Raw genomic sequence first — 115,343 nt, 5'->3', positions numbered from 1 at the left:
GATCTCGCTTTGTGCCTTTTTAGATGAATTTACAAGGTAATATGCTAGATGTCTTTCGCTGATGCCTATTGGAATTTTATAGGTATTTGGCATTAAAAAGCCATCGCTCACTGGCGCAAGGGCATTATACTCGCTATTTAGTTTAGCTCCGTCAAGTCCTAGCTGGGCAGCGATCTGGTTTAAAAAAACGATCGTAGTCTCACCAGGTATGAGCGTGATCTCGGTCATCGCAGCCTTTGCTTTAGCAAGTTTTTTTAAAAAATCAATCCTTGAAATTTTATCTTTGCCTATCTCGATCCAGCCTGACTGAGGCGAGCCGATGAAGCGCATGGCGTACTTGTCGATCGCACTTAAGTTAAAGTTGCGATTAGCTAAATAAGATATAATTTCGCCCACACTTCCCTTTGGCACAAAGACGACTTTGCTCGTGTTTATGGGGCGTGCCAAATAAACAAATACGCTTAGGACAACGATGAGTACGATATCAAAGAAAATATCCAGATACGGCTTTTTTATAAAATTTTTTATCATTTTGATTCTTTCGCTTCTTTTGCTTTTAAAATACGGCATAAAAATTAACGATTTCGAGTTTTACGGCGTAAAATTGGAGCAATTATATATAAAGTTAGATAAAAAAATAATTGTAAGAGCAAAGCAGATCAAGCTACCTAAATTTAAACAAAACGCAGAGCAAAAAGCCAGCGACAAGCAGCTTTTAAACCTTAGTCAGGGTGTGGACTATCTTGACACATTTTTTCAAGAAATTTCACTTGAGAGCGTGCAAATCGGCGATGATTTTAAGATCAAAATTTTATTTTTAGATGATATATTTTTCGTCGATAGCCCTTATCTAAACATCGATATCAAATTTCAAAACGAGCAACAAAATGGCGTCGATCGCTTCATAGTAAGAAATTTAAGCCTTAAAGATTTTAACGTAAGCATTAGCGGCGAAGGCAGTGCAAATTTTGACAAGGATGATTATAAATTTGATGGAAATTTCACCTCGCACGAGCTAAATGGCAAGCTTAGCTTTGCCTTAAAAGATACGCTTTTAACCTACAAAGCCTATGACGTAAATGCTGGCAGCATCAAGGACTTCATCGCTGAGCTTGATAGCCGCATACACTTAAACAGCGAGGTTAAAAACTGGATATATGGCTACATCGTGGCTGATGACTACCACCTAAACGAGATAAACGGCAAGGCTGATCTAGCCAAAAACGACTTTTATCTAAACGAGCTAAATGCGACTGCAAATGCCAAAAATTTACTTGTTAAATTTGATAAAGGCTTGCCAGCCGTAAATGTCGCTGAGGCAAATATCACACTTAATAACTCAACGCTTAAATTTGACCTTACAGCACCTGTTTATAAGGGCAAAAAGCTTGATGGCTCAAACGTCACGATCAACAATATCTTTGATGAAAAGAGCGCAAATTTAGAGCTATTTATAAAGACAAATTCCATTTACGATGAGGCAATAAATGAGATACTAAGAGCTTATAAGATCAACGTGCCAGTTAAGCAGTTAAGCGGCAAAATGGACGCTAGCTTAAAAATTTTGATAAAACTTGACGAGAAAAGCTTAGAGAATTTTGATGAAAAAAGCGTCATCGCAAATGGCGATTTTAAGATAAGTGACGCAGTTTTAGATATCGCTGGGAGTAAATTTAACGCTAAAAGCGCCCTTGTAAAGCTTGTAAATACTTCGGTGCTAAACATCGATGCAAGCGGCTTTGGGCTTGACTTTTTCAGAGCAAATGCGAAAGCAGACATAAATTTACAAAAAAGTACTGGCGAGATAAAAGGCGTCATAGAAAGCTTTGATCTAAAAGAGAAAAATGATGAAATTTTAGCCTTTAAAAATGAGCCATTTACTGCACTTCTTGACTTTAGCAAGCCAAGCGAAACGACGCTTAGCATTGAGCCATTTGGGTTAAATTTAAGATTTGGCGATGAGAGCGTGATAGCTACGAAAAATAGCGAATTTATCATGCAAAACTCCCCACTTTTAAAGCAAAATGGCGTGCTTGGCTTTGAAGATGTGAGCATAAAAAGCAAGGACTTTACTAATCTTGAAATTTTGGCAAAAGGGCTTAAATTTGACATGCCGTTTTTAGATAAAAATGGCTCAAAATATGATAGTGACGACTTTTTGATCACGGTCTCAAAGGCTGGCGTAAAAGTGCAAAGTGCAAGCAAAAAACTCTCTTTAAACATCGCTGAAAAGGGCATAGAGGCTAAGAGCAACGACCTAAATTTGCTTGTACTTGATGACAACAGCACAAAAGAGCAAAGCACGCCGCTTGAGCTCTTTGCTAAAAATGGCGACATCATTTTACAAGATTTAAACAAAACCTTGCCATTTACCAGCTTTAGCGCCGAAAAAAAGGGTAAAAGCACCTCGCTAAATGGACTGGCAAAGCAAGGCAGAGTTGGATATTTTAGCGATGAGAAAAGCATAAATTTAGACGCAACTGATATAAGTGGCGAGTTTATCAACGACCTTTTTGGTCTCAAGAGCTTTGAGGGCGGTAAATTTCGCCTAAAAATGCTTGGGGAGAGCTCTAAAAATTTCAAGGCTGAGGTGAGATTTTTTGGCACCTATCTAAAAGACTACATCTTTTATCAAAGGCTTTTAAGCTTTTTAAACTCGGTGCCATCGCTTCTTAGCTTTAAAACGCCTGACTTTAATGACAAGGGTTTTACTGTTAAAAACGGCAAAATTTTACTTACTAGAAAGGGCGACGTGATCGAGTTTTTAGCGATTGAGATGATAGGCACGAGCGCAGATATCGGCGGACGTGGCACGATCGATCTAAAGAGTAAAAAGATAAACATCGACCTTGAGCTAAAGATACTAAAAGACGCAAGCGGCATCATCGACAAGATCCCGCTTATCAACCAAATCATCCTTGGCAAAGACCGCTCGCTCTCAACCGTCATCGCCATACGTGGCACGACCGAAAAGCCCGAGTACTCGACGCAGATATTGCAAGACGCCCTACTCTCGCCACTAAAGATAATAAGAAACGTCCTGCAAGCTCCGTTTTTGATATTTGAGTAAAAAGTGTTAAGCAAAAAATAATTATTGTTTAGTATAATTGCGGCGAAGTTCACGGCGGAGCTTATTATCCGCCACTCATTCTAAGTATCTTGCCAGATCCTCATCAAAACAAAACAACGCATCATTAATAAAATCTTCTAACATTTGCGGATCAATGCCTACTAAAGTTTTACCAACACGAGTTGAAATTCTCGGCGTTTGATCGTTATTTAGCTTATAAAGATTTTCAAAATGAAATGCTCGGTTTCGAATTTTAACAGCAAGGTCATATAAAATCTTTACTTTTTGATAGTTTAAAAGTTTATTTTTGCGGTTAAATTTAGAATACTTTTTAAAATCAAGCTTATCAAGATTGACGATATCATTGTGGATTTTGGCTTCATCGATGATTTTTGCCCAAAATCCAAAAGTTTGCTTTGAGACAAAGAGATCATCTAGCTTAAAGTAGCCGCCAAAAGAGCTTAAAATATCTACCTTGTTATTATCCACTAAAGCCTTAAAAGCTAAATTTCTAGTGGCAATTTCTAAAATACCAAGTTTTGGAGCTAATGCCTGTACTAGCAAAAAGTTCTTTTTATGCTCTTGCTCGTTTTTATAGCTCTTTAGGCGTTTGATTGAGAAAAATTTAACACTATCCATAAAAAATCAATAAATTCATAAAATTTTACGCATTATAATACGTAAAATTTTACTTCATCTCAAGGCGCATTAGATACATATCCTCGCCGTCAGTCACCTTTAAATTTTGACTTTTGCACTTTGGGCAAGTAAAGTCATTTTCGCTAAGCTCCCCGCCAAATCCACAATCCAAGCACTCGACCACAATGCCTTGTAAATTTATCACAAGCTCGGCATTTTCACAGATCGTGCCAGCCTTATAAACATCAAAGGCACTCTGCAAATAGTGTGGCTCCACTCCGCTTAAACGACCAACTTTTATCTCGATCTTGCTTATCTCTTTGGCATTTTCTTTAGCGGCATTTTTCTCGCAAAGGCTAACTAAATTTTGAACGATACTAAGCTCGTGCATTAGCAGATCCTTGGTAGTAGCTCGCCCTTTGGCGGCTCGAGAAATCTTCTTGATTTATAGGCGTTTTCGATGATGACGCGCTCGTTTTTTGCCTGCAAAACCTCGCCTATTATCATCGCATTTTGATCAAATTCTCTTAAAATTTTAAGCGCGTCCTCAGCCTGGCTCTCATCAACAGCCATCACAAAAGTGCCCTCATTTGCAAGCTCATAAGGCTCAAAACCAAAGAGCTCACAAACGCCCATCACTTCGTCTGCCACCTTGATATTTTCTTCAAAAACCAAGATGTCAAATTTGCTAAATTTAGCCCACTCATTTAGCACCGCACTTAGTCCGCCCCTAGTCGCATCACGCATGGTTTGTGGCTTTATACCAGCGCTAAGTAGCTTTAAAACAACCTCTTTTAGGCTCTTGCAGTCACTTTTTAGATCAAGCCCAAGCTCAAATTCTTCTCTTGCTGCTAGCACCACGCCGCCGTGTCTGCCAACATCTCCAGAGATTAAAATTTTTGCCCCTGCTTTTAAATTTTTAAGCTCCACGCCCTCGCAAACTATCTCGCCGATGCCTGCTGTGTTTATAAAAATTTTGTCGCATTTGCCCTTTGGCACGACCTTCGTATCGCCACAAACAACGCTCACACCGCTCTCTTTGCATGTTTTTGCAAGTGAGCCAAGCACCTTTTCAAGCTCCTCTATGCTAAGCCCCTCTTCGATGATGAGCGAGCAGCTTAGGTATTTTGCGATTGCTCCAACCATCGCTAGGTCGTTTATAGTGCCACAAGCTGCGATCTTGCCGATGTCGCCGCCATTAAAAAAAATGGGAGTTACCACAAAGCTATCGGAGCTAAATGCGATCTTTCCGTTTAAATTTAGTATCGCTGAGTCGTTGCTCTGCCTTAAAATTTCATTATCAAAAATTTTAAATATCGTCTCATTTATAAGCGAGTTCATCTCCTCGCCGCCGCCGCCGTGGCTTAGCATTATCTTTTTCATTAAATTCCTTAACCAACTCTTGCGTATTTAAAATATGCTGCACAAGCGCCCTCGCCTGAGACCATGCACGATCCTAGCGGGTTTTGCGGGTTGCAAACCTTGCCAAAGACCTTACAGTCAGTCGGCTTTGCCAGCCCTCTTAAAATTTGCCCGCAAATGCAAGCCTTGCTCTCGCCAGTACTCTCTACACTGCAGTCAAACTGCACTCTAGCATCAAGGTAGGCAAACTCATCTTTTAGTTTCATGCCACTTTGTGCTATCTCGCCAAGGCCTCTCCAGACAAAGTCGCACGGCTCAAAATACTTAGCTATGAGCTCTTTTGCTCTTAAGTTGCCCTCTTCTTTGACCGCCCTTGCGTACTCGTTATAGACTTCATAAGTGCCTGCGTTTTGCTGACGGACTAAATTTAGCACACTTGCCATGATATCAAGCGGCTCAAAACCGCTAATGGCGATCGGTCTTTTAAACTCATCTGCTAGCTCTTTATAAATTTTGCTTCCAGTGATGACGCTCACGTGGCTTGGCCCCAAAAATGCGTCTATTCTTACGTTTTCATCGCTCATTATCGCTCTAACTGGAGCTGGGACGGTTACGTGATTTATATGAAAGTATAAATTTTTAATGCCCTCTTGTACCACTTTTTCAACTAAATTTGCGCTCATCGGCGTCGTCGTCTCAAAGCCAATGGCAAAAAATATGACCTTTTTGTCTGGGTTTTGCTGGGCTAAATTTAGCGCATCAAGTGGCGTGTAAAGTGCCCTTATATCATGCCCCTCGCCACGAAGCTTTTGCAAGCTTGTCTTTGAGCCAGGCACTCTTAGCATGTCAGCTAGCGTGCAAAAGATCACATTATCCATACTAGCAAGCTTACAGGCCTCATCTATGCGGCTCTTTGGCATCACACAGACCGGACAGCCTGGGCCGTGGACGAAATTTATATGCTCTCCGACTAAGCTTGGCAGTGCAAATTTCATAATGCTATGCGTGTGGCCACCGCAAATTTCCATGATATTTAGCGGTTTTACGCTCTCTTTTTGTATGAGTTTTGAAAGGGCAAGGATTAAATTTTTATCGCGAAAGTCATTGATAAGATCCATCAAATTTTCCCCGCGTCCATATCTTCAGCGATCTTTTGATAGACCTCCAAGCTCTCAAGCGCAAACTGCGTATCAATCTTTTGCATAGCGTATCCAACGTGGATTAGCACGTATTCGCCAACTTTTACCTCTTCAGAGATGAGATCTAGGCTTACCTTTCTAGTAACGCCCAGAGTCTCAACGGTAGCAACGTTGTTTTTGTCTATTTCTATTACTTTTGAAGGGATCGAGAGGCACATTATCTTAGCTCTTTTTTAAATTCCAAATAACTTATCCATTTATCGATGCCCTCGCCTGTTTTGCTATCTACTACAAAGATATCAACCTTTGGATTTAGCTTTCTAGCGTCATTTTTCACTCGCTCGATATCAAAGTCAAAGTGCGGCGCAAGCGAAGCTTTTGTGATCAAAAGCACGTCAGCTGCCCTAAACATCACTGGATATTTGCTCACCTTATCATCGCCCTCTGGTACTGAAAGAAGCACAGCGTTAAAGTGCGAGCCAACGTCGTAACTTGCAGGGCAAACTAAATTTCCAACATTTTCTATAAAGACTAGATCAAGCTCGTTTAGTGGCAGGTGATGAAGCCCCTCATGCACCATAAAAGCGTCTAAATGGCAGGTCTGACCTGTGCTTATCTGATGAGCTTTTGCGCCAGCTTTTACTATGCGGTCGGCATCTTGGTTGGTCTCTAAATCGCCCTCGACAACGCCTATTTTAAATTTGCCAGCCTTTATCGTAGCCTCTAAAAGCGTAGTCTTGCCAGCGCCTGGACTGCTCATCAAATTTACACAAAGTATCTTTTTCTCATCAAGATGCGCTCTGTTATGAGTGGCCTCTTTGTCGTTTTCAGATAGAATTTTTTCTATAACGTCTATGGTTTTGCTCTCATTTAGCACAGGGTGTGCGTGAGCCTCGTGACTATGCTCGTGTGCGTCATGAGCGTGATCTGTATGCCCATCGTGAGTGTGTGGGTGTGAGTGAGTGGTGCCATCAGCGTGAGTGTGAGTGTGGGCGTGATTACCCATTGAACAACCGCAATCTTTACACATTTTATTATCCTTTTTTATTAATTTTTAGAGATTTTAACGCTTAAATTTAAAAATAAAATTAAAATTTAAAGGCATTTTATGCAAATGAGATAAATTAACCCGTTTTTTAATTAACCTTTAAATTTACCTTTGATCTTGCAAGCTTGTGTTTTTATCTAGCTCTTCAAGGCTCTCGTTATCATCTGTGTAGCTATTTTCATCAAAATTTTCATCGCTATTTCTTTTTTTGCCATTTGGCGTGATGATGAGATCTTTTAGCCTCGCTCTGCCATCATCCATCACCATCAAAACAGCAAAAGCATCCACATCTTGATCCATCATCTCTCGCTCAGTTTGCTTTGCCTTTTTAGTTGGCATGTAAAACTCTTCAATGCCATATTTTACAAATGAGTATCCATCAAATTTACCAGCTAAGAAAAGAGCATCTTTTGGCTTAGTAAAGCTAAATTTATCAAAAGCGTAAGTGGCATTCGCATCTTGCTTTAAAATGGCGTAAATTTCATCATTTTTTGAGAAATTTCTATCATATATATATATCTCAACGCCAGTTTTTTCATCAAATTTAGACTGCTGCAGATTTGAAAAGTCATAGCTCAAGCTCACGTAGTTTCCGCGAAAGAGATCCCTTGGATCATAAAGATTTACCCTCACTTTTATCTCTTTTCCAAGATAAAGTGGCATGAGCGCGTATGCGAGCATCGCAATTATTAGTAAAATTTGAAAAATTATGGCTAGTATTAGCGATCTTATCTTCATTTTTTGCCTCCTTTTTTAGCAGCAACTGCGAGCACGACGAAGGCAAAGATAATAAATAGCGCCGTAGCCCCTAAATAATCGCCTATTAGCTCAAAGTATCTAACCACCGCAACTAAGAATATCATGCATAGTCCAAGTGCAAGCTCGCCATTTTTGATAAGCACGGCTGCAACGATGATATTTGCTAGCGAGAAGAAGATATTTGCATATCCCACGCCTAAGCTAAAGACAAATGGCAACGCAAAGAGTATCAAGCCAAGAAGTAGGCCGCTTTTGTTTTTCTCTTTGAAAAATAGCGCAATGCTAGCGATGCTAAATACGGCAAAAACCTTGCCAAAACTGCTATAAAAAAATGCTTTTGCAAACCAAAATTTATCTTCTTCTAGCTCGTAGATGTCGCCATTTGCATAAGCTATCAAGCAAACGATCAAGATAATGATGCCAAGATACTTGCCAAAGCCTTTTACAAGGTGCGCCAGCCTATCTCTAAAGCTAACTAACGGGCTAAAGAGCGCGACAAGTAAAAGCGCGTATGAGAGCGATAAAGTAGCAGCCATCGGCGCTCTAAACATAAGATCATAGCCATAAAATTCATTAAACCCGCTGATCCTAGCGCAAAGCGAAACGATGTAGAAAAATATATCTGCTAGAAGCATGGTAGCAAGAAAAATAGAGTCACTTTTATAAAGCATGTAGGCACCAAGGGCTATAAAGACGATAAATTCATAAGCAAACTCGCCGCCCGTGCCCTTTAAAACAAACCAGATCGTCGCAAAAACAAGGCTTTGAGCCACCAGTAAAGCCTTTTTGCTAGCAAAAGAGAGCGCAAACGCTCCAATGCTCCAGAGCAAAACTCCGCCACTTGGCTCGTCGCTAATATTATAAATTTGAGCGATAAGCGCTATGGCTGCGCCGTAGCAGAAATTTCCCAAAAAGAGCGTAGCCGTACCAAGCTTGTCTTTGCCCTTTTTGAGATAATAAACCCCACCAAAATTTAAAAGAGCAAGCACGCCAAAGATGATGACAAGGCGCCCCATCCTTGGTATCTCCTCCCAGTAAGCTCCAACTAGGGTAAAAAATGCCAGCGCGAAAAAGAGATAGGCAACCAACTTTAAGATAAAGCTAGTCTTCTCGCTATGAGCGTTTATATCTATATCATATAAATTTGCTATCTTTAAAGCGGTGGCCTTATCGACCACATCCTCTTTTTGCCAGCGATCTAGCTCTTTGGCTAGAAAATTTCTATTGTAAAAATTCATCTTTCATTCTCTTTAAATGACATTTTTTTGTGGCTAATGATAGCATACAAGCGCCAAAAATGCTAGAACAAAAATAAAGCAAAAAAGGGAGAAATTTAAAAAGCCAAAAAAACTTGGGCGGGCTTTTGCAAATTTAGCTTTAGCCAAAACCCAAGTAAAAAACAAACGGTCATCAAACTTTCGCCACAAAAAAAATAGAAGGCAAGTACGAAAATCGCAGCAAAACCCTGCTATAAATTTGCAAAAATGGATCACAAAAACTGCCAAAAACTGCCAAAAACTAACAAAAAGACAAAATAAGACAAGCTCCGCAGCCAAGAGCACTGCTAGCTATTTACAAAAAAACCAAATTTAAGAGCCAAAAAAGCTTTTAGCTTAAAATTTAGGTACAGCGGCCTTTGTAAGTTTAGAAAACTTAACACCCTTTAAGCCAGCAATCCTATCAGCAAAGCGCTCTATCTTGCTAGCCTCACCTCTTATCGAGATCGTTTCTAAGCAGTTGTGGTGATCGACATGGACGTGATTTGTGCAGATGATCTTCACATCAGAGTCATGCTCGATATCCATTTTTTTATTCACCAAATCGTTGTGATGATGCACATAAATGAGCGTCAAAACCCCAATCAACTCCTCGTTAGCGTCCTTCCAGCTGTCGCTTACGATCTTTTCACGGATCAAATCCCTTGTAAATTCACTCCTAGAAGCGTAGCCTTGTTCGCTAACTTTTCTATCCAGTTCGTCTAGTAATTGACTAGGCAAAGAAACACTAAAACGTATAACACTATCCATTTTTTGCTCCTTTCTCGTTTGATTACCGTTTATAATCATTATACATCACTTATTAGAAAATGTGGATAAATAATAATAAATTTGCCCTAAATTTACGTTAGAATCGTTACTGCAGAATTTCTTATTGATATAAAATTTCAAATTTGATTTAGTAAATTTTTTGTAAATAAGCTCAAGCAAAGTCTTATTTTGAAAAACTCCACCACTTAGCAAAATCTCTTTTTTCTCACTTTTAGAAATTTCAAAAATAATATCAGCCATGCCATTTATAAATGCCGTTGCAGCCACTCTTGGCTCATCTTTTAGCGCACTTTTAAAGGCATCTCTAAAGCTGATAACTCCGTCATTTAGACTAAATTTGTAACACGCATCTAAATTTTTATCATAAAGCGCCTCAAGCCTCATGCCACTCTCGCCCTCAAAACTCGAGTGAAAAATGCCACATATTATCGCACCAAATGCGTCAAATATCCTACCAACAGAGCTAGTTTTTACTAAATTTAGCCCCTTTTGCTCCATCATCTTGAAATTTCTAAGCACCTTTTCATCAAAATTTACTAAAAATTTATGCCCCTCGTCCTCAAGCTGATACTTCAAAATAATAGAATAAGCGATGAGATAGATATTTTTTATGCTATTTTCGCCACCAAATAAGCTAAATTCATCAAAGTGATAAACTCTCTCGTAACTCTTTTTATCAACCCTAAAGACCTCGCCACCCCAAATTTTGCCGTCTTCTCCGTATCCAGTGCCGTCAAAACAAAAGCCAAGATACTCTTTGTCTGGCAAATCATTTTCAAAGATCACACTTAGCAGATGTGCGTAGTGATGCTGCAGATGAACTAGCTCAAAGCCCTGCTCTTTTGCCCATTTTGTATTTAAAAAATTTGGATGCAGATCGGCTATGACCTTGTCTATTTTTAGATCATAAGTCGTTTCAAAAAGGGTGAAAATGTCCTTAAATCTATCAAAAGTCGCCACGTTTTTTAGGTCGCCGATATATGGGCTAAGCATCAAAAGTCCGTCTTTATAGATGCAAAACGAGCTTTTTAGCTCCGCTCCAAGGGCTAAAAATGTCCCTTTTTGCTTGAAATTTGTATGGATAAAATTTGGATTTAGCCCACGACTTGTCCTTGTAAAAATCACTTCATCTCCAACGCAAAATGCGATACTGTCGTCACTTGGTGAGTAAATTTCGCGGTCGTGATCAAGGTAAAAGTCTATGACATCGCCTAGTTTTTCTCTTAGCTCGCTCTCATCTTTTATCACAACCTCGCCTGAGATGTTTGCGCTAGTTGCGATGATGTCGTGTTCTAAGTGCTCAAAAAGCAAAAGATGTATGCCACTAAATGCGAGCATAACGCCAAGCTTGTTTAAATTTGGAGCGACGCTTTTTGCGATATTTGAGCCATTTTTTGCTTCAAGCAAGACGATTGGCTTTAAATTTGAGCTAAGAAGCCTAGCCTCTGCCTCTGAAATTTGCGCTATCTCTCTAGCGTTTTGTAAATTTTTACTCATTAGAGCAAAGGGCTTGCTTGGGCGGTGCTTTCTGGCTCTTAGCTCACAAACTGCTGCTTCATTTGTCGCGTCGCAAACTAGATGAAAGCCGCCTAGCCCTTTAATGGCTAAAATTTTGCCCTCGTTTATGAGCCTAGCTGCCTCTTTGGCTGCTTCGTTCTCGCTAGCCAAGACTTTGCCAAATTTATCTTTTAAATAGAGCTTTGGTCCGCAGTTTGGGCAAGAGATCGGCTCTGCGTGGTAGCGGCGATTAAGCGGGTCTTTGTATTCACTCTCGCAAAATTCGCACATCTTAAACTCATTCATCGTCGTATTTACCCTATCATAGGGCAATGCTTTGATGATGGAAAATCTCGGTCCGCAGTTGGTGCAGTTTATAAATGGATATTTGTAGCGTGGATTTGTTGGGTCATAAAACTCACGCAAGCAGTCATCACAAAGTGCGTAATCAGGCAAGATAGGCGCTTGTTTGGTGGCGCTTTTTGAGGCGATGATCTCAAGCTTTTCATAAATTTGATCTATCTTAAATTTCTTTAGCTCATCGATCCTAGCAAGGGCTGGCAGCTTCTCATAAAGCTCTTTTTCAAAAGCCAAAAAGCTGGTCTCTTCGCCACTAAAATTTAGCTTCACGCCCTCGTCATCGTTGTAAATTTCACCAACAAGGGCAAATTTATGCGCCAAAGTATAGACAAAAGGTCTAAAACCAACGCCTTGAACTAAGCCTTTGATCTCATATCTAAAGCTTGATCTCAATGCCAAATCCGGGGTCAAAATTTGTTTTTATATTTGGGTTTAGGTGCTTTTTTATCAAGTTGCTAACTACCTTATTATAAAATAAATCCCCGCTTAAAGTAACATTTTTGATGTTAAATTTATCTCGTTTTTCATAGCTAAAATCGCTCAAAAAATGCGCCAAAGACTCGGTGCAACCAAAGCTGATATTCTTCTCTCCAGCGCCAGCAAGGATAAATGAAATGATACTTTTTACAAACTTAACCCCGTCTAAACCAAAGTCATCTTTCATTTTATAATCGATCCTAACGCCTTTTTGGCCGCTAAAATCAGCTGCCATAAGGAGCAAATTCTCCCCTGCTTTTTTAAAGTCACTGCTTGTGCCAATCAAGCGTCCAGCTATGCAAAATAGCGAGAAAAAGCTAGCGTTTGAGCTAAATTTACCACTTGGCAAGTCGCGCTCTTTGCTGAAGTTTTCAAGTAGTCTTTCGCCACCATCCTCAGCTCTTATAAGTTCATAAATTTCTTCAAAGCTACTAAATTTAGGCAAAAAGAGAAGCTGCGTTTTGCTTGATTTTGAAAGCAGGCAAATTTCATCATCGCTAAATTTGCTAAATTTTAGCCCCAAAGCCACCTCGCCCAAATAGCTAAGCTCAAATTTCTCATCTTTTATGTAAAAAAACGGGCTTAAAAGTGCGCTGTTTTCAAGCAAAGCAAGCCTTGAAAGAGCGTTTTTTTGCTCCTTTACAGAAACGCTTAAAAAACTAAAATTTTCTCTATTTAGTTGCTCGCAAACAGCGTAAAGAAAAAGGTCATTTGGCGCCATCACGTCAAAAAATAGCGGTGCGCCCTCGTGGTTTTGCCTATAAATAGCTGTCGTTTTTAGTGCCAAAAGTGGCTTTTCAAAGCTAGCAAGCGCGATCTGCACCCTATCACCAGCTATAAAAATTTTAGGTAGCTGCTTTAAATTTACAGGCATCAAGAAATTTGCATCAAAATTTACCCCAAGAGAAATTTCATATAAATTTTCATCTTGCTCTATGCAAACGCTCTTACCATTTTTTAGTAAATTTAGACAGGTTTTTAGCTTTTCATTAAAATTATCAAGCGTTATCTCACCATCAAATTTACTCAAAGCAAGCGTGCTACTTTCATTTAAAATAGCCTTGCCATTAGCCAAAAATGCCGCTGCCTGAGATGGGCTAAGCGTGCTAAATTTTATCTCTTTTAGCTCATTTGCTTCGTCAAGCTCATCTGCCACATCGACCTCGCTATGTTTTATATAAAGGCTATAAGGCAAGATGACGCTAGCTCTGTCTGCTAGGGCGCTAAGCTCATTGGCAGAGCCACTTACCTTTAGGCAAATTTGATCATCTTTGCAGCTTATAGAGTGCTTAAGATCTTTAGCTAATGAGCTTAGAAATGGCGCCAAAAAGGCCGGGTCTTTAAAGCAGTCAAATTTAAAAGCAAGTATCATTTTAAACCTTTTTTGGCGTAGTCATCGAGGGTGTCGTTTAGGGTGAAATTTGCCACCTTTTCGCACTTAAAATCAAGCTCTTTTAAGTGTTCAAGTAGCGTTTTTTCTAGGATGTTAGAAGCTTTTATCACTTCATCTGAGAGGCTAAAATTTGATGATTCTATGCGGCTAGGCACGATGCCTAAGATTTTAGTTGTCGGTCTGTCGCCTGCAAGCTCCATTAGATGAAGGGTTTGAAGCATCTCTATCTCGTGAGCCGAGCCGTCCCAGCTGATAAAATTTGGTACGTTTAGAAAGTCGAAAAAATAAACATCGCCCACGCTTGCGCCATTTGCGCTAATGCAATCAACGACGATAAGATAGTCAAATTCGCTTATAATGTGAGTTAGAGCGAGGGCTAAAGTGCCCCCGTCCATTAGAGTGAGCTCGTTTTTAGAGCTTGTAAATTTATAGTTTTTAGCCATCAAATTTACAAAATGAACACCTATGCCCTCATCAGCAAACATAACGTTGCCGATGCCAAGAACTAGCACTCTCATCAGTGTTCTTTTACAAATTTATAGCCACTAACAATGGCGTCCATCGCTCCATTTTTGCCTTTAACGGCGTTAAATATCGCCATATAAACGTGAATTGGCACAAATATCATGATGATCCACATGCAAATTCTATGTATCGTTCTAACATTTGCTAGTCCGCCCATAAGCTCTTCAAAGTATCTCGCTGGCTCGTAGATCGCTCCGCCAAGTCCATTGTGATAAACGTGAGCGTAAAGCACTAGACCAGTTAGGCAAATGAGCGCTAAGATGACGTAAAAGAAAAAGTATGAGGCAAACTGCAATGGGTTATAAACACCCCTTAAATGCGGGTGCGGTCCCATAAAGATGTAGTACTTTATCTGCGCTATCCAAACTTTTGGACTTAAAAAGTCAAGCACGCTCATCCACTCTTTTTTGCTGTGTTTGTCAAAGACAAATAGATAGAATTTAAAGATAAATACCGCTATTAGCACAAAGCCAGCGACCTGGTGTGCCAAACGCCACTTTGCTTGCATGAAATTTGTAGGCTCGCTCGTGATCTCTGGACTCATAAAAACATAAGAGATGTAGTAGCCGCTCACAACCAAAAGCGTGATAGCTATAAATCTAATCCAGTGTGTCAGCCTAACGCCGATGGAGAATTCGTATTCGCTGATCCTGTCAGGATTTTTATGTGACATCTTTTCTCCTTACAAATTTGGATTTATCTTATAAGTACTCAAATCATTTCCCTTCGTGTCCATAACATGCACGGCACACGCGATGCAAGGGTCGTAAGAGTGAATTTTTCGTATTATCTCAAGTGGTTTTGAAAGATCAGCGATCTTTAAACCAACTAAGCACGCCTCGTAGCTTCCCATTTGACCTTTGGCGTCTTTTGGAGAGGCGTTCCAAGTGCTTGGCACGACTGCTTGCCAGTTTGAGATGACGCCATCTTTTATGCGGCACCAGTGGCTAAGGGCGCCTCTTGGAGCGTTGCCTTGAAAATTTCCTTTATATTCTTTTTTGTTATCTATTACATATTTTGTGCAAGTCTCTTGATCTGTCTTTAAATTTTCGATCAAGGCATTAAATGCGTCCATTATATGCTCTGCGACCACTTTTGCCTCAAGCATACGAGCAGCGGTTCTGCCTAGAGTTGAAAAGACTGCACTTAGTGGCAAGCCACTCTTTGATAAGAACTCATCAACTATCTTTTTAACTCTCTCGTTGCCTTTAGCGTAGTTTATGACGATGCTTGCGATCGGTCCTACTTGCATAGGCATGCCATCATATCTTGGCGCTTTGATCCAGCTATATTTACCCTTTGTGTCAAAAAGTTTGCTGTGAGCTAGCTTGCCCTCGCCGTCTATGCTCTCGCCATCAACAAGACCAGTATAGTTTGCCTCTGTCTCGCCGTCATAAGGGTGAAGCGCTTTGTCATTTTTATACCAAGATCTTGTCGCCTCTTCTGTGATTTTATTTTCGTCGATATCATAAACCTTGCTAATATCACCATTTAAGATAATGCCACCTTTAAATAGATGATCGTTTTTGCCCACTAAAAATTCATCATAGCAGAATAAATTTGATACGCCAACGTCGTTTAAAACGCTTGGCTCGTTTGCATAAGCCTTAGCAGCCATCAAAATATCTGGATAGTAAGCTCTATCTACAAATTCTTTTATCTCGGCAAATTTACTCATATATTCGCCCATTCTAGCTGGATCCATAAGGTCCATCACACAGGTCACGCCGCCAACTGTTAGACTTTGTGGGTGTGGGTTTTTCGCACCAAAGATAGCCATCATCTGAGCTGCTGTTCTTTGAATTCTTAGGCACTCAAGGTAGTGAGAGAGGACGATTAAGTTTTGCTCAGGAGTAAATTTATATGTGCTATGTCCCCAGTATGCGTTGGCAAATGGTCCAAGGTTGCCCTTTTTAACAAAGGCTTCAACTCTCTCTTTTACCTCTTTTAGTTTATCTGCTCCCGTGGCAAACGGCGTGTTTGTATATTTAAACGCCTCTTCGCTAGCCTTATGTACATCAGCACTTAATGCAGAGACGACGTCTGCCCAGTCCATGCCGTGAAGCTGATAAAAGTGCACGATATGATCGTGAAGATATAAAGCTGCATTCATAAGCGTTCTAGTTAGCTCAGCATTTAGCGGAGGCTTGATGCCAAGGGCGTCCTCAACTGCGACTATGCCTGCTCGGTAGTGTGAATATGTGCAAACGCCGCAAATTCTTTGCATGAAAAAGCCAGCATCTCTTGGGTCTCTGTTTTTTACTATCTGCTCTAAGCCCCTCCAAAGAGTTGAGCCAGAGTAAGCCTCTTTTACAACGTTGTTTTCATCGACTACGACTTCTATTCTTAAGTGCCCTTCGATACGTGTTATAGGGTCTATTACTATTCTTTTTTCACTCATTTTTTCGCCTTATTCTTTATCTTTACTCATACAAGCTAGTGCAGCGTGAGCCGCTATACCAATACCAGCTAGAGCTAAAATACCAATGCCTATTTTATCGCTTACATTATCAGCGCCAAGCCCTAAAACAGTGTCAAATAGTCTATCAGCCATAGGCTCTTCAAACGGCCCCATAGTATCCCAGAAGTCTGGCTCCGAGCAACCTATACAGCCGTGACCTGCCTGAACTGGCCATGATGTGTGCTGATTAAATCTCTCGCGTGAGCAGTTATTAAATGTATATGGACCTTTGCAGCCTACTTTGTATAAGCAGTAGCCATTTTTTGCGCCCTCGTCGCCAAAGCTTTGGACAAATTCGCCTGCATCAAAGTGACCACGTCTCTCGCAAAGATCGTGAATTCTTAAGCCATAAGCCCATTTTGGTCTGTTATAAACATCAAGTGCAGGCAAAGTGCCAAATAGCAAGTAGTGAAGTACGTTGCCAACGATGTTTTTCTCGCTTGGAGGACAGCCTGGCACGTTTATGACGGGCTTATCAGTCACCTTTGAAAGACCGACTGAATTTGTTGGATTTGGCTTAGCTGCTTGGATACCGCCAAAGCTAGAACAGGTGCCAATGGCAAAGATAGCAGCTGCATTAGCAGAGGCATTTACAGCGTGAGTTTTGCCGCTTGTGCCGTGAGGTCCAACTGTTAAAAAGTGCTCAGTAGCTCCTGTTGGGACGCCGCCCTCAACTAGTAGGATGTATCTGCCCTTATATTTTTCTATCGCATGCTCTAAATTTTCTTCAGCTTGCCAGCCAGCAGCCGCCATGATAGTTTCGTGGTATTCAAGGCTTATGTAGTCGAATATAAGGCTATCTATGCTTGGAGCGTCAGTTCTTAGCAAGCCCTCGCTACAGCCAGTGCATTCTGCCATGTGAAGCCATATCACTGGGAGCCTATCGCTTAGCTCAGCAGCGCGAGCAACCATCGGCGTCATCGCACTTGGCAATGCCATAAAAGCTGTCATCGCACCAGTCCACTTCATAAAATCACGCCTAGTAAAGCCCTTATCTTTTAAAAGCTGCGCAATACTAGTGTCATTTTTCATCTTAGGCAATGCACTAAGTTCGCTTAAGCGTCTATTGATCTTTTGACGCAAGTCATTGTTCATATAAGCTCCTTCGTTAGAAATTTGTTTTATATGTATAGTATCTTTGTTTTAAAAAGAGTAAAATTATTTTATAATATTAGTAGTTATATTTAAACAAATTTTAATAATAAAATTTTAAATGGCTTTTATCAATATCTTTAAAATATGCTATAAAATAATATTTAGTGAGAATTTATCCTATTTTGAGAAATGATATGGCGAAAATTCTATTTTTCTGAAAGTAAATATCAATTAAATTTTTAATAATTTTAAAAATAATTTAGTGTTTTTAAGAAGAGTGAAATTTAAGGTAAAAATTACAAAAAGCCTAAATGGGTTAAATTTAGGCTTTTAAATTTGCATTAAAATGGCCAGATAGCCTCCATAAGCCTTGTGCCCCAAGGTTTTTTGGTTGATTTGTCTAGCTCGCCCTCAGTTTTATACAAAATTTTGGCATCAGCTATGTATTTTGAGTCGATTTCGTTGTTTTGCGAGATGTCGTAAGGTCTGATGACGCCACTTACTTGCATGATCTGCTTTTCGCCGTTTATGAGTAGCTCGCGGCTGCCCTCGATGAAATAGTTTCCGTTGTTTAAGATCTTGATGATCCTAGCTGAGATTGTCGCGGTAAATTTCTCGCTTCTATTGCTAGTGCCACTACCTGTAAATTTATTGCCGCCACCTGCTTTAAAGCCGATGTCGCCGTATTTATTTAGATTATCAGCCACGGTTGAGAGCGGTGCAGCTCCAGCTGTGAAAACGCCTCCGCCAAGCGAAATGGTGCTATCTTTATTGGTGCTTTTGCTGCCGCTTGAAATTTGACTTGCATTTTCTGAGATGACGATGGTTACGATGTCATTTACATTCATCGCCTTTCTATCTGAAAATAGTGGATTTTCGCCCTTGCCAAAGAGGCTGCCAGCATTACTTTGACCGCTGCCACTATCTTTTGAAGGGAGTTGCTCGACATAAACTGGAGGTTTCATATTGATGTGAGGATCTGCACTTGGGGTGCAACCTGTATAAAAAATGCCCGCAAATGTGACGAGCCAAATCTTTTTATAGTTCATAAAATGCCTTAAAATAAGTATCTTTGTGCTAAGATTAAGCAATTTAAGTTCCCAAAAAGGTCACAAATGAAAAGTTGTTACATTTTTTCAGACAAAAATCTAGCATATTTGCAGGAAATTATAGCTACAAAATTCAAAAAAGTTGAGATCTTTAAGATAACTCCGGATGAAAACGACAAAAAAAATCTAATAAATTTAAATGAAAAGGAGTTTTTTTTAAAATTTATAGATAAATTTGAAGAGTTAAAGGCAAAAAGCGACTTCGTCATAGTCGTTGGCTGTGAGGGCTTTAGCGTCTTTGGCAAGAGCGAGCTAAATTTAAAGCTAGCTAGAAATTTAAACGCTCCAGTCTTTGATGAAAACGCAAACGAGCTAAGGGCACTAAATTTAAACTCAAAGCTTCTAATAGCTGATAAATTTGATGAAATTTTAAGCTACAAAGCCGAGATCATCACGCCATTTAAATTTCAAAGTTTGCTTCTAAAAAGAGCCAAAACGGCAAACAAGACCGTCGTTTTGCCTGAAAGTGATGATGAGAGAATTTTAAAAGCAGCTCACATCGTGCTAGAAAAAGGTGCAGCAAATATCATCTTGCTTGGACTTGAGAGCGAAATTTCAAAAAAAGCAGCCACTTTGGGGCTAAATTTAAGCAAAGCCAAAGTGCTAAACCCAGCACAAAATGAGCTAACAGATGAATTTGCAAAGAAAATTTATGAGCTAAGAAAGCACAAAGGCGTGGACGAAGCCAAGGCAAATGCGCTTGCAAAAGATAAAATTTACTTTGCCACGATGCTAATACATGAAGGCATAGCAGATGCTTTGGTAAGTGGCGCTACGATGAGCACGGCTGATACTATCCGCCCAGCCCTTCAGATCATAAAAACAAAGCCAAATGTAAGTGTGGTAAGCGGGGCATTTTTCATGGCGCTTGAAGAGGAAATTTTACTCTTTGCAGACTGCGCCGTCACGCCAAATCCAAGCAGCGATGAGCTAGCTAGCATCACGCTAAGTAGCGCTCAAACGGCAAGTGCCTTTGGGCTTAACCCAAAGATCGCTATGCTAAGCTACTCAACAGCTGATAGCGGAAGCGGGGCTGATGTGGAGTTTGTAAAAGAGGCTGCCAAAAAGGCGAGCGAGCTTGATGCAAATTTAAAGATCGCAGCACCCATTCAGTTTGACGCGGCGGTTGATCTAAGCGTGGCTAGCAAAAAGATGCCAAATTCCGATGTTGCTGGGCAGGCAAATGTCTTTATATTTCCAAATTTAAACTGCGGAAACATCTGCTACAAGGCAGTTCAGCGAAGCGCAAACGCCCTAGCAGTGGGTCCGATACTTCAAGGGCTAAAAAAGCCAGTAAATGACCTAAGCCGCGGCTGCCTCGTCGAAGACGTGGTAAATACCATCTTAATAAGCGCGATACAAGCAGGAGAGTGATATGAGAATTTTAGTTTTAAACTCAGGTAGCAGCTCGATAAAATTTCAACTTTTTGAAATGCAGACAAAAACAAGCCTAGCAAGCGGTCTAGTCGAACAAATCGGCAGCTCTAGCTCAAGAGCGGTGCTAAAGGCAAATGGCGAAGTTTATGAGATAAAACGCTTTATAAAAGACCACCACGACGGACTTGAAGCGATGAACGAACTCTTTACCACCTCGCATACGCTGCACGATCTAAGCGAGCTTGACGGCATCGGACACAGGATAGTGCATGGTGGCGAGAGCTTTTTTAGCTCGATGATCGTTGATGAGAGCGTCATCAAAAAGATCGAGGAGATAAGCCCTCTTGCCCCTCTTCACAACCCAGGGCACCTTGCTGGCATCAAAAACGCGATGAAAGAGAGCAAAAACGTGCCTCACGTGGTCGTTTTTGATACTGTGTTTCATCAAAGCATGCCAGAGTACGCCTACCGCTATGCCCTACCCTACGATGTTTGTAAGACTCACCACATCAGAAAATACGGCTTTCACGGCACTTCACACAGATATGTCTGCAAGCAAGCGGCAAAAATGCTTGGCATAGAGTTTGATAAATTTAACGCTATCTCGCTTCACTTAGGCAACGGCGCCTCAGCTTGCGCGGTGCAAAATGGCAAAAGTATCGACACTTCGATGGGACTTAGTCCGCTTGAAGGGCTCATAATGGGCACAAGAAGCGGCGATATGGACCCAGCCGTGGTCATCTATCTGCTAAATATCGGCGTTTTAAAGTGGAACGAGATCGATAACTTCTTAAACAAAAAGAGCGGACTTTTTGGAATTTGTGGCTCAAGCGACATGAGAGAGGTCGTAGCCAAGATGCAAAACGACGAGCGCGCAAAGCTTGCGTTTGAGATGTTTTGCTACCGAGTGAAAAAGTATATCGGCTCATACTACGCCATTTTAGGGCGTGTTGATGCGCTCATATTTACTGGCGGTATCGGCGAAAATGCGCCAAATACAAGGCAAAAAATTTGTGATGATCTAAAGCATCTTGGCATTCACATCAACCACGAGCTAAATTTCAAAGACATGCGAGGCGAGAGGTGCATAGATGAAGAAGGCGCCAAGATAAAAACGCTCATCATACCAACCAACGAAGAGCTTGAGATCGCCATAGAGACAGCCAGAGTGATAAAAGAGAGAACGCTTTAAGCATGAAATTTCCACTTGATTGCAAAGATAGTTTTGAGAGCTCATTTATATTTTGGCTCACAAGATATGTCAAATTTAAACTTAGTTCGCTTTCAAACAAGGAGCTAAGAGATCCAAAAGCGCTTGCAAGTGTAAATTTCTCCCTAAGCCGCGAGATAAAAAACATAGAGCAGCTTGATGGGCTGGTAAAAAGTGCTAGAAATGCAGGTCTAACTGGCATAAATACCTACTTTAACCCGCTTAAAAAGATATATGAGACGATGAAATTTTATGAGCTTAGCAGCCTAAAGCAGATAGATGAAGAGCTACTAAGTGAAATACTAGCTAGCACAACTGGCGGACTAAGTGATGCGAGCAAGAAAAACTATAGAATTTCAGTGATAAATTTCTTTGCATTTCTTGATAAACAAAACGAAGAGGACGGCAAGGCTCATGTTTTTGATATAAATTTAAAAAACTGGGGCGGCGTTAGTGGCAACAAAGGGCAAAAGTTGCCTGAATTTATGGGCGAAGAGGAGGTCAAGAAATTTCTTGAAGCGATCGAGGAAAGCGACTTTAAGCAAAACTCAAACCGCAACAAGCTCATCATCAAGGTCATTATCTTTACTGGAATTCGTGTGAGCGAGGCGCTAAATTTAAAGAGAAAAGATATCACTGAAGATGGCGATCTTTTTATCATTAGAATTCGTGGCAAAGGTAACAAATACCGCATCGTTATGATAAAGCGCCACCTAATCGAAGCTCATCTAAACGCAATCGCCATAAACTACATCAACAAAGAGGGCTACCTTTTTATAAATAAAAAAGGCACAAGGCTCACACAGGCTTATGTTAGCCGTATCGTGGAGCAAATTTTATTTAAAGCTGGCATCAGAAAAGAGAAAAATGGCGCTCACATGCTACGCCACACATTTGCAACTATGCTTTATAAAAAGCAAAAAGACCTTGTGCTAGTGCAAGAAGCTCTTGGGCATGCAAGCCTAAATACCTCACGAATTTACACACACTTTGATAGTGACAAGCTAAAACTCGCTGCAAAAGTGGCTGAGGATCTGGCAAATGAGTAAATTTAAATCAAATTTTATGCATTAATAGCGAGAAAAACATAAATTCTATCGTTTCGTCTTGCAAGACAAGCTTTGCTCTGCTAAAAATGCTAGAAATTTGAAGATAAAAGGCTTGATAAGCTGGTAGATAGCTATCTTAAATTTAAAGTCGCCTATCTTTGTCTTTTGGGCGAGGAGCTTCATCTTTGGTGAGCTTGACATAAACCGCTTTATAACGGGGCAAATTTAGCTTAAAGCCCAAGCAATCCAAAGGCAAACGCCTATACACTCTTAACTTTATAACGAGACAAATTTGGCTTGGAGCGCTAAAACTAGCCATTTTTCTAGCTCATGCCGTCCTTTTTGTTTTCATAATTAGTGCGACACTTTATGCAGTTGCAAACGTTATAAACGAATATCTGCAAAATGCCATTAGACTAATCGGGGTAAATTTTATAGTTGGCACCTTGTGTGTTTTGTCATAAGCATTTGATGATTGCCTATCTTTCTAATTAGTAGCGCCGTGAGAAAGCAAAATTTAGAAAAATTTTAAAATTCACAGGCGAAGCAAGCCTAAAAACTACTTCACCTCGCGGCATAAAATTAACCCTGCTTATATAAAAAGTGCGTAGTTTTAACACAAAAATGTGGCTTGTCTTTACAACTATTTTAAATGAGCCACCTTCATAAAGGCGGCAAAACACTAGGCATTTTGAGGCTATTTTTGCATAGACTGTAAATTTAAATTTTAATGACTTACTATTTGAAGGTAGCGAAATTTATAGCGAGGCGATTAAATTTTTCAAAGAAATTTTAGGCATAGAAGCTACGCCAAAACATGAAAACGAGCTTGAAAAGATAGAAAAACTTAGCAAATTTAAAGAATTTAAGATAGCCATAAAAGATAGACTGCCAGCAAATTTAAGCGCATATAAGGCAAATTTTATAGAGCTAAACACCAAAACGCCTTGTGGATATGATCTTTCAAAGGCTGATGAAGAGCTGCTTACAAGCTTGCTAGTAAGATAGTTTTTACTGCATTTGACAGTGGGGCTGACTTTTTACTAGCTAGCAACGAGGCTGAGTTTTATATCTTTGACACTCTAGCAAAAAAGCTTGAGAAAAGTGCTAACAGAAGCTTGCAAGACTTTTATGTCCTAAGAGCGAGCGAGCTAATGGCGCTTGAAAATGGCGAGATACCAAGCGGACTAAAAGAGCATGTTTTGAAAGTTTCTATTATTTAGACTTGCCTAAATTTAACATTGCAAAGCCAAATTTAAAAGCTTTAAATTTTACTTTTTAGCCCCCTCTTTTGGCTCTTCTACCGTCTTATTTGCTTCTTGCTCTTTAAACTCTTCAAAAAGCTCATCATACCTAGCTTTAGCGTTTTCATAGACGCCAGATGGCAAGGTGATGTTTAGATCGTCCTTTAGGCTTATGACGTCATCGCAGGCGTTTTGATAGCCAAGGTCGCAGCTTTTCATAAAATAGCTCACTCCAAGCTCAATATTTGAGTGCTTTTTTAGATCATTATCCATCTGCTCGTTTATCTCTTCATTTACAAACATATCGCCCAAAGCCTCGCAAGAAAGCACATCTTTTTGCTCGCAACCGTCAAAAAAAATTTCATACGCAGTTGCGTAGTCTCCGGCATTTCTAGCCTCGTTGCCCCTGTCGTAGTCATCGATGTCAAAGCCTAAGGCTAAGCTTAAGATTAGAGCTAAAAAAACTATCTTTTTCATATAAAACTCGGTGCGTCGTTTGAAAATAGTATAAGATCGCCAGCGTGCGTGTTTTGGGCTAAAATTTCTTGCATCTTGTTCTTGTCCTTTAGGATGATGATCTTTGGCTTAACGATGTGTTTTAGCAAGACTTCGGCATTTAGCGAGCTTGTGATGATGACGAGGTCAAAAATTTCATTTATCACCTTGGCTAAAATTGCATTTTGCTCCGCATCGCTCTCGACGATACCAGGCGTTAGCAGCACTTTTCTGCCAGCATAGGTGCTTACTAGCTCGTAGCTAGCGCACATACCTGATAAATTTCCATTAAAACTATCGTCTATTATTAGCTTGCCGCCAGCCTCGATCTTGCTTAGGCGGTGCTCGACGTTTTTCATCTTCAAAAGTGCCTCTTTTATCGCTTCATCGCTCATTTTTAGGTAGTTTGCGACTTTGACGCAGACGGCTAAATTTGTAGCGTTAAATTTGCCAAGAAGCGGCGAAGCGTAGCTCTTGCCATCAAGCGTAAATAAAATTCCATCTAAATTTGCATTTATATCTTTTAGGCTTTCGTCGTAAATTTCTATATTTTCGCTTGCCTCTTTATTTGTCGAGCTATGTAAAAATGCCCTTTGCAAACGCTCGCTTTGCAGTGCTTCAAGCTTTGTCGCACGGATATTATCAAGCGTTTTAAAATACTCTATGTGCTGCGCGCCGATCTCGCCTACGATTACTATTTGTGGATTTAGAAATTTAGTGATCTCTAGGATGTCGCCCTTTAGCCTAGCGCCTGCTTCTGCGATGTAAATTTGCGTTTGCTCGCTTAAATTTTCGTTGATATCTTTTATGATGCCAGCCATTGTATTTACGCTGCGAGGCGTTTTATAGCAGGCAAAGCTATCTTTTAAAATTTCAAAGAGAAAATTTTTGATACTCGTTTTGCCGTAGCTTGCGGTGATTAGGATGATCTTTAGCTCTTTGTTTGCGCCCAGTTTTTTAAGCGCATTGTTTTTAAAGCCTTGAAATTTGATCTTTTCTAAAATTTCACTAAAAAATAGGCTCACGACCAAGACAAAAAGTGGCATAGGAGCCAAAAACGCCTTGTGGATAATGAAATTTAAAGCGTAGTTTATGATGATAGCGCAAGCAAGTATGGCAAAAAAGTGCTTTATCCTAGCGGTAAAGACTAGCTTTTTATCAAGTTTTTTATGCCAAAGATAAAGAGCTGGCAAAAGCGCAAAGTAAAAATAGATAAAAAACCACTTGCCAGTTGTGTAAAATAGCACCAAAGGCACTATAAAGAAAAAGACGTGCCAAGCGGGCTTTGTGAAGTGAAAGAGCACGCGCTCAGGCCTATAAGAAAACCACTGAAAGCAAGTGATCACATAAAAAGCAAGCGCAAAGATAAATAAAACTGTGCTTAGACTTAAAAATATACTCATCTTATCTCCTCGATCCCGCTCTCATCGTCATCTAGCACAACATTTTTTGCTTCATTTGGCTCAAAATTTATCCCTTTTTCTATCTCGTCACTTATAAATTTGGCGTGGAGCAAAAAGAAAAAGTGATCGCCACTAAGTGGGAAAAATGAGCTATTTTTGATAAGTCTATCTATGCTCTCGCCGCTTGTTACAGGCGTTGCCTTGTCATTTTCGCCCCAAAATATAAAAGCCCTGCCCCCAAAGTCAGCAAAATGCTTTGTAAAACCCTCATCAACGACGTTTTTTAGGGTTTCATACATCACTCTGCTCATACCGCTCACATCTTTTGTGGCAAAGAGTTTGTAAAATTTACCAAAGCCAAATATCTTTAAAATTTTAAAAATCGCTATCTTTGCTCGCACGATAAATGGCTTTTTGACAACTATGCCAGCCGAGCTTAAAAGCACTAGATATGGCGGTTTTAGAAGCGTTGCGACCTTGCCGCCAAAGCTATGTCCTGCGATGATGTCTGGTTTTATTTGTAGCTCGTCACAGAAATTTGCAACGATCTTTGCATAGTCGCTTGTTTTTAAAGGCTTAAAAATAGAGCTTTTACCAAAGCCTGGCATATCGATATAGACGTGGCAAAAGTCATTTAGATAGTGCCCAAAAGCCTTTTTCATTATCTCTTTGTTTGCGCCCCAGCCATGTAAGAAAAGCACTACTTTTTTGCATTTTGGATTTACTACTTCGTAGCTGATCTCGTACTCGTCTGAGCCGTATTTTACCGCCCTACTCGCCATCGTTTTCTCTCTTTTTAGCAGCGTAAATGCTCTCAAGCACGCTTACAGCCTCGCAAAGGCGCTCGTACTCTTCCATATTTAAAAGGACAGCTTCAAATTTATTGTTTTTAACGATGACAGCGCGCTTTAGCTCGCTAGCTCCCACGCGAGAAAGCACTGAGCTAAAATTTCTAACCACCTCGGTTGCCGTATAAATTTCATCTTTTGTAAAAGTTACCATTGTCGCTCTTTATGTAAAATTTTACGTAAAATATCACAAACTACTTTATATATTGCTAAATAAATTAGAGCTTGCCGCTGCCTTTTACCGAAGTGATCGAGTTTATAAATTTATAATCAATCTTTATATCACGCTCTTTTGGAAGTGAGTTTGCAAGGGCGTTTAGCGTGCTCTCAAAGTCCTCAAATAGATAGTTTGCAAGGCTGCCTGGGTTTGGGTTGATCTCGTTTAGATAGACCTCGTCATCTATCACGAAAAAGTCGCATCTTATGATCGCTCCGTCAAAGCCACAATCATAAATTTTAGAAAAGTTAAATTTAAGTTTTTGCTTTAGCTCTTCAGAAATTTCCGCCTCTTTTACCTTATTTTCATTTGAAAAACTTAGATATTTTTGCTCGTAGTCAAGAAATTCTTTCTTTTTTGGCTCTTCAACGATAGAAAATTTGATCTTTCCATCGATCTTGCAGCCTGCTAGGTTATACTCTTTGACGCCTTTTATAAAGGGCTCTACTAAGACATCTTTGTCAAATTCAAACGCCACGTCTTTTGCGTAGGCAAGCTCACTATCATCATGCACGACGCTCACGCCGATGCTGCTGCCTAGCCTTGCTGGCTTTAATATAATAGGATAGTGAAATTTTGGCTCGCTTTGACGAGTTAGCATCTCGTAATCAAGCGCCTTTACACCAGCCTTTTGCGCTAGAAATTTAGTAAGCTCTTTGTTGTAGCTAAGCGCGCTTGCTTCAAGCCTTGGGCCTATGTATTTGACCCCATAAAAGTCAAAAAGTGCCGCTATCTTGCCATCTTCGCCGTCCATGCCGTGGATCAAATTTATAACGACGTCACATTCAACTTTGTTTGTGCCAAAAAGCGAGTGCGTATAAAAGCCGCCCTTTGCCAAAGATAGCTTTTTTGAGTTTTTGTATTTGCCAGAGCTAAAGAAATTTGCCCTCATATCTTTTTGCTCGATCAGGTAAAAATCCCTATTTGCATCGCAAAATATAAATTTTAGCTCCTGTTTTAGGACGTTTTTTAAAACTATCGCGCTTACTATGCTTATCTCATGCTCAAAACTCTTTGCTCCAAATATCACGCCTAAATTCATCTTTTTTATCCTTATCCTAGTTTTTTAAGTGCCTCTTTTATAAGATCGCTCGTGTTTTCACTCTTACAATCAGGCAAAATTTTCACTATCTTCTCACGCTTAAAGCCAAGTGCCTCAAGTGCCAAAAGCGCCTCATTTTGGTAGCTTGGTACGCTTTCGTCGCTTATAAGCTTAGCATCACTTAGCTCGGCTATTATTCGCCTAGCTGTCTTTGGTCCGATGCCTGGTACGCTTTTAAAAGTGTCCGCATCGCCGCTTATTATGGCGTTTGTAAATGCCTGTGAGCTAAGGCTTGAGCAAACCGCCATCGCTGTGCTAGCTCCGATGCCATTTAGCTTGATAAGCATCTCAAACATCTTTTGCTCGTTTGCGTCTAAAAAGCCGTAGAGTAAATTTGCGTCCTCTCTTATGATCTGCGTTATGGCAAGCTCGACTTTTTCGCCTTTGCTAAGTTTTGCTGAGCAAAAAAGCGAGATGAAAATCCCATAACTTACGCCGCTATTTGTCTTAAGCACGGCAAATGCAGGCTCTTTTTTTGTAACGACGCCTTCGATTGCTTTTATCATCATTTAACCTTTTGTTCCATGAAATTTATATCCGCGTAGTCTTCAAGCTTGTTTGACTTTTTGATCTTGTATTCGACCTCTCCGCCGTTATCAAATTTATCTAGCGTGATGACGTGAGCGGTCTCGTTTTGTTTTGAGATGTAGGTGACATTTTGCGGAGGATCGACGATGACAAACCTTATCTCATTTAGCTCGATCCAGTTGCCTCTGTTTATCACTTTGGCTGAAAATATGCCATTTTGCATGATCTCAAGCTCATCTTTTAGATCAGCCAAAAGCTCTTTTTTCTCTTTAAATATCCTAAGCAAGGTGTTGTACTCATTAACGAGCCCTTGATACTCTTTTAGCTTTTTCATAAATGTAACTGGCGGTATCACTTTGGCTTTTGAGAGCTCCTCGATCTTAGCTTTTATCGTGTAGATCGAGTCTTTGTTCTCGTTGATTACATTTTTCTTGCTCTCTATGTTTTTTAGAAGCGTAGCTAGCTCAGACTTGGTGCTTTCGATCTTGCTTAGCTGGTCTTGCGTAGCCTCCGCACTCTCAGGCATCTTGCTAGCGTCAATGATAAATTTATTATCAGTGCCTTTTAGATATCTAACGTCGATTAGGTGCGAGGCTGTGATGGTGCAGTTTGAGCCAAGCGTGTCTATCTGGATGTTTTGAGCCGTTATCGAGCCGCCAACTACGCTATTTATCTTTACTCTTTTAGCTATGACCGTGCCACCTTCTAGCCTATCTATCTCGACACTTTCAGCCTCTACCTTGCCGATATGGATAGAAATTTTGGCGTGTTTGGCGTAAATTTTAGCCTTTTGGTGAGTTTGTCCGCCGATATTTACATCATTTGCCTTGACCATCGCGTTTGCGCCGACGTTTCCTTTTACCTCGATCTCATCAGCCTCCACGATGATGCCAGTGCCGATAGCATCTTTTATCGTGTCAGTCTCACGAACTACTAATGTGACGTTTGTGTCGGTGCCTGCTTGGATAGAGCCAGTCGTTTTAAAATTTGCTTCATTTATCTCTATGCGCTCTTCGATGTCAAAAGAGCCGTTTTTCTCGACCACGTAGCCTGCTTTTTTAGCGATGTATTTTATGCTCTCGTCATTTTCTACGCGCTCGATATTTTCGCTTATGCTTATCTCTTTTTCAGTATCCTCTTTTGGCTTTGCAACCTCTATAAGCTTGCCTCTTACGTCGCGTCCATTTGCGCCCTCGTGAGACTTTTTCTCCTCCATTATCACTTCATCTTTTGCCACACCAAAGACAAAGCCCCTATCAGCGTAATCAACCTTATCTTCGTCTTTTAACCCATCAAGCTTATCTTTGTAGTAGTAGATGATCTTTGCATCGATCGCTTTTTTAGGGTTGATGCCTTGGGTTAAATTTAGCGTGTAGTCCTTATCAAGCTCACCTTTTACGTGGATTATTGAGGCGATTTGCTTTAGCTCCTCTTTTAGCTTGCCGATCCTTATGCCTATTAAAATTTGAGCCTTCATAAGCTGCTTTGCGATGTATTCATAAAGCTTATCTTCGTAGTGCTGCTCGTATTCGCACTCTTTGCTTGCTCTAACCTTTGCGATGACCTTTGTGATGGTTGAATTTACGCCGATATCGATCTTTGGCAGCTTTGGCGTGGCATTTAGCCTCACGTCAAAAAACTCCACGTCATAGACCTGCTCGATCTCTAGCGTCTCGTCGAGATAAAATGTGTTGTCATCAAAAAAGCTTAAATTTTCTTCAGGGACAAAAACTGGCTCGACGTTGTCTTTATTTTTGTAGTAGGTTAAGATATTTGAGAGTTTGTAATCTATAAATTCTACCGGCACGCTGTATTGTTTACTTAGCTCTTTAAGCGATAGATAAGGTGTTGAAGTTTGAATTTGCGTTGGCGGTAAAAATCTCTCGTTTTCTTGCACGTTCTCGCTCAAATTTGATCCATTTCACATAAAATTTTGGCTCTTATTATCTCTAAAACTTTATTAAATTTGGGTTATGTAAGCTTTAAAGCATCTTTTGTTACTATTGCGTTTTTAAATTTACTAGGTGGGCGATGTTTATAAAAGGCTTTTTTTCAAACTCAGTTGGCATCATGACTTCAAGGATTTTAGGGCTTATAAGAGATCTTTTAACGGCTTCTATCCTTGGTGCTGGCATATTTAGCGACCTCTTTTTTATAGCATTTAAGATACCAAATTTATTTCGCCGCATCTTTGGCGAAGGCGCCTTTACGCAGGCATTTTTGCCAAATTTTGCAAATAGCAAGAAAAAAGCGATCTTTCAAGCGGAAATTTTCATCAAATTTCTACTTTTTATAGGCATTTTGACGCTTCTTGTAAATTTATTTACGCCCTACTTTATAAAGATCATCGCAAGCGGCTTGAGTGAGCAAAATATCACAGACGCAGTGCCACTTGTGCGCATAAATTTCTACTATCTAGCGCTTGTTTATATCGTCACTTTCATGGGGGCGCTGCTTCAGTATAAAGGGCACTTTGCAACGACTGCGTTTTCTACTGCGCTACTAAATTTAGCCATGATCGCTTCACTACTTTTGGCTCGTGGCAAGAGCGAGAGCGTGGTCGCACTTTATCTTAGCTTTGGCGTCGTTGCAGGCGGCATTTTGCAGGTTTTGGTGCATCTAATCGCTATGAAATTTAACGCCTTAAATAAAATTTTTTGGGGCGGTCTAAGCGGATATTTTAAGGGCAAAAGAGCGCAAAGCAAAGGTTTTTTTATAAATTTCTATCACGGCTTACTTGGCTCAAGTGCTATGCAGATAAGCGCATTTATGGATACTTGGCTAGCTAGCTTTTTGGTAAGTGGCTCGATAAGCTATCTCTTTTATGCAAATAGAATTTTCCAGCTCCCACTTGCCATCTTTGCGATCGCGCTCTCTCAGGCACTCTTTCCAAAGATCACTAGACTTTTAAAGCAAAAAGACGAGGCAAACGCCTTAGTTTGGACGAAAAAGAGCTTTTACTTGCTACTTTGCGCCCTGCTAGCAGCCACGATCACAGGCATTGTGCTAAGCGAGTTTATTATCTGGCTCTTGTTTGAGAGAGGGAATTTTGTAAGGGCAAACACCATTGAGTGTGCCAAGGTGCTAAGTGCCTATTTGGTGGGGCTTACGCCATTTGGACTGGCTAAAATTTTCTCACTTTGGCTCTATGCAAATATGAAGCAAAAAGAGGCGGCCAAAATTTCTATCATCTGCCTTGTGATAAATTTGATCCTAGCTGTCATTTTGATGCAGAAATTTGGAGCAGCTGGCCTTGCATTTGCAAGCTCGCTTGGGGGATTTTTACAGCTTATTTTATATATAAGAGCCTTTGGAGCTAAGCGATTTTTAGCTATAATCGAGCCTAAATTTATAGCTGCCATCGCTATTTTGGCGGTTTTGCTCTATTTTGGTTTAACATTTTTAAAGGATATATTTAATGCGAATTTTTGATACTTCTAAAAGAGAAAAGGTTGAGTTTAGCCCTATTAAAGATGGTGAAGTTAGCATCTATCTGTGCGGCCCAACGGTCTATGACGACGCGCATTTGGGGCATGCAAAGTCAGCCGTTAGCTTTGATCTTTTAAGAAGGGTCTTAAAAGCGCTTGGCTACAAGGTCAAATTTGCAAGAAACTACACCGACATCGACGATAAAATTTTAAACAAGATGGCGCAAACTGACCAAAGCCTAGAAGAGATCACAAACAAATATATAGCGCACTACGAGAACGACATGGGCGCTTTAAACGTGCTTGATCCAGACTTTAAGCCAAAGGCTACGCAGTGTTTGGAGGCGATCATTAGCTACATCAAGGTGCTTATGGATAGAGGTGTGGCGTATAAAACCAGCGATGGGATTTACTTTGATACGAGCAAGGATAGTGGCTATTTTAGCATTAGCGGCAAAGACAATAACACCGATCTTATCGCGCGTGTGGCTAGTTTTGGCGAGAAAAGAGATGAAAAAGACTTTGTGCTTTGGAAATTTGACGAAAAATGGTATGAGAGCCCATTTGGCAAGGGTCGCCCTGGCTGGCATACTGAGTGCGTAGCGATGATAAGGGAGTTTTTAAGCGACAAAGAAAATGATAAATTTGAGATCGACATCCACGCTGGAGGCATCGACCTACTCTTTCCGCACCACGAAAACGAGGCTAGCCAGTGCAGATGTGCCTATCACAAAAATTTAAGCAAATACTGGATGCACAATGGCTTTATAAAAGTAAATAACGAAAAGATGAGCAAGAGCCTAAATAACAGCTTTTTCGTAAAGGACGCCCTAAAAAACGTTCATGGTGAAGTGCTTAGATATTACTTGCTTACGAGCCATTACAGAGCACATTTTAACTATTCAGATGAAGATCTAGTGGCTTCAAAAAAGAGACTTGATAAAATTTATCGCCTCAAAAAAAGAGTTGATGGCGTGCAAGCAGGCATGGCAAATGAGAACTTTAAAAGCGAGCTACTTGAAGCACTAAGCGATGATCTAAACGCTTCAAAGGCGCTTGCAAGCGTCGATGAGTTTGTAAAAACGGCAAATGAAAGACTTGATAATAATCCAAAAGATAAAGCATATAAGGCCGAAGTGGTGGCAAATTTGGGTCTTATAGGCGAAATTTTAGGCATTGCTATCACAAACTATGTGGAGTATTTTCAGTTTGGCGTAAGTGACGAGCAAAAAGAGCAGATAAAGAGGCTTCTTGATGAGCGCACGGTAGCTAAAAAAGAGAGAAATTTCGCAAGGGCTGATGAGATAAGAGATGAGCTCTCTCGCCTAAATATCTCTATCATGGATACACCAAATGGCGCAGTTTGGGAGAGAAATAATGAATAACTTTGGTTTAAAAGATGTGCTAAAGCGCTTTGGTCCATATTTTAAAGACTACATCCCACACTTTATTTTTGCCATCATCGGCATGGGGCTTGCCAGTGGTGGAACGGCGGTAAGTGCCTATCTCGTAGAGCCTGTGCTAAATAAAATTTTCGTTGAGAAAAACGAAAAGCTACTTTACATCTTGCCTTGCGCCATCATCGCAATCTACGTGATAAAAAACATCGGAACCTTCATGCAGGCCTATTTTACGGCATATATCGGGCAAGATACGATTAGGAGATTTCGCGAAAAGCTAGTCGGACACCTCATAAATTTAGATATGGACTTTTTTAACACCTTTAGGACAGGTGAGCTAATAAGCAGAACCATCAACGACATCGACCGCATAAGATCGATAGTCTCAAGCATCATACCTGAGCTAACAAGAGAGTCAGTCACCATTATAGGGCTTCTTTGCGTCGTCATCTATCAAAGTCCAAAGCTGGCGTTTTTCGCCCTTGTCGTCATGCCAGTGGCGATCTATCCGATCTCGCGCCTTGCTAAAAGGATGAAGAAAATTTCAAAGCAGTCGCAAGAAAAAACATCAGACATCACCTCTGCGCTTAGTGAAATTTTTACAAATATCGAGATAATCAAAGCAAATAACGCCCAAAAATACGAGCATTCGCGCTTTATCGATGAAAATAATAAATTTTTTAGGCTAAATTTAAAAAGCGTCAAGATCGAGCAGCTAGTAAGCCCTTTAATGGAGACCATCGGCTCAGTTGGCGTGGCGGCGGTCATAATAATAGGTGGTAAAGATGTCATTGACGGGCAGATAAACATGGGCGCATTTTTTTCATTTCTAACAGCGCTTTTCATGCTCTACACCCCGCTAAAACGCATCGTAAATATCTATAATAAGATGCAAGATGCCATCGCAGCAAGCGAGAGGACGTTTTTCTTAATGGATAAGGTAAGCCAGATAAAAGATGGCCAAAATGAGCTAAACGAAGAGATAAATTTGATCAAATTTAACGACGTCCGCCTAAGCTACGGTGACAAAGAGGTCTTAAAAGGGATAAATTTAGAGGCAAATAAGTCAGAATTTATAGCCCTTGTTGGCTCAAGTGGCGGCGGAAAAAGCTCACTTATGAATTTGCTTATGAGATTTTATGACGTAAATGGCGGAGAAATTTTGATAAACGGCACAAATTTAAAAGATATCAAAATTCACTCACTTCGCCAAAATATCGGCCTTGTAACCCAGCGCGTATATATCTTTAACGACACAGTTGCTAAAAACGTAGCTTACGGCAGAGAATTTAACGAAGATGCCGTGATAAACGCACTAAAACTAGCAAATGCCTATGAGTTTGTAAGCAAGCTAGATAACGGCATAAACACTATCTTAAATGAATTTGGCACCAACCTCTCAGGCGGTCAAAGACAGCGTATCGCCATAGCAAGAGCACTCTATCAAAACCCGCAAATCCTCATCTTTGACGAGGCTACATCAGCACTTGATAACGAGAGCGAAAAAGAGATCACAAAGGCGATAAATAATCTAAGAAGCAAAAAGATCATCTTTGTCATCGCTCACCGCCTTAGCACGGTCGAAAGTGCCGATAAGATCGCAGTTTTAAGTGATGGCAAGATCATTGATAGCGGAAGCGACGAGGAGCTTAGCAAGAGAAATGAAATTTATGCAAGACTTAAGGGCAAAGCCTTGGTTTAAGGCGATTTTTGCTAAGATTTGCAGAAATTTTAGGCATTTTAAAGAGGTTAAAATGAGCTTAAACTACAATACTTTAAAATCTATATTTTTCAAATTTGATCCTGAAACTGCCCACAAGATCGCTGAAGTCGCGATGGTTGGGGCAAATAAAATCTTCCCTGGCTCGCTAAGCTTTTTGGCGCACAAATGCGTGGTCGATGACAATGCGCTAAAACAAAATTTATTCTCAAGCACCTACCACAACCCAGTTGGCATAGCTGGCGGTTTTGATAAAAACGCCACGATGTTTGAGGCGCTAACGGCTCTTGGCTTTGGGCATTTAGAATTTGGCACATTTACGCCAAAACCACAACCTGGCAACGCAAAACCTAGGCTTTTTAGGCTCATAGACGAAGAGAGCATTCAAAATGCGATGGGCTTTAACAATGAAGGCTGTGAAGCTATCAAAAATAGAGTAAAAAAGATCTATCCTTTCACCATACCGATCTGGGCAAACATCGGTAAAAACAAGATTACGCCAAACGAAGATGCGATAAAAGACTATGAAATTTTAGTAAAAGAATTTAGTGAAATTTGCGATACATTTGTCATAAACGTTTCGTCGCCAAACACGCCAAATTTAAGAGCACTTCAAGATGAGAGCTTCATAAAAGAGCTTTTTAGCGTCATTTTGCCACTTACTAAAAAACCTATCATCTTTAAAATAGCTCCCGATATGAGCCACGAAGATGCGATCAAGCTTTGTAGCTGTGCGGTAGAAAACGGCGCTAGTGGCATACTTATCTCAAATACAAGCGTTGATTATTCGCTCTCTCACTCGTCAAATTTAAAGGATTTTGGCGGACTAAGCGGCAAGGTGATCGCTCAAAAGTCAAAAGATATATTTAAAGCCGTGGCTGACGAGCTTTATGGCAAGACGACACTTATCGCATGTGGCGGCATAGATAGCGGTGCAGAGGCTTATGAGCGCATAAAAATGGGAGCAAATTTGGTCCAAATTTTTACAAGCTTTATCTTCAAAGGGCCGATGATCGCAAGAGATATAAATTTAGAAATTTTAGAGCTTTTAAAAAGAGATGGTTTTGCCTCTATCAGCGAAGCAGTCGGCGCAAATGTTAAAAATAGAGGGCAAGAGATTGATAAAATTTAATAAATTTAAACTAGAAAATGGACTTGAAATTTATCACGTGCCGGTAAATCCTGGCTCAAAAGTGATAAGCGTCGATGTCTTTTATAAAGTTGGCTCCAGAAACGAAGTGATGGGCAAAAGCGGCATCGCTCACATGCTAGAGCATCTAAATTTCAAATCAACCAAAAATTTACGCGCTGGGGAGTTTGATGAGATCGTAAAGGGCTTTGGTGGCGTAAATAACGCAAGCACTGGCTTTGACTACACTCACTACTTCATAAAAGCTTCAAATGAAAATTTAGACAAAACGCTTGGTCTTTTTGCCGAGCTTATGAAAAATTTAAGCCTAAAAGATAAAGAATTTCAGCCAGAGCGCGAGGTGGTGCACGAAGAGCGCAGGTGGCGAACAGACAACAACCCCATGGGATACCTCTACTTTAGGCTCTACAACCACGCATTTATCTACCACTCATACCACTGGACGCCGATAGGATTTATAAAAGATATCGAAAACTGGAAGATCGCTGATATAAAAGAATTTCACGCTACATATTATCAGCCAAAAAACGCCATTTTGATGATAAGCGGCGATATCGGCAAAGACGAGGCATTTAAGCTAGCTAAGAAAAACTTTAGCGGCGTAAAAAACAAAAGAGCCATACCAAAACTACACTGCAAAGAGCCTGAGCAAGACGGCGCAAGAAGAGCTATCATCTACAAAGATAGCCAAACGCAAATGCTAGCTATCGCTTATAAAATTCCAGACTTTAGGCATGCTGATCAAGTGGGGCTAAATGCGATAAGTGAATATTTAGCCACTGGTAAAAGCTCCATTTTACAGCAGCGCCTTGTCGATGAGCTAATGCTTGTAAATCAAATTTACGCTTACAATATGAGCTGCGTTGATGAAAATTTATTTATATTTTTAGCAGTTTGCAACCAAGACGTCGAGGCTAGCGCAGTTGAGGCTGAAATTTTAAAGATCATAGATGATCTAAAGAGAAAGCCAATCAACAAAGAGGACGTTTTAAGAGTTAAAAATTTGATAAAAACTGATTTTATCTACTCGTTTGAGAGCGCAAGCAAGGTGGCAAATTTATATGGCTCATACCTTGCAAGAGGCGATATAAAGCCACTTTACGAGCTTGAGAAAAATATAGACAAGATAGATGCCAAGCTTTTAAAAGAGATAGCAAATAGATATTTCAATGAAAAAACTAGCACGACAATAATCTTAAAAAAGGAATAGACGTGAAAAATTCGCTTCAAGGTGCGATGACAGCACTAATTACGCCATTTAAAAATCAAAAATTAGACGAAGCCAGTTTTGAAAAACTGATAAAAAGACAGATAAAACACGGCATAGACGTCGTTGTACCAGTGGGAACTACTGGAGAGAGTGCGACTCTAACGCATGATGAGCATAGAATTTGCATCGAGATCGCAGTAGATGCATGTAAGGGCACAAACGTCAAGGTGCTCGCTGGAGCTGGTAGTAACGCCACTCACGAGGCCATAGGTATCGCTAAATTTGCCCAAGCTCACGGCGCTCACGGCATCCTATCAGTCGCTCCTTACTACAACAAACCAACTCAAGAAGGGCTTTACGAGCACTACAAAGCTATTGCAAATAGCATAGAAATTCCGGTGCTTCTTTACAACGTCCCAGGCAGAGTTGGCGTAGATATCTTGCCAGCGACCGTTTTTAGACTTTTTAAAGATTGCCAAAACATTTACGGCATCAAAGAGGCGACAGGAAGTATCGATAGATGCGTCGATCTACTAGCTCACGAGCCTGATTTAGTAGTCATCAGCGGAGAAGATGCGATAAACTACCCTATCCTCTCAAATGGCGGAAAGGGCGTCATTTCAGTCACTGCAAACCTCTTGCCAGATCAAATTTCACAGCTTACGCACCTTGCGATGAGCGAAGAGTATAAAAAAGCAAAACTGATAAATGACAACCTCTACACGATCAACAAAACGCTCTTTTGCGAAAGCAACCCGATACCGATCAAAGCGGCGATGTATCTAGCCGGACTGATCGACACTTTGGAGTACCGCTTGCCACTTTGCAAACCGAGCAAAGAAAATTTCAAAAAGATAGAAGAAGTTATTAAAAATTACGAAATAAAGGGATTTTAATGAAGGACACACTAAACGAATTTAAAGGTAAAACGCTAGTCATCAGCGGCGGCACTAGAGGCATCGGCAGAGCCATAGTCGAAGAATTTGCAAAAACTGGCGTAAATATAGCATTTACCTATAACTCAAATGAGGAGCTTGCAAAAGAGCAGGCAAAAGAGCTTGAGGCTACCTACAAGATAAAAGCTAGAGCTTACGCGCTAAACATCCTTGAGCCAGAGACCTATAAGGAGCTATTTTTAAAGATAGATGAGGACTTTGACAGGGTTGATTTTTTCATCTCAAACGCTATCATCTCAGGCCGCGCAGTAGCTGGTGGATACACTAAATTTATGAAGCTAAAACCAAGAGGCATAAATAATATCTTTACAGCAACTGTAAATGCCTTTGTCGTGGGCGCACAAGAGGCTGCAAAACGCATGGAAAAAGTGGGCGGCGGTAGCATAATCAGCCTAAGTTCTACTGGAAATTTAGTCTATATCGAAAACTACGCAGGCCACGGAACGGCAAAAGCAGCCGTTGAGGCGATGGCAAGATACGCTGCTACCGAGCTTGGCGAGAAAAATATCCGCGTAAACGTCGTAAGTGGCGGCCCTATCGAGACAGACGCACTAAGAGCCTTTACAAACTACGAAGAGGTGCGCGATATGACGGCAAAGCTTAGCCCTCTAAACCGCATGGGACAGCCGACCGATCTAGCTGGAGCGTGTCTATTTTTATGCTCATCTAAGGCTAGCTGGGTGACTGGACATACATTTGTGATAGACGGCGGCACGACATTTAAATGAGAAATTTGAAATTTACAGGCAAAAAGGCATATTTGTGAGTTTAAATTTACCAAATGCACTGGCATTTTTTAGGATACTGCTAGCTCCGCTTATGTTTTTTATGCTCGTAAATGCACCAGAAATTTTTACACAAATTCATATAAGCTGGATAAATTACTTCGCGGCTCTCATCTTTGTGATCGCCTCGGTGACTGACTTTTTTGACGGATATATCGCTAGAAGTTGGGATCAAAAGACCAAGCTTGGCGCTATCCTTGACCCACTAGCTGATAAGATGCTGATTTTGGCTGCATTTTTGGGGCTTATGATGCTTGGCAGAGCGAGCGCTTGGGCTGTTTATCTTATCTTGATAAGGGAGTTTTTTATAACTGGCTTTCGTGTCGTGATGGCAAGTGACGGCGTAGAGGTTGCTGCATCGATGGCTGGCAAGGTTAAAACCGTTTCGCAGATGTTTGCGGTTGGATTTTTGCTGATGAGCTGGCCTGGTGGCGAGCTTTTGCTCTGGATAGCTGTTGTGCTAACACTTTATTCTGGATTTGAATATATCTTTGCCTACGTAAAAGCAATGAAAAAGAGTTAAATTTGAGCTGCGACCTGCAAGAGATTATTCTAAAACGCACTGCAAATTTAGAGCCAGCACTGCAAAAACAGGCCAAAAAACTAAATCAAAAGATCATCAATACATGCTTCTATCATAATGCTAAAAATTTAGAAAAGATCGGCAGCGTGATAAGCCCCGAGCTAAATGAATTTTTACTAAGCTGCGCTTTAGAATACGACAAAACCCATGCAGATAAATTTGATACATTTGACAACGACGTTGAGACTTTGCGTGGCATTTGGAGTGCGATGAGCTTTTCAAAAAGCCCTGAAATTTTAGACTATCTAAGCATGCAAGCAACTCGCTCGGTATCTCACCGCTCGTTTGCACACAGATATATCTTTGAAATTTTACGCTTGCAAGAGAAGGCCGGCCGCACACACCCGCTACTTGCTAAGCTTTACGACTATTATGATGGCTTGCAAGCAAAACTACCTATATATGAGCTTTTGCGTCGTATCGGCGTAAGCCCTGCTGATCCTTATGATTTTGATATCTCGCTAAATGCTGTAAATTTTGGCTACTGGTTTAGCAATCAAGGCTTAAGCGATGATGAGCTAGCTGGTAAATTTTACTTAGGAATTCGCCTTTTTGCCCCTTTTATAAATGACCACACATTTGAGATAGAGCTTAGAAACGACGCTGTACCAAGGGCTAGAGTAAATTTTAACGATGAGGGCATGAGCTTTTTGCAGGAGCTGCCAAAAGATATTTTGCCCTGCCCTGATATTTTAAATTTAAAGCCATTTATAGATCAAATAAAGTCACGTTTTGATGTGAAATTTGACCTAGATGATAAAGATAAAACTTATTTTAGCGTCAGCAAAGGGCTAAATAGAGCCAGAATACTCTCTTGGCTAAAGGAAATTTTCGCCTAAATGGCAAGCCAAATTTGAGAGTAAATTTATAAACTTTGGCTAAAATCTCAACAATTTTTTCAAAAAAAGGTAAGTTTTGAAAGGCATTCTCTTCACGCTAGCCCTGCTTTGCCTTGGGCTTTATGCGTATTCGTTTTATTTTTTAGTGACCGTTTTAGCCATTAGTTTTCTCATATTTTTTCACGAGCTTGGCCACTTTTTGGCAGCAAGATCGCTTGGCGTCAAAGTAAACACCTTTAGCATCGGCTTTGATGAGAAAATTTACACCAAAAACATTGGTGGCACCGACTACTGCCTAAGCGCTATCCCAATTGGTGGATATGTGGAGCTAAAAGGGCAAGATGACACCGATCCAAAGGCCAAAAACTACGACGCGGACAGCTACAACGTGCTAAGTCCTATAAAGCGGATCTACATCCTCTTTGCTGGGCCATTTTTTAACTTTATCTTGGCGTTTTTCATATACATTTTGCTTGGATTTATCGGAGTTGAAAAACAAGCGCCAAGCATAGGCTACATAGATAAAGGCTCGGCAGCTGCGAGTGCTGGTCTTATGAAAAATGACAAAATTTTAGCGATAAATGGCATAAAAATAACCGAGTGGGACGAGATCAGCAAAAATGTAGAACCAAAACCCAGTGTCATTTTAATAGATAGAAATGGCACACAAATGACCATAAATTTAACACCAAAGATAGGCGAGACAATAAATCCTTTTAATGAAAAAGTGCAGCGCCCATTGATCGGCATTAGGTCAAACGGCGAAGTGATAAAAATTTATCACACAGGTTTAGAGAGCCTTAAATTTGCCTTTGGCGAGACGATCGAGGCTTCAAAGCTCATCTTTAAAAGCTTTACCAAGCTTGTAAGTGGTGCTGTGCCACTAAAAGAGGTGGGAGGCATCGTGCAGATCGCCGATGTCACATCAAAGGCCGCTCAGATCAGCGTTAGCGTGCTGCTTCTCATAACAGCGCTCATCTCTGTGAATTTAGGCGTTTTCAATTTATTCCCCATCCCTGCGCTTGATGGCGGACACATACTTTTTAACCTATATGAGCTAGTTTTTAGGCGCGAGGTAAATGAGCGGGTGCTTGTCGTACTCACCTACTGCGGCTGGGCGCTACTGCTTGGCATAATGGTGCTTGCGACCTTCAACGACATTATGAGATTAAGTGGAGGTTTATGATGATAGTTTTAAAAGATCTACTTGAAAAGATAGAAAATTTAAGCAAAGATGTGACGCTAATAGCTGTTAGCAAAAATGTGACATGCACTGAAGTAAGGGAGCTTTACGCACAAGGGCAGAGAAATTTTGGCGAAAACAGAGTCCAAGAGCTAGCCAAAAAAGAGATTGAGCTACAAAATTTCACTGACATTAAATGGCACATGATCGGCCGCTTGCAAAACAATAAAATCAATCAAATGATAAGCCTAAAACCAGTGCTTTGGCAAAGCTGCGATAGTTTCGAAAGAGCCGTAGAGGTTGATAAAAGACTTAGCTACAAGCTAGATACGCTACTTCAGATAAACTCGGCCGATGAAGACACAAAGCAAGGTGTGAGTGTGGCAAATGCGGCTGAAATTTATGAGCGCATTCAAAGCGAGTGCAAAAATATAAATTTAAAAGGCGTGATGAGCATCGGAGCGCATGTGGATGAGCCAAAAGAGGTACAAAAAAGCTTTGAACTAACATATAAAATTTATGAGAGCCTAAAGCCAAAAGGCGCAAGCATCTGCTCGATGGGTATGAGTAGCGACTTTGAACTAGCGATAAAATGCGGCTCAAATATGATCCGCCTTGGGACAATGCTATATCTATAAATAAATTTGCCTCTTTTATAGAGGCAAGATCAGTTTATTTAAATAATTTATAAATTTAGCCGATACTATTTGCAACATCTTTAAAAGGATTTTAGATGAATGTTGCACCGCAAAAGTATGATTTTATAAATTTAAATGATTTGCAAAATCTCTCCAAAAGATTTTTAAATCATAGCGATCACAATAGTTCAAAAGTAAATTTAAGCCATTTTAACGAGCTTTATGAAGCAAATAAAACAGATACTATCTACATAACTGAAGCTGATATCAAAGAATACAACAAACGTCTAGCAACACAAAAAGCAGAAGAAATTTTAAAAGACTACTCGCAAAATTTAATACAAAGCAACAACAAAATTTACTCAGACGAACTTTCTAATGGCTTTAGCAAAAACGCCTACTTTAAAAATATAAACACCACAGATGATGCCGCCATGCTACCTGTCTTAAAAAGTGGCTACTTAGAAAATACAAAATTTAAAAATTTAAACGACTACGCCTACTCAAACACACTAAAGACAAATTATGGTGAAGTGGAAGTCTTTTTAGATATTTACGGCGATAACGATAAGCTAGGCATTGGAAAGCTAGAAAACAATAGCGCACTTTTTAGCTTTGATAGCAATAATGACGGCACACTGGATCAAAAAGATATACTCTTTGACAAGCTAAAAGTAAGAGGATACGACAAAGATGGAAATGAAAAAATAGCAAATTTAAGTGACGTCACGGCTAGAGTTGATCTTAGGCAGTTTATCAGCACAAATGTCATAAATCACAACCAAATAACAAGAGAAGAACTAAATCATAAAGCGGTGATCACAAACAATCCCGATCTTTACGTAGATACAAAAGAGATCGATCACAGACACTCCTACTACGCCTCAGATCCAAATACCTTGTTTGCTGCTGAAAATAGATATGAAAAGATAGGCAAAAATGATATAAATAATTTCTTTAAAAAATATGCTCAAAATAACGGCTGGGTCGATCTAAGACACAATAATATCTTTGGTAAGGATGGCTCTTTTAAAAATTTCGCTTACACAAAAATAGGCTTTGATGATACTGCAAGACTAAGCGAATTTAACCCGATCATCGAGCCAAGCAAAGGGCACAAAAAAGATGAAAATTTCTCATATACAAAATTTCAAAAAGATAGTTTTATGAAATTTTATAATGACTACAACACCGAGCTTGATGCACATAATAAGATGATAGAAAATCTTAGCGCCAATTTAAAGAAATTTGACGAAAATGCGGACGCTTACATATCAAAGCTTGAAGATACGAAATCAGCCAAGATGATCGCAATGGAAAATGAATTTAAGCAAGCAACTGGGCTTGATTTTAGTATCTCAAATTTAAAAAAGGTAAAAAAGGCTTTTACATCAAATGAAGCCACAGCTGCCACTGCACTGCGAGATAGCGATAGTGTCATAGCTATGAAGCTAAATCAAGATGGCACGATAAGACTAAAATTTGATAGCGGCAGAGAACTAGACGTAAATGAGCTTTACAATGACACTGGCAAGCTAAATACGCCAAGCGAGCTAAAAACTAGCGTAAATTTAGATGTAAAAAAGATGGATGATGCGCAGCTAAATAGCCTAAATTTCAATGATATCGGCGTCATGCAAAATGGCAAGATCACAAGCCTAAAAGATGCTGGTGCGATCGCTATCATCAACCTATCAAATAAATTTGAAAGTAAATTTTTAATCAGCCTAAATAGTGGCAAAAGCATATCCGCAAGAGAAATTTATAATATCAGCTACCTTGAAAACGATCTAAAAAATAAAGAAAAGATAGATGAGAGAGATAAATTTTACAAAAAGGTTGATACTAGGGTTTAAATTTAAGAGTAAAATCCAAAAAAGTTTATTGTAATTTAATCTTTTGGGGCATATAATCAATTTTTTGTAAATTCCAAACTTAAAAGAGACTGCTATGAACTTCACACCACTTTTTGCAATATTTTTTATAATCGCAACTGGTTTTTTTGCTAAAAAAGTCGGCATTGTTGAGCAAAAGCACTCGATCCCATTTGTGGATTTTGTCCTTTGTTTTGCAATGCCTGCGCTAATCTTTGATAAAATTTACCACGTAAATGTCGATGCCTCACTTATAAACACGATCCTAATCGGCTTTGCATCAACCGCCATTAGCGCCGCTTTGGCATTTGTCATAGGTAAGATTTTTAAATTTACCAAAATAACAACTGTCAGCATGATCATGCTAAGCCTTTTTGGTAACACACTATTTGTCGGTATGCCTGTCATTCAGGGCTTCTTTGGCGATGCGATGGTAAATGAGGTCATCTTTTACGATCAAATAGCCACTGGTATCCCACTTTCGATCCTTGGACCACTCATCCTCTCTTTTGCCGCACCAGAGAAGGTCTCGCTCTTTCAAAATACGATGAAAATTTTAAAATTTCCACCATTTATCGCGCTCATTATGGGTCTTGTCTTAAAAGAAGTCCCGCTTCCAGATTTTATCTTTGCGCCACTTAGGATGTTTGAAGGTAGCGTCACCCCAGTGGCACTTTTTGCGATCGGCGTTGGTCTTAACTTTAGCAGTATCACAAGCTCATATAAAGGCGTTAGCGTCGTGCTTTTGTGTAAGATGATATTGCCAGCTATCGTATTTTTCATCATATTAAAAGTCTCAGGCATCCAGATGAGCAAAACTTGGGTCGTTGGTCTCTTTCAATGTGCGATGCCGACATCAGCCCTTGCAAGTGCGATGGTCATAAAAGCTGGGCTTGATAGCTCACTAGCCATCTCATCAGTAGCCATTGGTGTACTTTTTTCATTTATCACGTTACCAGTTATCTATTTTGTATTTGCGTAAATTCACACTTATTTCACACTAAGTGACTACAATTGCAACATAATTTAATTTAAAGGAGACTTTATGAAAAAGTTAATCTTAGTTGCACTTGGTGCTATGTTTATGTTTGGCGGTCTTGCAAATGCTACTGAAATGATGCAAAAGGACAAGATGGGCAAAGATGAGATGATGAAGAAAGAGCAGATGATGAAAGATGATATGTCTAAAAAACATCCTGTCAAAAAACACGAAGCTAAAAAAGAAGACATGGGCATGAAAGACGAAATGAAAAAAGATGACATGGGTATGAAAAAAGACGACATGGGTATGAAAGACGAAATGAAAAAAGGCATGTAAAGGCACTTGATGGTCAGAATTTTGCTTGTTGAAGATGATGAAACATTACTTGATCTAATAAGCGAGTATCTGGGCGAAAATGGTTACGATGTCACCACTACAAACAATGCCAAAGACGCACTAGATCTTGCTTATGAGCAAAATTTCGACCTTTTGATCCTTGATGTCAAGCTCCCAAAAGGAGATGGCTTTTCACTTCTTTCTTCCCTAAGAGAGCTAGGTGTTAGCGCACCTAGCATATTTACCACCTCGCTAAACACCATAGACGACCTTGAAAAAGGCTACAAAAGCGGCTGCGATGACTATCTAAAAAAGCCATTTGAGCTAAAAGAGCTACTTATCCGCATGCAAGCTCTCATAAAAAGAAATTTCTCACACCAAAACGGCGAAGATATCAAAATTTTAGATGATCTTTGCTTTCACCCACAGAGCAAAACTCTAAGTAAAAACGGCGAAAATGTAAATATCTCGAGCAAAGAGAGCGACCTGCTCGCCCTATTTTTGCAAAACAAGGGCAAAATTTTAACCAAAGATGAAATTTTTAATAAAATTTGGAAATTTGACGAGGAGCCAAGCGAGCTTAGCCTTCGTGTATATATCAAAAATTTACGCCAAATTTTAGGCAAAGATGCCATTTTAAACAAGCGTGGAGACGGCTACATCTATGTCTGAAAAGACGCAAATTTTATTTAAAATTTTATCCCTCTATCTTGTTAGCTCTGTGCTATTTTTGAGCTATTTTTTTATACACGACTACCAAAATAAAAAAGAAGCACTCATCTTAAACGAGGTAAAAAGCCTAAAAGAGATCAAGATGGGCATATATATGAAAGCCAGGATGAATGGCCTAGACTCGGTCTCAAGCCTCACAAACGAAAAGGGCGTACATGCTTGTATCGTGCTGGAGAATGGTGAGAAAATTTATAAAGATTTTGAGTGCAAAAATATCAACAAAGGCAAAAATGTAAATTTGATAGACGGCAAGGTAGCGATCTTTGAAAAGATCCAGTATATGGAGGACAACGCCACAGACGAGCTCGCACGCGCAGACATCTTTCTAGTTGGCAAAAATATCAACGGCGAAATTTTATCCTTGCAAATTTCGACCACACTAAAGGCTGCATTTTTCCTCTTTGCCCTGCTCTTTGTCGCCTTTTATCTAGCAAAACTAAGCCTAAGACCGCTTTATGAAAAGATAGATACGCTAAATCACTTCATAAAAGACTCAACTCACGAGATAAACACGCCCCTAAGCGTCATCTCGATGAGCATAGAAACGGCTGATCGCAACAACCTAAATGAGCGAAATTTAAAGCGTTTTAACAACATCAGTCTTGCTGCAAAGAGCCTAGGCAGCATCTATGACGCGCTCGTTCATCTAAGCTTTAACCTAGATAAACCAAGCAAAAAAGAGCTAATCGATCTAAATTTACTAACCACACAAAGACTTAGCTACTTCTCGCCATTTTTTGCTAAACGCGGGCTTAAGATAGATGCTAGCCTAAAGCCAAGCTTCATAAACGCAGACCTTGAGGATGTGAGTAAAATTTTAGACAACCTCTTAAGCAACGCCTCAAAATACGCAGCGCCAAATTCAAAGGTTAGCATCGTTTTAGAGCCAAATTTCTTTAGCATAAGCAACACTGGACGCGGCATAAGCAAAGAGGATCAGATGAAAATTTTTGATCGCTACACGAGATTTAATGACGATCAAGGCGGCTTTGGTATAGGACTAAATTTAGTCAAAGAGTGCTGCAAGAAAAATGGCATCACCGTAAAATGCCAAAGCAAACTTGATGGCGAGACTACGTTTTTGCTCTCTTGGCAGAGTTAAATTTAAAATCAACCCTACTCTAAATAATAAAATTTATTAAAAAAGAGAATTTATGTCCAAAATTTATTTTTGATAAATTTTATTAATATTATAATCCTTTTACAAAATCTTAATCAAGGAGAAAAGTATGAAACTACTTGAAAAATACGGGCTTTTCATAAATGGTGAGTGGCGTGACGCAAAAGACGGCGCTACACTTGATGCCAAAAATCCAGCAAACGGCGAGCACCTTGCAAAGATCGCTGATGCTACCGAAGAAGATGTAAATGACGCAGTTCGTGCTGCACGTGAGGCTTTTAATAAATTTAAACACACCACAATTAGCGAGCGCGCAAAGCTGCTAAACAAGATCGCTGACATCATCGATGAGCACAAAGAGCACCTCGCAAAAGTTGAAAGTATGGACAACGGCAAGCCGATCCGCGAGACGCTAAATGTCGATATCCCTTTTGCAGCTGAGCACTTTAGGTACTTTGCTGGCGTCATCATGGGCGAAGAAGGCAGCGCAAACGTGCTTGATGAGAAGCAACTATCTATCGTTTTGCGCGAGCCAATAGGCGTAGTGGGCCAGATCGTACCTTGGAATTTTCCATTTTTAATGGCAGCTTGGAAGCTAGCTCCGGTTATCGCAGCAGGCGATGCGAGCGTCTTTAAACCATCAAGCGAGACAAGCCTAAGCGTGCTTGAGCTATTTAGGCTGATAGATAAAATTTTGCCAAAAGGTTTGATAAATATAGTAACGGGCAAAGGCAGCAAGAGCGGCGAGTGGATCAAAAACCACCCAGGCCTTGACAAGCTAGCATTTACTGGCTCAACCGAGATCGGCCGTGATATCGCCATAGCTGCAGCTCGCCGTATCATCCCAGCCACACTTGAGCTTGGCGGCAAGAGCGCAAACATCTTCTTTAGCGATGCAAATTTAGACAAGGCGCTTGATGGTCTTCAGCTTGGAATTTTATTTAACCAAGGTCAAGTTTGCTGCGCGGGATCTAGAATTTTCGTAGAAGAGAGCTTTTATGAGAAATTTATAGAGGCTGCTGTTAAGAAATTTAGCACCATAAAAGTTGGCGATCCGCTCGATCCTAGTACTCAAATGGGCTCTCAGATCAATAAAAAACAAGCTGAGCAAATCTTAAACTACGTCGAGATCGGCAAAAAAGAAGGCGCAAAAGTAGCAGTCGGTGGCAAAGCCTACACTGCAAATGGTTGCGACAAGGGCGCATTTGTCGAGCCAACACTGCTAGTCGATGTGACAAATGATATGAGAGTAGCTCAAGAAGAAATTTTTGGACCAGTTGGCGTTGTCATCAAATTTAAAGATGAAGCCGAGCTTATCAAAATGGTAAACGACAGCGAATACGGCCTAGGTGGCGGAATTTTCACACAAGACATCACAAAAGCACTTCGCGTTGCAAGGTCGATGGAGACTGGCAGGGTCTGGATCAACACCTATAACCAAATCCCAGCAGGCAGCCCATTTGGCGGATATAAAAACTCAGGTATTGGCCGTGAGACGCACAAGATCATCCTTGGGCACTACACTCAGATGAAAAACATCATGATCGATCTCACCGGCAAGGTCAGTGGCTTTTACGCACAATGATTTTAGGGGGCTTAGGCTCCCTACTGCTTTAAATTTCATAAATAAAATTTCTTTCTAACTTTATCAGCAATTAACAATCTCTATTTTTAAGTTTAATAGACTAAAATTTGGCGCAAAGGAGAAAATTTGAGCGAGCAAATTAACATTATCGGCGACGTTCACGGCTGTTTTAACACGCTTTTAGAGCTTATCAAGCAGTTTCCAAACAAAGAAAGATCTCAAATTTGCTTTGTTGGCGACGTGATAGATCGGGGGCTTTTTAGCTGCGACGTGGTCGAACTTATCATGCAAAATGACTATAAAATGGTAATGGGAAATCACGAGCGAAGGCTACTAAACAATAAATTTGAATTTTTAAACAACAAAGTGCCATTTGACAGGAGCTGGTTCTTTGGAAACGGCGGAGAAGAGACATATAGATCATATCTTGGACAAAGCGTAGAGTTTAAGCAAAGGCATGTGGATTTTTTAGAAAGCAGGCCAGTTTATCTGGAATTTAAAGATTATAAAACCCAAAATGGCGAGCATCTAGTCGTCTCTCACTCAGCCGTTGGCAATATGTGGGAGCTAAGAAATGACAAATATGCTAGCGAAGAGTTTAAAAGGCACCTGCTCTCAGGCAGAGGCGACGAGATGCAAGTTAGTGGCATCTTTAACGTCTATGGCCACACGCCAGTAAGAGAGGTAAAATTTTATAAAAATAGCGCAGATATCGATACAGGCTGCGTTTTTAACGAAGTTGGTTATGATAAACTAAGTGCGTTAGAGTTTCCATCGATGAAAATTTACACTCAAAAAAATGTTGAAAATTTTAACAAAAAGGATAAAGATGTGGTTTTCTAAAAAGGGCACTAGCTTTGCTAGCAGGGTTGATAAATTTTGGAGCGAACTTGGTAAAAATTTAGACAAGATCAAGCAAAATTTAGAGGATAAAAATTACGAAACAGCAAGCAAAATTACTGAAGAGGCGCTAAATTTATGTTTAGTCGATCCAACCTTTATGATAGGCCTTGTTAATGACAAGATCGATCTAGTGCTAACACCAGAAGGGATGAAATATAGGCTTTTTTGGCTTAAATTTATCAAATCACGCATGCCAAAAGAGTATGAGGCAAAGCTTACTTGCACGCTTGGCAAACAACGCGCACCACGCGAAGTAGCCACTATACAGATGTATGGCGTGAGTGTTGATGCAAACGAGGTCATGGTCTATGCAAATTTTGAAGAAAAAAGCGTGGATATGTGCCTATACAACGAGACTTTAAGCAAGCTAAAAAGCGAAGATGAAAACAAGGCCTACACGCTAGCTTTTATACTTTGCGACAACGTTGTTGGCGAGACGGCGATGATAAACACGCTTGGAGAGTTTGAGATCGTGGATGAAGCAAGAGAAAAAGGCGTCGCACTTACCGACTTTGCTGACCTTATAGATGATAAATTTGGCAAAGAGGCATCAAGCGAACCGCTAAAGCAGTTTAGCTTTTACGAGCTAGAACCTCGCTCAGATGCGCTAAGAGATGATGTATTTATGGGCTATACGAGCCTAACCTCGCTACTAAATGAGTACTATGACGGCAAAAGCGATATCTATAATGAAGCCTACGAGCTTGGTATAAATTTCTGCTTTTTAGTATTGTATCACGGTGGCGATGTGCAGTTTGGTGTTGATAGCAAAAACAAGATAGAAGATGAGCTTGAAGGTAGTACTTTTTGCGAAAGCATGGGCGCAGCGACTGGCACTAAGCACTCTTATGTTGATCTTATATGCTTTGACAAAGACAAGCTTGAAAAGGCTGTGAGTAAATTTAGCAAAGAGCTTGATATAAAGATAGAAATTTGCGAATTTAAACGCTAAATACATAAAATTTAACGTAAAATATTGCATATCCTGCTAGCTGGTAAATTTACAAATAGCCAGCTGGCAATAAATTTATCCTTTAAATTTAGAGCTGTTTGAGAGATAGGCGCAAAATTTAAGCCCATATAAAAAGATGATCCACGAGATGTAGATCCAGACAAAGAAAAAAAGCACGGCTGAAAACGAACCATAGACGCTTAAATAGGTCTTGTTGTAAAGGACGTAATAGACAAAGGCTGACTTGCCAAGATACCAAACAAGCGAGGCAGCAAACGAGCTAAAAAACGCGCTTTTAAATTTTATCTCGTCATTTACTGAGATGAGATATGTGACGCAAAATATCACCCAAATGATGAGATATGGCACGATGCTTAAGAAATTTATCCAGCTTGTAAATTTAGTCGAGTTTAGCATCTCTTGCACAAGGCTTGAGAGGTAAAAACTGCCAGCAAGTCCGAGTGGCGCAAGCGTGATGAGCGTCCAGTACGAGCTAAGTGCCGACCAAAATCCCCTAGCCTTGCTAGCTCTTGTCACTTTTAAGACTACGTATTCATAGTCGCTAAAAAACATAGCCGAAGTAAATATCATCGCCACAAAGCCAACTATGCCTAAATTTCCGCTATTTTGGAGGAAATTTTGCAAGTAGTTTGAGATAATCTCTTGATTGCTTGGCAAAAGAGCTGAGAAGACAAAGTCTTGAATTTTGGCGTAATAATCCTCAAAGCTAGGCAGTTTTGTAAAGATAGAAAACGATATAAGAAGTATCGGTATGATCGATAAGATCGTGTGAAAACTAAGGCTTGCTGCGTAGTGAAAGAGCTCTTTGTCCTTAAGAGCAGCTAGCAAATTTAAACCACTCTTTAAATCGCTCTTACTTAAGGACAAACGGCTCATTTATCAGTTATCTTCTTCAAAAAGTTTTTCGTAGTGAGCATCGTAGTTGTTGATGTGCTCGCTATTTAGCTTCCAAAACACAGTGTCTATGTCGCTAACTCTTGTATAAAATGGTAGTTGATAATACTCAACTTCGCCAGTTTTAAACTCTTTTAGCACCTTAAAGCTTTGACAATCAGCAAAAACGCTTCTGCCATCCATCGCGACAAAGATAAGACCAGCTGCACTTTGAGCGCACATCTTTCTAAAGTCGTCTCTGCTTGGATTTGGCTTGTATTCGTAGCTCAAGTATGCTCCAACAAGGTCTGGGTGGATAAATATCATATTAGGAAATGCGCCCAAAACCTCTTCATAAATTTCTTTATTTGGCACGACGATTAGCGAGCGGTTATAAAGGTAGTTTAGCACGACTATGTCGCCGCTTGCAGGTGCGATACCAGGGAGTGGAAGCGCTTTTTGCTCGAGCAGGTCAAACACCTCAAATCTAACCTTCGCAAAGCCGGCATTTTTAGAGACAACGCTCACTCTTGCGATGATAGAGCTATCAGTGTCAAATTTATGAAGCACGACGCCGCTTGATCCGATCAAAATTTCAGGACTATCAACTATCGTTGCTGTGCCGTCACTCTCGACGCTAATAAGAGGAGTTCTATACTCGTTTAAAGAAAAATCAGCCCCAAAAACAAAGCCAAAAAACAGCGATAAAATCACGATTATACGTTTCAAAAATATCTCCTAAGTTTAAATTTTTAGAGCGATTATAGCCTAAAATGCTTTATCTTTTGCAAAATTAAAGCAAGTTTTAGTTAAAATCCCCTCCAGCTTTTTAAAAGGATATCGATGCCTCGTATATTTGTGATTTTTGCAATATTATGTATAAATTTATATGCCATAAAACCAACTGTTGATGAGCTTAGTTGGCCAAATGGCAGCAGCTTTTTAAATTTCCTTGAAACAAATAAAATCCCACTTTCACTTTACTACAACCTAGCAAGCGAAGATCAAGAGCTAACAGAAGAGATCATCGCTGGCACAAAATATCAAATTTACAAAGATGATAACGGCGAGGTTAAACAAGCTCTCATCCCCGTTAGTGACGAGCTTCAGATACATATTTATAGAGATGACAAGGGTAAATTTCAGCTTGAGTTTATCCCGATCTTATACCAAAGCGAAGATAAAGTTTTAGCCCTAAAAGTCGATAAATCAGTCTCTGAAGATATCTTTGACTACACCGGCTCTGGCACGCTAGCACTTGGCTTTAAAGAGGTTTTTAGCGGCAGCGGGATCGATTTTAAAAAGATAAACAAAGGCGATACGATCGCTATTGTCTATAACCAAAAACTACGCATGGGGCGCTCTTTTGGCACACCTGAAATTTACGCAGCAATGATAGAGACTAAAAACAAACGCTACGTGATGTATAAATTTGAAGATAAATTTTATGATAAAAACGGCAAGAAAAATGACAAATTTTTGCTTGTTCGCCCTCTTGCAAACGCTAGGATCACATCAAATTTCACCCTAAAAAGATGGCATCCGATCCTTCAAAGATATAGAGCGCACCTTGGGGTTGATTATGGTGCTCCAAAAGGCACACCGATCAAGGCTGCAGGCGATGGCACAGTCAAATTTGTCGGACAAAAGAGCGGCTATGGCAGAACTATTATCATCTCTCACGCTGGCGGCTACGAGACACTTTACGCGCACCTAAACGGCTTTGCAAAGGGTATAAGAAGCGGTCTTAAAGTAAAACAAGGCACGCTAATAGCATACGTTGGCACAAGTGGTATGAGCACTGGCCCTCACCTACACTTTGGCCTCTATCTAGGTGGCAAACCGATCAATCCAGAAAGCGCCATCAAGGTCGTAAAAAATATAGAAGACAAAAAAGAGTCGGCTAAATTTAAAGCAGTCATAAATAGAAATGATGAGCTGATAAGACAAGCTCTAAGCAATGAAAAAGAGTATCACAAGGTGGAATTTTTCCCTAACGTAATAGATTTTTAAAGGTAAAACTTGAGCCAAGAACTAGAAGAAGCAAAAGAGCTGATAGATCAGCACTTAGATGAAAATTTAGAAGACGGTGAGCTATCTCCTTACGAGCTTGCCCAACACCTAAAAACACTTAAAAAGCATGACGAGGAGCTTTTTGCCAAGTATCTTGAAAAGCTAGATCCTGAAATTTTGGGTGACGTGGCGATAGAGTTACCTGATCACATGCTAAAAGACGTGATCGATACGCTCCCGGCTGAAAAGATCGTAGAAGCGCTCGAAGAGCTAGAGAGTGACGATGCTACCGACCTACTCCAATACATCGAAGATATCGATGAGGACAAGGCTAGAGAGCTTTTTAACGAGCTAGATAAAGAAAATCAAAACGAAATTTTAAGACTTAGAAGCTACGATGAGGATAGAGCTGGTGCGCACATGCAAACAGAGCTATTTTCAGCTCATCTTGAAGAGAAGCTTGGCAGCGCAGTTGCAAGACTAAGACAAGAGAAGCAAGAAGGAAAACTAGAAAATGTCTCACAGCTTTTCATCATCGATAAAAATAGTGTCTTGCAATACGCCATCCCGCTTGAAGATCTCATCCTCTTTGACTTCACAAAAACGCTAAAACAAAATATCGAATCAACCCAGATCGACCACTACAAGCCTCACATGGCAAATGATATGGATCTCATGCAAGATGTCGCTGATATGTTTCAAGAATACGATCTAAACGTTATCGCAGTTACAAGTAGCACTGGAATACTGCTTGGTCGTATCACATATGATGATATCCACGACTACATTCAAGAGAGCGCAACAGAGCAAATTTATAACCTAGCTGGCGTTGATGACGAGTCAGAAGAGGACGATACGCTATTTAAAGCGGGTCGTGGCCGTGCGGTTTGGCTTGGCATAAATTTACTAACAGCCCTTTTTAGCTCATCTATCATCGGACTTTTTGACGAGACGATCGCAGCTTACGTCGCACTTGCCGTGCTTATGCCAATAGTTGCTTCAATGGGTGGAAACACTGGCACGCAAGCACTTGCTGTTACGGTTCGTCGTTTGGCACTTGGCGAGATAGAGTTTAAAGATGCAAAGAGCGTTTTAAAGCGCGAGGTGACGATCTCACTTGTAAATGGCCTTATCTTTGGCGCTATCATGGGCGTCATCGCCGCTGTTTGGTTTGACAAAGGCATGCTTGGCGTGGTTATTGGCCTTAGTATGGTTACAAATTTATTCTTTGCTGGTTTTTTTGGCACGATCATACCTTTGACGCTAAGGCGCTTTAACATCGATCCTGCCGTTGGCTCGGCGGTTATTCTTACTACATTCACTGATGCGATAGGATTTTTTAGCTTTTTAGGACTTGCAAAATGGATACTACTATAACAAATTTAGAAATTTTACCTCTTGGTGAGTCAAAATACCTAAAGCCATTTAAGATGAAATTTAAACAAAATGGCCTGCAAAGGGACTGGGACTGCGTCAAGGTGATGAATAGCGTTAGTATATTTTTATATCACGAGCAAAAAGATGCATTTTTATTTGTCAAGCAGTTTCGCCCAGCCGTTTGGTACTCGCAAGAAAAAGAAGGTATCAAAACAAGCGAGCAAGGCTTTACCTACGAGCTTTGTGCAGGGCTTATGGATAAGGGGCTAAGCGAAGAGCAAACCGCTAGAGAAGAGGCAGTCGAAGAGGTCGGATATGAGCTAAAAGAGATGGAGCGCATCACGATGACGTATGGCGCTTTTGGCTTTGGCGGTAACACTCAAACGATGTTTTATGCAAAGATCGATGAAAAGATGAAGGTAAATGCAGGCGGCGGCATTGACGGCGAAGATATCGAGCTAGTTTTTATAAAACGAGAAGATATGATGAAATTTGCCTTTGACGAGAGCAAGGTCAAGGGCTTTGGGCTCATCTTTGCCTACTTGTGGTGGGAGAAATTTAAAGGCTAAAAAGAGACCTTTTTGATAAGCGCAAAGACAACAACCGCCACAACAAAAATGCCAACCAATATAATGTAATCCGACATAAAAAACCTTTACGTTTAAAATTTACACTATTGTAACTAAATTTTTAACAAAATAAGAACTTTATAACCGCACATATCATAAAATAATCAAAAATCATAAGGAGAAAATGATGAGCGAAAACGAAACTCTTTTTATCAACCGCGAATTAAGCTGGCTACGCTTTAACTCAAGGGTGCTCGCTCAGTGTGAAAAGGATATACCTTTACTTGAAAAGCTAAAATTTATAGCCATTTATATGACAAATCTTGATGAATTTTATATGATAAGAGTTGCTGGACTAAAGCAGCTTTTTGCAGCTGGCGTGACGACAAGTAGTAGCGACGGCATGAGCCCGCTTGATCAACTGCGTGAGATCAGAAAATATCTCCAAGATGAGCAAATTTTAGTTGAAAGCCACTACAAAAGCACCGTAGATGCGCTTAGCAAAGAGGGTCTTTTTATCAAAAACTACGACGAGCTTGATGATAGCTTAAAGCAAAAATGTGACGAATACTTTTTCTCAAACATCCTGCCAGTTATCGTGCCTATCGCTGTTGATGCGACCCATCCATTTCCGCACCTAAACAATCTTAGCTTCTCGCTTGCCGTTAAGCTTGCTGACATCGAGCATCCTGAAATTTTAAAATACGGCATGATAAGAATTTCAAGAGTTTTGCCAAGATTTACCCAGCCAAGCAGTAACGTCTTCGTGCCAATAGAGACTATCGTTCACCGCCACGCAGAAGAAATTTTCCCAGGGTATAGGCTACTTAGCTCAGCTGCCTTTAGAGTGACAAGAAACGCTGATATCGTCATCGAAGAAGAAGAGGCAGATGACTTTATGATGATACTAGAACAAGGGCTAAAGCTTCGCAGAAAAGGGGCTTTTGTGCGTATGCAGATAGATAAAGACGCTGACGCTGATATCTTAGAGTTTTTAAATTTTCACATGAAAATTTTTCACAAAGATATCTACTTTTCAAGCATCCCTCTCACTCTTAGCTCTCTTTGGGAGATAGCTGGGAGCAAGAATTTCAGCCACCTAGCAAACCCACCCTACGCCCCAAAGACGCTACCTCCATTTGGCAACGGCGTCTCGATCTTTGATGCCATAGACAAAGAGGACGTGCTGCTAGTTCATCCATTTGAGAGCTTTGATCCAGTCGTTAGCTTTATAAGAGAAGCGAGCAAAGATCCAAAGGTGATCTCTATACGCATGACGCTTTACAGGGTCGATAAAAACTCGCCGATCATTCAAAGCCTAATAGACGCTGCAAGCGACGGCAAACAAGTAACTGTGATGGTCGAGCTAAAAGCTAGGTTTGATGAAGAAAATAACTTGCACTGGGCAAAGGCACTTGAAGATGCTGGCGCGCACGTGATATATGGCATCACAGGCTTTAAAGTCCATGCAAAAGTTAGCCAAGTGATCCGCCAAATCGGCGATAAACTTAAATTTTACATGCACTTTGGCACTGGCAACTACAATGGCAGCTCAGCAAAAATTTACACCGACGTTAGTCTATTTACGAGCAAAGAGGAATTTAGCCAAGATACGACCTCATTTTTTCACATCCTTTCAGGATATAACAAAAACCGCCGTCTAAACGCCCTTAGCATGTCGCCCTTTCAGATAAAAGAGCGCATCATCGAAAAGATAAGAGTGGAGGCAAGTAAAGGCAGCGAGGGCAGGATCATTGCTAAGATGAATGCGCTAATAGATGAAGACGTGATAAATGAGCTTAGCCGCGCCTCGAATGCAGGCGTGAAGATCGATCTCATCGTTCGCGGTGTGTGCGGGCTAAGGCCTGGCGTAAAAGGCAAAAGCGAAAACATCAGAGTTCGCTCGATCATCGGCAAATACTTAGAGCACGCTAGAATTTTATATTTTAAACACGCCGATCCAAAAATTTACATCTCAAGCGCTGACTGGATGCCACGAAATTTAGAGCGCCGCTTGGAGCTTATGACGCCTATTTTTGAGCCAAGACTTCAAGAGAGGCTGCTTGAAATTTTAGAGCTTCAGCTAAGCGATAATGACTTAGCATTTGAGCTACAAAGCAGCGGCGAATACGCAAAAGTAGCTAGACGCGATGGTGAAAAAGTGATCTCTTGCCACGAAGTTTTAGAAAACTACATCTCTAAAATTTACAAATCCGTCAAGAAAGACACTGACAAAGCCAAAGCAGATATGCTTGCAAGCAAGCTTTTAAAAGAGAGCTAAAAGATAAATGGCTTTTAAATTTAAGTTTAAAAGCCATTTTTACCCTAAATCCTAAATCTTAAATCCAAATTTCTAAATTTTTATATACTTTAAATTTACATTGTAAGCCTCTATAATGCTAACTTTTATCGCATAATAATTTTTATATATAAATTACTCATAAAATTTCATAATTAATTATCAAATTTTATATTTTAAATATTACATAAGCATAGGCGTTATAATATTTAAACAAATTCCAAATCAAAGGAGGCTTTATGAAAGAGAGCAGTGATACTAAAAAACTCGTCATCGGTACGATCACACTTGCAATTGCGATCGTTTTCTTTGGAGGTTTTTTACAAAACACCTATGGTGGCATCTTTGACTTTAGCAAGCTAGCAGGTCAATTTCCAGAATGGTTTAAAACAGGAAGTGGCACTAGCGCAAAAGGCGGCTTTTTATTTGCCCTTAGCCTTGCTCCTGCCGTTATGCTCGCACTTGGCTTTGTCGCTATTTTTGAGAAATACCATGCACTTTACGCAGCTTCAAGACTGCTAACGCCTGTTTTAAAGCCACTTATTGGCATACCAGGATGTTGCTCTATCTCTTTGATAGCAAGCACGCAAAGCACTGACGCAGGTAGCTCAACGGCTAAATTTTTGCGCCAAGATGGCCTCATCTCGCACAAAGAGCTACTCATCTTTGCAGCATTTCAGTTTAGCGCAGGTGCGATGATTACAAATTTCTTATCTTCATTTGCGCCTGTTTTACTAGTGACTGATAAAGCTGGGCACACAGCCCCTGCTACCATAGCCATGGTGCTTGGCATAGTCTTTGTCTTTAAAATTATTGGAGCAAATTTGATGAGACTTTATGTCAAAAAATTTGTCAAAGATGATGAGGAGTAAGAGATGACTGAAAATAAACTAATAACCGACGTATTTGTAGAGGGCGCTAGAAAAGGCTGGGACATCGCCGTAAAAAACACCATCCCAAACGTACTTATGGCATTTGTCATCATCCACATCCTAAAAGTCTCTGGCGCGCTTAGCGTGATAGGCAAATTTCTAGGATTTATCATGCTCCCACTTGGTCTTCCAGGTGAGTCCATAGCCGTTTTCATGGCTGCATTTTTGAGCTGGGGCGGCTCAGCAGGCGTGCTAGTCGCACTTGTGGGAGATGGTACGCTAAACGCAAACGATATCGCTGTCTTGCTCCCTGGCATGGCGCTAGTTGGCTCGACTGTGCAGTACATGGGACGAGTTCTAGGCGTGCTTGAAGTACCAGGCAGACACTATCTCGTACTTTTTGGAATTTGCATCCTAAATGCCTATTTAGCGATGTTTGTGATGAGCTTACTCGTATAAGGATAAAAGATGAAAGATAGTGAAATAAATGAATATTTGGCTGATCTAAAGGAGCTAACCGACATCGAAAGCCCAACTTTGAGCATAGATGGCGTAAATGAAGTTGCAGCTTGGTTTAAAAAAAGAGCCGAAATTTTAGGTCTAAAAAGTAGGAGTATAGAGCTTGGCACCGACAAGGTCGCTCCTTGCCTTTTTATCTCAAACGACCTTGATGCTACAAACTACGACTTTTTATTCATCGGACACATGGATACCGTTTTTCCTGTCGGCACAAAGGCTGATGTGCCATTTAGCAAGATAGATGAGCGCATAAACGCACTTGGCGTAATCGACGATAAAGGCGGTAGCCTGCTCTCGCTCTACGTCATCAAAGAGCTTGATTTAAGCAAACTAAAGATCGGCCTCTTTTTAAACTCACACGAAGAGACTGGCTCAAATTTTGCCAAAGACGCCATAAGAGAGCTAGCCAAGAAGTCTCGCTACGCCCTAGTCGTCGAGCCTGCAAGAGAAGATGGTTCTATGGTGGCTACTAGAAAAGGCGTGATCTCTTATGTGCTAAATTTCCGTGGCGTTAGCGCGCACGCTGGCAACCACCCAGAGCGCGGACGCTCAGCTGTCGTGGAGGCTGCAAATTTCATCGTTGAGCTCTCAAAACTCACTGATTTTAAAGCAGGCCATACATTTAATAGCATAATGACAAAAGGTGGCGACGCCCAAAACGTCGTGCCAGACTTTGCCAGCGTGACATTTGAGATGAGATATCGCCACGCTAGCTCGGTGGAGCTTTTACATAAGAAGATGGATGAAATTTTATCTCATTCGATAGTGCCAGAAGTGAGCTGTGAGCGCATACTTATAAACGAAGAAGGGCCGATGATAGACGAGGTAAATTTACCAAATATCAAAAAAGTCTTTGACGAGGCTGCGAAGGCCACTGGCACAAAGGTCACTTGGGTCGATGCTGGCGGGCTAAGCGATGGCAATATCAGCGCATCGGCAGGATGTTCTACGATAGACGGACTTGGTCCAACTGGTGGCAACATGCACACAAAAAATGAATATCTAGAGATAAACTCGGTCGTCAAAAAGTGCAACCTCATAGTTGAGGCTATCAAAAAACTTTCGTAGTTTAGGCAAGCTATATGCTTGCCTAATTTTTAAATTTATAACATTACAGCAGCCAAAACCTACCCAAATATCTCAAATTTATTAAACAGCTCTGGTTTATCTTTTACTACGCCACGCTTAACAAGCTCAGCCACCACTTCGCGCTTACAGTCAGTTTGTATAGGCCAGCCACGCGTGTAACCCTCCAGCTCACTCTTGCTCGTCGCATCCATGCAGAAATTTTCAGCATCGATATTATTTCTCACGCGCCAAAGCAGCATATATGGGTTTTCTAGGTAGTTTTGCATATCCACAACAACTAGAAGCTTGAAAAATTCCTTAAATTCTAAAATCTTAGAAAATAGCTCTTTTACAGGGCGATTTTTTCCAAATTTAATCACACAAATAGGCGTTTTACTCTGCTTTTTAAACCGCCTAAGCTCCTTAGCATTTGGCACAACGCTTTGAAATTTAGCCAAAAGTTCATCATCGCTTAAAACCGCAGTGGTAAATTTAACCCCAAATTTAACCAGCAGCTTTAACTAAAATAAATTTTCACATTGGCACAAACTCTAAATTTAGCTACAAAAGCAACCCGCCTACAAACTGCGTCATCAGTAGCGACGGCTTGGCTATTTTACGCATACAAAAACCGGCATTCACGAGAAATTTATCACAACGGCAACGTTGTTTTAGGGCTTTTATAAAGATCGGCGTGCGTGCGGATAGATCATGACATTATTGAAAACACAATGATCGCAAACCGCGAAAAGATAGGCGATCTCGTTTAAATATGTCATAGCTAAATCAAATTTCTAAATTCCCAGCCAAGTGGCTTAAATTTATACGAGCCCTACTCCAAAGCTTTTAAAACTGGCTCTGGTTTTAGCTTTACACTTGGGGCATTTTTGCTAAAGCTTATGAGATCCTCTGTCGTTTGTATGCTAAAAGGCAGGCGCGTAAGGCAGACTTTAAAGATTTCAGCTGCTGCTATCGCGTCATTTAGGGCTCTGTGGTGAGTGTTGTTTATGCCAAGAAGCTCCTTTAGCGAGCCAAGGCCGTATTTTTGCGAGGCGATGGTGCGGCGGCTAAGATCAATGGTGCAAAGCTTTCTGTTTAGCAGTATGCCAAGGCCGATCTCATTTAGACTATGAGAGATAAATCCGTAGTCAAAATTTACGTTGTGAGCGATAAAAACGCTAGTTCCAAGAAAAATTTTAAACCGCTCCAGCACGTTTAGCAAATTTGGCGCACCGACTAGATCGCTTGCTCTTATGCCAGTTAGCTCTGTGATATTTTCAGGCACCACACTAGCTGCCACAAAGCTTTCAAAGCGCCCTATTTCGGTGCCATTTTTCATTTTTATAGCGCCTATTTCTATGATCTGGCCATTTGTCGTACCACCAGTCGTTTCGATATCCACGACGCAGAATTCCTGCTCGCTAATATCTCTAAATCTTGTGCCAAGCTCGATCTCGTTGCTTTCATTTCTAGTGATGTCAAGCCCGAGAGTTCGCCACATATCAAGGTCGCGCACGTCAATGAGCGATGAAATTTCCTCGATATCGCTAAATTTCAAGATAAACTCGTGATAGCCTAAATTTTGCCTAGCTAAAATTTCAATGCTATTTTCTAAACGCTGTTTTTTTTGTTTCAAAACTCAAGCTTTATGGCGCGAATGGCTTGTTCGTATGAATTTGATGAGAAGATATAGCTGCCAGCCACCAAGATATCAGCTCCAGCCTCTTCAAGATCAGGCGCATTTAGCCCATTTACGCCGCCATCTACTTCAATGAGGCACTTGGCGTTTTTGCGCTCTATTAGCTCCCTTAGCGCCCTTGTTTTCTCAAGTACGACTGGCATAAATTTCTGACCACCAAAGCCAGGATTTACGCTCATTAATAGCACCATATCGACTTCATCTATGATGTGCTCAAGCGCGCTAACTGGCGTGTGCGGATTTAGCACGATACCAGGGCCAACGCCGTTTTTTCTGATGTGATCTATTAGTCTCATCGGATGCTTCTCTTCTTCGATATGAAAGGTTAGAAATTTTGGCTTTAGCGGCAAAAAAAGATCAGCAAAAAATGAGTTATTTTCAACCATTAGATGTATGTCAAGTGGCTTTGTAGCAGCCTTTGCAACGGCACTTACCACGACTGGTCCGATGGTTAAATTTGGTACAAAATGTCCATCCATAACATCAATATGCACCAGATCGCACCCAGCCTCGCAAATGGCTCTTATCTCAGCTGCCAAATTTCCGAAATCAGCCGACAAAATACTAGGTGCAACGTACATTTTAAATCCTTATTTGCTTATAAAAATCACGCCAGTTTGGCTCTCTTTTGCATTTAATGTGGCAAAAATTCCACTGCTTGCTCTGTCAAAAAACATCTCATTTTCGTAAAATTTAAAGTTGCTAAGCTTTACCTTTAAATTTCTCTCGATGAAAATGTCTAAAATTTTGCTTGCAATGATACTAAAAATTTGAGAAAATCCGCTTAAACAGCCGCACTCCAGATCGCCATTATCTGAAAAAATAGAGCAAATTTTGCTAAGCTTGTCCTTTTTAACACCTAGCAAAATTCTCATCTGTATATCGCCATAAAAGAGCACGCAAGCCCGCAGATAGTCATTTTCACCCTCTACGTTAAAGTTACTAATCTTTGCATCAAGGCATAAAATTTCACTCTCTATCAAAGGCGAGAGCACGTCTGTGACACTTGAGATCACAAGTGGCAAAAACTCAACTAAGCTTTTATTCATCTTTGTAGGCTCAATGTCGATAAGGCGCTTTTTAAAATAGAGCGTCGAGTCATCTTTGAAAAAATCATCCATCTTTTTATATAAAAGTATCTTTGCTGCTTTTAAATTTGAGGCAAGTGTCTCTGAGATGTTGCCCTCATTTAAGCCGCAAATCGCCAATATACCGCCACTTTTTTGGCTCAGCTCAGATAGCTTTATCAAAAAACTAGCACCTATGGTATTTAAGGCACCGACCGAATCAGACCAAAAAACAAAGAATTTAAAGCCTATCTTTTGTAATCTTTCGTGAAATTTATAGTCAAAATTCTGCACAAAAGAGCTATCCATGAGCCCTACTGTCTTGTAAATGACGACGTCGCCTCTTACAAAGGCGCTAAACTCTTTTTTGCCTAAAACGATGTGATTTAGGGTGCTGATGGTGTATTTGTAAGCTTGCTTGGCGGCATTAAATTCTTCCACGCTTTTTACAAATTTACACTTGTAACACTTTTGCTCCAAAAGCGAGTTGATGTAGTCTTTATACTGCTCATTTTTGTTATAAATCACGATGGCTTCGCCACTATCTACTAGCGTATCGTTTAAAAATAGCGTCGCAACTCTTTCATTTTCAAAGAGTGAAAATCTCAAAATATTTTTTGAAGTCTTTGCCACAAGTTCGTAAAAGGTATCGTCATAGTCACAAACTGCAAACTCAGCACCTATCTGCTTAGCTATGCCTGAGAGATGCTCGCACGTGCTATTTAGCCAAAGCGGGCTAAAAAAGGTGACATTTTTTAATGAAAGCAAAATAGCACTTATCTGCCTTGCACAAATTTGCTCCACATCGGCCTTTTTGATACTTGAAGGGGTGATATTAACCTCCAAAAATCCAAATGGCCTAACAATGGCCAAAGAGCCCTCAAAAGTTACTTTCATTTTCTAAGAGCCTTTTTTAAATTTATAACCATATCAACCGAAGCATGGACACTAACATCGGTGATCCTATCGATGCCAAAGTCAAAAAATTTAGCAATGCTAGCCTCATAAGAGAGCAAAATTTTAAAGTATTTTAAAACCAAAACCTCTTCTCTAGTGAGCCTATCGCTCTCCCATCCTGCAAGCTTTAAAAGCACTCCAAATAGCGAAATATCAAACCTTCGCTGCAATATCCTATCAAAGCTCATATCAGAAAAACCAACGATATGTTTAAGCGAGTGCGGATACTTTAAAAAGATCAGCTCGCAAAATATAAGAAGAATGAGCGCGTAGGCAGCTAGAAATAAATTTTTTTGATTTTTTAGTCCAAGGTAGTTTAGAAGTTTGCTCCAGTCAGATAGAAATTTGGCATTAAACTCCATCATCGAGTATAAATTTACACCAAAATTTTTATATCTTTTTGGAGATTTGATAAAAACAAAATAAGAGCAAATTATCATTTTTAGGTTGTCTATGCCAACCATATATGCCATTGAATAGGTATCTCTTGACCAACTTTTAGGAGCAAAATCTCCTAATTTTATAACTGTAGTAAAATATGCTTTAAAAACTTCGTCACCCCTAAAAAGCTCCATAGCAGCAGTGATGTCGCCCTCATCTAAGTGCTTTTGGCACTCATAAAAAACATCGGGCATTGTATAGATAAAATTTGAAATTTCATCTATTTGATTTTTAGTTAGCATTTTTGTTTTACCGATTTTTTATTTTGGGGCTATTTTAGCCTTAATTAAATAAAAAATCAACAAAACTTATAAATATAAATCTTCATTTTAAGCAATACTTTGGTTTTGTTTAGATAAAATCAGCAGAAATTTTTGTTTATAAGGAAAAAAAATGTCAAAAAGATGTGCGATAACTGGCAAAGGACCAATGGTAGGCAACAACGTGAGCCACGCCAACAATAAAACTAAAAGAAGATTTTTACCAAATCTTAGAACTATCCGTGTTACTCTAGAAGATGGCACAACAAGAAGGATAAAAGTTGCTGCTTCTACTCTAAGAACTATGAAAAAGCAGTCAAACTAAGAGATAAAATGAAGAGGAATTTATGTCTTTTCTCTCAAGACTTTTAAAATTCCTCAACTGGTCAAACTCCGCAAAACCAGAAATAAGCCTAGATACTGAGCTTTACGAACAACTAAAACCTTTTAGATTTCCACTAATTTCAGTCGTACTACTGTTACTTTTTGGAACACTTGGTTATATCTTTATAGATAACTTCTCTCTCATAGATGCCTTTTACCAAGCAGGCATGACCTTCACGACGGTCGGTTTTACCGAAGTTGCACCCATTACTCCAAAGGGGCGAATTTTTACTATAACATTTATCCTTGTTGGCTTCATTATTTTTACGCTATCAATCGGTATAGTTGTAGAAGTTCTAAAAAGAGGCACGTTAATTAACATTTTAAAGGAAAGGCGCATGCTTTACAAGATCGCAAGACTAAAAAATCACTTCGTTATTTGTTATCACAACCTCTACACGATCGAGCTTAGCGCTCAGTTTCGTGAAAATCACATACCATTTGTAGTGGTCGACGACAGAGAAGATATCGCAGAATTAGCTCAAATTTACAAGTATCCATACTTCATAAAAGCTCAGCCTCACACTCAAATCGCCTTTTTAAAAACGCATCTTTCAAGCGCAAAAGGTCTAATCACTCTTAGTCCAAATATCGCTGATAATATCGCGCTTATCGCATCTGTTAGACTTTATGAAAAAGAGATAGGCCGCAAAAAACCTTACCACATCATCACAAACTCAGATAGCGAAGATGATACGCAAAGACTAAAAAAACTTGGTGCTGATAGCGTAGTAAGCCCATCTCGCCTAGTCGCACAGCGTCTAAGCGCCATGAGCGTAAGACCTGATATGGAAAATTTACTCGAGCAATTTCTATACACAAAAAGCTCGCCTATCGACATAGAAGAAATTCTTGTGCCTGATTACTCTTGGATAAGGTTTAAAAGGCTAAAAGAGACGCATCTAAGAAATATCACAAATGCTGACGTGGTAGGCATTAGAGACACAAATAACAAATTTATCCCGATGCCAAATGGCGACACTCTAATTGGCACAGGCACAAAGCTTTTAGTCATCGGCACAGTTGATGGCATACGCCTAACCAAACGCCTAGTAAAGAGCAAACACAAGCCAGAAGAACTAAAATACGTTTAGTTTTTTCATTTTGTGATAAATTTGACTTAACCACTGCTTTTATAGATCTAAATTTAGATAGCCAAACATTTACAAAGCCTTGTTAGAATTTATAAATTTTTTACAGGAGCTACGTATGTTACACGAATACACTGATCTCATAAATGAGTTGAAAAAAGTAGATGTTCATTTTGCCGCACTTTGCAAAAAGCATGACGAGCTAAATGAAAAAATAGACAGCAAAGCTGCACAAGCCTCTGAGCTTGATGCCTTGAAAAAAGAAAAATTAAAACTAAAAGACGAAATTTACGCCCAAATTTTAAAATACAAAGAGCAAAAATAAACAAACCATTTCCAAACCATTTTTTGCTTTTGAATTTTGGTTTGGAAAATTTTATTTTCAATAAAAATAATTTTTTTGCAAAAAACCTTGACAAATGACATTAAAGTCTATATAATTACAATTCTTAAAAACATTGGGGTATCGCCAAGCGGTAAGGCAACTGGTTTTGGTCCAGTCATTCAGAGGTTCGAATCCTCTTACCCCATCCACTTTTAAAAATCCCAAATAACTCTTATCGCGGAGTAGAGCAGTGGTAGCTCGTCGGGCTCATAACCCGAAGGTCGGCGGTTCAAATCCGTCCTCCGCAACCAAATATCTTACACTAAAAACTAAACGCCAACTCCCATACCGTCACGTATATCATCAACATTTAGATGGACATAATGCAAGCTGCTTTTGATGTCCTTATGACCCATAAATCTCATTAATTTATGTGCATTAAATCCTTTTAAACTCACTAACCTAGAAGCCACTGTATGGCGTAATACGTAAAGACCGTGAGCACTGTCATCTCCCTTATATCCTAAAAACTCTTTTACTAACCCCCACATTCTACTGCTACTATCAATATTTAGATGGGTTATAGGGCACTTATCTAGTGGTAGGTCTCTACAATCATCGTAAGCACCATTGGCTACCCAATAGTAGGTCATTCTAAGCACTCCGTTAGTTTTTGTTTCAGTAAAGAGTTTTAAAGCTTCCGCCCTACTTACACTCTTAGCTATTTCTAAGCGTTGCTTAATGGCTCTAAAGACTTCCATAACATTCTGCCCACAAGGTAGTGTCCTGCTTTGTCCATTCTTAGGAGCTCCTATGATAGGTTTCTTAGTCTTATGTGTCTTAACCGCCTTTGAAATAGAGAGTGTATCGTGCTCGAAGTTTATATCTCCAAGCTCTAATGCAAAGTATTCAGGGTCTTAGCCCAAGATTAGATAAGACTATAAAGAGCTCATATATCTCTACACTTGATAGTGCTTTAGATTTTTTAGCTCTGTTATATAAAAATTCTTTAGTGCTTAGAAGTTCATCATCTCTTAAAGCAGGTCTTTTGGTTACTACTTGCCTAACTTGAAGTCCTTTGAAGTTTGGCTTAGACTTAACCTTTGAATAGCATTCTAAGTCTATACGGTAAAAAGGGCATATTGTTCTGCGAATAAAAAATGAATAAAAATTTTAAAACACGCAAGAAGTTATATTTTTAATGTAAATTTAAAGCTTAAAATATAAAAAATCATTCAAAACAAACAACTTTATTTTTTCCAGCATTTTTAGCATCATAAACCGATTTATCAGCAGCTTTTAAAATTTTATCCTTTGCTGCGATCTTATCATTTACTGTAACAACTCCGATACTTGCAGATCCGATCCAGCAAGCATTTTTAAATTCGATACGTATTTTATTTATTTTTTTATGAATTTTTGTAGCTATTTTTAATGCACCATCAGCATCAGTACTAGGGCATATTACTAAAAATTCATCTCCACCTATACGGCATATTATATCATCAGTGCGTAGATTAAATTTAAGGACATTTGAAAATTCCACAAGCACAACATCGCCAGCATCGTGCCCAAAAGTATCATTAATTGTTTTGAAATTATCAAGATCGAACATTATGATAGTAAATGGAACTTTGCTTTCAGTGTATTTTTGCAAACAGGCTTCAAGCTCATAACTCATTCTACGACGATTTGCAAGTGCTGTTAATTGGTCGGTCATAGCTAAAATTTCTAATTTTTTATTGCTCTCAAGCAACTCTTCTGTGCGCTGTTTAACTTTTTCTTCAAGTGAATTTTTAAGCATCAAAAGTTCTTCATTATATTTCATCAAAACACCAAAAACACCATTAAATGATTTAACTAAAGTATCAAGCTGCTCGTGATTTACTCCACTAACTTCTTCATATGCCTGTTCTGGAGTATAGCCTGATTTTATAAGTCGTATTTGAGCGGATAAATTTTTATCTATGCCAAGTATATGAAAGGTCAGCCATTGCACCAAAAAGTCAAGTAGTTCTTTTGCCTCAACCTTTATATTATTTGAATTTAAATTTTTATATTTTGATGTAACTTCTTTGATAAAAATTCTGTGAGCTTTGAGATGTTCTTTGGCGTGTCTTACATCAACGCCTGCCTCCAGCATCAACTCTTCTTCGTTTGAAAAATGATATTTTGTATAATCAACCAGTTCTTCAAACAAAGGTATCATATCACTTAAAACGGTATTTTGTATAGCAAGTTTGTTTCCTAAAGAGTTGATTATTTCAACCAAATATCTATGTTCCGAATCAACTTGTTTAATATTTGTTTCAAATTACCTTCCCCAGGCAAATACGACTTGTTGCGCCATTTTACTACTCCCTGCATAGCCTTATTTGCGCTTTATTTTATTTTAATATAACTTATATATAAATAAAATTTTTACTAGAAATAAGATTAGTTTATTTTTTTAAATATAAAATTATATTTAAACTAAAATATCCCTCTGCCCTTTTGCATTGACTGGGCTTAAAACGCCCATTTTCTCCATCTGCTCGATTATATTTGCAGCTTTGTTGTAGCCTATTTTTAAGCGTCTTTGTAGGTAACTGATAGATGTTTTTTGCTCGCTTAAGATGATCTCTTTTGCCTCTTCATATAGCTCATCAAGCTCATCTTCGCCTAATGCGCCAGCAGCCGAGCCTGCGCTAGAGCCCTCTTCTGCTAAGAATTTCTCATCATAGATCACATCTTGTTGTTCTTTTAAGAAATTTACGATCGTCTCGATCTCTTTTTCACTAGCAAATGGCGCATGCAGCCTGATCACTCCAGGGCTTCCAGGAGGTGTAAATAACATGTCACCGCGTCCTAGCAAGCTCTCAGCCCCCATTTGATCAAGGATGACCTTACTATCGATCCTCTGCCCTACTCTGTAGCTTATCCTGCTTGGCAAATTTGCCTTTATAAGGCCAGTCACGACGTCGACACTTGGACGCTGGGTCGCCACTATCAAGTGTATGCCACTAGCCCTTGCCATCTGCGCTAGACGGCCTATATAAAGCTCCACGTCCTTGCCGCTAGTCATCATAAGATCGGCTAGCTCATCAATGATCACGACGATGTATGGAAACTGCTCGCCACCTTCACTCTTCATCTTTTCGTTGTAGCTCTCTATATTTTTTGTGCGAGTTTGGCTCATTATCTTATATCTTCGCTCCATCTCAGCGACCATATTTGCAAGCGCTGTGATCGCCTTTTTCGCCTCAGTGATAACCGGTGTCAAAAGGTGTGGAATGTCGTTATATATGCTAAATTCAAGCATCTTTGGATCTATCATCATTAGGCGCAAAGTTTGTGGGCTATTTCTATAAAGCAAACTTAAAAGCATCGCATTTATGCCCACACTTTTGCCTGATCCCGTTGTTCCAGCGATTAGCAAGTGAGGGAGCTTTTTAAGGTCAGTCACAAAAGGAGCGCCCACGATATCCTTGCCAAGGGCCATGGTTAGCGGACTGCTCGCATTTTTAAAGACTTCGCTTTCTAAAATTTCTTTTAGATAGATCGTCTCTAAATTTTGATTTGGCACTTCGATGCCAACGACATCTTTACCAGGGATCGGCGCTTGGATACGGATCGTTTGCGCCTTTAGCGCCATGGCTAGGTCATCTTGTAAAGTAAGAATTTTACTCACCTTTATGTGCGGAGCTGGACGAAATTCAAATGTCGTAACGATAGGGCCAGTGTAGGTTCGCACCACGTCGCCATCTATCTTAAATTTACGCAGTTTGTCGAGTAAATTTGAAATTTGCTGGTCGATCTCCGCCTCATTTATATTGTGCGAGCGCTTTGGAGGGTCGTTTAGAAATTTAAGCGGTGGCAAGACAAAGTCTTTTGGCTTTTCGACCTTGCCGCGTTCTATCTGATCAAGAAGTTTTTTATTTTCAGCCACTTCATTTAAAATTTCAACCCCGCTTATAGTTGCAGGTCTGCTCTCTTGTACTGGCTCCATCTCTGGCTCCGGTTCAAATTCTGGCTCGCTCTCTAAATTTGGCTCATCATCATTTAGCACCTGCGCGTCTATAAGCTCTTCTTCTTTTATCTCTTCGGCTTTTGGCTTTTTGCGCTCTATCTTTGGTATCTGCCTTGCCCTTACCTCTTTTACGCTTCTGCTTTTTTCTTCATAGCCATTTGGCTCTTTATCTACAAAAGCCTTTCTTAAAACGATGATAAAATTTTCTCTAAAAGCAAGTCCAAGTGAGATGATAAATATCATAAGTATAGCAACCGCAGTGCCGATAGCACCGATGACTTCTTTTAGCGCTGAGACTATAAAGCCGCCTATCACGCCACTATTTGCCCCAGAAGTGGTTAGCGCTTGAAACATCAAAAATGCGATAAAAAATAGAAAAATCCCAACTACAAACTGGGCAAAATCAAAGTCAAATTTCTTAAAATTTTTATATACAAAATAGCCTAAAACGATAAGTAAAAATGGATAAACATAGGCTATAAGGCCAAAATACTTGATATTAAAAACACCAAGACTTTGTCCAAGTGAGCCTACAAAGTCAGCAGTCGGAGCGGCCGTAGCGATGCCAAAATATACAAAAAAACAAACAAAAATAGTAAATAATATATGTCTTAAAATTTTAGATCCTTTTGTTAAAAAGGCTTATTATAGCACGCTTGAGTTTAATTTTTAAAAAATCAGCAAGCTAGGCCTGCTGATTTATCATTTTAGTTTAGGTAGTTTAGCAAGCTTAGTTGATTTATCTTAGCGCTTGCTTGAAGAGTAGCTTGATATGAGAGTGAAAGCTGTGTAAATTTAAGGTATGACTCTGCATAGTCTGCGTCTATGACGTCATTTTTAACAGTTAGTACATTTACTTTCATGACCTCTGCGCGCTCTTTTGTCGATGTCAAAAGCTTGGTTTGAGAGCCGATCTTTGTAAGCTCTTTGTTTGCGTGGTCTATAAGGTGATCAAGCCTTTTTAGAGCACCCTGCATGCCGGTATTTCGCGGATCGTGGTTCTCAGAGTCAGCTCTATAGTAGCCATTTCTAACGGCAAATATCATATCATCAAGGTCTTGAAAGACACTTGTGCTTGGCTCATCGATAGTTAAAGCATTATTTTCGTTAAAGCTAAATACTGAGCCCTTTCCTTGAGGATGACTTGCAGCGCCAGCGGTGTTCATGCCAGTGCTATCTCCGTCAAATATATCTCCATTTTTTGCATCATACATAGTAAGCTCTATATTTGTGACAGATTTTGTCTTGTCAGTTAGCACCATCCTGCCCTTATCGTCTAAATTTACCTCTACTGCACCTTTAGTCTTTGACAAAGCATCTTTATAGGCGTTATAGTTTTGATCTCTTCTTACCTTTTCGATATCTGTATCAAAGTTCGCATTTTCTGCGTGTGGAGGATTTGGGATGTTATCGCTTGCAGCCATCGCTACGATGTCCATTAGCTGGCGATATGTAAAGTCGCTTGCATAGGTTCTGTAACTGCCAAATTCATCTGAGTTATAGACGGTCAAATTTCTAGTTGGAGATACCACGCCAGCAGCTGTTGTTGATGTTATTTGAAACTGCACTGGGGTATTTACGCCACCTGCTTCGCCCATTTTTACTTTGATGTCATACATTGTGCCAGTTATTGATTTTACTTGAAGACCTATCTCTTGATTATCTATATTGTAAAGCTCTCTTTTTCTAGCATCGACATCTTTTGGGTATAAATTTCTATTGTAGCTCTCTTTTGTGCCAGAAACCTCACTTAGCTTTGTCTGATCAGTTGCAAACTCACCCGTTCTTCTAGCTACCTGAGGTAAATTTGCTATTAGTTCATTGTCTTTTCGCTCAAATCTAACTTTGTCATAGTCAAATGCGTTTGTCAAATTTCCATCTTTATCAAGGTATTTGCTCTTTGTAAATTCAGTTATATGAACCGTTTTTGGCACAGCATTTGCCATATTTTCAAGGCTTTGTAACGAATTTACCGTATCAAGAGTATTGTTTGGAGCTATCGCACCACGATTTGCCGCCACAGAAGTAGCTGCAACCATGTGAAAGTCTATCGTTTGATTGCCTTTAGTAAGGTCTTTTATATTAAATTGTCCGTCGTTATTTATGCTCACATCAACAACTTTTGTCGTCTTTGTGTTGCCAAATTCCATACCGATCTTCTCCATCAAACCAGCCATTGACGTATCAGCACTCATCTTAAATTTACTTGTAAATGTCGTGCCGTCTGGCTTTTTGCCCTGCATGAAAAAGTATGTGTCAGGGAAATTTACATTTGAAGTATCCAAAAAGTCGAAATCTGGCTCGATCGTGCCTTTATAAGAGCCGCCACTGCCCACGACTGAGTCGCTAGCGTAGTTTAGACCGATCATATTTTTTATCTTACTATTTTCGTCAAGATATTTTGGTGCATAGGAGATGTCGGTTCTAGTTTGATCGGCTAGCATCACGTTTGTTGTTAAAATTTTGTTGTAGTCGCCATCTTTTCCTAAAAATAGATCAAATCCCGGGATATTGTAAGGAAGCTCTACCTGCGCGCCAGCTGAAGTTTTCATATAGTCGCGGTTGCCTTGATATTTGCCTGAGCCATCTACCGGCTTAGTATCCACAGCACTTCCTGAGAATAAAAACTGCCCATTTATAGAGGTATTTGCGATATTTACAAGGTGGTTTTTGATGCCCTGAAGGTCGTTTGCTAAAGCTTCAAGAGATGTTGTGCTATGCACGTCACTGGCTGCTTGAACAACTTTTGTTTTAAAATTTTCAAGCTGTTTTTCAAATTCTTTCAGTGCATTGTCTGTGTTTTTTGCAAAATTTACTGACTTACCAGTAGCATCTGCCACTTGAGTGAGAGTGGTCGCTTCATAATCAAGCCTCATAGCATCGTTATAAACTGCAGCGCCGTCGTATGGATCTTGTATTTTAAGTCCGTTTGAGAGCTGCTGATAGCTTTTATTTACGCCAACCATATTTTTTTGATAGTCGTGCAAAGTCTGACTAAAACGTAGTTGATTTGTAATTCTCATAATTTTTCCCTAAATTTTTATTCACTCTAAGCAAGAATAATTCCGCTTTGTGATATATCGGTGAAAATTTGATTTTTTTTAGTGCAAAAAAGTTTTATTGTATAATCTGCCAAAATTTACATATATAAAATAGGAAAGAAAATGGCGTTAAAAATCCTCTTCTCACCAAGCGAAAGCAAAATTTCTCTAAACACAAGTGATAAATTTGATGGTAAAAATTTGATATTTCCCAAGCTTTTTAGCAAAAGGGCTGAAATTTTAAATAAATATGATGAGTTTTTAAAAAGTGCAAATTTAGACGAGATAAAAAAGCTTTTTGGACTAAAAGAGCTTGAAGATAGCGAGCAGCTACGAGAAAGTCTATCTCAAAAAGGCAGCATAAAAGCTATCTTAAGATATGACGGCGTTGCCTACAAGCACTTAAACTACCGCGGGCTAAGCGATGATGCTCAAAAATATATAGATAATAATGTTTTAATATTTTCAAATTTATTTGGGCCAATTTTAGCAAAAGATGAGATAGCAGAGTACAAACTAAAGCAAGGCGAAAAGCTAGCTGGCTTTGATATTTCAAAATTTTATGAGCAAAATTTTAGCAAGGCGGTCGATAGCTTTTTAGAAAATGATGATATTTTAGATCTTAGAGCTAAATTTTACGAAAAATTTTATGTGATAAAGAAAGAATTTACAACATTTTGTTTCTTGAAAAATAAAAAGATACTAAGCCACCATGCAAAAGCTTATAGAGGTGAGGTTTTGCGCCAGATCGCAAATGCTAAAGTGACAAACAAAGATGAGCTAATGGCTCTAAATTTTGAAAATTTAAAACTTGTGGATATGAAAAAAATAGGGCTAAAAAACGAGATTACGTTTGAAATTTGTGAGTGAGAGTTCAAAATTTGGTCTTTTTTACTAAAAAAATGCAAAAAAAGAGCTAAATTTAGGGAAAAAGTATTGTATTTTTTTTTAAAAGAGTGTAGAATTGCCGCATAACTTCTTAAAAGGATGGTTCATGAAAAAAGCTGAATTTATTCAAGCGGTTGCCGACAAGGCTGGTCTTTCAAAAAAAGATACTCTAAAAGTTGTTGATGCGACTTTGGAGACAATCCAAGCGGTTCTTGAAAAAGGCGATACAATTAGCTTTATAGGCTTTGGTACTTTCGGTACTGCTGACAGAGCTGCAAGGAAAGCTAGAGTTCCTGGAACTAAGAAAGTAATCGACGTTCCTGCTAGCAAAGCAGTCAAATTCAAAGTTGGCAAAAAACTTAAAGAAGCAGTTGCTGCTGGCGCTGCTAAAAAAGGTAAAAAGAAATAATTTTCTTTTTCGGGGAGCAACTCTCCCCTTTTTCTTTCTTCTCACAAATTTAAAATTTCAATCTTAACTTAGCCCGAGTGGTGAAACTGGTAGACGCGTCAGACTCAAAATCTGATAAGGGCAACCTTGTGTCGGTTCGAGTCCGACCTCGGGCACCATTATACAATATCTTATAAATGATATATATCATTACAAGTAATTATTTTTTACAGAATAATAACAGAGTAAGAAATACTAATCACTCGCTGGAACACCTTTTGCTTTAAACATAAAAGAAGCTAGGAGGCAAACCGTGAATGATATTAGCATCTTAAGCACCAATATAAATTCATACACCAAGCAACAACACAAACAAAATAGATCTGCAAATTTTAGTGATGTTTTTAACCAAAAGACCAAAGAAGAAAGTAGTAAGCCAAGCCAAGAGCCTGCTAAATTTACTTATACCACTTCTTCACAAAACAGCCTCATCTCTTTAAATTTCAGTGATCTCCAAGCTTATGGCTACACAGTAGATAAGGCAGGCTTTATGGGAGCTGATTTTAACAAAGCAGCAGGCTTGCCACAGGACTTTAAAATCCACAAAAGCACACTTGATGAGCTTAGTAGATTTGCCGAGCGCAACCATGTGCTAAACCGCATCAAGAGTAAGGACGAGCAGATAAAGATCTTTGATAACATCGATATGGCCGACACTATAAAGCACTACTACAGACTATTTGACCAAATGACCTCTGCTTTAGGCGATGATAAAAAGAGCTACACCATTGCAGATATAGGTAAACTACCAAAAGGCTACAGCACAAAAGGCACTCACTATGATGCCAAAGGACATTTGCTAAAAGATCTATCAAGCTCCACTATCTCAAACATCTACTCTAGCGCCGATGAGCTAAAGAGCGCCAAAACTCTTAGCAAAGAGCTATCAAGTGCAGGCGTTAGGCTCATAGTAAAAGAGGTTGATTTTACGATGAGCGAAGCAGGTGATGAGTTTAGTTTTAATCCTGATATCTCTTTTTATAAGTTAGATGAAAGTTACAGCAAAGAGGCTCTTTTTATGGGTTTTTTACGTAGTTCTAGACCGCTACCAAGCGATAGTGCAAAGACTAAGCTTAGTAGCACTACGCTAAATGATATCTCAAGCACCGGAGAGCATAAAGAGTACTTTGTGGATTTTGAAAAGGTTGGTAAGGATAGTGAGAGCATAAAAGCACTCATAAAAGAGAGACTTAAAGAGCTAACCCTTTTAATGTATGCAAGATCAAAGAACATTAACGCAGAGAGTGTCACTTCAAACGAGTATGAGAAATTTAAGCCAACTAGAGAGGATATAAATTCTCTAGCAAATTCTTGGAGTGAGAAGATAAGTTCTATTAGTAAGACTTTTGTGTAGATAGAAGTCATATATAAACTAAATTGTTGAAAGATCGATTTACAAACTAAGAAATTTTCACTCAAACAAAAGGCTTTTAAATATGATAAGCAGTGTAAATGGATTTACATATCAAAATATGAGGTATGAGCCAGCTGGAGCGGAAGAGAAAAACATACAAACAAAAGCAGAGCAACAACCTGATAAAAATAAAATAAACGATGATAGCAATAATGCTGTAGCAAATAGCGCTCTACAGCGCATTTTTGGTAACTACATGAGCGGTATTGCAGCTGATGGTAGGATAACCATTTGGGGTAAAGCAACAGGACTTGATAGCTCGATAAGCAAGGACGAAGCAAATTCTTTGTTGCGCTTTATACAAGAGAGCAAGACAGGCGATTTTATGCCAATGATATCTGATGATATTAGCGACGAGTTGCTAAACTCAGCTGATCTTAGTATCAGTGAATTTAAAGAACGCTGGCTACAAGATAGAGCAAGGATGGCAGAGAAGCTAGAAAAGAGCAATGAAGATTTTTTCGCACAAGTAGATGCTATGAATGAAGAAGCTCAAAGAATTTTAAATAATAAAAACAATGAGTCAGGCTCAAATGACATAAAAGAAGAATCTTTTAAGCCTATTCAGGGGCATAGCAAAAACACTGAAACTTATGACATTACTAAGGATGAGAAATTTTCATATTTGCTCAAACTTCAAGAACTTGAGAGAGAACGAGGTATCGATGTGCTTCGCATTATGCAAAAACTTGAAGAAAATGGTAAAAAAGTTGTCGATAAAAGGGTTTAGCTTTATCTTTATATCTAGCACAAGCCACCACTAAGTCATCCCATGACAAGATAGAGAATGATCCTCGTTCTGCTTTATCCATCAAGCCATCTTATTTAAAATTTGCTTCTTATCTATCTTTTGCATAAGCTCTAAGACGTCTATGCCTCTTTTTTCTTTGAAATTTAAAAGCTCTCTTGCATAGAGAAATTTCTGATCCTTGTTTATATCATAGGTCTCATACTTCTTTTTAACCTGCATAGGTTTAAATTTCTTCTCGCTTTGCTCTTTGGCAAGATTTGCATTGTATTCTTGTTCTTCTTTGTGTAGTTTGGCCAGAAATTCTTTATGCTCTTTTGTAGTTTTTTCTACATCTTCTCTATAAAGCTTCTTAAACTCTTCTATGCTTAGATCAGCTCTAACAAACAAAGCAGCACCATCATTGCTCATCATCGTATCTTCAGAAAATGAATTTACAAAAGCTTCTAGTTCCGCCTCCTCTTCTGCTGTGCCAAGACCAACCATTTTACCAACTATCGTTGGCTTGCCATCAACAGAGTTTGTAAGCAACCAGTCCATGTAATCTTGGAGTTCGCGAACTCTAAATTCTTCCATATTTTCTGGTTCTCTTTTTGCTGCTAAAGCTCTTCTTTCTTTCATGGGGTAATCAGATAGCATATTATCTATTCGATTTATAGTATCTGTTATCCAGCCCTCTTTGCTTTTGTCTATATCTATAAATTCTTTTATAGTTTCGCTCCAGGGTTTAAAAAGATTCTTTGAGTAGTCAAATTTTTCTTCGGTAGCGTTTTTGTCTTGCTTGCCTTCTTTGGCTACATTTTCTGTTGCATTTTCTTTTTGAATAGTGCTATCTTGTATTGGTGTATTGCTAAGTCCGTTTATGCTAGTTATCATTTAAGCTCCCCCCTACGCCTTTATATCAACATCTCTTTTTATACCAAGCATATCTACTAGGTATTTTCCAGCTGGGTTTTCATTTAGCTCTTTTACTAAATTTAAAGGTGGCATACTAAATTTCAAAAAGCTATCCATAAAGTCTTTGCTCTTTTTACCATCTTTGTCTATCTCACCAAAGAGTAGCTTTAGCATTTTTAGATTATGCTCCATCATCTTTTTAAATGAGAGTTCGTCTTCTTGGTCGCTAAATTTATCAAGGCTTTGTCTGTGTCTTACATAATCTTGCATATAATCAGGCAACATAGAGACAGCACCATCATCTGCTTTTGAGAAATTTATCCCATAAGCCATTTGCCACATAGCATTAAAGGCATTAAATGACCTTTGAAATTCCTTTGTGTTGATGTTTTTATCATAGCCGCCATATTTTCCTATCGCAGTGGTTTCGCCCTCGTATATGTCTAGGTTGTGATTTAGCACGCCAGCTATAAGGCCACCTTTGGTTACGGAGCCATCTTGATTAGTGTATTTCTCTCCGTGTGGATCCATAAATATACCAATGACCTTGTTTTCTTTACCGCCATTTGCGTTGTTAAAGATGTATGTTACGTTTTTTGGATGTATCTGCTTGTCTGCCGCAATAGACAAAGAGCCATTGTAAAAGAGCGTGCTTATGGTCTTTGTTGGCGTATGCACAAAGCTATCTTCTACCGCAGAATACTCACTAGCACTAGCATATCTTTTATCTACTTGCAGACTTTGACGATCATAAGAAAAGCCTTGAGGGAAATTTCTTATATCATCTGGGCTGAAGCTTTCTTTCGAATTTAGCGTGTCTTCGCCAACTACTTGAGCTAGCAACCTATAAGCGTTGCCAACTGTTTTAGCTATATCGATACTTTTAAAATTCTTGATGTCTGGATCCATTATGTCATTTGATCTTACTAACGACTCCAGCGTGCTTGAGTGAATTTTATAATCACTTGGTATGCCAGCTTGTTTATTAAACTCATCTGTAAAGTAGCCATCCTTATCTACCTTGTAGCCTAAAACTAGAGAGCTAGTTTGGTGTGTAGAAACTTTGGTTGATACCTTTATGTTCTGCTCTAAATTCAAGGGGTAGCTACCAAGTGCGTTTATCATATTGATCCTTTAAATTTAAGCCATCTTATTTAAAATTTGCTTCTTATCTATCTTTTGCATAAGTTCTAAGACATCTATGCCTCTTTTTTCTTTGAAATTTAAAAGCTCTCTTGCATAGATAAATTTTTGATCCTTATTTATATCATAGGTCTCATACTTCTTCTTAACCTGCATAGGTTTAAATTTCTTCTCAGCCTGTTCTTTGGCAAAATTTGCATTGTATTCTTGTTCTTCTTTGATTATCTGTTTTCTTTGTTCTGCAACATCATTTGTAGCTTTTTCTCTTGCTTTGGCAAATAAAGTCTTAAATTCATCTATGCTTAGATCGGTTCTATTTAAAAGACTAAGCGACTCGTCATTATTATTTGGATAAAGGGAGGACATAGTTTCCATAAAAGCATCTAGTTCATCTTCTTCTTCTTTTGTGCCGATACCTATTAATTTTCCTAACATGGTTGGCTTGCCATCAACAGAGTTGGTAAGTAGCCAATCCATATAGCTTTGTAACTCTCCAACTCTAAATTCTTCCATAGTTTCTGGAGGGTATTTTGATGCTAAAGCTCTTCTTTCTTTCATGGGGTAATCAGATAGCATATTATCTATTCGATTGATAGTATCTGTTATCCAGCCCTCTTTACTTTGGTCTATATCAATAAATTCTTTTACATTATCAGTCCAGGGTCTAAACATATACTTTGAGTAATCAAATTTTTCTTCGATGACGCTTTTATCTTGCTTGCCTTCTTTGGCTACATTTTCTTTGTGGATAGTGTTGTCTTGTATTGGTGTATTGCTAAGTCCGTTTATGCTAGTTATCATTTAAGCTCCCCCCTACGCCTTTATATCAACATCTCTTTTTATACCAAGCATATCTACTAGGTATTTTCCAGCTGGGTTTTCATTTAGCTCTTTTACTAAATTTAAAGGTGGCATACTAAATTTCAAAAAGCTATCCATAAAGTCTTTGCTCTTTTTACCATCTTTGTCTATCTAACCAAAGAGTAGCTTTAGCATTTTTAGATTATGCTCCATCATCTTTTTAAATGAGAGTTCGTCTTCTTCATCTGAATACTTACCGACAAACCCAGTCGTTAGATCTACATAGACAAGGTCTCTTTTATACTTAACATACTCTTGCATATATTCAGGCATACCAGCTAGATCAGAGTCGCTTGCTTTGTTGAAATTTGCTCCAAATTTCATCTCACCCATAAGCTCAAATAGTTCAAATGCTCTACTAAATTCTTTACTATCTATGCTCTTATCAAAGCCTTGCTTCTTTCCAAAAACGGTCGTTTCACCTTCTTTGACGTCAAGGTTGCTATTTATGACGGCCGCTAAAAGGCCACCTTTGGTTATAGAGCCATCTTTATTAGTATATCTTTCGCCGTGCGGATCGATAAAAACACCACTTCCCACACTCTCCTTGCCACCATTATTGTTGTTAAAGATATCTGTTGTTGGCTTTAGTGGCTGCCTGCCATCTCCACCGCTAAAGCTTGGGTTGAAAAAGAGCGTGCTTATCATCTGCTTATTTGACTCTTTGTAGTTAAAACTAGAAGCAGCTGCATCGAAGTCGTAAATAGAATTATGAATTTTTGTTACTTGCATACTTTGGCGGTTATACTCAAAGCCTTGAGGGAAATTTCTTATCTCATCTAAGCTAAAGCTTTCTTTTGAGTTTAGTATATCTTCGCCAACTACTTGCGAGAGTATTTTATAGGCATTGCCAGCAGTCTTTGCTATATCTATGCTTTTAAAGGTGCGACTAAAAAATGAAGTCCCCTCTGCAACATTTACTAACGACTCCAGTGTGCTTGAGTGAATTTTATAATCACTTGGTATGCCAGCTTGTTTATTAAACTCATCTGTAAAGTAGCCATCTTTATCTACCTTGTAGCCTAAAACCTCTGAGCTCGTTTGGTTGGTGGCAACTTTGGTTGATACCTTTATGTTCTGTTCTAAATTTAAGGGGTAGCTACCAAGTGCGTTTATCATCTAATATCCTTTTAGCTTCATACCAAAGATATCGTCTTTTTTGTGAAAAGATTTACCTAGTAAATTTAGCTACTTTTGATAGAGCAAATGCCGATCTTAAGAGATGCCTAAACTACTTTTGTCTGCCTAGGGCATAAATTTGATTTAGCTCGTTAAAAGCTAAATTTATATTATCCTCGCTTGGCTTTATGGTGCTATTTTTTAGTAGCTCAAGCACTAAATTTTTAAAATTTTCTCTATCTTCTGCTAGCTTTTTAAGACTAGCCACATCGCTCAAGCTTTTGTTTCTATGATCCTTCGTCTTGGCAGCGATGAAGGCGTTATTTAGCAAGACTTCAGGCTTTAGCGCAGTCTCTCCACCTTCTAGGATCGCAGGACTTTCTGACTTTAAAAAGCTAATAAACAAAGCCTCTTTTTTGTAACCAGACTCCGTTTTATAGTAAGAGACGTCTGGGTTAAAGCCACCACTATTTTCCTGCTCTAAATTTGCAAAATTTAGCTTTTTAAGGTTCGTTTTTATGCCTAGTTTTGCTAGATCTTCGCTAAAATTTGATGCGAGCTTCATTTCATCTTCGCTACTAAAGATGTTTGTAACGACCTCGTTTTTGCGACTATTTAAAAAATCAATATTTGATCTATCGCTCAAGTCTGCGTTAAAATCGATGCCTTTCATCCCTTGCGAGATGTAGCCTTTTGGCAGATTTGCTAGGTCGCTATCTGTAAAACCATCTTTATTTAAACTCTTGCCCATTACCTGAGAAAAGATAGCGTAATACTGACCTATCGTGTCTGCTATGTCGATATTTTCAAAGACGTCATTGTCAAAAAGCTTGCCGCTTGCGTTGCTATAAAGGACACTATTTATATTATTTTGCTTTGTTGCGAAGTTTAGAAACTCTTTTATCGTGCTTTTGTGAAGCTTAAAGTCCTGTGGCAAGCCGGCTGCTTTATTAAAGCTAGCATCCATAAAGCCAGCATTATCGCTTTGATAAGCTAGCTCGTTTTTATCTTTAAATTTCACACTATAAATGCTTTGCTGTGTGTCTTTTGTAAGCTCAAGTCTTTGTAAATTTTGTGCAATGTCTTTTGTTTTTTCATTATTTGCAAGAGCGTTTTGAAATTTGACACTTTCAGACTGCTCTTTTTGAAGTTTCCTTGCTTTTGCCTCAGTAGCTACTGAGCTATACTTTTGCGTGCTAACACTAAAAATGCTCATTTACGATCCTTGCTTATCAAATTTATATTTAGTAAGCAAGGAGCGTTCCTGCTACAAAATGTGTTTTTACTTTTTGGATGTGTTGTAAGAAATTTGGTTTTAAATTTAGCTTTAAGGGCAAAAATGAAGAGTTAAATTTACTCTTCACTGCCTTCGTTGATACCAAAAAATGTATCTGTGTGGATATTTTCAAATGCTGCTTTAAGCGATGTAAAGAGCTTTGGATTTTCTTTCTCTAAATTTGCCAAAAGCTGCTTGGTCTCATATCTAGCGTGTGGCATCTTCACGTCAAATCTCATCGCAGGACATGCCTCATCGCCAACAACTCTTAGCTCATTTTTGATCGCATTTTCGCGAAGCTGTCTCTCACGCACAAAGATAAATGGCCTGATCACGACGATGCCATTTTTTGCTTTGTATTTTGGAGCAAGCGTCCTTAGCGCGCCATTGTAGGTGAAATTCATAAAAAAGCTCTCCGCCGCATCGTCCAAGTGGTGAGCGATCGCAAGCTTGTTAAAGCCGTGCTTTAGCGCATAGGTGTAAAGATATCCTCTTCTCATACGCGAGAAAAAGCTGCAAAAGCTAGAATTTTTGCGTATCTTCTCCTTTGATATCTCAAATATCGAGCTATCGATCACCTCGTGCTCTATGCCATGCTCGTTGCAGTGTTTGGTAAGATACGCGTAGTCTTCGCCCATGCCGTAGCTTAGCGTCACTGCCTTAAACTCAAATTTCTCAGGCGTGACGTTTTGGATGTGCTTTAGCACGTGAGCGAGCGCGAGGCTATCTTTGCCGCCACTAAGGCCGAGTAAGATCTTATCTCCACCCTCTATCATCTTGTATCTAGCGTTTGTCTGACCAACCTGCCTTAGTAGCCTTTTGCTAAGCTTTATCATAAGCTCTCCACCATTTCTAGGATAAATTTAGCGCTCACGTTTGCTGAGTCTTGCAAGAATTTATCAAAGTCAAACTCAGCCTCGTTGCCAGCTCCGTCGCTGATGGCTCTAAGGATGAAAAATGGCACGCCAAGCGTTTCGCAAACTAGCGCAACGCTCGCACCCTCCATCTCGGTAGCACTCGCATTAAATATCTTTTTGATCCACTCTTTTTTCTCGTTGTCGCAGATGAACTGATCGCCAGTTGCGATGATGCCTGAATTTAGCCTCATGCCCTTTTTACTAGCGACATTTTTAGCTAGCTCATTTAGACCCTCATCGCTCTTAACAAAGATACTTGTCCCTGGCACAAAGCCGTATGGATGACCAAAAGCTGTGATGTCAAGGTCGTGCTGCACAAGGCTGATGGCATATAACATATCGCCTATTTTTAAATTCTCATCAAGTGAGCCAGCAACGCCTGTAAAAAGCAGCTTTGAAGCCTTAAATTTCTCTACCAACAAGGTCGCAGTGATCGCCGCATTTACCTTGCCGATCTTCGAGTAGGCGATGACTAGGTTCTTACCTTTGTAGTTTGCCTCGTAAAATTTGTTGTTTGCGTACTCTGTGGTTTTATACTCTCCCACCATCTCAAGGATAGGTGTGATCTCCTCTTGCATCGCTCCAAGTATCGCTATCATCTCTCCTCCAAAATCTTCACAACCTCTTCAAGGCTCGCCATGTCTGTGACGCTGTATGTCGGTTTTTCTGTGATCTTTTTGTTTATGCCTTTTAATGTCGCAGCACCAAGCTCGATAAAGCAATCAACCTCATTTTCATAGTTTTTAATGCTTTGTTTATAACGAACTGGATGCGTTAGCTGCTCTTTTAAAAGCACTAATGCCTCTTTTTTATCAGTGTAAATTTTTGCATTTACGTTTGAAACGACTGGGGTAAAATTCGCAGCTAAAACTCCTTCTAGCTCGCTTGCTAGCCTAACGCTAGCTGGCTCAAGTATCGGGCAGTGGCTAGCTACTGACATATTTAAAAGCATCGCTCTTTTTGCACCTGCTTCTTTAAATTTTGCCTCGTATTTTGCAAGGTCAGACCTCACACCAGCTACAACGATCTGACTATCGCAGTTGTAGTTTGCAGCGTAAATTTTTAAGCCTTCATCCTGCGCTTCTTTGCAAATCCCCTCAACGACTTCATCGCTAAGTCCAAGCACCACCATCATGCCAGCATCTTTGCCAACGCAGGCTTCTTGCATAAATTTACCACGTAAATTTACAAGTCTAATCGCCTCAACAAAGCTAAATGCGCCACTAACGGCAAGAGCTGTAAATTCTCCTAGCGAGTGCCCTAGGCTAAATTCTGGTTTGGCTTTTATGAAATTTGAAAATGCCAGGTAGCTCATAAGCGAGTTTAAAACGATGGCAGGTTGGGTAAATTCTGTCTTGTCTAGCTTATCATTTTGTGTAAATAAAAGCTCTTCAAAATCGATGCCTGTGTCGTTGCAAGCGTCATTTAATAGAAGTTTTGCCGAAGAGAAATTTTCATAAAAGTCTTTCCCCATGCCAACACTTTGCGAGCCTTGACCCGCAAAAATAAAAGCAAATTTTTTCATTTTGACTTCTTAGTGGTGATGATGTCCGTGACCGCCACAACCGCAACCACCTTCGCCATGTCCGTGACCACCGCAGCACTCATGCTCGTGATCATGATCATGTCCGCCACAACCGCAAGTGTGAGCACCTGCCACCATGCCAGTTGCTTTTTCATCTTCAGTAGCGTCTCTAACTTCTAAAATTTCAACATTAAATAGCAAGTCTTTGCCAGCGTATGGGTGGTTAAAATCAACTGTCACTTCGTCATCTTTGATCTCTTTAACGATGACGCGAACACTTGAGCCATCTTCATTTTGACCAAAAAGCTCCATGCCTTCATGTAGGTCTATACCGGCAAATTGCTCTTTTGGAAGTGATTGGATGGCGTCTTTATTGTATTCGCCACAACCCTCAGCTGCTTTGATATTTATAGTAGCTTTGTCGCCTGATTTTAGTTTGCCAACTTCTTCTTCAAGCTTTTCTATAATGTGGCCATGTCCTGTAATAAAAGAAATTTGACCACCTTCTTGCATATTTGACTCTAAAATTTCGCCAGTATTAGCGTCTTTTAGCTCATAAAACATAGTTATAACTTGATCTTTACTCACAATAATCTCCTTGGAATTTAGTTTTGATTAATGCGAGATTATATCTAAAAAAGAGTAAATTTTAGTTTCTGTTGGGAGCAGCTTTGGCTTCTTTACTATCTGGATAGCCTACTTTTAAAGCCTTATAAAACCTATTTGCACTTTGAGTATCACCTATCTTATCAAAGCTTATAGCTGTGTGATACAAAAGTTTTGGAGTGTAGTCAGCCTTATCTTCACTTTGTATACTTTTTTTATAGTATTGTATGGCTGTGCTGTATGATTTTTGACTATAAGCAACTTCGCCTAGATAATAATTTGAAGCACCAGTTTTATAGCCTTTTTTATTTAAGTATTCAAAATATTCAGCTGCTTCTGTGCTATTACCAGAATTTAATAGTTTAATGCCGTCAGCTAAAATGTCCTTGTCGCTTTTGCCACTAAAATTTGAAGTTGGCTTATTTTGTTGTTTTGGATTTGCATTTTGCTTTGGTTGAGCAGCGTTTTTATCCATTATCGCGCCTAACTTATTTAAGGCAGCAGTAATGTTTTTATAGTTTTTATCTTGTATATCTCTAGTCTCATCAACGTAAGCTTTTAGCGATGTTAAACTTACACCAGAATCGCTTATACCACCATTTACTTTGGTTTCGATATCGTTCATTCTTTGCTCAAGCTTGTTCATCCTAGCACTCATACTCTCGATCAAGCTTTGCAAACCTTGAAGTTGTTCTGAAACATTATCCATGTTTTCTTCGATATTTTGAACGCTTCTTTTGTTACTTAGAGTTGCTTTTTCATCATCTGTTAGACCGTATGGATTTGCGCTATCCATATTGCCTGCATCAAATGCTGAAACTTCTTGAGCTGAACCTATAGAGAAAGCGGCTCCAAGAAGAGCCGCAATGATTATTTTTTTATTCATTATTACTTACAGATTAAGGAAGCACTTTGAAATCTGCACGTCTGTTTTGAGCATCGCAAGCTTTTGTTTTGTCTGTACAAACTGGGTTGCTTTCGCCAAAGCTTACTACAGCGATTCTATCAGCGCTAACGCCATTTCTTACAAGAGCATCTTTAGCACTTTTAGCACGTTTTAGACCAAGAGCATAGTTATACTCATCTGTACCCCACTCGTCGCAGTTACCTTCTACTTTTATAGAAAGAGCTTGAGCGTCAGCTTGGTTGAATACTGATGCATTTGAGCTAACAACACCTTGTTGATCAGCTTTGATATTGAATTTATCAAAGTCAAAGTATACACTTTTAACTTGGCTCTCGATGTTAGCGATAAGAGCTGCTAATCTATCAGCATCACTCATGCTACCTGAGTTATCTGCAGATTGATTTGAATTTGCATTCATATCAACTTCAGGGTTTTTAGAGCTACAACCGCTCAACAATAAAGTTGCAACTGCAACACTTGCTAGAACTACTTTTTTCATTCCTTATCCTTTTTGAAAAATTTGGTCGAATTATAACATATTTTTTTTAAATATTATCAGAATATTACCAATCAATAGATTGAATTTTACCTACTTTTAGTGGAAATTGGAAACTTCTGTTCTCATTTAATCTAACAACTCCAAGCGAGCTTTGACCACCAAGTTCTTTGATAAATACGACACTTTGACCATCACTTGAAAATCTTGGATAGTTATTTTTACCATTTGCTGTAAGCTGACGGATAAAATCTGTTTGAGTTGAGATCAGATAGATGTTAAAACCACCACTAGCTTCTCTACTTGAATAAACTACATAGTTTTCAAAAGTGCTTACTGAGTTGTTGTTTTTACCATGAAATACCATTTGCTCAACACTTCCACCTGAGGTTGCAGGTGTTGCGAAGATGTTTGGATATCCAAGTCTATCTGAAACAAAAACTATTCTGCTGTCATTATCTACAAAATTTCCATTTACGTCAATGCCTGGATAGTTTGTTATCTGAGTTAAATTCTTACTACCTGTGTTGTAGATAAAAATATCTGGCTGATCTTTTGGCGCCATAGTTAATAAAATTTTGCTTCCATCTTTGCTAACGTCTGAAGCTATAAGCATACCAACGCTGTCGATTATCTTCGTTTTTGTGCCTGAATTTAGGTCATATCTAAACAAAGTTGGTTTATTATTCACATAAGATGTATAGTAAAATTTACTTTGATCAGCGCCTGCCCATTTAGGGAAGATGTTTAGACCACCGCTTACGATTGTCTTTTGATATGTAAGTGTGTAATCAGCCACTATAATAGAGCTTTGGCGAGCTGAAGTATATTTTGCAAGAATGATAAATTTCTCCATCCAACCAACTGGTGGTAAATTTAGCTCATTTGTTAGCTCAACTATGCTTTTGTGTGCCAAAAACGGATACTTCGCACCATCAGGCATGTTATATACTCTCTCATACCTTGTAGTTGCAGTCTTTGCGTCGATGAGTTTTACTCTTAAAGTAAGAGGTGAGCCCATAGAACCCTCAAGAGCATATCTAAAGATAAGCTCAACACCTTTGTCGCTCATTGTATTTGTAGCTGCCGTTCCTTCGTAGGTTGAAGGCACGTGATCTTCGATAACCTCAAAGTCAGAACTAACTTTCAAGTCGCCTAGCATAATCTTAAAGAATTTATCTCTAAAGCCTGCATCACTAACAGCTGTAGTTGCATCTTGCAAAGCTATCTTTGGCAGAGCAACACCTTGGTTTACAACAGATATGGTCGCATCAGCAGCATAAAGCCCTAGAGCAACGCACAAAAAAAGAAAAATTTTCTTCATCTCTACTCCGTAAATTTATAAATTTTAGTTTATTTTATCTTCTAAATTTAAATTAAAAGTAGTACTTTTGTCTGGATTAAATGGAAATTTCTCTGCAGTAAGCTTTTCCAGGCACTCTCTAACCTTTGCATTAAACTCTTCATTGTATGATAACTCTAAAATTTCATAGCTAAAATTTCCACTTTGATCTATCATGACTTTTACTTTGGCAAGGTTTGCAGAGTCGGCTTTATAGCTTTGCCATCTTCTTTGAATTTGTTTTGTTATCGCACCCATCAACGGATCATAAGTGCCAGTCATTTGTGACTTTGGAGCTGTTGGGTTTTGATCTATCTTTAAACTCTTAATTATGTCGCTAGCCTCTTTTGCAGCTTTTGAGCTAGAAGCCTCGCTTTTTTTGCGGCTTTGCACTTTATTTTCAGCCTTTTTTATACCATCATCTTTTTTAAGCTTAGTAGAATCTATGTCACTAAAGAGGTCTTTTATATTTGGCTCTTTTGGTTTTGGCTTTTCAACTGGCTTTGGTGTAGGTTTAGGCTCAGGTTTAGGCTCTGGCTTGACATCCTCTTTAGGCTCTTCGCTAGGTTTTGGAATTTCAGGCTTTGGTTCTGGTTTTTTAGGCTCAGGTTTTGGCTCTTCTTTTGGAGGAGTTGGCAAGCTTGGGGTTGGCAATGGCTCATCTGGCACAACAGGTTTATTTGTAGTCTCTTGTTTATCTTCTTCTGACTCTTTTTTTGGTTCTGGTTTGGTCTCTTTTACAACCTCTTTTGCTTGTTTTGGTGCTTTTATGGTTTGATCAACTTCTCTATCAACCATAACTACATCCATAATAGCATCTTTGTCATCAGTATATTTTTTAGGAGGTTCGCTAAAAAAAGTAAGCTTTATAAACAAAGCAAGCACAATGATAATGTAAATACAAAACGCTACAAAAAACGAACTAAGCGTTGGAAATTTAACTTTATTAGGCATCTTAACCGTTTGTCTCTAAAGCTACTTTATTAAAACCAGCACCTTTTAAAGTCTTTAATACAAACATAACATCATCGTATTTTAAATTTTTATCAGCCTTTATGTATATAGGCGAGGTTTTGTCATATTTTGCACTCATCAGCGCAATATTATCTGGGAGTTCAGCAAGGCTCATTGTACTTTGATCTATCCTAACTTGTCCTTGTGCGTTTATAGAGACTATAAGATCTTTTTGTTTGGATGTAGATGTCTTTGCCTTTGAGCCATCTGGCAATGTTATATCTTCTTGATATGTTATAGTTGGCATTGTAACCATTAAAATAGCCAACAAAACAAGCATGATATCAACAAGAGGCGTTATGTTTAGCTCTGGTGTTTCGTCGTCAAATTTAAGAGCCATTTATAACGTCTCATCATCTTTTTTAAGTGCTATCATAACGTCAGCTTGACGCTCGATAACGCTCATTAGTTCGTAAGCTTTTCTTTTTATAAGCAAGTTAAATGTATATGCTGGGATGGCAACAAAAATTCCACAACCTGTCGCAACAAGTGCTTCAGAGATAGCTGGGGCTATAACTCCAAGAGATGAACCTGCGCCATTTCCTAGCTGTGAAAATGTCTCCAAGATAGATACAACTGTTCCAAAAAGACCGATAAAAGGAGAAGTAGAAGCTATTACGCTAAGCCATGTAAGCCCACTTGTAGCATTCTTTTCTGCAATGCTTATGCAGACATTTAGCTTTTCTTTTGAAATTCTACCGCTTGCGCATTTCTTTAAAGACGAGTCATTTGGTATATTCTTAGCGCCCATAAGTAGTGCTTCAAGCGCATTTTGCTCGCGTTTTTGCCAAGCTCCTATGCCAGCCATTCTTGAAAAAAGAATTGTAAAACTAACTATAAAATATATTGACAACCAAGTTAAAACTATAATTGTAATAAAACTACTTCTTTGAATGTAATTTAAAAATATATCTATTCCGCCCACTTATCTTGCTCTCACTACATTTTCCATTTTTGATATAGTTGCTGCAAAGGCATTTGTATCACTACTCATACTCTCTATCAAATTTCTAGCAGCTTCTAATGAATTTGCAAGCTCGCTTTCACTATTGCCAGAGACATAGACCGCGCCGTCAGCTAGTATAACTACTTTGCCCTCGTCAATCTTTGCATAGCCCCAGTTGATAGCAACTACATCGTGCTTTTTATGCTTATCTTCTATATCTATAATACCTGCTTTTAAAAGAGATATTAATGAGGCGTGGTTTGGTAAAACACCAAACTCACCCTCGCTACCTGGAAGCACTACACTACTCACGTCATCATTAAATATCTGACCTTGAGGAGTTACGATTTCTAAATGTAATTTATCCATTACGCTTCCTTTTTAAATTTAAGCCTTAAGTTTCTCAGCTTTAGCTAAAGCCTCATCTATATTTCCGACCATATAAAATGCTGCTTCTGGTAGATGATCATATTTACCTTCTAAAATTCCCTTAAAGCCAGCGATATTTTCATCAAGACTTACATATTTACCAGGGCTACCTGTAAATACTTCAGCAACGAAGAATGGTTGAGATAAAAATCTCTCTATCTTTCTTGCTCTATCAACTGTTAGCTTATCTTCTTCGCTAAGCTCGTCCATACCAAGGATAGCGATGATATCTTGAAGGTCTTTATATTTTTGAAGCACAGCTTGAACGCCGCGAGCCACTTTGTAGTGATCTGCTCCTAAAATTTGAGGATCGAGCATTCTTGATGTTGAATCAAGTGGATCAACAGCTGGATAGATACCTTTTTCTGCAATCGATCTGTTAAGAACTGTCGTGGCATCAAGGTGAGCAAAAACAGTCGCAGGAGCCGGGTCTGTAAGGTCGTCAGCTGGAACATAAACAGCTTGAACAGACGTGATTGAGCCTTTTTTAGTTGATGTGATCCTCTCTTGGAATTTACCCATTTCACTTGCAAGAGTTGGCTGATAACCAACAGCTGATGGGATACGTCCTAGTAGAGCTGACATCTCTGCACCAGACTGAGAGAAACGGAAGATGTTATCGATAAACATCAAAACGTCAAGTCCCATCTCATCACGGAAGTACTCAGCCATTGTAAGACCAGTTAGCGCGATACGGTTTCTTGCTCCTGGTGGCTCGTTCATTTGGCCGTAGCACAAGGCAACTTTATCCAAAACGTTACTTTCTTTCATTTCGTGATAAAGGTCATTTCCTTCACGAGTTCTCTCACCAACACCTGCAAATACAGAATAACCGCTGTGTTTAAACGCAACGTTGTGGATAAGCTCCATAATAATAACCGTTTTACCAACACCAGCACCACCAAATAGACCTACTTTACCACCCTTCGCATAAGGAGCTAGAAGGTCAACTACCTTGATACCAGTTTCAAAAATTTCACTCTTTGTACTTTGCTCTTCAAATGGAGGAGGATCGCGGTGGATAGACCAGTGCTTATCGAAATTTATACCTTCACCCTCGTCGATCAAATCGCCAACTACGTTAAAAATTCTTCCCAAAACTTTTTCGCCAACTGGCACACTTATAGGTGCACCAAGCGCCTTAGCCTCTAAGCCACGAGTCAGACCCTCACTCATATCCATAGCGATAGTTCTAACTCTATTATCACCTAGGTGAGCAGCAACTTCTAATATTAGTTTATGTTTCTTGCCCTCAACCTCAAAGAAAACTTCGATAGCTTCATTGATCTTCGGCAAGTAGTCATTAAAGTCAACATCGACCACAGGGCCCATAACTTGACTAATAACACCCTTCATTCATACTCCTTTTATTTCATTGATTCAACACCACTGATGATCTCGATAAGCTCAGTGGTAATAGACTCTTGTCTTGCTTTGTTGTAAGCAAGATTTAACTGTTTTACGCGCTCTTTAGCATTGTTTGTTGCATTATCCATAGCTTGCATTCTAGCGCTGTGCTCAGCCGCCAAAGAATCAACCAAAGCATAATACATACTATACTCAAAATATTTATTGAGCAATTCATCCATAATCTTAGTATAGTTGTCTTCTGGTTCAAATTCCATCAAAGAATTTGTCTCAACCGCAACTATCTTAGACGGCTCAATAGGCACAATATCGTTTACTCTAATCTCTTGAGAAATCATATTTTTATAGCCATTGTGTATTAGCACAACCTTATCTGTTATGCCGTTTGTAAAATCATCAATGGCATCTTTTATGATCTTTTGAGCTTTTTCATATGTAGGTGATGAGCTAGCTCCGACATAAGTCTCAAGTAATTCAACGCCTTGGAAATTGAAAAATTCAATGCCTTTTTTACCAACAGCTCTTAGTCTAACTTTGATCTTTTTGGCTTTTAGCTCATCGATCATGCGCCTAACTGTCTTTATAGTCTGGACATTAAAGCCACCGCAAAGCCCTTTATCAGCGGTAACAAATATAATATCAACCTTTTCTACACTCTTTGTTGTGTTAAAAAATTTACTCTCAGTCATAACTGAAGCGTATTGATTGATCTTATAAGCTATCTCCGATAAAACCTCATTGATCTTAAGTGCGTAAACTCTAGAGTAGCGTGCAGCCTCTTCAGCTTTGCGAAGCTTTGCTGTTGAGACAAGCTTCATCGCACGCGTCGTCTTTTGAGTGTTCTGGACGCTCTTGATCTTTCGTTTTATATCTTTTAAATTTGACATATCTTAGCCCTAGTTAGCGGCAAAAGTCGCTTTAAAATCTTTCAACGCTTTATGTAAAATTTCTTCTACTTCTTTATCAAGAACTTTTTTAGTTCTGATCTGCTCAAAAATTTCAGGGTATTTTGCCTCGATATATGGATATAGCTCTGCTTCAAATTTTGTTACATTTGCAGTTGCAACATCATCTAAATATCCCTTAGCACCAGCAAATATGATAACTACTTGATTCTCAACTGGAAGCGGAGAATATGGAGGTTGTTTTAGTACTTCAACCATCTTTTGGCCACGCTCTAGTTGTTTTCTTGAGCTCTCATCAAGGTCACTTGCAAACTGAGCAAATGCTTGTAGTTCGCGGTACTGAGCAAGGTCTAGTCTTAACGTACCAGAAACTTGTTTGATAGCTTTGATCTGAGCTGCACCACCGACACGAGATACAGAAAGACCAACGTTGATCGCTGGGCGGATACCTGAGTTAAATAGGTCACTCTCAAGGAAAATTTGACCATCTGTAATAGAAATAACGTTTGTTGGAATATAAGCTGAAACGTCGCCCGCTTGTGTCTCAATAATAGGCAGAGCTGTCAAAGATCCAGCACCTAGTGCGTCATTTAGCTTACTTGCTCTTTCTAGAAGTCTTGAGTGAAGGTAGAAAACGTCACCTGGGTAAGCTTCACGACCTGGTGGTCTTCTTAAGATCAAAGACATCTCACGGTAAGCAACCGCGTGTTTTGACAAGTCATCATAGATGATTAGCGCGTGGCGAGAGTTATCTCTAAAGTATTCACCCATTGTTACGCCAGCGTATGGTGCAAGGTATTGAAGCGCAGCTGCGTCACTAGCACCAGCATTTACAACTATCGTATAATCCATAGCGCCATATTCTTCAAGTTTTTTAACGACTTGAGCAACGGTTGATTGTTTTTGACCGATAGCTACGTAGATACAAATGACATCTTGACCTTTTTGGTTGATGATAGTATCGATAGCAACTGTTGTTTTACCAGTTTGGCGGTCGCCGATGATCAGCTCTCTTTGGCCTCTACCGATTGGCACAAGTGCGTCGATAGCTTTGATACCTGTTTGAAGTGGCTCATGAACGCTTTTTCTAGCCATGATACCTTTTGCTTTTTCTTCGACGAAGCGAGATTCAGTAGCTTCGATTGGTCCTTTTGCGTCGATTGGCTCACCAAGTGAATTTACAACACGGCCGATCAATGCGTCGCCAACTGGCACACGTAGAAGTTTTTTTAGTCTTTTTACAGAGCTTCCTTCTGTGATACCGCTAGTTTTTCCAAGGATAACTATACCAACACTGCTCTCTTCAAGGTTAAGAGCCATGCCCTTTTCGCCGCTTTCAAACTCAACCATCTCACCAGCCATAACGTTTTTCAAACCATAAACGTTAGCAACGCCATCAGCGACTGAGATGACTTTACCGGTCTCTTCTACATCAACACTTAAATCAAAATTTTCAATACGCTCTTTGATTATCGTGCTAATTTCGTCAGCTTTAATTTTTGCACTCACGCTTTCACTCCTTTTTAAATTGCTTTTAATATATATTCACTCATTTGACTTTTTAGTCTGTCGATAGAGAAATTTACCTCGACACCTAAATCATCTAACTCAACTTTTACGCCGTTGTAATCGCTCTTTGAACCATCAAGCTTGATCTTAGAGTCAAATTTCTTAGAGAAATTCTCTTCCAAAGCTTTTAGCTGCTCAGCGCTTAGATCAAAATTTCCAACAACCTCGCCGCGATATGTATTTTCAAGTAAAGATTGCTCTATCTTCATCTCATCTAGTATCGCAGGCATAAGCTCTAGCCTTTTGTTTGCACCAAGAAGCTTTATAAAATTTGCAAATTTAACATCTTGATTTTTAACCAAAGATAGTACAAATTCAACCTTTTGTGAAGCCTTTAATGTCGGCAAACTTATAATGCTTTTAAATTTATCGCTAGCAAAAGCAGCAGCTAGCTCTGATAAATTTTCAACAAATGCATTAAGTTCATTGGACTTTACGTCGCTTAAGATCGCCTTTACGTATTTTTTAGCTACTACTTCATTCATTAGCTAACCTTTTTAAGTATGATATTTACAAGCTCTTTTTGATCGACTTTTAGGCTATCACTTGAGAAAATGTCGCTTAAAATTTCATTTACAACGCCTTTTGTCATCTTGCGCTCTTCAAATTCTTTTTGCTCTTTATAACCTTTTTCGATATTTGCGATATCGTTTTGAGCCTCTTTTTTAACTTTAGCAGCTAAATTTACAGCCTCTTTTTTTGCAGTTTCTATTAGGGCATTTGCATTTTGCTTAGCCTCTTCTACACGCTTTAGAACGTCATCTTTTTTAGCTTTAGAGTCGCGAAGCTTCTCTTGGATGCTCTCAAGCTTATTTGCGATCCTATCTATCCTGCTTTGATAAAGAGCTTTTAGTGGCTTAGCAGCAAAATAGACCAAAATAGCAAAGAAAAGTAAGAAATTTAGCGTTCTCTCGACTATGTCGTAGTTTGTTCCACCATGCTCGCTAGCGTATGCTAGAAATGGAAGTGCTAGAAAAAATAAAATTTTTATCTTCATAAATTTCCTTTAAATTTTAGAGAGCTTAGCATTTAAAGCTGCTCTAAGCTCAGGTAGTTTAGCTGATAGATCTGCCTTTAGGCTATCTTTTTGAGAGCTTAAAGCGTTTAAAAACTCATTATAATCAGCCTCTAAACTACTTTTTACCGCATTTATCTCTTTTAAAGACTCTTCTTTTGCCAAATTTAAGGCTTCTTGTCTTATTTTGTTAGCCTCAGATCTTGCATTTTGTATGATCTCTTCGATCTCTTTTTCATGAACGCTTAAGTCGCTTGCATTTTTGCTAGTGCTCTCTTCGTCATTTTTTATAGAAGCATTTCTGTCATCTATAAATTTAAGCATTGGCTTATATAGCAAAGGATTTAAAATGGCGATCAAGACAAAGAAAACGATAGCCGTTAAAAGCATCAATGGCACATCTATTTCTAACATCCGCTCTCCTTATTTTGTTATTAAGTTTTGTTTAATATTCAAATCAAAGTCTGATTTTACAATAAAATACTAAAAATAAAAATAAATTTGTAATTCTATTTTAGCTTAGCGATAAATTCTTCTACCTGCGAAATATCGCTAAATTCTAATATTAAATTTTTAGATTTTACTTTCGTCTTTATCTTTAAATTTTTAAAAATTTCTTGTAAATTTGATAATTTTTTGCTCATTTCTTCTGAAATTTGAGGTTTTGGCTCTTTTACTTCTTCTTTATTTTTTATCTTTTTTACTAAAATTTCTGTATCTCTAACACTTAGTTTTTGTCCGATGATCGTATCAACAACCATTCTTTCTTCTTCACTGCTAAGTCCTACGATGACTTTAGCGTGGCCTTGCGTGAGCTTATCTTCTTGCAAAAGTCTTTGCGTGTAGTCGCTAAGCAGTAATAGTCTCATCGTATTTGTTATCTGAGTTCTGCTCTTGTGGATGATATTTGCTAGACCATCTTGTGTGATCTTATACTCGTTTATAAGCTCTTTATATGACTTTGCAAGTTCTATTGGATTTAAATTTTCACGTTGTATGTTTTCGATAAGCGCAAGCTCTCTTAAATTTTGAGACTTGATATCAGCGATGATCGCCTTTATCTTGCTTGCTCCGAGCATCTTTGTAGCACGGTATCTTCGCTCACCAGCTATTAACATATAGCCGTCATCTTTTTTGATGACGATTATTGGTTGTATTAGTCCGTGCCTTTTGATGCTGGCACTTAGCTCTTTTAAGGCCTCTTCGTCAAAATGCGTCCTTGGCTGGTAAGGGTTTGGTAAAATTTCATCTATATTTATCTCTTCGACTATCTCAGAGTCGTTTAAATTTGCGATCTCTTTACTGTAGGCCTGCTCTACATCTTCAAGTATCGCACTAAGTCCGCGCCCTAATCCACCTTTTTTCGCCATTTTTTTCCTTATTTTTTAGTTTAAAATACAATATGCCAAATTTTGATATGCGATCGAGCCTGGTGATTTTATATCATAAAGTATCACTGGCTTGCCAAAACTTGGGCTTTCAGCAAGTTTTACATTTCTTGGGACGACTACAAATTCCTCTTTGCCGTCCTTGCTTTTAAAGAGCTTATTTTCAAAATGCTGCTTTAAATTTGCAATAGTCTCTTTTGAGAGATTATTTTGCGAGCTAAACATAGTCGGTAAAAAGCCCTTTATATTTAGCTTTGGATTTATCGTTTTTTTGATGATCTTAACTGTGTTTAGGATCTGCGCCAAGCCCTCAAGTGCGTAAAATTCGCACTGGATCGGGATGATCACACTATCGCTTGCACTAAGAGCATTTATCGTGATGCTACCAAGTGCCGGAGGACTATCGATGATGATAAAATCATAGTCATCTACAACTTCTGAAATTTTGTTTTTAAGGATTAGTTTATAGTCCTTGCTTTGGTCGTTAAATTCTTGCTCGATGCCGACAAGTCCTATGTTTGACGGAGCTAGAAAAAGCGTTGGGATCTCAGTTTTTAGCACTATTTGTGAGAGCTTTTTTCTATCTGTTAAGACGTGATAGATGTTAAACTCATAATCGCTTCTACTAAAACCAAGTCCGGTCGTCGCATTTGCCTGTGGATCGATGTCTATTAATAATACTTTTTTCTCAGCAACCGCCAGTGATGCGGCTAAATTTACGGCCGTTGTGGTCTTGCCAACGCCGCCTTTTTGGTTAGCTATTGTTATTATCTCGCTCATCTTAACGAATATACCTTTTCCCCATTTAATAATATCGCTCCATCCTCGCAAATTTCAGCATCTTGAAGCGAAACAGCTCTATTTGCAATATGCGTAATAAAACTTTTTGACTTGCAAAAGTCTATCCTAAATTTGCTAAAAATTGGCTTCCATAAAATCTTTTTATCAAGCATGCTAACAAAGCCCCAAACTAGCTCATCTACGCTAGCTTTTATGTCTAAAATACCCGCATTTTCGGGTGCGCTAGCTAAATTTATCCCCATGCCACAAATGTAAATTTCATCCACTTTATTTGTCAAAGTGCCGCCTATTTTAAGGCCATCTACGTAAAAATCATTTGGCCATTTTAGCCAGCACTTTGAGCCAAGCTCGCTCAAGACTTCACGCATCAACATAGAAAAATATATCGAGATCGATGGCGGAGGTATGTCGCTTGGCAGCTCATCTTCGCTTACACAAAATGACATAAATAAATTTCCGCCAAGCCCCTCCCAGCTGTTGCCGCGGCTGCCGACCCCTTTTGTTTGGTTGTAAGCCACGACCATGTGTGGGGGCTTTATCTCGCCGTTTTTTAGGGCTTCTATCAAAAATTCCTGCGTCGAAGGCAGGCTTTGAAAAAACTCAACCTTCAAATCACACCTTAAATTTATAGAAGTGATTTACCGGATTTTGTCCGCCACCGATGATGACCGCGTTTTTAATAGCGTTAAAGATATAATCATGCGCGTTTTTCACGCTTTCTTTTAGGCTATGACCATTTGCTAAATTTGAAGCTATTGCGCTTGATAGCGAGCAGCCTGAGCCATGAGTAGCAGTCGTTTTTATGCGCTCATCGCTAAAAATTTCATATTCCTTGCCATCATAAAATATATCAAGCGACTTGCCGTCAAGCTCGCCACACTTTAGATAGACGCTCTTTGTGCCAAATTTCAAAAGATCCCTGCAAGCCTCTTTTAGCTCGCCCTCGCCCTTTAGCTCACGCTTTAAAATTTCACGCGCTTCAAAGATATTTGGCGTGATCACGCTAGCAAGCGGGAAAAGCTCCTCCACGATCGCGTCTTTTGCAGCGCCTTCTAGCCAGATATCGCCATTTTTACAGCTCATTACAGGATCAAGCACGACTGGTGGTAAATTTTTGATCTCTCTTAGCGTTTTTGCAACACTTTTGATGATCTCAACGCTTGGGACAACGCCTATTTTTATCACATCAACTCTTATATCATCAAAAATCGCTCTTATCTGATCCTCGATGAGCTTGGTCTCAACTAGTTGCATGCCAAATATACCCTTTGTATTTTGGGCAGTGACCGCTGTGATCGCTCCCATCGCATATACGCCGTGTGCTATAAATACCTTTATATCAGCTAGAACTCCAGCTCCGCCACTTGGATCAACACCTGCTATACTTAGCGCATTTTTCATAACCGCTCCTTTAAATTTATTTTAATTCATCACCAATGCTAAGACGCTTACCATTTATATATGCTTTTGCGTTTGTTGGCTTTTTGCTTGGCTCTTGAAGCTCGTAAATTTTGACCGCCCCGCCCTTGCAAGCAACCACGACATGATCTTTTTCTATGCTTAAAATTTCTCCGCTTTTGCCACTTTTTTCGCTTAGCTCAAGCGATAAAATTTTTAGCCCACTCTCTAAATAAAGTCCCGGCCAAGGTGTGAGCGCACGAAATTTATTATAAATTTGCCCTACCTCTTCATCAAAGCTAAAAAGTCCGTCGCTCTTGCTTATCTTTTTGCAGTATGAGGACTCTGCGTCATCTTGCTTTTGTGGCTTTAAATTTTCAAAATTTCTTAGCACTTTTACGATTAGCTCGCCGCCTAGCTCGCCTAGCTCACTAAAAAGCTCACTTGACATCTTGCTCTCGCAAGGCGTGTAGATGAAGTCCAGCATATCGCCAGTATCAAGGCCAGCGTCCATTAGCATTGCAGTCACGCCTGTTTGCTTCTCGCCTGCTAGTATGGCGCTTTGTATAGGACTAGCTCCTCTATATTTTGGCAAGATCGAGGCGTGTAAATTTATGCAAGTCGCCACGTCAAGCACGCTCTTTGGCAAAATTTTGCCATAAGCTGCCACTACGATAAATTTAGGCTCAAATGCCTTTAGCTCGGCAACCACCGCCTCATCTTTTAGTGTATTTGGTGTAAAGACTGGCACGCCTACTAGTTCGTTTTGTGCGTAAATTTTGACCTCGCTTGGGGTTAAAATTTGCTTTCTGCCAACTGGCTTATCAGGCTGGGTAAAGACCGCTTTTATATTAAAGCCAGCTTCTTTTAAATGCCTAAGCATCCTAACGGCATAATCAGGCGTCCCCATAAAAACTACATTCATCACTTTCCTTTAAATTTCAACGACTTTTATTTTGATCTGCGTTTTACCTGCTTGGCGGCCAAGAGGCGCATGGATCTTTCTGCCAGCTAATCTTTTGCAATACTAAATTTCTTAGCTCATTAACGCTAACTTTGCCACTACGATCAAGATCCAGCCTTTTAAATTCATCACTAGTGCATAGATCTGGTGCTATTTTTAGTTCAGATGGCGCCTTACATGCTCTCCACTCATCTAAATTTAGCGTGCCGTCACGATCTATGTCATTAAAATCTAAAAACATATATACTGGATCCGCTGGATCACAGCTATATGCACCAAGGCAAAATAGCAAAATGCAAAAAACTTTCTTCATTTTATCTTCTTAATTTTTTAAGTTTAAAGCTCTTTTTTTAGTAGCTCAAGCAGTGCAAATTTAAGCTCGTCGATGTTCTCGTTTGTCGCTGATGAGATCGGCAAAATAAAGTATGGCTTTTTCGCGTCAAAGCTGTATAGGTCTTGCTTATAGACAAATTTACCAACTTGTTTTAGCTCTAAATTTATGTTTTTCATAAATTCTTTTATATTTTCATCTAAATTTTCAGCCGCATCGACTCTGGTGATCGCGATAGCGTAGTCCCTGCTAGCAAGCACACTTGAAAATTTAGCGACCTCCTCTTTTAGCACGCTAAACTGCTCGCTCATGCTTCTGTAATTTGCACTATCTATCATGAAAAGTAAAATTTTATTTCTCTCGATGTGCTTTAAAAACTGCACGCCAAGGCCGCGTCCGTCGCTCGCTCCCTCGATGATACCAGGGATGTCAGCCATGACAAAGCCACTAAACTGATCAACCTCGACAAGTCCGAGCTTTGGCGTAAGCGTGGTAAATTCATAGTTTGCTATCTGTGGCTTGGCGTTTGAGACGGCTGATATAAGCGTTGATTTACCGACATTTGGAAAGCCAACAAGGCCCACGTCAGCTATCAGCTTTAGCTCGAGCCTAACCTCTATGCTCTCTTCTGGCATGCCCTTTTGAGCGTACTCTGGGGCTTGATTGATAGAGTTTTTAAAGTGAAAATTTCCAAGTCCGCCCTTGCCACCTTTTAAAAATAGAGTCCTTTGTCCCTCATTTACCATGTCGCAAAGCAGCTCGTTTGTCTGCGCGTCATAGACCGCCGTTCCTGGTGGCACGATGAGCTCTAAGCTCTCGCCCTTTTTGCCAGTCATGCGTCTGCCCATGCCAGCCTCGCCGTCGCTCGCTCTCATCGCCTTTTTGCCCTTGTAGTTTGCCAGTGTGTGGGTGTTGTTATCGCAGACAAAATAGACATCACCGCCGTCACCGCCGTCACCGCCGTCTGGGCCGCCTAAAATGACGTGCTTTTCGCGGCGAAAGCTTACTGCACCAGCACCACCATGGCCTGAGCTTAGGGTTAATTTCACGCTATCTATAAACATTTTTTACCTTAAATTTATCTATTATTTTGTTTGAATTTTAGGCTGGATTATATCTTTTAAATGATTAAAATTTGTTTTGTATTCAAAATGTTATTTTTTTCTTGCCACATCATAAATTTAGAAAATCAGCCAAATTTTTGCCTAAATTTCATAAAATGGCGCAAAAGGATAGAGAATGAAAACACTTACGATTATTGATACTTTTGGCTTCTTTTTTAGGCTTTACTACGCTATGAGCGGGCTTAAAAACCGCGAGGGCAAGCCAAGTGGCATGATAAGTGGCTTTGCAAATTTCATAGCGAGCCTAAAAGATGAGTATCAAAGCGACTACCTCATCTTCGCGCTTGATAGCAAGGGCAAGACCCTGCGCCATGAAATTTTGGGCGAATACAAGGCCAACAGGAGCGAGCCGCCAGCTCAGCTAAAAGAGCAGCTGCCAGTTTGTATAGATATGATAGAAAAAATGGGACTTTACAGCCTTAGCCGCGAGGGCTACGAGGCTGATGACATCATCGCAAGTGCGGTTAAAATTTGTAAAGATAAAGATATATTTGTGCGAATAGTCACGCACGATAAAGACCTTTACCAGCTCATAGAGGACGGCAAAGTGAGCATCTACAGTCCACAAAGCAAGATCGACCACGATAGTGCTAGCTGCTTTGAAAAGTATGGCGTCTATCCAGCGCAGGTTAGGGACTTTTTAGCGATTGCTGGAGATAGCTCGGATAATATCCCAGGCGTCAAAGGTATCGGCGCAGTGGGAGCTAAGAAGCTTTTGGCCGAGTATGGCAGCTTGGAGGGAATTTATGAAAATTTAGCCCTTGTTAGAAACGAGCGCACCAAAAATATGCTAGCAGCCGCAAGAGACGAGGCGTTTTTGAGCAAAAAACTAGCCACGCTCTTTGATGACGCCATCACTTCGCTTGATCTTGAGCACTCTAAATTTCCAGAGCAAAATCCTTTGATAAACATCTCAGAAATTTTAAAAGAGTACGATCTAAACAGGCTTCTTAAAAGCTTGCAAAAAGAGGAAAATGCTGAATTTAAGCTCGGCTTTAGAGCAAATTTACTACTTGATGAAGCGAGTGTTGAAAAACTGCTTGCCGACATCACGCCAGAGACCATCGTCGCCTTTGACACCGAGACCACGGGCGTTGATAGCAAGAGCGCAAAGATCGTTGGTTTTAGCTTTTGCTTTAACGACGAGGATGCCTACTACGTGCCAGTAGCTCACAACTATCTTGGCGCGCCAAAGCAAATCAGCCTAAATTTTGCCACTTGGGCGGTAGGGCAAATTTATAAAGGCTGCGTGATCGGACAAAATTTAAAATACGACTTTGAGATAGTAAAAAACAATCTTGGGCTAAACCCGCCCGCAAATTTCAAAGACACGATGATCCTTGCGTGGCTTAGCGATCCAAACTCGAGCGTTGGCATGGACGCGCTGGCAAAGAGACTTTATGACTACGACACGATCAAATTTGAAGATGTGGTTAAAAAGGGGCAGACTTTTGGCGATGTGCCGCTAGAAAATGCCGCAAAATACGCCGCTGAGGATGCTTGGATAACGCTTAAATTTTATAAAACCTTTCAAAATACGCTTGATCCAAATTTACTCGCCCTTGCCGATATGCACGAGTTTCCTTTTATCCTCACGCTCTTTGATATGGAGCAAAACGGCATCAAGATAAATGAAGCCAAAATGCAAAAGCTCATCCTTGAAAACGACACCAAACTAAAGGCGCTAACAAGTGAAATTTACGAGCTAAGCGGCGAAAATTTCAACATAAACTCAGTAAAACAGCTTGGCGTCATACTTTTTGAGCATCTAAAGCTTCCAACCAAAAAGAAGACAAAAACAGGATATAGCACCGATGAGAGCGTGCTAGCTGAGCTCATAGACGCTCATCCAGTGGTGGGGAAAATTTTAGCTTACAGAGAGCTATATAAACTGCAAAGCACCTACTGCGAGCCACTTTTAGCGCTTGCGAAAAAAGACGAGGGCTCTAGAATTTACACGAGCTTTTTGCAAACTGGCACGAGTACCGGCAGGCTTTCAAGCAAAAATCCAAATTTGCAAAATATCCCAGCTCGTGGCAGCCTAGCAAAGGATGTCAGAGAGTGTTTTGAGGCGCGTGAGGGCTATAGCTTTGTGGGGCTTGACTACAGCCAGATCGAGCTTAGGCTGCTAGCTCACTTTAGCCGTGATCCAGCGCTTCTTGAGGCGTTTAAAAATGACGAGGATATCCACGCAAGGACGGCTATTAGCATATTTGGCAGCAGCGACGGGCAAAATAGAGCCGTGGCAAAGAGTATAAATTTTGGCCTCATTTACGGCATGGGCTCAAGCAAACTGGCAAATCAAGTAAATATCACAAGAGCCGAGGCAAAAGAATACATAGAGCGCTATTTTAAGGCATTTGCGACGATTAAAGACTTTTTGGAGAGCATAAAAATTTCAGCCAAAAACGACGGCTTTGTGCAGACATTACTTGGCAGAAAGCGCTACTTTGACTTTAAAAGTGCCACACCTATGCAAATAGCTATGTTTGAGCGCGAGGCGGTAAATACGGTCTTTCAAGGCTCCGCGGCAGATCTAGTTAAGATGGCGATGGTAAAAGTTAGAGCAAATTTAGATGAAAACGCAAAAATGCTGCTTCAGATCCATGACGAGCTGATCTTTGAAGTAAAAGACGAGTTTGCGCAGGAATTTGGCAAGGCGACACAAAAGACGATGGAAGAAATTTACACGTTAAATGTGCCACTTAAAACATCGCTAAATATCGCGAAAAACTGGGGCGAGTTAAAGTAGAGCAAATTTTGGCTAGCTCATTTAAATTTGACCGAGCTAGTCAATTTTGATTTTAAAATAAAAAACATATATGAATAGGTATCTAAATTTACCAAGCTTTGCTTTTTTGCATAGATAAATTTTCAAACAGATAAGCTAAAATGCAGCCAGCTAAGTAGCAAATAATATCTGTCAAGTCAAATGTCCCACCAAAAATTATCCGCAATATTGAGCTTTTCACATCTAAAATTTCAAGAATTTTGAGATATTGCGCGGCTTCTATAAAAAGCGAAATGACAAAGACGCAAATGGCTAAATTTATAGGAGCCACCCTAAATATAGCTCGCCCAAACGCATAAAGCATCGCAGTAGCTAGCACATCGCCAATATAATGTCTTACAAAACCACCTTTAATAAAAATCGCAATATAAATTTCCATCGCCAAAATAATAATGCCGATCAACGACCAGACTACTCTTCTCTTTTGGCTAAATCTGCTTTTGTTTATAGATAAAGGTATCGCTTCTTTAGTATTTTCTCTCAAATTTATCCCTTTAAATTTATCTCGTAGATTTTAACACAGATGATAGCGCCTCGCAACTTTTTACAACTATATAAAAGAAAACTTAAATTTTTATATTAATAATTTTTAAAAACAAAGCATGAAAAATTTAGATTTTATAGTTTATACAAAGTAAAATTTATAAATTTAGAAAGAGTGGCGATGATACAAAATTTAGACCAAGATAACCCATCAGCAAGCTTTCATCTAATGCAAAACTCTCGCTTTTGTCAAATTAATCTTAAAATATAAGTTTAATCTCAATTCATAAGAGATATAATCAACATTAAATTTACATTTAACTTAGGAGGTTTCATGGATTTTCTCATGAATTTAAGTGAAGGCGTGCAGTTTGCCATCCAGCTTCTCATCGTCCTTATCTGTTTGTTCTACGGAGCTAAAAAAGGCGGTATAGCGCTTGGTATGCTAGGCGGTATCGGTCTTATAGTTTTAGTTTTTGGATTTAACATCGAGCCTGGCAAGCCTGCTATCGATGTTATGCTAACCATTTTAGCCGTTGTTGTGGCTAGTGCTACACTTCAAGCTAGTGGCGGTCTTGACGTTATGCTTCAAATAGCAGAAACCATACTTAGAAAAAATCCAAAATATGTAAGTATCTTAGCTCCATTTGTAACATGTACGCTTACTATTTTATGCGGAACTGGACACGTTGTTTATACCGTGCTTCCTATCGTTTATGATATCGCTATCAAAAACGGCATCCGTCCAGAGCGTCCTATGGCTGCAAGCTCGATAGCTTCACAAATGGGTATCATCGCTAGCCCAGTTTCTGTTGCTGTTGTAACCCTAACTAGCTTTCTTATCAACGCTAAAACTCACTTAGCTGGCTTTGATGGATACTTGGACCTTTTAAAGATCACTATCCCTTCAACATTTTGTGGCGTTTTGGCGATAGGAATTTTTAGCTGGTTTAGAGGTAAAGACCTTGATAAAGACGAAGTCTTTCAAGCAAAACTTCAAGACCCTGAGTTTAAAAAATACGTTTATGGCGATAGCGCAACACTTCTAGGCAAAAAACTTCCTATGCACCAATGGGCTGCAATGTGGATATTTTTAGGCTCTATCCTTGTAGTCGCACTTCTTGGATACTTTAAAGATCTTCGCCCAAGCTGGACTACTTATAAAGACGCAACAGTCGTTCAAATAGTAGCAAACCTTCCAACTGAGCAAAAAGTCTTAAAAACCTTAAAGATAAAAGACGCCAGCATCCAAACTGAAGCTGCTGAGCTAAAAGTTTCAAACGACAAGCTAAACTCAAATCAAAAAGCTCAATCAGTCAAAATCATCGGCAAAGATGCAAATCAAACTCTTACTCGCACAGCTGATGGTGCAGTAACATATATAAATGAAAAAGGTGCAAAAGAGGAATTCCAAGGCGCTTATATCAACATAAGCAACAAACTAGCCTCTTCAAAGAGCCTAAGCATGGTTCATGTTATCCAAATTTTCATGCTTTTAACAGGTGCAATTATCTTGATATTTACTCCAACAGATGCTAGCAAGATCGGTAAAAACGAGATATTTAGATCAGGTATGATCGCTCTTGTTGCGGTATTTGGTATCTCTTGGATGGCTGAGACTATGTTCGCAGTACACACTCCGATGATGAAAGAAGCCCTTGGTGGCATCGTAAAAGAGCACCCTTGGACCTATGCGGTTATGTTACTTATCATCTCTAAATTTGTTAACTCTCAAGCTGCAGCCTTGGTTGCATTCGTGCCATTAGCACTAAACATCGACGTTAATCCAGCTGTAGTCCTAGCCTTTGCGCCGGCTTGCTATGGATACTACATCCTACCAACATACCCAAGCGACCTTGCGGCTATTCAGTTTGACAGAAGTGGCACGACACACATTGGTAAATTTGTTATCAACCACAGCTTCATCTTCCCAGGCCTTATCGGAGTTATAGTTTCTTGTATATTTGGCTATATCTTCGCTACTGCGTTTGGCTATCTATAATAGATAAATTTCTTGCCGCCCTTTGGTGGCAAGAAATTTCTTCATCAAAGCTTATCTTGAAATTTCTGCTTATTGCTCATATAAACAAAGCTTAGCACTTCAGCTACTGCCCTAAAAAGATGCGCTGGTATCGTATCATCGACCTCACAAACTCTATAAAGTTCCCTTGCAAGAGGTGGATTTTCATAAATTTGCACTCCGTTTTCAACAGCCACTTTCTTTATCTGAAGCGCTAAGAAATCAACCCCTTTAGCAAGTATTATCGGAGCTTCATCGCGGCTTTTATCGTATCTGATTGCCACGGCGTAGTGAGTTGGGTTTGTGATGACGACATCAGCTTGTGGGATATTTTGCATCATTCGCCGCTTAGCTGCACGCATTTGCGCTTGGCGGATCCTACCTTTTACCTGCGGGTCGCCCTCCATCTGTTTATACTCGTCCTTGATCTCTTGCTTGCTCATGCGAAGATCCTTAAAATACTGAAAACGCACGATAAGCAGGTCAGCAAGACCGATCACAAAAAGTATAAAAAGCATGACGCTAACTAAGATGATGAGTTTCTCTTTTAGCCACACAAGCTGGTCAAACATAGAAAAAAATAGCGTGTGCGGAAGCTCTTTGATAAACTGCAAGAAAAAGTAAAATCCAACACCAAAGACAATGCTTACTTTAACGACGATCTTGACGCTCTCGATCGCCTTTTTCATAGAAAATAAATTTTTTAGCCCTTTTAGTGGATTTATCTTGCCAAAATTTGGCGTTATAGGCTTTGTGGTAAATATAAAACCAAACTGCATTACATTTGCGATTATGCCGGCAACCGCGACGCAGATACAAACTGGCAGGATCATCAGAAGTGCCCTACCAAAGGTATTTACAACGATCATTTTTACCGTTGGCAAGGTCAGTGGCTGACCAATAAATTTAGAGTAATAGATGTAAAGCGAGATGACCTGATCTTTCATGAAATTTAGCATCGCAAGCAGCACACCAATAGCAATAACTAGGGTTACAAAGCCAGATAGATCCTGACTTTTGGGGACGTTGCCGTCCTTTTTGGCGTCTTCTATCTTTTTGGGGGTCGCTTCTTCGGTTTTTTCCTGATCTTCGCCTGCCATTTTTGTCCTAGGGTTGCTTAAATTTGGGCGATTATAGCCAAAACAAGGTTAAAATATCCGCTAAATTTAACTTTTTGTGAGCCAAAAAACTAAGCCATTTTAGGCGTTTTTGGCTAAAATTAGCAAAAATATGGAGAGGCAAAATGTCATTTTTAGAAAGCTTATTTAACATTTTCAAAACCAAAAAACCACCAAAAAGCGATGAAGAGCTACTTTTAGACGAATATGCAAGCATTTACGCCGAGATAAAAGAGAAAAATTTAAACGATTACGACTTTTTATGTGAGCTCATACGATTACTCTCTTTTTCAAGAGCTAGGCGTTACGATTTTTGCCTTGAAAAGTGCCTAGCTGAGGGCGACGCTGAGGCACTAAATGATCTCATTTTTCAATACGCTAAATTAAATTTACTCCCAGGATGCAGCGGCGGATATGATCAGTGCGAGAAGCTGATCCCTGCGTTTTTTGCTATCGCTTGTGGTGACGCAGAGAGCATGGCAAGGATCTTTCCAAAAGGCCTGCCACCTAGCAAAAACGGCTATAAATTTCTATGCGTCATGCACGATCTTCTCACAGCGATACTTTGGCAAGATGAAAATTTACTTGCCCCTGCCCTAGAAAAAGCACGCACTTTTGCAGAGTCCAAAAAGCCAGCAAATGAAAGAGAAGCAGTTAAATTTATGCTTGCCCTACACGAAAAAGATACGGCCGCTATGAGCGAGCATTTGCAGAAATTTTGCTCCACTTTTGGTAGGACGGAGGCACCTAAATTTGAAAAGCGGCTCTACATCTTTGCTCACGGACTTCACGCACTAGCACACTACTTTTTGCCATTTGAGCTCTTTAAAAAGATAAAACTACCAAAAAATGAAAATTTCAGTAAATTTTACGCACAAAGGCTCTTTCAAAATGAAATTCCTAAGCCAAAACTTTATTTTGTCTTGCCGCCTGAATTTGAACTGATAAATGTGATCTTAAGTGCACCAGTAGCCAAGACGCTGATATATCAGCCACATTTGCCAAATGACAAAACATTTTTCCTAGATCATACCTCTATGATAAAAAATTTAGCGGGTGAGATCATAAAACCAGGGGCATTAAAGTAGAATTTATAAACTTTTAGCTAATATTCACACCTTACAACCAACAAAGCTCCATAAATCTTTTGCAAAAAAGTGCTTTTTGGTCTTACCAAATTTTAGAAAGGTAGAGTATGTCAAAATACGCTATATTTAAGCATGGCGGCAAGCAATATCGTGTTAGCGAGGGCGAGTTCCTTAAGCTAGATCACTTTAGCGCTGAAGCTAAATCAACCGTTGAGATTACAGAAGTTTTAGCTGTAAACGACGGCGAAGTAAAGGTAGGTGCGCCATTTGTTAAGGGTGCAAAAGTTGTTCTTGAGGTCGTTAATGAAGGCAAAGACAAAAAAGTAGTTATCTACAAAAAACGCAGACGTAAAGACTCAAAACTAAAACGCGGCTTTAGAAGACAATTTACACGTGTAAAAGTCGTAAGTATCGCAGCTTAAGGAGATAAGATATGGCACACAAAAAAGGTCAAGGTTCAACCCAGAATAACCGTGATAGTATCGGACGCCGATTAGGTGTTAAGAAATTTGGTGGCGAGTTCGTTCGTGCTGGAAATATAATCATCCGCCAAAGAGGAACAGCAACTCACGCTGGAAATAACGTAGGTCTTGGCAAAGATCACACTATTTTTGCATTAGTTGATGGCTTTGTAAAATTTGAAAGACTTGATAAAAACAGAAAAAAAGTATCTGTTTATCCAGCTGCATAACCCCAGGGGCTTTTGCCCCTTTTCTTTTTAAATCCCCTAAAATTTAACAAATTTAATTTATCTTATTTATTATATATAGCTTGGCATTTTAGACAAACACCAAACTACTAAATTTATTTTATTTCACTTTTAATAAAGCAAGCTCTTGCGCTAGAAATTCCCCCGTGTAGCTGCCAGTTTTTTTGTAGTTTTTAGCCACCTCTTTTACATTGCCGCACGCTATTACTTTACCGCCTTTTGCACCGCCTTCTGGTCCCATATCTACGATATAGTCGCAGTTTTTGATGACGTCCATATTATGCTCGATCACAAAAACAGAATTTCCAAGATCAACTAGGTGATTTAGCACCTTTACCAGCCTATCAACATCTGCAAAATGAAGTCCTGTCGTTGGCTCATCAAGGATGTAAAGCGTATTTCCAGTGTCACTTCTACTAAGCTCTTTTGCTAGCTTTACGCGCTGCGCCTCGCCGCCGCTAAGTGTGACTGCATTTTGTCCAAGCGTGATGTAGCCAAGCCCCACGTCTTGCAGCGTGGTGAGCTTTGAAGCGATCTTTGGCACAGCCTTAAAAAACTCAACCGCCTCATCTATGCTCATATTTAGCACCTCGGCGATATTTTTGCCCTTATATAAAATTTCCAAAGTCTGAGCGTTATATCTAGCGCCGTTACAAACGTCACAAACCACGTTGATATCAGGTAAAAAGTGCATCTCGATCGTGATTTCGCCCTCGCCTTGGCACTTCTCGCAGCGCCCGCCTTTGACGTTGAAGCTAAAGCGCCCTATTTTATAGCCCCTAAGCTTTGCCTCTTTAGTCTGCGCAAATAAATTTCTTATCTCATCCATCACACCAGTGTATGTCGCTGGATTTGAGCGTGGAGTGCGACCGATCGGGCTTTGATCAAGATAAATAACCTTGTCTAAATTCTCAAGTCCGCTTAAATTTACCCCAGCTATCTTTTTCACTTTTTTAGCTCTATTTAGCTGCTCCTGCGCCTCTGGAAGCAAGGTCTGAAGCACTAGCGAACTCTTGCCAGATCCTGAGACACCGGTGATGCCAACTAAATTTCTAAGTGGAAATTTAGCGGTTAAATTTGAGATATTATTGATATTTACATTTGAAATTTCGAGCCACTTTTCGGCTTTTCTATTTTTTTGGTAGTCGATCTTTTTCTTACCATTTATGTATTGTGCAGTCTGAGTGTTTGAGTCTAAAAGCTCTTTTGCCGTGCCTGCAAAGACTACGCTACCGCCAAATTTACCAGCTCCAGGGCCGATATCCACGATATAGTCAGCCTCCTCTATCGTCTTTTTATCATGCTCGACGACGATTACGGAGTTACCTTTGGCTTGCAAATTTCTAAGCGTTTTTATAAGTTTTAGAGTATCTCGCTCATGAAGGCCGATACTTGGCTCATCAAGCACGTACATGACGCCACTTAGCCCACTTCCTATCTGACTCGCGATCCTGATGCGCTGCGCCTCGCCACCACTGATCGTCCTAGCATCTCGCCCAAGCGATAAGTAGCCAAGCCCCACGTCGTACAAAAAGAAAAGCCTCTCGTTGATCTCTTTTAAGATAGGCTTTGCGATCGCCTTGTCGTAGTCGCTAAGATAGGCGAAATTTTTCTCATTTGAAAAAAATGCGGTGCAGTTTTCTATGCTCATATCCAAAATTTCACCAAGCCCAAGACCAGCGACCTTAACTGCTAAGCTTTGAGGCTTTAGCCTGTGGCCATTACAAGCGTCACAAATTTTCTCACTCATATACTCGTCAAAGTCTTTGTAATCCTTCAAAAGTCCGTGTGAAATTTTAACTACTCCATCAAATTTTCTAAGCAGTTTGTTTCGCTTCCAAAAGAACGAAACCTCCTTCACGCTGCCATATAAAACGAGCCTTTTTTCATCTTCGCTAAGCTCATAATATGGTTTTTTAATGTCGATCTCATTTTGCTCACAAAAAGCAAGTAAAAATTTATAGTAATAGCTCATGTTGTAGCCGTAAAGTAGTTTTATTGCGCCATTTTCTATCGACTTTTCCTCGTCGATGATCTTGCTCATATCTAGGCTATATCTTATACCAAGTCCGTCGCAGTGCTCGCAAGCGCCCTTTGGTGAGTTAAAGCTAAAGCTTAGCGGCTCAAGCGGCGTAAATGAAATTTTACAATCAAAACAAGCCATGTGCTCGCTGTAATGTATAAAACTCTCTTTTAAGCCCAGTTCGTCGGCGTTTGCGATCTCTATCTCGACCTCGCCAAAGCTCTCATTTAGCGCTTTTTCCACGTCGCTTGCAAGGCGTTCGTGATTTTGCTCATCGATGGCGATCCTATCGACGATAACCTTTATCGTGTGTTTTTTCGTTTTTGCAAGCTCTATCTCCTCGTCAAGCCTCACCACCACGCCATCTATCTGCGCTCTAACAAAGCCTTTTTGGCGTAAATTTTCGATCAAATCCGCCCATGTGCCCTTTTTCTCACGAACTAGCGGCGCATAGATGATCACTTTTGCGCCAAGTGGGAGCTTTGAAATTTCATTTATGATGTCGCTTGCACTCATTTTTGAGATAGGTTTGCCGCATTTATGGCAGTGCTGCACGCCAACCCTTGCGTATAAAAGCCTTAGATAATCATAAATTTCAGTGATCGTGCCAACCGTTGAGCGAGGGTTTTTAGAGGTTGTCTTTTGGTCTATCGCAATTGCAGGCGTTAAACCCTCGATCTTATCTACATCAGGCTTGCCCACGCGGTCTAAAAACTGCCTAGCATAGCTGCTAAGACTCTCCATATATCTACGCTGCCCCTCAGCATAGAGCGTGTCAAAGGCTAGCGTACTCTTGCCACTGCCGCTAAGACCAGTAAAAACCACTAATTTATTTTTAGGAATTTCAAGGTTTAAATTTTTAAGATTGTGCTCTCGCGCGCCAGTTATTTTTATAGTATCATTCATTAAATTTATACGACCTTTTTAAAATTTTAATCTGTAAATTTAGTCTAAAAGTGATAAAAACTTTATAAAGTAGTTTAGAGAAATTAAGCGTGTTATAAAAATTTAAGAGTATATTTATATCATTTTCAGTTTTTTTTGATATTCTACGCCAAAATTTTATTTAAGGAGAAAAAATGTCTGTAAAAATAACCGATATATGCATAAGCTGTGGTTCATGCATCGATGAGTGCCCAGTTTCAGCTATTGTTGATGATAGCGACAACCCAACTGGAGCAGATACATACTATGTTTATTCAAACAAATGCGTTGAGTGCGTAGGTTACAACGACGAGCCAGCCTGTGCATCTGCCTGTCCAACTGACGGTTGCATCGTTTGGGATGCCGTAGTAGCAGGACAACCTTCACGTGATCAAATCGGTGCTGACGCTCGCACTGGCAGCACTCCAGTTATCCAATAAATTTACAAAATTTAGGCTCAAATTTGAGCCTATTTTATTTTTAAGCTTTATTTGATATAATTGCCAACTTCATTTAAATAACCTAAATTTTAAGGAAAATTTATGCAAAGAACACTTTCTATTATTAAGCCTGACGCTGTTAAGAAAAATGTTGTTGGAAAGATTATAGATAGATTTGAAAGCAATGGCTTAAGAATCGCAGCTGCAAAGAAAATCAAACTTAGCAAATGCGATGCAAAAGCATTTTATGCAGTTCATAAAGATAGACCTTTCTTCAACGACCTAGTTGATTTTATGGTAAGCGGACCAGTCGTAGTTATGGTTTTAGAAGGCGAAAATGCAGTTGCTAAAAACCGCGAGCTAATGGGCGCAACTAACCCAAAAGAAGCAGCTCCTGGCACTATCAGAGCTGATTTTGCTGATAGCATTGACGCAAATGCAGTTCACGGAAGCGACAGCCTAGAAAACGCTGTAAATGAGATAAATTTCTTCTTTGCTTCAAGAGAAATTTGCTAATTTTGGACTAAAATTTGATTATTCCGTTTTCTAAAATAGCAAACAAAGAGATAAACTTTGAGCTAGTAAGAAACAATGATCTATTTTTTAGTGGAATTTTAAAAAGAAAAGACCCTTTTTTGGTAAAATGTCAAGGCACCATAAAGGGCGAGATAAAATATATTTGCGATCGATGCGGTGATGAATTTATGTTGCCAGTCGATCAAGACGTAGAGCTAAATTTAAGCGATGGTGTCTATAAAGACAGAGAAAACGAGCTTAGCGATACGGTTGAATTTTTTGATGGCAATATTGATTTAAAAGAAGTTTTTGAAAGTGAGCTAGAAGCTTTTAAGAGCGATTATTTTTATTGTGAAAAATGTAAAAATTTATAAAGGAGAGTAAAATGGCAGTACCAAAGCGTAGAGTGAGTCATTCTCGTGCAGCAAAACGTAGAACACATTACAAAGTTACACTTCCAGTGCCTGTAAAAGACAAAGATGGTTCTTGGAAAATGCCTCACCGCATAAACAAAACAACAGGTGAATACTAAAATATGATTCGCATTGCTATTGATGCTATGGGTGGTGATTTTGGTGCAGATCCTATAATATCTGGCGTTATTGAAGCACTAAAAGAGACAGAATTTAAAGCTGTATTAGTTGGCGATAGCAATGCCATAAAACCACTCATCCCACAACCCTATTTAAAAAATATAGAATTTATAGAAGCTACTGAAGTCATCTCTATGGCTGACGGAGCAACAGACGCGCTAAAAAGAAAAGATAGCACGATCTACAAAGCTGTTGAGCTTTTAAAAGACAAAAATGTTGATGCTGTCGTTTCTGCTGGTCACAGCGGTGCTACTATGAGCTTAGCCACATTAAGAGTTGGTAGATTAAAAAATGTATCTCGTCCAGCAATTGCTACGCTTATGCCTAATTCAAAAGAGACAGCTACTTTGGTTTTGGATGTTGGTGCAAATGTTGATTGCAGAAGCGAACACTTGTTTCAATTTGCCATAATGGGTGAAGCCTATGCAAAAGAAATTTTAGGCAGAAAAGAGCCAAAAGTAGGTCTTTTGTCAAATGGCGAAGAAGAGAGTAAAGGCAATGAAGTCAGCAAAGAGGCTTTTAAACTAATTTCTAGACTTGATAGCTTTGTTGGCAATGCAGAGGGCAATCAAATTTTTGATGGTAGCATTGATGTCATGGTTTGCGACGGTTTTATGGGAAATATCCTATTAAAAACGAGCGAAGGCGTCGCTGATGCCATAGGCAAGATCATAAAAAAGCAAGTCAAAAAATCACCTCTTGCTATGGCTGGATCGGTGCTTATGAGAAAAGTTTTCAAAACTCTAAAAAAACAGGTCAGCTACGATGAGTACGGCGGTGCTCCGCTTCTTGGTGTAAATGGCTGCGTCATCATAAGTCACGGCAAAAGCAACTCAAAAGCTATAAAAAATGCAATCTTTCAAGCAATTAAATTTGCTAACTCGAATATAAATAAAGTTATAGAAGAAGAACTTTCACACTTTGCAAGGTAAAATATGCCAAAAGCTTCATTGATCTCCATTGCGTCATATGTCCCAGAAAAAATTTTAACAAATTTTGATTTTGAAAAAATGGTCGATACGAGCGATGAGTGGATAGTGAAGCGAACCGGTATAGAGCAAAGACATATCGCAACGACTGAGA

Annotated in this window: 115 protein-coding genes, 3 tRNA genes and 3 pseudogenes (2 of these 121 cut by a window edge); 52 read left to right on the top strand and 69 right to left on the bottom strand. The window is 39.5% G+C overall.

The genetic code is table 11. From position 1 onward, the window contains the following. A protein-coding gene (gene mltG, locus CYP26_RS07370; protein WP_103630929.1) for an endolytic transglycosylase MltG crosses the window boundary here: on the bottom strand, positions 1 to 531 show its 5' portion. It extends 414 nt beyond the left edge of the window; only the first 531 of its 945 coding nucleotides appear in the window; the start codon lies at positions 529 to 531; its stop codon lies off the left edge, out of view. Positions 532 to 604: 73 nt separating this feature from the next. Between mltG and CYP26_RS07365 the strand changes: the two genes are divergently transcribed. Continuing rightward, entirely contained in the window at positions 605 to 3,070 is a 2,466-nt protein-coding gene (locus tag CYP26_RS07365; protein ID WP_103630953.1) for an AsmA-like C-terminal domain-containing protein, read from the top strand. A 75-nt stretch (positions 3,071 to 3,145) separates the two neighbouring features. On the opposite strand, the gene CYP26_RS07360 is transcribed toward CYP26_RS07365, so the two are convergent. The 16 genes from CYP26_RS07360 to flgH form a co-directional block, all read right to left on the bottom strand. Further along, positions 3,146 to 3,709 (bottom strand): ATPase, encoded by a 564-nt coding sequence (locus CYP26_RS07360; RefSeq protein ID WP_103630928.1) that lies wholly within the window; start codon positions 3,707 to 3,709, stop codon positions 3,146 to 3,148. Positions 3,710 to 3,758: 49 nt separating this feature from the next. Continuing rightward, complete coding sequence (hypA, locus tag CYP26_RS07355) at positions 3,759 to 4,100, bottom strand: hydrogenase maturation nickel metallochaperone HypA (RefSeq protein WP_021085840.1); 342 nt, start codon at positions 4,098 to 4,100, stop codon at positions 3,759 to 3,761. Then, on the bottom strand, positions 4,100 to 5,092 hold the full coding sequence (hypE, locus tag CYP26_RS07350) for a hydrogenase expression/formation protein HypE (RefSeq protein WP_103630927.1): 993 nt from the start codon (positions 5,090 to 5,092) through the stop codon (positions 4,100 to 4,102). The genes hypA and hypE overlap by 1 nt, the downstream gene beginning before the upstream one ends. An 8-nt stretch (positions 5,093 to 5,100) precedes the next feature. Next, entirely contained in the window at positions 5,101 to 6,189 is a 1,089-nt protein-coding gene (hypD, locus tag CYP26_RS07345; protein WP_103630926.1) for a hydrogenase formation protein HypD, read from the bottom strand. Continuing rightward, a complete protein-coding gene (locus tag CYP26_RS07340) occupies positions 6,189 to 6,428 on the bottom strand; it encodes a HypC/HybG/HupF family hydrogenase formation chaperone (protein WP_103630925.1) in 240 nt (79 codons plus the stop codon). Before CYP26_RS07340 ends, hypD begins: the two co-directional genes overlap by 1 nt. Then, positions 6,428 to 7,240, bottom strand: a complete 813-nt coding sequence (hypB, locus tag CYP26_RS07335) for a hydrogenase nickel incorporation protein HypB (protein ID WP_103630924.1) — start codon at positions 7,238 to 7,240, stop codon at positions 6,428 to 6,430. The genes CYP26_RS07340 and hypB overlap by 1 nt, the downstream gene beginning before the upstream one ends. A 123-nt stretch (positions 7,241 to 7,363) precedes the next feature. After that, positions 7,364 to 7,996, bottom strand: a complete 633-nt coding sequence (locus CYP26_RS07330; RefSeq protein ID WP_103630923.1) for a GDYXXLXY domain-containing protein — start codon at positions 7,994 to 7,996, stop codon at positions 7,364 to 7,366. Then, positions 7,993 to 9,255 (bottom strand): DUF2157 domain-containing protein, encoded by a 1,263-nt coding sequence (locus CYP26_RS07325; RefSeq protein WP_103630922.1) that lies wholly within the window; start codon positions 9,253 to 9,255, stop codon positions 7,993 to 7,995. The genes CYP26_RS07330 and CYP26_RS07325 overlap by 4 nt, the downstream gene beginning before the upstream one ends. Before the next feature lie 375 nt (positions 9,256 to 9,630). Next, the gene (nikR, locus tag CYP26_RS07315) at positions 9,631 to 10,044 is read right to left on the bottom strand and encodes a nickel-responsive transcriptional regulator NikR (protein WP_009293882.1); all 414 of its coding nucleotides are present in this window, start codon (positions 10,042 to 10,044) and stop codon (positions 9,631 to 9,633) included. A gap of 45 nt (positions 10,045 to 10,089) precedes the next feature. Beyond that, a complete protein-coding gene (gene hypF / locus CYP26_RS07310) occupies positions 10,090 to 12,315 on the bottom strand; it encodes a carbamoyltransferase HypF (protein ID WP_103630920.1) in 2,226 nt (741 codons plus the stop codon). Further along, entirely contained in the window at positions 12,299 to 13,771 is a 1,473-nt protein-coding gene (locus tag CYP26_RS07305) for a hypothetical protein (protein WP_103630919.1), read from the bottom strand. Before CYP26_RS07305 ends, hypF begins: the two co-directional genes overlap by 17 nt. After that, positions 13,768 to 14,310: a HyaD/HybD family hydrogenase maturation endopeptidase gene (locus tag CYP26_RS07300; RefSeq protein WP_021093168.1), complete on the bottom strand. Its 543-nt coding sequence runs from the start codon at positions 14,308 to 14,310 to the stop codon at positions 13,768 to 13,770. Before CYP26_RS07300 ends, CYP26_RS07305 begins: the two co-directional genes overlap by 4 nt. Continuing rightward, entirely contained in the window at positions 14,310 to 14,990 is a 681-nt protein-coding gene (gene cybH / locus CYP26_RS07295; RefSeq protein WP_021085813.1) for a Ni/Fe-hydrogenase, b-type cytochrome subunit, read from the bottom strand. The genes CYP26_RS07300 and cybH overlap by 1 nt, the downstream gene beginning before the upstream one ends. Positions 14,991 to 14,999: 9 nt before the next feature. Then, positions 15,000 to 16,718 carry a nickel-dependent hydrogenase large subunit gene (locus CYP26_RS07290; RefSeq protein WP_103630918.1) on the bottom strand — a complete coding sequence of 573 codons (1,719 nt, stop codon included), beginning with the start codon at positions 16,716 to 16,718 and terminating at the stop codon, positions 15,000 to 15,002. Positions 16,719 to 16,727: 9 nt separating this feature from the next. Then, complete coding sequence (locus tag CYP26_RS07285) at positions 16,728 to 17,873, bottom strand: hydrogenase small subunit (protein ID WP_103630917.1); 1,146 nt, start codon at positions 17,871 to 17,873, stop codon at positions 16,728 to 16,730. A gap of 341 nt (positions 17,874 to 18,214) precedes the next feature. Further along, entirely contained in the window at positions 18,215 to 18,922 is a 708-nt protein-coding gene (gene flgH / locus CYP26_RS07280; protein WP_002940928.1) for a flagellar basal body L-ring protein FlgH, read from the bottom strand. A gap of 66 nt (positions 18,923 to 18,988) precedes the next feature. On the opposite strand from flgH, the gene pta reads away from it, so the two are divergent. Genes pta through CYP26_RS07265 form a run of 3 tightly spaced genes read left to right on the top strand, consistent with a single transcriptional unit; the run spans position 18,989 to position 22,618 of the window. Next, positions 18,989 to 20,356, top strand: coding sequence for a phosphate acetyltransferase (gene pta / locus CYP26_RS07275; protein ID WP_103630916.1), 1,368 nt, complete (start codon positions 18,989 to 18,991; stop codon positions 20,354 to 20,356). Position 20,357: 1 nt separating this feature from the next. Next, positions 20,358 to 21,551 (top strand): acetate kinase, encoded by a 1,194-nt coding sequence (locus tag CYP26_RS07270; RefSeq protein WP_103612058.1) that lies wholly within the window; start codon positions 20,358 to 20,360, stop codon positions 21,549 to 21,551. A gap of 2 nt (positions 21,552 to 21,553) precedes the next feature. Next, positions 21,554 to 22,618 (top strand): tyrosine-type recombinase/integrase, encoded by a 1,065-nt coding sequence (locus CYP26_RS07265; RefSeq protein WP_103630915.1) that lies wholly within the window; start codon positions 21,554 to 21,556, stop codon positions 22,616 to 22,618. Between the two features lie 45 nt (positions 22,619 to 22,663). Here CYP26_RS07265 and CYP26_RS10290 read toward each other — a convergent pair whose 3' ends face one another. Then, a complete protein-coding gene (locus CYP26_RS10290) occupies positions 22,664 to 22,819 on the bottom strand; it encodes a hypothetical protein (protein ID WP_181000882.1) in 156 nt (51 codons plus the stop codon). Positions 22,820 to 23,376: 557 nt separating this feature from the next. Continuing rightward, positions 23,377 to 23,556 (bottom strand): hypothetical protein, encoded by a 180-nt coding sequence (locus CYP26_RS10285; RefSeq protein WP_181000881.1) that lies wholly within the window; start codon positions 23,554 to 23,556, stop codon positions 23,377 to 23,379. A gap of 54 nt (positions 23,557 to 23,610) precedes the next feature. Here CYP26_RS10285 and CYP26_RS10690 point away from each other — a divergent pair. Next, positions 23,611 to 23,841 (top strand): annotated as a pseudogene (locus tag CYP26_RS10690) (DUF5644 domain-containing protein); the annotation flags it as partial. Between the two features lie 48 nt (positions 23,842 to 23,889). Here the strand turns inward: CYP26_RS10690 and CYP26_RS07255 are convergent. From CYP26_RS07255 to CYP26_RS07225, 7 genes are all read right to left on the bottom strand, one after another. Next, positions 23,890 to 24,339 (bottom strand): hypothetical protein, encoded by a 450-nt coding sequence (locus CYP26_RS07255; protein WP_103630914.1) that lies wholly within the window; start codon positions 24,337 to 24,339, stop codon positions 23,890 to 23,892. Next, entirely contained in the window at positions 24,336 to 25,760 is a 1,425-nt protein-coding gene (locus CYP26_RS07250) for a Mur ligase family protein (protein ID WP_103630913.1), read from the bottom strand. Before CYP26_RS07250 ends, CYP26_RS07255 begins: the two co-directional genes overlap by 4 nt. After that, positions 25,757 to 26,542 (bottom strand): alpha/beta fold hydrolase, encoded by a 786-nt coding sequence (locus tag CYP26_RS07245; protein ID WP_103630912.1) that lies wholly within the window; start codon positions 26,540 to 26,542, stop codon positions 25,757 to 25,759. The genes CYP26_RS07250 and CYP26_RS07245 overlap by 4 nt, the downstream gene beginning before the upstream one ends. Beyond that, entirely contained in the window at positions 26,532 to 26,762 is a 231-nt protein-coding gene (locus CYP26_RS07240; protein WP_002942153.1) for a type II toxin-antitoxin system Phd/YefM family antitoxin, read from the bottom strand. Before CYP26_RS07240 ends, CYP26_RS07245 begins: the two co-directional genes overlap by 11 nt. Before the next feature lie 64 nt (positions 26,763 to 26,826). Further along, positions 26,827 to 27,867, bottom strand: coding sequence for a D-alanine--D-alanine ligase (locus tag CYP26_RS07235; protein ID WP_103630911.1), 1,041 nt, complete (start codon positions 27,865 to 27,867; stop codon positions 26,827 to 26,829). A gap of 11 nt (positions 27,868 to 27,878) precedes the next feature. Next, complete coding sequence (gene ruvA / locus CYP26_RS07230; RefSeq protein ID WP_103572294.1) at positions 27,879 to 28,433, bottom strand: Holliday junction branch migration protein RuvA; 555 nt, start codon at positions 28,431 to 28,433, stop codon at positions 27,879 to 27,881. Next, positions 28,433 to 30,364: a flagellar assembly protein A gene (locus CYP26_RS07225; RefSeq protein WP_103630910.1), complete on the bottom strand. Its 1,932-nt coding sequence runs from the start codon at positions 30,362 to 30,364 to the stop codon at positions 28,433 to 28,435. Before CYP26_RS07225 ends, ruvA begins: the two co-directional genes overlap by 1 nt. 122 nt (positions 30,365 to 30,486) lie before the next feature. Here CYP26_RS07225 and murJ point away from each other — a divergent pair, with 122 nt between their 5' ends. The 19 genes from murJ to CYP26_RS07130 all read left to right on the top strand — a co-directional run bounded on the left by murJ (position 30,487) and on the right by CYP26_RS07130 (position 50,831). Then, positions 30,487 to 31,887 carry a murein biosynthesis integral membrane protein MurJ gene (murJ, locus tag CYP26_RS07220; RefSeq protein ID WP_103630909.1) on the top strand — a complete coding sequence of 467 codons (1,401 nt, stop codon included), beginning with the start codon at positions 30,487 to 30,489 and terminating at the stop codon, positions 31,885 to 31,887. Next, a complete protein-coding gene (cysS, locus tag CYP26_RS07215; RefSeq protein WP_103630908.1) occupies positions 31,874 to 33,268 on the top strand; it encodes a cysteine--tRNA ligase in 1,395 nt (464 codons plus the stop codon). Before murJ ends, cysS begins: the two co-directional genes overlap by 14 nt. Next, positions 33,261 to 34,985, top strand: coding sequence for an ABC transporter ATP-binding protein (locus tag CYP26_RS07210; RefSeq protein ID WP_103630907.1), 1,725 nt, complete (start codon positions 33,261 to 33,263; stop codon positions 34,983 to 34,985). The genes cysS and CYP26_RS07210 overlap by 8 nt, the downstream gene beginning before the upstream one ends. Before the next feature lie 52 nt (positions 34,986 to 35,037). Next, positions 35,038 to 36,135, top strand: a complete 1,098-nt coding sequence (locus tag CYP26_RS07205) for a quinone-dependent dihydroorotate dehydrogenase (RefSeq protein WP_103630952.1) — start codon at positions 35,038 to 35,040, stop codon at positions 36,133 to 36,135. Beyond that, complete coding sequence (locus CYP26_RS07200; RefSeq protein WP_103630951.1) at positions 36,122 to 37,363, top strand: M16 family metallopeptidase; 1,242 nt, start codon at positions 36,122 to 36,124, stop codon at positions 37,361 to 37,363. The genes CYP26_RS07205 and CYP26_RS07200 overlap by 14 nt, the downstream gene beginning before the upstream one ends. A gap of 26 nt (positions 37,364 to 37,389) precedes the next feature. Continuing rightward, the gene (gene dapA / locus CYP26_RS07195; protein ID WP_410369173.1) at positions 37,390 to 38,259 is read left to right on the top strand and encodes a 4-hydroxy-tetrahydrodipicolinate synthase; all 870 of its coding nucleotides are present in this window, start codon (positions 37,390 to 37,392) and stop codon (positions 38,257 to 38,259) included. After that, complete coding sequence (locus CYP26_RS07190; RefSeq protein ID WP_103630905.1) at positions 38,259 to 39,047, top strand: enoyl-ACP reductase; 789 nt, start codon at positions 38,259 to 38,261, stop codon at positions 39,045 to 39,047. Before dapA ends, CYP26_RS07190 begins: the two co-directional genes overlap by 1 nt. A gap of 34 nt (positions 39,048 to 39,081) precedes the next feature. Continuing rightward, entirely contained in the window at positions 39,082 to 39,627 is a 546-nt protein-coding gene (pgsA, locus tag CYP26_RS07185; RefSeq protein WP_103630904.1) for a CDP-diacylglycerol--glycerol-3-phosphate 3-phosphatidyltransferase, read from the top strand. A 2-nt stretch (positions 39,628 to 39,629) separates the two neighbouring features. Continuing rightward, a complete protein-coding gene (locus CYP26_RS07180) occupies positions 39,630 to 40,526 on the top strand; it encodes a hypothetical protein (RefSeq protein WP_103630903.1) in 897 nt (298 codons plus the stop codon). Positions 40,527 to 40,602: 76 nt separating this feature from the next. Beyond that, entirely contained in the window at positions 40,603 to 41,712 is a 1,110-nt protein-coding gene (gene rseP / locus CYP26_RS07175) for an RIP metalloprotease RseP (RefSeq protein WP_103630902.1), read from the top strand. Next, on the top strand, positions 41,709 to 42,347 hold the full coding sequence (locus tag CYP26_RS07170; RefSeq protein ID WP_181000880.1) for a YggS family pyridoxal phosphate-dependent enzyme: 639 nt from the start codon (positions 41,709 to 41,711) through the stop codon (positions 42,345 to 42,347). The genes rseP and CYP26_RS07170 overlap by 4 nt, the downstream gene beginning before the upstream one ends. Positions 42,348 to 42,442: 95 nt before the next feature. Next, positions 42,443 to 44,203, top strand: a complete 1,761-nt coding sequence (locus CYP26_RS07165; protein WP_103630901.1) for a response regulator — start codon at positions 42,443 to 42,445, stop codon at positions 44,201 to 44,203. A 94-nt stretch (positions 44,204 to 44,297) separates the two neighbouring features. Next, positions 44,298 to 45,203, top strand: a complete 906-nt coding sequence (locus tag CYP26_RS07160; RefSeq protein ID WP_021088201.1) for an AEC family transporter — start codon at positions 44,298 to 44,300, stop codon at positions 45,201 to 45,203. 63 nt (positions 45,204 to 45,266) lie between these two features. Continuing rightward, positions 45,267 to 45,539: a pyruvate kinase gene (locus CYP26_RS07155; RefSeq protein ID WP_103578618.1), complete on the top strand. Its 273-nt coding sequence runs from the start codon at positions 45,267 to 45,269 to the stop codon at positions 45,537 to 45,539. A gap of 9 nt (positions 45,540 to 45,548) precedes the next feature. Further along, positions 45,549 to 46,211: a response regulator transcription factor gene (locus CYP26_RS07150; protein WP_103630900.1), complete on the top strand. Its 663-nt coding sequence runs from the start codon at positions 45,549 to 45,551 to the stop codon at positions 46,209 to 46,211. Then, entirely contained in the window at positions 46,204 to 47,373 is a 1,170-nt protein-coding gene (locus CYP26_RS07145) for a sensor histidine kinase (RefSeq protein ID WP_103630899.1), read from the top strand. The genes CYP26_RS07150 and CYP26_RS07145 overlap by 8 nt, the downstream gene beginning before the upstream one ends. 127 nt (positions 47,374 to 47,500) lie before the next feature. Further along, the gene (locus tag CYP26_RS07140) at positions 47,501 to 48,976 is read left to right on the top strand and encodes an aldehyde dehydrogenase family protein (RefSeq protein ID WP_103630898.1); all 1,476 of its coding nucleotides are present in this window, start codon (positions 47,501 to 47,503) and stop codon (positions 48,974 to 48,976) included. Between the two features lie 126 nt (positions 48,977 to 49,102). Further along, positions 49,103 to 49,819 carry a metallophosphoesterase gene (locus tag CYP26_RS07135; protein ID WP_103630897.1) on the top strand — a complete coding sequence of 239 codons (717 nt, stop codon included), beginning with the start codon at positions 49,103 to 49,105 and terminating at the stop codon, positions 49,817 to 49,819. Continuing rightward, positions 49,806 to 50,831, top strand: coding sequence for a hypothetical protein (locus CYP26_RS07130; RefSeq protein WP_103630896.1), 1,026 nt, complete (start codon positions 49,806 to 49,808; stop codon positions 50,829 to 50,831). The genes CYP26_RS07135 and CYP26_RS07130 overlap by 14 nt, the downstream gene beginning before the upstream one ends. Positions 50,832 to 50,906: 75 nt before the next feature. Here the strand turns inward: CYP26_RS07130 and CYP26_RS07125 are convergent, their stop codons facing one another. Both CYP26_RS07125 and CYP26_RS07120 read right to left on the bottom strand, forming a co-directional pair. Further along, positions 50,907 to 51,728: a YihY family inner membrane protein gene (locus CYP26_RS07125; protein ID WP_002942744.1), complete on the bottom strand. Its 822-nt coding sequence runs from the start codon at positions 51,726 to 51,728 to the stop codon at positions 50,907 to 50,909. 3 nt (positions 51,729 to 51,731) lie between these two features. Further along, complete coding sequence (locus CYP26_RS07120; RefSeq protein WP_103573826.1) at positions 51,732 to 52,454, bottom strand: plasminogen-binding N-terminal domain-containing protein; 723 nt, start codon at positions 52,452 to 52,454, stop codon at positions 51,732 to 51,734. Positions 52,455 to 52,568: 114 nt separating this feature from the next. On the opposite strand from CYP26_RS07120, the gene CYP26_RS07115 reads away from it, so the two are divergent. The 7 genes from CYP26_RS07115 (at position 52,569) to CYP26_RS07085 (ending at position 60,442) form a co-directional block, all read left to right on the top strand. Next, entirely contained in the window at positions 52,569 to 53,738 is a 1,170-nt protein-coding gene (locus CYP26_RS07115; RefSeq protein ID WP_103630895.1) for a peptidoglycan DD-metalloendopeptidase family protein, read from the top strand. A 9-nt stretch (positions 53,739 to 53,747) separates the two neighbouring features. Beyond that, on the top strand, positions 53,748 to 55,115 hold the full coding sequence (gene mgtE / locus CYP26_RS07110) for a magnesium transporter (RefSeq protein ID WP_103581714.1): 1,368 nt from the start codon (positions 53,748 to 53,750) through the stop codon (positions 55,113 to 55,115). Beyond that, positions 55,100 to 55,684, top strand: coding sequence for an NUDIX domain-containing protein (locus CYP26_RS07105; protein WP_103630894.1), 585 nt, complete (start codon positions 55,100 to 55,102; stop codon positions 55,682 to 55,684). Before mgtE ends, CYP26_RS07105 begins: the two co-directional genes overlap by 16 nt. A 163-nt stretch (positions 55,685 to 55,847) precedes the next feature. Beyond that, positions 55,848 to 57,965 carry an RNA degradosome polyphosphate kinase gene (locus tag CYP26_RS07100; RefSeq protein ID WP_258031452.1) on the top strand — a complete coding sequence of 706 codons (2,118 nt, stop codon included), beginning with the start codon at positions 55,848 to 55,850 and terminating at the stop codon, positions 57,963 to 57,965. A gap of 257 nt (positions 57,966 to 58,222) precedes the next feature. Continuing rightward, positions 58,223 to 58,855, top strand: coding sequence for a nucleoside recognition domain-containing protein (locus CYP26_RS07095; protein ID WP_012001704.1), 633 nt, complete (start codon positions 58,223 to 58,225; stop codon positions 58,853 to 58,855). Between the two features lie 3 nt (positions 58,856 to 58,858). Beyond that, positions 58,859 to 59,314 (top strand): YjiG family protein, encoded by a 456-nt coding sequence (locus tag CYP26_RS07090; RefSeq protein WP_002942766.1) that lies wholly within the window; start codon positions 58,859 to 58,861, stop codon positions 59,312 to 59,314. A gap of 9 nt (positions 59,315 to 59,323) precedes the next feature. Beyond that, positions 59,324 to 60,442 (top strand): M20/M25/M40 family metallo-hydrolase, encoded by a 1,119-nt coding sequence (locus tag CYP26_RS07085; protein ID WP_103630892.1) that lies wholly within the window; start codon positions 59,324 to 59,326, stop codon positions 60,440 to 60,442. 59 nt (positions 60,443 to 60,501) lie between these two features. Here the strand turns inward: CYP26_RS07085 and CYP26_RS07080 are convergent, their stop codons facing one another. The 5 genes from CYP26_RS07080 to CYP26_RS07060 form a co-directional block, all read right to left on the bottom strand. After that, positions 60,502 to 60,900 carry a hypothetical protein gene (locus CYP26_RS07080; RefSeq protein WP_258031447.1) on the bottom strand — a complete coding sequence of 133 codons (399 nt, stop codon included), beginning with the start codon at positions 60,898 to 60,900 and terminating at the stop codon, positions 60,502 to 60,504. A gap of 374 nt (positions 60,901 to 61,274) precedes the next feature. After that, positions 61,275 to 62,078 carry a 3'-5' exonuclease gene (locus tag CYP26_RS07075; RefSeq protein WP_103630891.1) on the bottom strand — a complete coding sequence of 268 codons (804 nt, stop codon included), beginning with the start codon at positions 62,076 to 62,078 and terminating at the stop codon, positions 61,275 to 61,277. Beyond that, positions 62,075 to 62,722: a ribulose-phosphate 3-epimerase gene (gene rpe, locus CYP26_RS07070; protein ID WP_103630890.1), complete on the bottom strand. Its 648-nt coding sequence runs from the start codon at positions 62,720 to 62,722 to the stop codon at positions 62,075 to 62,077. Before rpe ends, CYP26_RS07075 begins: the two co-directional genes overlap by 4 nt. 9 nt (positions 62,723 to 62,731) lie before the next feature. Further along, on the bottom strand, positions 62,732 to 64,105 hold the full coding sequence (locus CYP26_RS07065) for a prephenate dehydrogenase (protein WP_103630889.1): 1,374 nt from the start codon (positions 64,103 to 64,105) through the stop codon (positions 62,732 to 62,734). Beyond that, positions 64,102 to 64,848: a hypothetical protein gene (locus tag CYP26_RS07060; RefSeq protein ID WP_103630888.1), complete on the bottom strand. Its 747-nt coding sequence runs from the start codon at positions 64,846 to 64,848 to the stop codon at positions 64,102 to 64,104. The genes CYP26_RS07065 and CYP26_RS07060 overlap by 4 nt, the downstream gene beginning before the upstream one ends. A gap of 151 nt (positions 64,849 to 64,999) precedes the next feature. On the opposite strand from CYP26_RS07060, the gene rpmB reads away from it, so the two are divergent. The 5 genes from rpmB (at position 65,000) to CYP26_RS07035 (ending at position 66,977) form a co-directional block, all read left to right on the top strand. Continuing rightward, on the top strand, positions 65,000 to 65,191 hold the full coding sequence (gene rpmB / locus CYP26_RS07055; RefSeq protein WP_002942221.1) for a 50S ribosomal protein L28: 192 nt from the start codon (positions 65,000 to 65,002) through the stop codon (positions 65,189 to 65,191). Positions 65,192 to 65,213: 22 nt separating this feature from the next. Next, entirely contained in the window at positions 65,214 to 66,344 is a 1,131-nt protein-coding gene (locus CYP26_RS07050; RefSeq protein WP_103630887.1) for a potassium channel family protein, read from the top strand. 115 nt (positions 66,345 to 66,459) lie between these two features. Then, on the top strand, positions 66,460 to 66,666 hold the full coding sequence (locus CYP26_RS07045) for a DUF465 domain-containing protein (protein ID WP_002942218.1): 207 nt from the start codon (positions 66,460 to 66,462) through the stop codon (positions 66,664 to 66,666). A 134-nt stretch (positions 66,667 to 66,800) separates the two neighbouring features. Further along, positions 66,801 to 66,875: transfer RNA gene (locus CYP26_RS07040), tRNA-Gln, on the top strand. A gap of 27 nt (positions 66,876 to 66,902) precedes the next feature. Then, a tRNA-Met gene (locus CYP26_RS07035) sits at positions 66,903 to 66,977 on the top strand. A gap of 18 nt (positions 66,978 to 66,995) precedes the next feature. On the opposite strand, the pseudogene CYP26_RS07030 reads toward CYP26_RS07035, so the two are convergent. The 4 genes and pseudogenes from CYP26_RS07030 to CYP26_RS07015 all read right to left on the bottom strand — a co-directional run. Further along, positions 66,996 to 67,565 (bottom strand): annotated as a pseudogene (locus CYP26_RS07030) (tyrosine-type recombinase/integrase); the annotation flags it as partial. Positions 67,566 to 67,897: 332 nt separating this feature from the next. Further along, on the bottom strand, positions 67,898 to 68,968 hold the full coding sequence (locus CYP26_RS07025; RefSeq protein WP_258031451.1) for a GGDEF domain-containing protein: 1,071 nt from the start codon (positions 68,966 to 68,968) through the stop codon (positions 67,898 to 67,900). A 165-nt stretch (positions 68,969 to 69,133) separates the two neighbouring features. After that, positions 69,134 to 71,239 carry an FtsK/SpoIIIE family DNA translocase gene (locus tag CYP26_RS07020; RefSeq protein ID WP_181000884.1) on the bottom strand — a complete coding sequence of 702 codons (2,106 nt, stop codon included), beginning with the start codon at positions 71,237 to 71,239 and terminating at the stop codon, positions 69,134 to 69,136. 143 nt (positions 71,240 to 71,382) lie between these two features. Then, the gene (locus CYP26_RS07015; protein WP_103630883.1) at positions 71,383 to 73,698 is read right to left on the bottom strand and encodes a flagellin; all 2,316 of its coding nucleotides are present in this window, start codon (positions 73,696 to 73,698) and stop codon (positions 71,383 to 71,385) included. 141 nt (positions 73,699 to 73,839) lie between these two features. Here CYP26_RS07015 and CYP26_RS07010 point away from each other — a divergent pair, with 141 nt between their 5' ends. From CYP26_RS07010 to CYP26_RS06990, 5 genes are all read left to right on the top strand, one after another. After that, positions 73,840 to 74,586, top strand: coding sequence for a YaaA family protein (locus CYP26_RS07010; protein ID WP_103630882.1), 747 nt, complete (start codon positions 73,840 to 73,842; stop codon positions 74,584 to 74,586). Between the two features lie 124 nt (positions 74,587 to 74,710). Then, on the top strand, positions 74,711 to 75,013 hold the full coding sequence (locus tag CYP26_RS07005; RefSeq protein ID WP_012001719.1) for an HU family DNA-binding protein: 303 nt from the start codon (positions 74,711 to 74,713) through the stop codon (positions 75,011 to 75,013). 71 nt (positions 75,014 to 75,084) lie between these two features. Continuing rightward, positions 75,085 to 75,171 (top strand) — tRNA-Leu (locus CYP26_RS07000). Between the two features lie 134 nt (positions 75,172 to 75,305). Next, positions 75,306 to 76,406, top strand: coding sequence for a Cj0814 family flagellar-dependent secreted protein (locus tag CYP26_RS06995; protein ID WP_258031446.1), 1,101 nt, complete (start codon positions 75,306 to 75,308; stop codon positions 76,404 to 76,406). A gap of 82 nt (positions 76,407 to 76,488) precedes the next feature. Beyond that, positions 76,489 to 77,196 carry a hypothetical protein gene (locus CYP26_RS06990; RefSeq protein WP_103630881.1) on the top strand — a complete coding sequence of 236 codons (708 nt, stop codon included), beginning with the start codon at positions 76,489 to 76,491 and terminating at the stop codon, positions 77,194 to 77,196. Between the two features lie 81 nt (positions 77,197 to 77,277). Here the strand turns inward: CYP26_RS06990 and CYP26_RS06985 are convergent, their stop codons facing one another. The 29 genes and pseudogenes from CYP26_RS06985 to obgE all read right to left on the bottom strand — a co-directional run bounded on the left by CYP26_RS06985 (position 77,278) and on the right by obgE (position 101,495). After that, on the bottom strand, positions 77,278 to 78,090 hold the full coding sequence (locus CYP26_RS06985) for a cell surface protein (RefSeq protein WP_103630880.1): 813 nt from the start codon (positions 78,088 to 78,090) through the stop codon (positions 77,278 to 77,280). 12 nt (positions 78,091 to 78,102) lie between these two features. After that, a complete protein-coding gene (locus CYP26_RS06980; RefSeq protein WP_103630879.1) occupies positions 78,103 to 79,236 on the bottom strand; it encodes a Cj0814 family flagellar-dependent secreted protein in 1,134 nt (377 codons plus the stop codon). 15 nt (positions 79,237 to 79,251) lie between these two features. Then, a complete protein-coding gene (locus CYP26_RS06975; protein WP_103630878.1) occupies positions 79,252 to 80,055 on the bottom strand; it encodes a cell surface protein in 804 nt (267 codons plus the stop codon). A 12-nt stretch (positions 80,056 to 80,067) separates the two neighbouring features. Continuing rightward, positions 80,068 to 81,234 (bottom strand): annotated as a pseudogene (locus tag CYP26_RS06970) (Cj0814 family flagellar-dependent secreted protein). A 112-nt stretch (positions 81,235 to 81,346) separates the two neighbouring features. After that, positions 81,347 to 82,450: a Cj0814 family flagellar-dependent secreted protein gene (locus CYP26_RS06965; RefSeq protein WP_103630877.1), complete on the bottom strand. Its 1,104-nt coding sequence runs from the start codon at positions 82,448 to 82,450 to the stop codon at positions 81,347 to 81,349. 137 nt (positions 82,451 to 82,587) lie between these two features. Continuing rightward, positions 82,588 to 83,346: a tRNA 2-thiocytidine biosynthesis TtcA family protein gene (locus CYP26_RS06960; RefSeq protein WP_103630876.1), complete on the bottom strand. Its 759-nt coding sequence runs from the start codon at positions 83,344 to 83,346 to the stop codon at positions 82,588 to 82,590. Then, a complete protein-coding gene (locus tag CYP26_RS06955) occupies positions 83,343 to 84,026 on the bottom strand; it encodes a 5'-methylthioadenosine/adenosylhomocysteine nucleosidase (protein WP_103630875.1) in 684 nt (227 codons plus the stop codon). The genes CYP26_RS06960 and CYP26_RS06955 overlap by 4 nt, the downstream gene beginning before the upstream one ends. Next, positions 84,023 to 84,952, bottom strand: a complete 930-nt coding sequence (fabD, locus tag CYP26_RS06950; RefSeq protein WP_103630874.1) for an ACP S-malonyltransferase — start codon at positions 84,950 to 84,952, stop codon at positions 84,023 to 84,025. Before fabD ends, CYP26_RS06955 begins: the two co-directional genes overlap by 4 nt. A 9-nt stretch (positions 84,953 to 84,961) precedes the next feature. Further along, positions 84,962 to 85,546, bottom strand: a complete 585-nt coding sequence (locus CYP26_RS06945; protein ID WP_258031450.1) for an FKBP-type peptidyl-prolyl cis-trans isomerase — start codon at positions 85,544 to 85,546, stop codon at positions 84,962 to 84,964. 55 nt (positions 85,547 to 85,601) lie between these two features. Then, positions 85,602 to 86,444, bottom strand: a complete 843-nt coding sequence (locus tag CYP26_RS06940; protein ID WP_002939416.1) for a tetratricopeptide repeat protein — start codon at positions 86,442 to 86,444, stop codon at positions 85,602 to 85,604. 13 nt (positions 86,445 to 86,457) lie between these two features. Beyond that, positions 86,458 to 86,964, bottom strand: a complete 507-nt coding sequence (locus CYP26_RS06935; RefSeq protein WP_002939415.1) for an OmpA family protein — start codon at positions 86,962 to 86,964, stop codon at positions 86,458 to 86,460. A 64-nt stretch (positions 86,965 to 87,028) separates the two neighbouring features. Beyond that, positions 87,029 to 88,285, bottom strand: a complete 1,257-nt coding sequence (tolB, locus tag CYP26_RS06930; protein WP_103630872.1) for a Tol-Pal system protein TolB — start codon at positions 88,283 to 88,285, stop codon at positions 87,029 to 87,031. Between the two features lie 24 nt (positions 88,286 to 88,309). After that, positions 88,310 to 89,257: a TonB C-terminal domain-containing protein gene (locus CYP26_RS06925; RefSeq protein ID WP_002939376.1), complete on the bottom strand. Its 948-nt coding sequence runs from the start codon at positions 89,255 to 89,257 to the stop codon at positions 88,310 to 88,312. Position 89,258: 1 nt separating this feature from the next. Next, positions 89,259 to 89,657, bottom strand: coding sequence for a biopolymer transporter ExbD (locus CYP26_RS06920; RefSeq protein WP_002939405.1), 399 nt, complete (start codon positions 89,655 to 89,657; stop codon positions 89,259 to 89,261). Further along, a complete protein-coding gene (locus CYP26_RS06915; protein ID WP_009294341.1) occupies positions 89,658 to 90,242 on the bottom strand; it encodes a MotA/TolQ/ExbB proton channel family protein in 585 nt (194 codons plus the stop codon). It abuts the gene before it with no gap. Next, on the bottom strand, positions 90,243 to 90,632 hold the full coding sequence (atpC, locus tag CYP26_RS06910; protein WP_002939398.1) for an ATP synthase F1 subunit epsilon: 390 nt from the start codon (positions 90,630 to 90,632) through the stop codon (positions 90,243 to 90,245). 18 nt (positions 90,633 to 90,650) lie between these two features. Continuing rightward, complete coding sequence (gene atpD / locus CYP26_RS06905; protein WP_002939420.1) at positions 90,651 to 92,048, bottom strand: F0F1 ATP synthase subunit beta; 1,398 nt, start codon at positions 92,046 to 92,048, stop codon at positions 90,651 to 90,653. Positions 92,049 to 92,059: 11 nt separating this feature from the next. Next, positions 92,060 to 92,947, bottom strand: a complete 888-nt coding sequence (gene atpG / locus CYP26_RS06900; protein ID WP_103567600.1) for an ATP synthase F1 subunit gamma — start codon at positions 92,945 to 92,947, stop codon at positions 92,060 to 92,062. Between the two features lie 9 nt (positions 92,948 to 92,956). Continuing rightward, positions 92,957 to 94,474, bottom strand: a complete 1,518-nt coding sequence (atpA, locus tag CYP26_RS06895; protein WP_009294343.1) for a F0F1 ATP synthase subunit alpha — start codon at positions 94,472 to 94,474, stop codon at positions 92,957 to 92,959. Positions 94,475 to 94,488: 14 nt separating this feature from the next. Continuing rightward, positions 94,489 to 95,019 (bottom strand): F0F1 ATP synthase subunit delta, encoded by a 531-nt coding sequence (locus CYP26_RS06890; RefSeq protein ID WP_103630871.1) that lies wholly within the window; start codon positions 95,017 to 95,019, stop codon positions 94,489 to 94,491. Beyond that, the gene (locus CYP26_RS06885) at positions 95,019 to 95,531 is read right to left on the bottom strand and encodes a F0F1 ATP synthase subunit B (protein WP_103558859.1); all 513 of its coding nucleotides are present in this window, start codon (positions 95,529 to 95,531) and stop codon (positions 95,019 to 95,021) included. Before CYP26_RS06885 ends, CYP26_RS06890 begins: the two co-directional genes overlap by 1 nt. A gap of 9 nt (positions 95,532 to 95,540) precedes the next feature. Further along, a complete protein-coding gene (locus tag CYP26_RS06880; protein WP_002939425.1) occupies positions 95,541 to 95,963 on the bottom strand; it encodes a FoF1 ATP synthase subunit B' in 423 nt (140 codons plus the stop codon). A gap of 95 nt (positions 95,964 to 96,058) precedes the next feature. After that, entirely contained in the window at positions 96,059 to 96,919 is an 861-nt protein-coding gene (locus CYP26_RS06875; RefSeq protein ID WP_009294347.1) for a ParB/RepB/Spo0J family partition protein, read from the bottom strand. 15 nt (positions 96,920 to 96,934) lie between these two features. Next, entirely contained in the window at positions 96,935 to 97,717 is a 783-nt protein-coding gene (locus CYP26_RS06870; protein WP_002939402.1) for a ParA family protein, read from the bottom strand. Continuing rightward, positions 97,714 to 98,349: a biotin--[acetyl-CoA-carboxylase] ligase gene (locus CYP26_RS06865; protein WP_103630870.1), complete on the bottom strand. Its 636-nt coding sequence runs from the start codon at positions 98,347 to 98,349 to the stop codon at positions 97,714 to 97,716. The genes CYP26_RS06870 and CYP26_RS06865 overlap by 4 nt, the downstream gene beginning before the upstream one ends. 1 nt (position 98,350) lies before the next feature. Then, positions 98,351 to 99,139, bottom strand: coding sequence for a bifunctional hydroxymethylpyrimidine kinase/phosphomethylpyrimidine kinase (gene thiD, locus CYP26_RS06860; protein WP_103630869.1), 789 nt, complete (start codon positions 99,137 to 99,139; stop codon positions 98,351 to 98,353). Between the two features lie 16 nt (positions 99,140 to 99,155). Next, complete coding sequence (gene fmt, locus CYP26_RS06855; RefSeq protein WP_103630868.1) at positions 99,156 to 100,061, bottom strand: methionyl-tRNA formyltransferase; 906 nt, start codon at positions 100,059 to 100,061, stop codon at positions 99,156 to 99,158. Between the two features lie 43 nt (positions 100,062 to 100,104). Continuing rightward, positions 100,105 to 100,413: a GDP-mannose dehydrogenase gene (locus CYP26_RS06850; protein ID WP_103630867.1), complete on the bottom strand. Its 309-nt coding sequence runs from the start codon at positions 100,411 to 100,413 to the stop codon at positions 100,105 to 100,107. A 23-nt stretch (positions 100,414 to 100,436) separates the two neighbouring features. Next, positions 100,437 to 101,495 carry a GTPase ObgE gene (obgE, locus tag CYP26_RS06845; protein ID WP_103630866.1) on the bottom strand — a complete coding sequence of 353 codons (1,059 nt, stop codon included), beginning with the start codon at positions 101,493 to 101,495 and terminating at the stop codon, positions 100,437 to 100,439. A gap of 175 nt (positions 101,496 to 101,670) precedes the next feature. Between obgE and polA the strand changes: the two genes are divergently transcribed. After that, the gene (polA, locus tag CYP26_RS06840) at positions 101,671 to 104,307 is read left to right on the top strand and encodes a DNA polymerase I (RefSeq protein ID WP_103630865.1); all 2,637 of its coding nucleotides are present in this window, start codon (positions 101,671 to 101,673) and stop codon (positions 104,305 to 104,307) included. 88 nt (positions 104,308 to 104,395) lie between these two features. Here the strand turns inward: polA and CYP26_RS06835 are convergent, their stop codons facing one another. After that, positions 104,396 to 104,830, bottom strand: coding sequence for a DUF2809 domain-containing protein (locus CYP26_RS06835; RefSeq protein ID WP_258031444.1), 435 nt, complete (start codon positions 104,828 to 104,830; stop codon positions 104,396 to 104,398). A 333-nt stretch (positions 104,831 to 105,163) separates the two neighbouring features. Between CYP26_RS06835 and CYP26_RS06830 the strand changes: the two genes are divergently transcribed. Continuing rightward, positions 105,164 to 106,831 carry an anaerobic C4-dicarboxylate transporter gene (locus tag CYP26_RS06830; protein ID WP_103630864.1) on the top strand — a complete coding sequence of 556 codons (1,668 nt, stop codon included), beginning with the start codon at positions 105,164 to 105,166 and terminating at the stop codon, positions 106,829 to 106,831. Between the two features lie 44 nt (positions 106,832 to 106,875). Here CYP26_RS06830 and flhB read toward each other — a convergent pair whose 3' ends face one another. Then, positions 106,876 to 107,949, bottom strand: a complete 1,074-nt coding sequence (gene flhB / locus CYP26_RS06825) for a flagellar biosynthesis protein FlhB (protein WP_103630863.1) — start codon at positions 107,947 to 107,949, stop codon at positions 106,876 to 106,878. Positions 107,950 to 108,092: 143 nt separating this feature from the next. Between flhB and CYP26_RS06820 the strand changes: the two genes are divergently transcribed. The 3 genes from CYP26_RS06820 (at position 108,093) to rpmA (ending at position 109,746) form a co-directional block, all read left to right on the top strand. Then, positions 108,093 to 109,055 (top strand): hypothetical protein, encoded by a 963-nt coding sequence (locus CYP26_RS06820; protein ID WP_103630862.1) that lies wholly within the window; start codon positions 108,093 to 108,095, stop codon positions 109,053 to 109,055. Between the two features lie 107 nt (positions 109,056 to 109,162). Next, entirely contained in the window at positions 109,163 to 109,477 is a 315-nt protein-coding gene (gene rplU / locus CYP26_RS06815) for a 50S ribosomal protein L21 (protein ID WP_002942523.1), read from the top strand. An 11-nt stretch (positions 109,478 to 109,488) separates the two neighbouring features. Further along, entirely contained in the window at positions 109,489 to 109,746 is a 258-nt protein-coding gene (gene rpmA / locus CYP26_RS06810; protein WP_002942569.1) for a 50S ribosomal protein L27, read from the top strand. Between the two features lie 118 nt (positions 109,747 to 109,864). Here the strand turns inward: rpmA and uvrA are convergent, their stop codons facing one another. After that, a complete protein-coding gene (uvrA, locus tag CYP26_RS06805) occupies positions 109,865 to 112,693 on the bottom strand; it encodes an excinuclease ABC subunit UvrA (RefSeq protein ID WP_103630861.1) in 2,829 nt (942 codons plus the stop codon). Positions 112,694 to 112,866: 173 nt separating this feature from the next. Here uvrA and CYP26_RS06800 point away from each other — a divergent pair, with 173 nt between their 5' ends. From CYP26_RS06800 to CYP26_RS06775, 6 genes are all read left to right on the top strand, one after another. Continuing rightward, entirely contained in the window at positions 112,867 to 113,151 is a 285-nt protein-coding gene (locus tag CYP26_RS06800; protein ID WP_002942606.1) for an NADH-quinone oxidoreductase subunit I, read from the top strand. A gap of 102 nt (positions 113,152 to 113,253) precedes the next feature. Then, on the top strand, positions 113,254 to 113,667 hold the full coding sequence (ndk, locus tag CYP26_RS06795; protein WP_002942517.1) for a nucleoside-diphosphate kinase: 414 nt from the start codon (positions 113,254 to 113,256) through the stop codon (positions 113,665 to 113,667). Between the two features lie 14 nt (positions 113,668 to 113,681). Further along, positions 113,682 to 114,041: a hypothetical protein gene (locus CYP26_RS06790; RefSeq protein WP_103630860.1), complete on the top strand. Its 360-nt coding sequence runs from the start codon at positions 113,682 to 113,684 to the stop codon at positions 114,039 to 114,041. Positions 114,042 to 114,052: 11 nt separating this feature from the next. Further along, positions 114,053 to 114,199 carry a 50S ribosomal protein L32 gene (gene rpmF, locus CYP26_RS06785; protein WP_002942540.1) on the top strand — a complete coding sequence of 49 codons (147 nt, stop codon included), beginning with the start codon at positions 114,053 to 114,055 and terminating at the stop codon, positions 114,197 to 114,199. Between the two features lie 3 nt (positions 114,200 to 114,202). Beyond that, complete coding sequence (gene plsX / locus CYP26_RS06780; RefSeq protein WP_103630859.1) at positions 114,203 to 115,192, top strand: phosphate acyltransferase PlsX; 990 nt, start codon at positions 114,203 to 114,205, stop codon at positions 115,190 to 115,192. A gap of 3 nt (positions 115,193 to 115,195) precedes the next feature. Continuing rightward, positions 115,196 to 115,343 carry the beginning of a beta-ketoacyl-ACP synthase III gene (locus tag CYP26_RS06775; RefSeq protein ID WP_103630858.1) on the top strand. It continues 857 nt past the right edge of the window, so 148 of the gene's 1,005 nt are visible here — the first part of the coding sequence; its start codon is at positions 115,196 to 115,198; its stop codon lies beyond the right edge, outside the window.

It is taken from the genome of Campylobacter concisus (assembly GCF_002913225.1).
GTDB classification, from domain to species: Bacteria; Campylobacterota; Campylobacteria; order Campylobacterales; family Campylobacteraceae; genus Campylobacter_A; species Campylobacter_A concisus_J.
This window is presented reverse-complemented; position numbering and strand designations above follow the sequence as displayed.

Bases quoted from the DNA above. Each gene is read 5' to 3' on its own strand.
- CYP26_RS07360 (WP_103630928.1), bottom strand. From the start codon at position 3,709: ATGGATAGTGTTAAATTTTTCTCAATCAAACGCCTAAAGAGCTATAAA.
- hypA (WP_021085840.1), bottom strand. From the start codon at position 4,100: ATGCACGAGCTTAGTATCGTTCAAAATTTAGTTAGCCTTTGCGAGAAA.
- hypE (WP_103630927.1), bottom strand. From the start codon at position 5,092: ATGAAAAAGATAATGCTAAGCCACGGCGGCGGCGGCGAGGAGATGAAC.
- hypD (WP_103630926.1), bottom strand. From the start codon at position 6,189: ATGGATCTTATCAATGACTTTCGCGATAAAAATTTAATCCTTGCCCTT.
- CYP26_RS07340 (WP_103630925.1), bottom strand. From the start codon at position 6,428: ATGTGCCTCTCGATCCCTTCAAAAGTAATAGAAATAGACAAAAACAAC.
- hypB (WP_103630924.1), bottom strand. From the start codon at position 7,240: ATGTGTAAAGATTGCGGTTGTTCAATGGGTAATCACGCCCACACTCAC.
- CYP26_RS07330 (WP_103630923.1), bottom strand. From the start codon at position 7,996: ATGAAGATAAGATCGCTAATACTAGCCATAATTTTTCAAATTTTACTA.
- CYP26_RS07325 (WP_103630922.1), bottom strand. From the start codon at position 9,255: ATGAATTTTTACAATAGAAATTTTCTAGCCAAAGAGCTAGATCGCTGG.
- nikR (WP_009293882.1), bottom strand. From the start codon at position 10,044: ATGGATAGTGTTATACGTTTTAGTGTTTCTTTGCCTAGTCAATTACTA.
- CYP26_RS07305 (WP_103630919.1), bottom strand. From the start codon at position 13,771: ATGATACTTGCTTTTAAATTTGACTGCTTTAAAGACCCGGCCTTTTTG.
- CYP26_RS07300 (WP_021093168.1), bottom strand. From the start codon at position 14,310: ATGAGAGTGCTAGTTCTTGGCATCGGCAACGTTATGTTTGCTGATGAG.
- cybH (WP_021085813.1), bottom strand. From the start codon at position 14,990: ATGTCACATAAAAATCCTGACAGGATCAGCGAATACGAATTCTCCATC.
- CYP26_RS07290 (WP_103630918.1), bottom strand. From the start codon at position 16,718: ATGAGTGAAAAAAGAATAGTAATAGACCCTATAACACGTATCGAAGGG.
- CYP26_RS07285 (WP_103630917.1), bottom strand. From the start codon at position 17,873: ATGAACAATGACTTGCGTCAAAAGATCAATAGACGCTTAAGCGAACTT.
- flgH (WP_002940928.1), bottom strand. From the start codon at position 18,922: ATGAACTATAAAAAGATTTGGCTCGTCACATTTGCGGGCATTTTTTAT.
- pta (WP_103630916.1), top strand. From the start codon at position 18,989: ATGAAAAGTTGTTACATTTTTTCAGACAAAAATCTAGCATATTTGCAG.
- CYP26_RS07270 (WP_103612058.1), top strand. From the start codon at position 20,358: ATGAGAATTTTAGTTTTAAACTCAGGTAGCAGCTCGATAAAATTTCAA.
- CYP26_RS07265 (WP_103630915.1), top strand. From the start codon at position 21,554: ATGAAATTTCCACTTGATTGCAAAGATAGTTTTGAGAGCTCATTTATA.
- CYP26_RS10290 (WP_181000882.1), bottom strand. From the start codon at position 22,819: ATGTCAAGCTCACCAAAGATGAAGCTCCTCGCCCAAAAGACAAAGATA.
- CYP26_RS07255 (WP_103630914.1), bottom strand. From the start codon at position 24,339: ATGAAAAAGATAGTTTTTTTAGCTCTAATCTTAAGCTTAGCCTTAGGC.
- CYP26_RS07250 (WP_103630913.1), bottom strand. From the start codon at position 25,760: ATGAGTATATTTTTAAGTCTAAGCACAGTTTTATTTATCTTTGCGCTT.
- CYP26_RS07245 (WP_103630912.1), bottom strand. From the start codon at position 26,542: ATGGCGAGTAGGGCGGTAAAATACGGCTCAGACGAGTACGAGATCAGC.
- CYP26_RS07240 (WP_002942153.1), bottom strand. From the start codon at position 26,762: ATGGTAACTTTTACAAAAGATGAAATTTATACGGCAACCGAGGTGGTT.
- CYP26_RS07235 (WP_103630911.1), bottom strand. From the start codon at position 27,867: ATGAATTTAGGCGTGATATTTGGAGCAAAGAGTTTTGAGCATGAGATA.
- ruvA (WP_103572294.1), bottom strand. From the start codon at position 28,433: ATGATAAAAGCAATCGAAGGCGTCGTTACAAAAAAAGAGCCTGCATTT.
- murJ (WP_103630909.1), top strand. From the start codon at position 30,487: ATGTTTATAAAAGGCTTTTTTTCAAACTCAGTTGGCATCATGACTTCA.
- cysS (WP_103630908.1), top strand. From the start codon at position 31,874: ATGCGAATTTTTGATACTTCTAAAAGAGAAAAGGTTGAGTTTAGCCCT.
- CYP26_RS07210 (WP_103630907.1), top strand. From the start codon at position 33,261: ATGAATAACTTTGGTTTAAAAGATGTGCTAAAGCGCTTTGGTCCATAT.
- CYP26_RS07205 (WP_103630952.1), top strand. From the start codon at position 35,038: ATGAGCTTAAACTACAATACTTTAAAATCTATATTTTTCAAATTTGAT.
- dapA (WP_410369173.1), top strand. From the start codon at position 37,390: ATGACAGCACTAATTACGCCATTTAAAAATCAAAAATTAGACGAAGCC.
- CYP26_RS07190 (WP_103630905.1), top strand. From the start codon at position 38,259: ATGAAGGACACACTAAACGAATTTAAAGGTAAAACGCTAGTCATCAGC.
- CYP26_RS07170 (WP_181000880.1), top strand. From the start codon at position 41,709: ATGATGATAGTTTTAAAAGATCTACTTGAAAAGATAGAAAATTTAAGC.
- CYP26_RS07165 (WP_103630901.1), top strand. From the start codon at position 42,443: ATGAATGTTGCACCGCAAAAGTATGATTTTATAAATTTAAATGATTTG.
- CYP26_RS07160 (WP_021088201.1), top strand. From the start codon at position 44,298: ATGAACTTCACACCACTTTTTGCAATATTTTTTATAATCGCAACTGGT.
- CYP26_RS07155 (WP_103578618.1), top strand. From the start codon at position 45,267: ATGAAAAAGTTAATCTTAGTTGCACTTGGTGCTATGTTTATGTTTGGC.
- CYP26_RS07150 (WP_103630900.1), top strand. From the start codon at position 45,549: ATGGTCAGAATTTTGCTTGTTGAAGATGATGAAACATTACTTGATCTA.
- CYP26_RS07145 (WP_103630899.1), top strand. From the start codon at position 46,204: ATGTCTGAAAAGACGCAAATTTTATTTAAAATTTTATCCCTCTATCTT.
- CYP26_RS07140 (WP_103630898.1), top strand. From the start codon at position 47,501: ATGAAACTACTTGAAAAATACGGGCTTTTCATAAATGGTGAGTGGCGT.
- CYP26_RS07130 (WP_103630896.1), top strand. From the start codon at position 49,806: ATGTGGTTTTCTAAAAAGGGCACTAGCTTTGCTAGCAGGGTTGATAAA.
- CYP26_RS07125 (WP_002942744.1), bottom strand. From the start codon at position 51,728: ATGAGCCGTTTGTCCTTAAGTAAGAGCGATTTAAAGAGTGGTTTAAAT.
- CYP26_RS07115 (WP_103630895.1), top strand. From the start codon at position 52,569: ATGCCTCGTATATTTGTGATTTTTGCAATATTATGTATAAATTTATAT.
- CYP26_RS07105 (WP_103630894.1), top strand. From the start codon at position 55,100: ATGGATACTACTATAACAAATTTAGAAATTTTACCTCTTGGTGAGTCA.
- CYP26_RS07095 (WP_012001704.1), top strand. From the start codon at position 58,223: ATGAAAGAGAGCAGTGATACTAAAAAACTCGTCATCGGTACGATCACA.
- CYP26_RS07090 (WP_002942766.1), top strand. From the start codon at position 58,859: ATGACTGAAAATAAACTAATAACCGACGTATTTGTAGAGGGCGCTAGA.
- CYP26_RS07085 (WP_103630892.1), top strand. From the start codon at position 59,324: ATGAAAGATAGTGAAATAAATGAATATTTGGCTGATCTAAAGGAGCTA.
- rpe (WP_103630890.1), bottom strand. From the start codon at position 62,722: ATGTACGTTGCACCTAGTATTTTGTCGGCTGATTTCGGAAATTTGGCA.
- CYP26_RS07065 (WP_103630889.1), bottom strand. From the start codon at position 64,105: ATGAAAGTAACTTTTGAGGGCTCTTTGGCCATTGTTAGGCCATTTGGA.
- CYP26_RS07060 (WP_103630888.1), bottom strand. From the start codon at position 64,848: ATGCTAACTAAAAATCAAATAGATGAAATTTCAAATTTTATCTATACA.
- rpmB (WP_002942221.1), top strand. From the start codon at position 65,000: ATGTCAAAAAGATGTGCGATAACTGGCAAAGGACCAATGGTAGGCAAC.
- CYP26_RS07050 (WP_103630887.1), top strand. From the start codon at position 65,214: ATGTCTTTTCTCTCAAGACTTTTAAAATTCCTCAACTGGTCAAACTCC.
- CYP26_RS07045 (WP_002942218.1), top strand. From the start codon at position 66,460: ATGTTACACGAATACACTGATCTCATAAATGAGTTGAAAAAAGTAGAT.
- CYP26_RS07015 (WP_103630883.1), bottom strand. From the start codon at position 73,698: ATGAGAATTACAAATCAACTACGTTTTAGTCAGACTTTGCACGACTAT.
- CYP26_RS07010 (WP_103630882.1), top strand. From the start codon at position 73,840: ATGGCGTTAAAAATCCTCTTCTCACCAAGCGAAAGCAAAATTTCTCTA.
- CYP26_RS07005 (WP_012001719.1), top strand. From the start codon at position 74,711: ATGAAAAAAGCTGAATTTATTCAAGCGGTTGCCGACAAGGCTGGTCTT.
- CYP26_RS06990 (WP_103630881.1), top strand. From the start codon at position 76,489: ATGATAAGCAGTGTAAATGGATTTACATATCAAAATATGAGGTATGAG.
- CYP26_RS06985 (WP_103630880.1), bottom strand. From the start codon at position 78,090: ATGATAACTAGCATAAACGGACTTAGCAATACACCAATACAAGATAGC.
- CYP26_RS06980 (WP_103630879.1), bottom strand. From the start codon at position 79,236: ATGATAAACGCACTTGGTAGCTACCCCTTGAATTTAGAGCAGAACATA.
- CYP26_RS06975 (WP_103630878.1), bottom strand. From the start codon at position 80,055: ATGATAACTAGCATAAACGGACTTAGCAATACACCAATACAAGACAAC.
- CYP26_RS06965 (WP_103630877.1), bottom strand. From the start codon at position 82,450: ATGAGCATTTTTAGTGTTAGCACGCAAAAGTATAGCTCAGTAGCTACT.
- CYP26_RS06960 (WP_103630876.1), bottom strand. From the start codon at position 83,346: ATGATAAAGCTTAGCAAAAGGCTACTAAGGCAGGTTGGTCAGACAAAC.
- CYP26_RS06955 (WP_103630875.1), bottom strand. From the start codon at position 84,026: ATGATAGCGATACTTGGAGCGATGCAAGAGGAGATCACACCTATCCTT.
- fabD (WP_103630874.1), bottom strand. From the start codon at position 84,952: ATGAAAAAATTTGCTTTTATTTTTGCGGGTCAAGGCTCGCAAAGTGTT.
- CYP26_RS06940 (WP_002939416.1), bottom strand. From the start codon at position 86,444: ATGAATAAAAAAATAATCATTGCGGCTCTTCTTGGAGCCGCTTTCTCT.
- CYP26_RS06935 (WP_002939415.1), bottom strand. From the start codon at position 86,964: ATGAAAAAAGTAGTTCTAGCAAGTGTTGCAGTTGCAACTTTATTGTTG.
- tolB (WP_103630872.1), bottom strand. From the start codon at position 88,285: ATGAAGAAAATTTTTCTTTTTTTGTGCGTTGCTCTAGGGCTTTATGCT.
- CYP26_RS06925 (WP_002939376.1), bottom strand. From the start codon at position 89,257: ATGCCTAATAAAGTTAAATTTCCAACGCTTAGTTCGTTTTTTGTAGCG.
- CYP26_RS06920 (WP_002939405.1), bottom strand. From the start codon at position 89,657: ATGGCTCTTAAATTTGACGACGAAACACCAGAGCTAAACATAACGCCT.
- atpC (WP_002939398.1), bottom strand. From the start codon at position 90,632: ATGGATAAATTACATTTAGAAATCGTAACTCCTCAAGGTCAGATATTT.
- atpD (WP_002939420.1), bottom strand. From the start codon at position 92,048: ATGAAGGGTGTTATTAGTCAAGTTATGGGCCCTGTGGTCGATGTTGAC.
- atpG (WP_103567600.1), bottom strand. From the start codon at position 92,947: ATGTCAAATTTAAAAGATATAAAACGAAAGATCAAGAGCGTCCAGAAC.
- CYP26_RS06890 (WP_103630871.1), bottom strand. From the start codon at position 95,019: ATGAATGAAGTAGTAGCTAAAAAATACGTAAAGGCGATCTTAAGCGAC.
- CYP26_RS06885 (WP_103558859.1), bottom strand. From the start codon at position 95,531: ATGAAGATAAAAATTTTATTTTTTCTAGCACTTCCATTTCTAGCATAC.
- CYP26_RS06880 (WP_002939425.1), bottom strand. From the start codon at position 95,963: ATGTTAGAAATAGATGTGCCATTGATGCTTTTAACGGCTATCGTTTTC.
- CYP26_RS06875 (WP_009294347.1), bottom strand. From the start codon at position 96,919: ATGGCGAAAAAAGGTGGATTAGGGCGCGGACTTAGTGCGATACTTGAA.
- CYP26_RS06870 (WP_002939402.1), bottom strand. From the start codon at position 97,717: ATGAGCGAGATAATAACAATAGCTAACCAAAAAGGCGGCGTTGGCAAG.
- thiD (WP_103630869.1), bottom strand. From the start codon at position 99,139: ATGAAAAATGCGCTAAGTATAGCAGGTGTTGATCCAAGTGGCGGAGCT.
- fmt (WP_103630868.1), bottom strand. From the start codon at position 100,061: ATGAATGTAGTTTTTATGGGGACGCCTGATTATGCCGTTAGGATGCTT.
- CYP26_RS06850 (WP_103630867.1), bottom strand. From the start codon at position 100,413: ATGAAGAAAGTTTTTTGCATTTTGCTATTTTGCCTTGGTGCATATAGC.
- obgE (WP_103630866.1), bottom strand. From the start codon at position 101,495: ATGTTTATAGATAGCGTGAAATTAACCCTAAGCTCAGGCCATGGTGGT.
- polA (WP_103630865.1), top strand. From the start codon at position 101,671: ATGAAAACACTTACGATTATTGATACTTTTGGCTTCTTTTTTAGGCTT.
- CYP26_RS06830 (WP_103630864.1), top strand. From the start codon at position 105,164: ATGGATTTTCTCATGAATTTAAGTGAAGGCGTGCAGTTTGCCATCCAG.
- flhB (WP_103630863.1), bottom strand. From the start codon at position 107,949: ATGGCAGGCGAAGATCAGGAAAAAACCGAAGAAGCGACCCCCAAAAAG.
- CYP26_RS06820 (WP_103630862.1), top strand. From the start codon at position 108,093: ATGTCATTTTTAGAAAGCTTATTTAACATTTTCAAAACCAAAAAACCA.
- rplU (WP_002942523.1), top strand. From the start codon at position 109,163: ATGTCAAAATACGCTATATTTAAGCATGGCGGCAAGCAATATCGTGTT.
- rpmA (WP_002942569.1), top strand. From the start codon at position 109,489: ATGGCACACAAAAAAGGTCAAGGTTCAACCCAGAATAACCGTGATAGT.
- uvrA (WP_103630861.1), bottom strand. From the start codon at position 112,693: ATGAATGATACTATAAAAATAACTGGCGCGCGAGAGCACAATCTTAAA.
- CYP26_RS06800 (WP_002942606.1), top strand. From the start codon at position 112,867: ATGTCTGTAAAAATAACCGATATATGCATAAGCTGTGGTTCATGCATC.
- ndk (WP_002942517.1), top strand. From the start codon at position 113,254: ATGCAAAGAACACTTTCTATTATTAAGCCTGACGCTGTTAAGAAAAAT.
- rpmF (WP_002942540.1), top strand. From the start codon at position 114,053: ATGGCAGTACCAAAGCGTAGAGTGAGTCATTCTCGTGCAGCAAAACGT.
- plsX (WP_103630859.1), top strand. From the start codon at position 114,203: ATGATTCGCATTGCTATTGATGCTATGGGTGGTGATTTTGGTGCAGAT.